At 48.2% G+C, this 97,643-nt stretch carries 93 protein-coding genes, 4 tRNA genes and 1 other RNA gene; 51 read left to right on the top strand and 47 right to left on the bottom strand.

Features of this window, described 5'->3' with window-relative positions; all coding sequences use genetic code 11:
* Window positions 1-71: 71 nt before the first annotated feature.
* The gene (gene queA, locus G459_RS0110695) at window positions 72-1,121 is read right to left on the bottom strand and encodes a tRNA preQ1(34) S-adenosylmethionine ribosyltransferase-isomerase QueA (RefSeq protein WP_026967654.1); all 1,050 of its coding nucleotides are present in this window, start codon (window positions 1,119-1,121) and stop codon (window positions 72-74) included.
* A 126-nt stretch (window positions 1,122-1,247) separates the two neighbouring features.
* Here queA and G459_RS0110700 point away from each other — a divergent pair, with 126 nt between their 5' ends.
* The 5 genes from G459_RS0110700 (at window position 1,248) to G459_RS0110725 (ending at window position 10,741) form a co-directional block, all read left to right on the top strand.
* On the top strand, window positions 1,248-2,492 hold the full coding sequence (locus G459_RS0110700; protein WP_026967655.1) for an ABC transporter permease: 1,245 nt from the start codon (window positions 1,248-1,250) through the stop codon (window positions 2,490-2,492).
* Between the two features lie 718 nt (window positions 2,493-3,210).
* Window positions 3,211-4,143, top strand: coding sequence for a PKD domain-containing protein (locus tag G459_RS28940; protein WP_084454464.1), 933 nt, complete (start codon window positions 3,211-3,213; stop codon window positions 4,141-4,143).
* A 42-nt stretch (window positions 4,144-4,185) separates the two neighbouring features.
* The gene (locus G459_RS0110715) at window positions 4,186-7,614 is read left to right on the top strand and encodes a SusC/RagA family TonB-linked outer membrane protein (RefSeq protein ID WP_084454466.1); all 3,429 of its coding nucleotides are present in this window, start codon (window positions 4,186-4,188) and stop codon (window positions 7,612-7,614) included.
* Window positions 7,615-7,631: 17 nt separating this feature from the next.
* Entirely contained in the window at window positions 7,632-9,284 is a 1,653-nt protein-coding gene (locus G459_RS0110720) for a SusD/RagB family nutrient-binding outer membrane lipoprotein (protein WP_026967658.1), read from the top strand.
* A gap of 62 nt (window positions 9,285-9,346) precedes the next feature.
* Window positions 9,347-10,741 carry a neutral/alkaline non-lysosomal ceramidase N-terminal domain-containing protein gene (locus G459_RS0110725; protein ID WP_026967659.1) on the top strand — a complete coding sequence of 465 codons (1,395 nt, stop codon included), beginning with the start codon at window positions 9,347-9,349 and terminating at the stop codon, window positions 10,739-10,741.
* Between the two features lie 93 nt (window positions 10,742-10,834).
* Here the strand turns inward: G459_RS0110725 and G459_RS0110730 are convergent, their stop codons facing one another.
* The 5 genes from G459_RS0110730 to recA all read right to left on the bottom strand — a co-directional run bounded on the left by G459_RS0110730 (window position 10,835) and on the right by recA (window position 17,417).
* Window positions 10,835-12,625, bottom strand: coding sequence for a TIM-barrel domain-containing protein (locus G459_RS0110730; RefSeq protein ID WP_084454468.1), 1,791 nt, complete (start codon window positions 12,623-12,625; stop codon window positions 10,835-10,837).
* A 17-nt stretch (window positions 12,626-12,642) separates the two neighbouring features.
* Window positions 12,643-13,965 (bottom strand): CehA/McbA family metallohydrolase domain-containing protein, encoded by a 1,323-nt coding sequence (locus G459_RS0110735; RefSeq protein WP_026967661.1) that lies wholly within the window; start codon window positions 13,963-13,965, stop codon window positions 12,643-12,645.
* Window positions 13,966-13,971: 6 nt separating this feature from the next.
* Entirely contained in the window at window positions 13,972-14,796 is an 825-nt protein-coding gene (locus G459_RS28945; RefSeq protein WP_026967662.1) for a glycerophosphodiester phosphodiesterase, read from the bottom strand.
* A gap of 25 nt (window positions 14,797-14,821) precedes the next feature.
* On the bottom strand, window positions 14,822-16,144 hold the full coding sequence (locus G459_RS27245; RefSeq protein WP_051315167.1) for a hypothetical protein: 1,323 nt from the start codon (window positions 16,142-16,144) through the stop codon (window positions 14,822-14,824).
* Between the two features lie 244 nt (window positions 16,145-16,388).
* The gene (recA, locus tag G459_RS0110750; RefSeq protein ID WP_026967663.1) at window positions 16,389-17,417 is read right to left on the bottom strand and encodes a recombinase RecA; all 1,029 of its coding nucleotides are present in this window, start codon (window positions 17,415-17,417) and stop codon (window positions 16,389-16,391) included.
* A gap of 180 nt (window positions 17,418-17,597) precedes the next feature.
* Between recA and G459_RS0110755 the strand changes: the two genes are divergently transcribed.
* The 3 genes from G459_RS0110755 (at window position 17,598) to G459_RS0110765 (ending at window position 20,283) form a co-directional block, all read left to right on the top strand.
* Entirely contained in the window at window positions 17,598-18,386 is a 789-nt protein-coding gene (locus G459_RS0110755) for a DUF3108 domain-containing protein (RefSeq protein ID WP_026967664.1), read from the top strand.
* A gap of 151 nt (window positions 18,387-18,537) precedes the next feature.
* Window positions 18,538-19,227: a response regulator transcription factor gene (locus G459_RS0110760; RefSeq protein ID WP_026967665.1), complete on the top strand. Its 690-nt coding sequence runs from the start codon at window positions 18,538-18,540 to the stop codon at window positions 19,225-19,227.
* A gap of 3 nt (window positions 19,228-19,230) precedes the next feature.
* Window positions 19,231-20,283, top strand: a complete 1,053-nt coding sequence (locus tag G459_RS0110765; protein ID WP_026967666.1) for a sensor histidine kinase — start codon at window positions 19,231-19,233, stop codon at window positions 20,281-20,283.
* 20 nt (window positions 20,284-20,303) lie between these two features.
* On the opposite strand, the gene G459_RS0110770 is transcribed toward G459_RS0110765, so the two are convergent.
* Both G459_RS0110770 and G459_RS0110775 read right to left on the bottom strand, forming a co-directional pair.
* Complete coding sequence (locus G459_RS0110770) at window positions 20,304-20,687, bottom strand: DUF3037 domain-containing protein (protein WP_026967667.1); 384 nt, start codon at window positions 20,685-20,687, stop codon at window positions 20,304-20,306.
* Window positions 20,665-21,468, bottom strand: a complete 804-nt coding sequence (locus G459_RS0110775) for a HipA family kinase (RefSeq protein ID WP_026967668.1) — start codon at window positions 21,466-21,468, stop codon at window positions 20,665-20,667. The genes G459_RS0110770 and G459_RS0110775 overlap by 23 nt, the downstream gene beginning before the upstream one ends.
* A gap of 165 nt (window positions 21,469-21,633) precedes the next feature.
* Between G459_RS0110775 and G459_RS0110785 the strand changes: the two genes are divergently transcribed.
* From G459_RS0110785 to G459_RS0110810, 6 genes are all read left to right on the top strand, one after another.
* Window positions 21,634-22,344: an RluA family pseudouridine synthase gene (locus G459_RS0110785; protein ID WP_026967669.1), complete on the top strand. Its 711-nt coding sequence runs from the start codon at window positions 21,634-21,636 to the stop codon at window positions 22,342-22,344.
* A 265-nt stretch (window positions 22,345-22,609) separates the two neighbouring features.
* Window positions 22,610-23,053, top strand: a complete 444-nt coding sequence (rplM, locus tag G459_RS0110790; RefSeq protein ID WP_026967670.1) for a 50S ribosomal protein L13 — start codon at window positions 22,610-22,612, stop codon at window positions 23,051-23,053.
* An 11-nt stretch (window positions 23,054-23,064) separates the two neighbouring features.
* Window positions 23,065-23,451: a 30S ribosomal protein S9 gene (gene rpsI / locus G459_RS0110795; protein ID WP_026967671.1), complete on the top strand. Its 387-nt coding sequence runs from the start codon at window positions 23,065-23,067 to the stop codon at window positions 23,449-23,451.
* A 38-nt stretch (window positions 23,452-23,489) separates the two neighbouring features.
* Window positions 23,490-24,251 (top strand): 30S ribosomal protein S2, encoded by a 762-nt coding sequence (gene rpsB / locus G459_RS0110800; RefSeq protein ID WP_026967672.1) that lies wholly within the window; start codon window positions 23,490-23,492, stop codon window positions 24,249-24,251.
* Window positions 24,252-24,367: 116 nt separating this feature from the next.
* Window positions 24,368-25,198, top strand: a complete 831-nt coding sequence (gene tsf, locus G459_RS0110805) for a translation elongation factor Ts (protein ID WP_026967673.1) — start codon at window positions 24,368-24,370, stop codon at window positions 25,196-25,198.
* Window positions 25,199-25,390: 192 nt separating this feature from the next.
* Window positions 25,391-25,888 (top strand): hypothetical protein, encoded by a 498-nt coding sequence (locus tag G459_RS0110810; protein WP_026967674.1) that lies wholly within the window; start codon window positions 25,391-25,393, stop codon window positions 25,886-25,888.
* A 135-nt stretch (window positions 25,889-26,023) separates the two neighbouring features.
* Here G459_RS0110810 and G459_RS0110815 read toward each other — a convergent pair whose 3' ends face one another.
* Complete coding sequence (locus G459_RS0110815; protein WP_026967675.1) at window positions 26,024-27,313, bottom strand: aminopeptidase P family protein; 1,290 nt, start codon at window positions 27,311-27,313, stop codon at window positions 26,024-26,026.
* 231 nt (window positions 27,314-27,544) lie between these two features.
* Here G459_RS0110815 and G459_RS0110825 point away from each other — a divergent pair, with 231 nt between their 5' ends.
* The 4 genes from G459_RS0110825 (at window position 27,545) to G459_RS0110840 (ending at window position 32,089) form a co-directional block, all read left to right on the top strand.
* Entirely contained in the window at window positions 27,545-28,771 is a 1,227-nt protein-coding gene (locus tag G459_RS0110825; protein WP_026967676.1) for a M16 family metallopeptidase, read from the top strand.
* 3 nt (window positions 28,772-28,774) lie between these two features.
* The gene (locus G459_RS0110830) at window positions 28,775-29,419 is read left to right on the top strand and encodes an O-methyltransferase (RefSeq protein WP_026967677.1); all 645 of its coding nucleotides are present in this window, start codon (window positions 28,775-28,777) and stop codon (window positions 29,417-29,419) included.
* Window positions 29,420-29,480: 61 nt separating this feature from the next.
* Complete coding sequence (locus tag G459_RS0110835) at window positions 29,481-31,073, top strand: LysM peptidoglycan-binding domain-containing protein (RefSeq protein ID WP_026967678.1); 1,593 nt, start codon at window positions 29,481-29,483, stop codon at window positions 31,071-31,073.
* Window positions 31,074-31,096: 23 nt separating this feature from the next.
* On the top strand, window positions 31,097-32,089 hold the full coding sequence (locus G459_RS0110840) for a DUF3078 domain-containing protein (protein ID WP_026967679.1): 993 nt from the start codon (window positions 31,097-31,099) through the stop codon (window positions 32,087-32,089).
* On the opposite strand, the gene G459_RS0110845 is transcribed toward G459_RS0110840, so the two are convergent.
* Together G459_RS0110845 and G459_RS0110850 are read right to left on the bottom strand one after the other, a co-directional pair.
* Window positions 32,086-32,562 (bottom strand): hypothetical protein, encoded by a 477-nt coding sequence (locus tag G459_RS0110845; RefSeq protein WP_157373314.1) that lies wholly within the window; start codon window positions 32,560-32,562, stop codon window positions 32,086-32,088. The two genes, G459_RS0110840 and G459_RS0110845, sit on opposite strands and share 4 nt — an antisense overlap.
* A gap of 113 nt (window positions 32,563-32,675) precedes the next feature.
* Window positions 32,676-33,821: a DNA polymerase III subunit gamma/tau gene (locus G459_RS0110850; RefSeq protein ID WP_026967681.1), complete on the bottom strand. Its 1,146-nt coding sequence runs from the start codon at window positions 33,819-33,821 to the stop codon at window positions 32,676-32,678.
* Between the two features lie 304 nt (window positions 33,822-34,125).
* Between G459_RS0110850 and ssrA the strand changes: the two genes are divergently transcribed.
* Window positions 34,126-34,528: a transfer-messenger RNA gene (gene ssrA, locus G459_RS29415) on the top strand.
* 164 nt (window positions 34,529-34,692) lie between these two features.
* On the opposite strand, the gene G459_RS0110860 is transcribed toward ssrA, so the two are convergent.
* The 5 genes from G459_RS0110860 to G459_RS0110885 form a co-directional block, all read right to left on the bottom strand.
* Window positions 34,693-35,388, bottom strand: a complete 696-nt coding sequence (locus G459_RS0110860) for an ABC transporter ATP-binding protein (RefSeq protein ID WP_026967682.1) — start codon at window positions 35,386-35,388, stop codon at window positions 34,693-34,695.
* Complete coding sequence (locus G459_RS0110865; protein WP_026967683.1) at window positions 35,385-36,872, bottom strand: DUF5687 family protein; 1,488 nt, start codon at window positions 36,870-36,872, stop codon at window positions 35,385-35,387. Before G459_RS0110865 ends, G459_RS0110860 begins: the two co-directional genes overlap by 4 nt.
* 140 nt (window positions 36,873-37,012) lie before the next feature.
* The gene (locus tag G459_RS0110870) at window positions 37,013-37,444 is read right to left on the bottom strand and encodes a VOC family protein (protein WP_026967684.1); all 432 of its coding nucleotides are present in this window, start codon (window positions 37,442-37,444) and stop codon (window positions 37,013-37,015) included.
* A gap of 138 nt (window positions 37,445-37,582) precedes the next feature.
* Window positions 37,583-37,981 (bottom strand): VOC family protein, encoded by a 399-nt coding sequence (locus G459_RS0110880; RefSeq protein ID WP_026967685.1) that lies wholly within the window; start codon window positions 37,979-37,981, stop codon window positions 37,583-37,585.
* A 120-nt stretch (window positions 37,982-38,101) separates the two neighbouring features.
* Window positions 38,102-39,757, bottom strand: a complete 1,656-nt coding sequence (locus tag G459_RS0110885) for a S41 family peptidase (protein ID WP_026967686.1) — start codon at window positions 39,755-39,757, stop codon at window positions 38,102-38,104.
* A 156-nt stretch (window positions 39,758-39,913) separates the two neighbouring features.
* Between G459_RS0110885 and G459_RS0110890 the strand changes: the two genes are divergently transcribed.
* The 5 genes from G459_RS0110890 (at window position 39,914) to G459_RS0110910 (ending at window position 44,837) form a co-directional block, all read left to right on the top strand.
* Complete coding sequence (locus tag G459_RS0110890; RefSeq protein ID WP_026967687.1) at window positions 39,914-40,672, top strand: hemerythrin domain-containing protein; 759 nt, start codon at window positions 39,914-39,916, stop codon at window positions 40,670-40,672.
* Window positions 40,672-41,085 carry a Holliday junction resolvase RuvX gene (ruvX, locus tag G459_RS0110895; protein ID WP_026967688.1) on the top strand — a complete coding sequence of 138 codons (414 nt, stop codon included), beginning with the start codon at window positions 40,672-40,674 and terminating at the stop codon, window positions 41,083-41,085. Before G459_RS0110890 ends, ruvX begins: the two co-directional genes overlap by 1 nt.
* On the top strand, window positions 41,082-41,636 hold the full coding sequence (gene def / locus G459_RS0110900; protein WP_026967689.1) for a peptide deformylase: 555 nt from the start codon (window positions 41,082-41,084) through the stop codon (window positions 41,634-41,636). The genes ruvX and def overlap by 4 nt, the downstream gene beginning before the upstream one ends.
* Window positions 41,636-42,433, top strand: a complete 798-nt coding sequence (locus tag G459_RS0110905) for an amidohydrolase (protein WP_026967690.1) — start codon at window positions 41,636-41,638, stop codon at window positions 42,431-42,433. The genes def and G459_RS0110905 overlap by 1 nt, the downstream gene beginning before the upstream one ends.
* A 172-nt stretch (window positions 42,434-42,605) precedes the next feature.
* Entirely contained in the window at window positions 42,606-44,837 is a 2,232-nt protein-coding gene (locus tag G459_RS0110910; protein ID WP_026967691.1) for an NADP-dependent isocitrate dehydrogenase, read from the top strand.
* Window positions 44,838-44,897: 60 nt separating this feature from the next.
* On the opposite strand, the gene G459_RS0110915 is transcribed toward G459_RS0110910, so the two are convergent.
* Window positions 44,898-45,770 carry a S1 family peptidase gene (locus G459_RS0110915; RefSeq protein WP_026967692.1) on the bottom strand — a complete coding sequence of 291 codons (873 nt, stop codon included), beginning with the start codon at window positions 45,768-45,770 and terminating at the stop codon, window positions 44,898-44,900.
* A 254-nt stretch (window positions 45,771-46,024) separates the two neighbouring features.
* On the opposite strand from G459_RS0110915, the gene gap reads away from it, so the two are divergent.
* Together gap and G459_RS0110925 are read left to right on the top strand one after the other, a co-directional pair.
* Entirely contained in the window at window positions 46,025-47,029 is a 1,005-nt protein-coding gene (gene gap / locus G459_RS0110920) for a type I glyceraldehyde-3-phosphate dehydrogenase (protein WP_026967693.1), read from the top strand.
* 99 nt (window positions 47,030-47,128) lie between these two features.
* Window positions 47,129-47,749 carry an LON peptidase substrate-binding domain-containing protein gene (locus tag G459_RS0110925; RefSeq protein ID WP_026967694.1) on the top strand — a complete coding sequence of 207 codons (621 nt, stop codon included), beginning with the start codon at window positions 47,129-47,131 and terminating at the stop codon, window positions 47,747-47,749.
* A 13-nt stretch (window positions 47,750-47,762) separates the two neighbouring features.
* Here the strand turns inward: G459_RS0110925 and G459_RS0110930 are convergent, their stop codons facing one another.
* The 7 genes from G459_RS0110930 to G459_RS0110960 all read right to left on the bottom strand — a co-directional run bounded on the left by G459_RS0110930 (window position 47,763) and on the right by G459_RS0110960 (window position 49,665).
* Window positions 47,763-48,125, bottom strand: a complete 363-nt coding sequence (locus G459_RS0110930; protein WP_026967695.1) for a VOC family protein — start codon at window positions 48,123-48,125, stop codon at window positions 47,763-47,765.
* A gap of 244 nt (window positions 48,126-48,369) precedes the next feature.
* Window positions 48,370-48,651, bottom strand: coding sequence for a GIY-YIG nuclease family protein (locus tag G459_RS27250; protein WP_051315175.1), 282 nt, complete (start codon window positions 48,649-48,651; stop codon window positions 48,370-48,372).
* Between the two features lie 92 nt (window positions 48,652-48,743).
* Window positions 48,744-48,995 (bottom strand): GIY-YIG nuclease family protein, encoded by a 252-nt coding sequence (locus tag G459_RS29420; protein WP_026967697.1) that lies wholly within the window; start codon window positions 48,993-48,995, stop codon window positions 48,744-48,746.
* A 57-nt stretch (window positions 48,996-49,052) separates the two neighbouring features.
* A tRNA-Lys gene (locus G459_RS0110945) sits at window positions 49,053-49,125 on the bottom strand.
* 147 nt (window positions 49,126-49,272) lie between these two features.
* Window positions 49,273-49,346, bottom strand: a tRNA-Arg gene (locus G459_RS0110950).
* A gap of 26 nt (window positions 49,347-49,372) precedes the next feature.
* A tRNA-Pro gene (locus G459_RS0110955) sits at window positions 49,373-49,446 on the bottom strand.
* Between the two features lie 146 nt (window positions 49,447-49,592).
* Window positions 49,593-49,665 (bottom strand) — tRNA-Lys (locus G459_RS0110960).
* 342 nt (window positions 49,666-50,007) lie between these two features.
* Here G459_RS0110960 and G459_RS0110970 point away from each other — a divergent pair.
* Window positions 50,008-50,622, top strand: coding sequence for an SH3 domain-containing protein (locus G459_RS0110970; protein ID WP_245588163.1), 615 nt, complete (start codon window positions 50,008-50,010; stop codon window positions 50,620-50,622).
* 78 nt (window positions 50,623-50,700) lie between these two features.
* On the opposite strand, the gene G459_RS0110975 is transcribed toward G459_RS0110970, so the two are convergent.
* The 5 genes from G459_RS0110975 to G459_RS0110995 are packed head-to-tail and all read right to left on the bottom strand — an operon-like array spanning window position 50,701 to window position 54,645.
* On the bottom strand, window positions 50,701-51,441 hold the full coding sequence (locus G459_RS0110975; RefSeq protein WP_026967699.1) for a 3-keto-disaccharide hydrolase: 741 nt from the start codon (window positions 51,439-51,441) through the stop codon (window positions 50,701-50,703).
* Between the two features lie 3 nt (window positions 51,442-51,444).
* Window positions 51,445-51,864, bottom strand: coding sequence for a c-type cytochrome (locus tag G459_RS0110980; protein WP_026967700.1), 420 nt, complete (start codon window positions 51,862-51,864; stop codon window positions 51,445-51,447).
* 31 nt (window positions 51,865-51,895) lie between these two features.
* Window positions 51,896-52,348 carry a c-type cytochrome gene (locus tag G459_RS27255; RefSeq protein ID WP_035455665.1) on the bottom strand — a complete coding sequence of 151 codons (453 nt, stop codon included), beginning with the start codon at window positions 52,346-52,348 and terminating at the stop codon, window positions 51,896-51,898.
* 42 nt (window positions 52,349-52,390) lie between these two features.
* Window positions 52,391-53,443, bottom strand: a complete 1,053-nt coding sequence (locus G459_RS0110990; RefSeq protein ID WP_026967701.1) for a sugar phosphate isomerase/epimerase family protein — start codon at window positions 53,441-53,443, stop codon at window positions 52,391-52,393.
* Window positions 53,444-53,475: 32 nt separating this feature from the next.
* A complete protein-coding gene (locus tag G459_RS0110995; RefSeq protein ID WP_026967702.1) occupies window positions 53,476-54,645 on the bottom strand; it encodes a Gfo/Idh/MocA family protein in 1,170 nt (389 codons plus the stop codon).
* Between the two features lie 247 nt (window positions 54,646-54,892).
* On the opposite strand from G459_RS0110995, the gene G459_RS0111000 reads away from it, so the two are divergent.
* The 5 genes from G459_RS0111000 to G459_RS0111020 all read left to right on the top strand — a co-directional run bounded on the left by G459_RS0111000 (window position 54,893) and on the right by G459_RS0111020 (window position 60,250).
* A complete protein-coding gene (locus G459_RS0111000; RefSeq protein ID WP_026967703.1) occupies window positions 54,893-56,119 on the top strand; it encodes a nucleoside permease in 1,227 nt (408 codons plus the stop codon).
* Between the two features lie 12 nt (window positions 56,120-56,131).
* Window positions 56,132-57,007: a hydroxypyruvate isomerase family protein gene (locus G459_RS0111005; RefSeq protein ID WP_026967704.1), complete on the top strand. Its 876-nt coding sequence runs from the start codon at window positions 56,132-56,134 to the stop codon at window positions 57,005-57,007.
* Between the two features lie 26 nt (window positions 57,008-57,033).
* The gene (locus G459_RS0111010) at window positions 57,034-58,713 is read left to right on the top strand and encodes a GMC oxidoreductase (protein ID WP_026967705.1); all 1,680 of its coding nucleotides are present in this window, start codon (window positions 57,034-57,036) and stop codon (window positions 58,711-58,713) included.
* Window positions 58,714-58,734: 21 nt separating this feature from the next.
* Window positions 58,735-59,289: a gluconate 2-dehydrogenase subunit 3 family protein gene (locus G459_RS0111015; RefSeq protein ID WP_026967706.1), complete on the top strand. Its 555-nt coding sequence runs from the start codon at window positions 58,735-58,737 to the stop codon at window positions 59,287-59,289.
* 61 nt (window positions 59,290-59,350) lie between these two features.
* The gene (locus G459_RS0111020; protein ID WP_026967707.1) at window positions 59,351-60,250 is read left to right on the top strand and encodes a sugar phosphate isomerase/epimerase family protein; all 900 of its coding nucleotides are present in this window, start codon (window positions 59,351-59,353) and stop codon (window positions 60,248-60,250) included.
* Here the strand turns inward: G459_RS0111020 and G459_RS0111025 are convergent.
* Window positions 60,247-60,894: an MCP four helix bundle domain-containing protein gene (locus tag G459_RS0111025; RefSeq protein ID WP_035455667.1), complete on the bottom strand. Its 648-nt coding sequence runs from the start codon at window positions 60,892-60,894 to the stop codon at window positions 60,247-60,249. The two genes, G459_RS0111020 and G459_RS0111025, sit on opposite strands and share 4 nt — an antisense overlap.
* Window positions 60,895-60,971: 77 nt before the next feature.
* Window positions 60,972-61,766: a glycoside hydrolase family 16 protein gene (locus tag G459_RS0111030; protein WP_026967709.1), complete on the bottom strand. Its 795-nt coding sequence runs from the start codon at window positions 61,764-61,766 to the stop codon at window positions 60,972-60,974.
* A 141-nt stretch (window positions 61,767-61,907) separates the two neighbouring features.
* Here G459_RS0111030 and G459_RS0111040 point away from each other — a divergent pair, with 141 nt between their 5' ends.
* On the top strand, window positions 61,908-63,074 hold the full coding sequence (locus G459_RS0111040) for a homogentisate 1,2-dioxygenase (protein WP_026967710.1): 1,167 nt from the start codon (window positions 61,908-61,910) through the stop codon (window positions 63,072-63,074).
* A 69-nt stretch (window positions 63,075-63,143) separates the two neighbouring features.
* Here G459_RS0111040 and pafA read toward each other — a convergent pair whose 3' ends face one another.
* Window positions 63,144-64,778: an alkaline phosphatase PafA gene (pafA, locus tag G459_RS0111045; RefSeq protein ID WP_026967711.1), complete on the bottom strand. Its 1,635-nt coding sequence runs from the start codon at window positions 64,776-64,778 to the stop codon at window positions 63,144-63,146.
* A gap of 254 nt (window positions 64,779-65,032) precedes the next feature.
* Between pafA and G459_RS0111050 the strand changes: the two genes are divergently transcribed.
* From G459_RS0111050 to G459_RS0111065, 4 genes are all read left to right on the top strand, one after another.
* Entirely contained in the window at window positions 65,033-66,736 is a 1,704-nt protein-coding gene (locus G459_RS0111050) for a hypothetical protein (protein ID WP_026967712.1), read from the top strand.
* Between the two features lie 59 nt (window positions 66,737-66,795).
* The gene (locus G459_RS0111055; RefSeq protein WP_026967713.1) at window positions 66,796-68,628 is read left to right on the top strand and encodes an ABC transporter ATP-binding protein; all 1,833 of its coding nucleotides are present in this window, start codon (window positions 66,796-66,798) and stop codon (window positions 68,626-68,628) included.
* 31 nt (window positions 68,629-68,659) lie between these two features.
* Entirely contained in the window at window positions 68,660-69,034 is a 375-nt protein-coding gene (locus tag G459_RS0111060; protein WP_026967714.1) for a hypothetical protein, read from the top strand.
* A 66-nt stretch (window positions 69,035-69,100) separates the two neighbouring features.
* The gene (locus G459_RS0111065) at window positions 69,101-70,639 is read left to right on the top strand and encodes a YifB family Mg chelatase-like AAA ATPase (protein ID WP_026967715.1); all 1,539 of its coding nucleotides are present in this window, start codon (window positions 69,101-69,103) and stop codon (window positions 70,637-70,639) included.
* Between the two features lie 90 nt (window positions 70,640-70,729).
* Here G459_RS0111065 and G459_RS27260 read toward each other — a convergent pair whose 3' ends face one another.
* Both G459_RS27260 and G459_RS0111075 read right to left on the bottom strand, forming a co-directional pair.
* On the bottom strand, window positions 70,730-71,593 hold the full coding sequence (locus tag G459_RS27260) for an MBL fold metallo-hydrolase (protein ID WP_051315168.1): 864 nt from the start codon (window positions 71,591-71,593) through the stop codon (window positions 70,730-70,732).
* Window positions 71,590-71,982, bottom strand: coding sequence for a PAS domain-containing protein (locus G459_RS0111075; RefSeq protein WP_026967716.1), 393 nt, complete (start codon window positions 71,980-71,982; stop codon window positions 71,590-71,592). The genes G459_RS27260 and G459_RS0111075 overlap by 4 nt, the downstream gene beginning before the upstream one ends.
* A 135-nt stretch (window positions 71,983-72,117) precedes the next feature.
* Between G459_RS0111075 and G459_RS0111080 the strand changes: the two genes are divergently transcribed.
* The 3 genes from G459_RS0111080 to G459_RS0111090 all read left to right on the top strand — a co-directional run bounded on the left by G459_RS0111080 (window position 72,118) and on the right by G459_RS0111090 (window position 73,581).
* Complete coding sequence (locus tag G459_RS0111080) at window positions 72,118-72,558, top strand: DUF2214 family protein (protein ID WP_026967717.1); 441 nt, start codon at window positions 72,118-72,120, stop codon at window positions 72,556-72,558.
* 196 nt (window positions 72,559-72,754) lie between these two features.
* Window positions 72,755-73,177 (top strand): hypothetical protein, encoded by a 423-nt coding sequence (locus tag G459_RS0111085; RefSeq protein WP_026967718.1) that lies wholly within the window; start codon window positions 72,755-72,757, stop codon window positions 73,175-73,177.
* Complete coding sequence (locus G459_RS0111090) at window positions 73,174-73,581, top strand: hypothetical protein (RefSeq protein ID WP_026967719.1); 408 nt, start codon at window positions 73,174-73,176, stop codon at window positions 73,579-73,581. The genes G459_RS0111085 and G459_RS0111090 overlap by 4 nt, the downstream gene beginning before the upstream one ends.
* Window positions 73,582-73,603: 22 nt before the next feature.
* Here G459_RS0111090 and G459_RS0111095 read toward each other — a convergent pair whose 3' ends face one another.
* Entirely contained in the window at window positions 73,604-74,923 is a 1,320-nt protein-coding gene (locus G459_RS0111095) for an acetylxylan esterase (RefSeq protein ID WP_084454470.1), read from the bottom strand.
* A 104-nt stretch (window positions 74,924-75,027) separates the two neighbouring features.
* A complete protein-coding gene (locus tag G459_RS0111100; RefSeq protein WP_026967721.1) occupies window positions 75,028-76,119 on the bottom strand; it encodes a 6-phosphofructokinase in 1,092 nt (363 codons plus the stop codon).
* A 187-nt stretch (window positions 76,120-76,306) separates the two neighbouring features.
* Here G459_RS0111100 and G459_RS0111110 point away from each other — a divergent pair, with 187 nt between their 5' ends.
* Window positions 76,307-77,257, top strand: coding sequence for a polyphosphate kinase 2 family protein (locus tag G459_RS0111110; RefSeq protein WP_245588164.1), 951 nt, complete (start codon window positions 76,307-76,309; stop codon window positions 77,255-77,257).
* Window positions 77,258-77,326: 69 nt separating this feature from the next.
* Here the strand turns inward: G459_RS0111110 and amaB are convergent, their stop codons facing one another.
* The 6 genes from amaB to G459_RS0111140 form a co-directional block, all read right to left on the bottom strand.
* Window positions 77,327-78,871, bottom strand: coding sequence for an L-piperidine-6-carboxylate dehydrogenase (gene amaB / locus G459_RS0111115; protein ID WP_026967723.1), 1,545 nt, complete (start codon window positions 78,869-78,871; stop codon window positions 77,327-77,329).
* Between the two features lie 63 nt (window positions 78,872-78,934).
* Window positions 78,935-79,945 carry a DUF4421 domain-containing protein gene (locus tag G459_RS27265; RefSeq protein ID WP_051315169.1) on the bottom strand — a complete coding sequence of 337 codons (1,011 nt, stop codon included), beginning with the start codon at window positions 79,943-79,945 and terminating at the stop codon, window positions 78,935-78,937.
* A gap of 500 nt (window positions 79,946-80,445) precedes the next feature.
* On the bottom strand, window positions 80,446-81,261 hold the full coding sequence (locus G459_RS0111125) for a DUF4422 domain-containing protein (protein ID WP_026967724.1): 816 nt from the start codon (window positions 81,259-81,261) through the stop codon (window positions 80,446-80,448).
* Between the two features lie 22 nt (window positions 81,262-81,283).
* Window positions 81,284-82,096, bottom strand: coding sequence for a rhamnan synthesis F family protein (locus G459_RS0111130; protein ID WP_026967725.1), 813 nt, complete (start codon window positions 82,094-82,096; stop codon window positions 81,284-81,286).
* A gap of 18 nt (window positions 82,097-82,114) precedes the next feature.
* A complete protein-coding gene (locus tag G459_RS0111135) occupies window positions 82,115-82,825 on the bottom strand; it encodes a family 2 glycosyl transferase (RefSeq protein ID WP_026967726.1) in 711 nt (236 codons plus the stop codon).
* Between the two features lie 92 nt (window positions 82,826-82,917).
* Complete coding sequence (locus tag G459_RS0111140; protein ID WP_026967727.1) at window positions 82,918-84,120, bottom strand: pyridoxal phosphate-dependent aminotransferase; 1,203 nt, start codon at window positions 84,118-84,120, stop codon at window positions 82,918-82,920.
* Window positions 84,121-84,252: 132 nt separating this feature from the next.
* Here G459_RS0111140 and G459_RS0111145 point away from each other — a divergent pair, with 132 nt between their 5' ends.
* Window positions 84,253-85,107: a toxin-antitoxin system YwqK family antitoxin gene (locus G459_RS0111145; protein ID WP_026967728.1), complete on the top strand. Its 855-nt coding sequence runs from the start codon at window positions 84,253-84,255 to the stop codon at window positions 85,105-85,107.
* Here the strand turns inward: G459_RS0111145 and G459_RS0111150 are convergent, their stop codons facing one another.
* Window positions 85,108-85,635, bottom strand: coding sequence for a YSC84-related protein (locus G459_RS0111150; RefSeq protein WP_026967729.1), 528 nt, complete (start codon window positions 85,633-85,635; stop codon window positions 85,108-85,110).
* A 12-nt stretch (window positions 85,636-85,647) separates the two neighbouring features.
* The gene (locus G459_RS0111155; protein ID WP_026967730.1) at window positions 85,648-86,004 is read right to left on the bottom strand and encodes a YraN family protein; all 357 of its coding nucleotides are present in this window, start codon (window positions 86,002-86,004) and stop codon (window positions 85,648-85,650) included.
* Between the two features lie 85 nt (window positions 86,005-86,089).
* On the opposite strand from G459_RS0111155, the gene lipB reads away from it, so the two are divergent.
* The 6 genes from lipB (at window position 86,090) to G459_RS0111185 (ending at window position 92,087) form a co-directional block, all read left to right on the top strand.
* On the top strand, window positions 86,090-86,806 hold the full coding sequence (gene lipB / locus G459_RS0111160; protein ID WP_026967731.1) for a lipoyl(octanoyl) transferase LipB: 717 nt from the start codon (window positions 86,090-86,092) through the stop codon (window positions 86,804-86,806).
* Between the two features lie 84 nt (window positions 86,807-86,890).
* The gene (locus G459_RS0111165) at window positions 86,891-87,292 is read left to right on the top strand and encodes a hypothetical protein (RefSeq protein ID WP_026967732.1); all 402 of its coding nucleotides are present in this window, start codon (window positions 86,891-86,893) and stop codon (window positions 87,290-87,292) included.
* Window positions 87,293-87,303: 11 nt separating this feature from the next.
* Window positions 87,304-88,053: a 3'-5' exonuclease gene (locus G459_RS0111170; RefSeq protein WP_026967733.1), complete on the top strand. Its 750-nt coding sequence runs from the start codon at window positions 87,304-87,306 to the stop codon at window positions 88,051-88,053.
* Window positions 88,054-88,303: 250 nt separating this feature from the next.
* Window positions 88,304-90,505 carry a ribonuclease R gene (rnr, locus tag G459_RS0111175; protein WP_026967734.1) on the top strand — a complete coding sequence of 734 codons (2,202 nt, stop codon included), beginning with the start codon at window positions 88,304-88,306 and terminating at the stop codon, window positions 90,503-90,505.
* Window positions 90,468-91,454, top strand: a complete 987-nt coding sequence (locus tag G459_RS0111180) for a polyprenyl synthetase family protein (protein ID WP_026967735.1) — start codon at window positions 90,468-90,470, stop codon at window positions 91,452-91,454. The genes rnr and G459_RS0111180 overlap by 38 nt, the downstream gene beginning before the upstream one ends.
* Window positions 91,455-91,457: 3 nt before the next feature.
* On the top strand, window positions 91,458-92,087 hold the full coding sequence (locus G459_RS0111185) for a rhomboid family intramembrane serine protease (protein ID WP_026967736.1): 630 nt from the start codon (window positions 91,458-91,460) through the stop codon (window positions 92,085-92,087).
* A gap of 159 nt (window positions 92,088-92,246) precedes the next feature.
* On the opposite strand, the gene rpmA is transcribed toward G459_RS0111185, so the two are convergent.
* Window positions 92,247-92,510 carry a 50S ribosomal protein L27 gene (gene rpmA, locus G459_RS0111190; protein WP_026967737.1) on the bottom strand — a complete coding sequence of 88 codons (264 nt, stop codon included), beginning with the start codon at window positions 92,508-92,510 and terminating at the stop codon, window positions 92,247-92,249.
* Window positions 92,511-92,545: 35 nt separating this feature from the next.
* Window positions 92,546-92,857: a 50S ribosomal protein L21 gene (rplU, locus tag G459_RS0111195; protein WP_026967738.1), complete on the bottom strand. Its 312-nt coding sequence runs from the start codon at window positions 92,855-92,857 to the stop codon at window positions 92,546-92,548.
* A gap of 589 nt (window positions 92,858-93,446) precedes the next feature.
* On the opposite strand from rplU, the gene G459_RS0111205 reads away from it, so the two are divergent.
* The 3 genes from G459_RS0111205 (at window position 93,447) to G459_RS0111215 (ending at window position 97,394) form a co-directional block, all read left to right on the top strand.
* The gene (locus G459_RS0111205; RefSeq protein WP_026967740.1) at window positions 93,447-94,427 is read left to right on the top strand and encodes a ribonucleotide-diphosphate reductase subunit beta; all 981 of its coding nucleotides are present in this window, start codon (window positions 93,447-93,449) and stop codon (window positions 94,425-94,427) included.
* 37 nt (window positions 94,428-94,464) lie between these two features.
* Complete coding sequence (locus G459_RS0111210) at window positions 94,465-96,858, top strand: ribonucleoside-diphosphate reductase subunit alpha (protein ID WP_026967741.1); 2,394 nt, start codon at window positions 94,465-94,467, stop codon at window positions 96,856-96,858.
* A gap of 86 nt (window positions 96,859-96,944) precedes the next feature.
* Window positions 96,945-97,394: a DUF1569 domain-containing protein gene (locus G459_RS0111215; RefSeq protein WP_026967742.1), complete on the top strand. Its 450-nt coding sequence runs from the start codon at window positions 96,945-96,947 to the stop codon at window positions 97,392-97,394.
* A gap of 67 nt (window positions 97,395-97,461) precedes the next feature.
* Here G459_RS0111215 and G459_RS30260 read toward each other — a convergent pair.
* Window positions 97,462-97,643: hypothetical protein (locus G459_RS30260; protein WP_211234395.1), on the bottom strand; the 182-nt coding region annotated here is incomplete at its 5' end.

Below are 97,643 nucleotides of genomic sequence, written 5' to 3' on the forward strand. Positions count from 1 at the left end.
CGAAATTACTTTCCCCAGGAATAAATGTACCATGTAAGGTATAAAAAAAGCCCCGTTCGGGGCTTTCAGTTTTAGAGGATCAACATCGCGTCTCCGTAGGAGAAGAAGCGGTATTTTTCTTTGATTGCTTCCTTGTACGCCTTCATGATCAGATCGTATCCGCCAAATGCAGATGCTGTCATCAGCAGGGTCGATTCAGGCAAATGAAAATTGGTAATCAGCGAATTCGCAATCTTGAATTCATAGGGAGGAATGATAAACTTATCCGTCCATCCGCTGCTCGCCTTTAATCTGCCTCCAGCAGTCACGGAAGACTCCACGGTCTTCAGGGAGGTCGTACCTACCGCCACTACACGTTTTTTAGAATCGAGCGCTTCATTGACCAATTTCACAGTCCCTTCTGGAATGCTGTAGTTTTCTGAATCCATCTTATGCTTGGTCAGATCTTCTACGTCTACCTGACGAAAAGTCCCTAACCCGACATGAAGTGTGATCGGACTTACCTCGACGCCTTTCAGCTCGAGTCTTTTCAACAACTGAGGAGTGAAGTGCAGTCCTGCAGTAGGAGCCGCAACGGCGCCGACATTTTTTGCAAAGACAGTCTGGTATCTTTCTCTGTCTTCCGGCTCGATGTTGCGCTCGATGATATCTTTCAAGAGGGGAGTTTCTCCCAGCGTATCGATGGTTTTCTCAAATTCCTCTTGACTGCCGTCAAACAAAAAACGGATCGTCCGGCCTCTGGATGTAGTATTGTCAATCACCTCTGCTACCAAATCACTGTCACCAAAGTAGAGTTTGTTGCCGACACGGATTTTTCTCGCCGGATCTACCAACACATCCCAAAGTCTGAGTTCCGGATTGAGTTCTCTCAACAGGAATACTTCAATCTTGGCCCCCGTCTTTTCCTTGTTACCGTACAGTCTCGCAGGAAACACCTTGGTATCGTTAGTCACGAATACGTCGCCGTCTTCGAAGTACTCCAAAATGTCCTTGAAGATTCTATGTTCGAGCTGACCTGTCTTCCGATGAACCACCATCAGACGGGAATCGTCACGGTTTTCTGTAGGGTAAAGGGAAATTAATTTCTTGGGGACGTCAAATTTGAAGTCTGATAATTTCATAGTGGAGCTTTAAGCGTCTTACTCGATATTGTGACTCTGTGATTTACTTTAAAAAACGCAAAGTTAATAACAATAATGCCCAAATTCAGCTAACTTGACAAATTGTTTTAACCAACTATACCTCGCATGCTGTTTTTCCAATTGACCTGGGAAAGTTTCCGCTTCGCTGTCACCGCCCTCAAATCCAACCTCACCCGGACGATTTTGTCACTTCTGGGGGTCACAGTAGGTATTTTCGCAATCATCGCGGTGTTCACGCTGGTAGATTCTCTGGAAGGCAAGATCAAGTCATCCTTTGCCTTTTTGGGGACCAATGTGATCATGGTGGATATTTTTCCCTTCGAAAACACCTCAGATTACCCTTGGTGGAAATACTTTCAAAGGCCTCCGGGCACGATGGCCGAATACAAATTTCTGGAATCGAGACTTCAGAATGCGGAGGGCGTGACGATCTCGGCATCATCTAATGCCACCGTTCAGGCGGGAAGCAACTCCTTTGAGGGAATGGCCCTGACCGGAATCGCCTATACTTATCAAGATGTGTATGAAGTGGCACTGGAGGAAGGCAGGTACTTTACAGAAGCTGAGATCAACGCTTCGCGAAACCTTGCCATCTTGGGAAAAAAGATCGCTACTTCCCTCTATCCAAACCAACCTGCGATAGGAAAAGAAGTGAAGATCAAAGGGATGAAATTCACCATCATCGGCATCTTTGAAGAAGAGGGAGAGGGTTTTCTTGACCTTCCTTCCAAAGACGAAGCCTGCTTGATTCCGTTTGGTGCTTTCAACAAGATCTATTATACCGGCAAAAACGGCAATACACCGACTATCGCGGCGAAAGGAAAGGAAGACGATATTGGTCTGGTAGCACTTGAAAATGAAATGGCCGGCCTGATGAGGGCAAAGAGAGGATTGAGACCCACAGAGGAAAACAACTTCGCACTCAACAAAACCGAGTTTATCCAAAATGCCATCGGCTCAGTCTTCGATGTGATCTCGGTCGCGGGATGGGTGATTGGCGGCTTTTCGATCCTTGTAGGTGGATTTGGCATTGCCAACATCATGTTCGTCTCGGTGCGTGAGCGAACCAACATCATCGGCATCCAAAAATCACTTGGCGCAAAAAATTACTTTATCCTATTCCAATTTTTGTTTGAAGCGATATGCCTGAGCTTGATTGGTGGGGGTACCGGAATCTTACTGGTCTTTGGCATTAGTTTTATTCCATTGGGCACTCTAGAACTAATCCTTTCCTTCAAAAACGTCATCCTGGGACTCGGCGTCTCGTCGATCATCGGCGTGGTTGCAGGGATCGTTCCGGCGACCCTAGCCGCGAGGATGGACCCTGTCGAAGCCATTCGAACCGCTTAATTTTTCAATCAGTCAGAAATCAAAAAAGGAGGCGCTCGCCTCCTTTTTTGATTTCCGTCCAGAGCAGCGCTCCATCGCTACTTCCGGGCGGCTCTTATCTTTTTCCTTCGAAAAAGTCCCGACCTTTTTCCGCACTAAAGGGACAATCATCACAAGCGCTTCAGCTCTACTATTGCTCATGATCGGCTTTAGGGCACTTTGAAGAAGCTACCTTCCGTCGGCGACCCCGACTCAACCTGTGAATTGAACTCCCAAACCCAAAGGGCATCAACAGTCGACCGAGGCAGAAAACCCGCCTGATAGGTCCTAAGTGCTATATGAAAACGTGATCACTTTTTTAACATTTAATTAAAACAAGCATAATAATTTTCAAGCCATCTTTATAAAAATCGCACTTACTTTTCTGAAAAAACAAGAAGTATCAAAAGCGTCTACTCAGCTATCTCAACTGCTTAAGTTTATAGCTTTTTTACCTCGAAATTAATCACAAGACAGCTATTAAAGTAACAATCTATATCTAATAAAAATAGACTCAATTATATAATACCTCAAAAACAACAAAACAGACTAGTCTCGAAGTAAAAAATTCAAAAAGAAGGAATTACGCCCAGATATTTACCTGTTTGCGTTTTGCCGTCTATGTAATACTTGTATATTAACAGCACTATTTACCACTATCATACAAATCTAAAACCCTTAAAAACCCATCCATGTCCACATGAAGAAAAATCTACTCATCACATTACTTCTAGTAATGTCCAGTTTAATTCTCTTTTCCTGTAAAGAGGATGATGAAGAGCCTCTCCCCACTTCGGCGATTATACATTATAGTATAGCGCAGAAGCAGGTTGCTTTTACAGCACTTGCTATCAATGCCGAAACCTACCTATGGGATTTTGGGGACGGCCAGACCAGCACAGAACCAAACCCGGTCCATGTATACACAGATGGAGGCTATTATAAGGTGACGCTGTCAGTAACCGGCGGTACAGGGACAGTCACTTCAGAGTCAGACTTAGCTGTTGCGGTGACTCCGTACGTATTGCTGACTGGTGGCGCAACCGCCGCTAATGGGAAAACCTGGAAACTTACCGCCGCTCACAGCAAAAACGACCGCCTCGCCAACGCGGATCAGACCTTTACAATTGCCAAGGGCGCTCCGGCGGAATTGCCGACAGGAGCTTTTGATTTGTTCCTAGGCATGGGCGAAGTGTACAACGATACCTACACCTTCCACTACGACGGCGGATATGGTCACGATGTAATGGCCGACAAGGCAGCATTTAGCGGGTTGGTGTATCAAATGGTGACGACTGGCGGCGCTGGTATTGTCAATTCGGGAGGAAAAGACTTCGGTCTCTGCACAGGGAAATTTACTCCTGAAGCCAACGCGACTTTCACTTACGTCGAAAAGGAAGATTTCGAGATACCGTCTGTCTACGGACCCGGCGGAAAACTCACCTATCCTGCGGTAAGCACTCTTGATTTTTCCGGCAAAGAGTTTTTGGGTTTTATGGATTTCCAGCGAAAAGTCATCCTCCAGGACATCACAGATAAGACCATGCGGGTGGTCATGTTCATGGCAGCATCCCCGGGTAATCTACCGAAAAACACCCACGCGCTGGTTCTGACCTTTTCAGTGGTCGAATAAGGCGCCTCCTTTCCGGTCCAAAAAATCCATAAATCTTCAACTATGATCACTAAAACCAAATCAAAGCTTTCGCCTCCTATAGGCTTGGCTTATATACTCCTGATATTTTGCTGTTGGCTGACCAGTACCCCTGCAGCCCTAGCACAATCCCCGATCAAAATATCGGGCAAAATCATCAGCGAAACAGACAACGGGCCGCTTCCTGGAGTCAACGTAGTCATCAAAGGAACCCAAGTCGGCACAGTCACTGACATCAATGGCGCGTACAGTTTGGAAGTGCCAAATCAGCAATCTGTTCTGGTGTTTTCCTTTATTGGTTTCGATTCCAAAGAGATTCCGGTAGGCAATCTGACGATCATCGACAGCTCTTTGAAAGAAACCTCGACTGGGCTGGAGGAAGTAGTCGTCACCGCACTCGGCATCGAGCGACAGGAGAGATCTCTCGGCTACTCCGTCGGAAAAGTGCAAAGCGAGGATCTTACCCGCGTAGCGCAAGAAAACGTCCTGAACTCCCTAGCGGGCAAAGTGGCTGGAGCCACTATCAATTCTACCGGCGGTACCGGCTCGTCAGTTTCGATGGTCATCCGGGGAGCAACTTCCCTCAATACAGACAACCAACCGCTCTTTGTAGTGGATGGAGTGCCGATGTCCAATTCACTGAACAACATGGGGCAATTCGGCAGCGACAACATCGTGGATTATGGCAATGCCATCAGCGACCTGAACCCTGACGACATCGAAAGCATGACGGTATTGAAGGGTCCGAGCGCCGCGGCACTTTATGGAACGCGAGCTGGAAACGGCGTGGTCTTGATTACCACCAAAAAGGCCAAGAAAAACCAAAAGATGCAAATCAACCTGGTGTCCAATACCGTTTTGGACATCCCTTTCAAATTCTTGAATGTACAAAAGGGCTTTGCATCTGGTTACTTCTCATTCACACCGGAAGATGTAGGCGGAGGAGTACTTCCTCCAGTAAATGCCGGAGACGCCGCAGGATCAGGGCCGGAATTGGACCGGGGTTATTTTGCCCAGCAGTGGAATGCTCCCCTGGATGCAAACGGACAGCCTGTCCCAACGGAGTTGGTCTCCAACCCCAACAACATGCAGGATTTCGTCAATACCGGAATCACCACCACCAACGGCATCTCGGTATCCAACAGCACCGAGATACTGGACTATCGCATCAATTTGACCAATATGACTCACCAAGGTGTAATCCCCGGGTCTGATTTGTTCAAAAACAATTTCTCCACTTCTGCCTCGACCAAACTGATCAAAAACGTCACCCTCAGCAGTAGCATCAACTACAACAAAACATGGTCTAATAACCGCCCGTCCAGTAACCGTGGCAGCAATCCCTTGCAATGGGCGTATTCCAATCCTCAGGAAATTGACATCAATCAACTGGAGGACTATTGGGTGCCCGGACAAGAAGGACTTCAGGTTCGCCGGGTTTCTCCAAACCATGAGAATCCGTACTTCCTGGCACATGAAGTGAAAAACGGCTTTCAGAGAAACCGGATCTATGGAAACATCATGGCGGAATGGGAAATCTCCAAATCATTCAAAGTGCGGGGACGCTATGTCTTGGATCAATACGATGAGCGAAGAGAAACCAAAATCCCAATGGGCTACACCAAAGAACCAAACAATGGCGCCTACGGACTTGGCAACAGCACGTCCTCGGAACGAAATGTGGACATCTTGGCTACTTACACCAAAGTCTGGGACAAGTTGAATTTCAGTATGTCAGTCGGCGGTAACTCGTTGTATGCTAAAAGCACTTCCATCTCCAATTCCTCGAAACCGGGAGCTGGCTTGATTGTTCCCAACGTATTCTCTGTTTCCAATATCGCCAACGCTTCATTGGATTACCAGTCCTACTGGTCCCAGCGGGGTATCTATAGCATCTACTCCATGGCAAATATCGGCTGGAAAGACTGGTTGTACCTCGACTTGACAGCTCGAAACGATTGGTCAAGCACCTTGCCTACAGAAAACAGCTCCTACTTCTATCCATCAGCATCTATGAGTTTGATTGTCAACGAGGCTTTTTCCCTAACGGAAAAAATCTCCCAGTTGAAACTCCGAGGCGGCTACGCTCAGGTGGGTAACGATACTGGTCCATACAACCTCTATCCTACCTACGGCAACTATGGACAATGGGGAAGCGCCATCCGACTGGGCAAGTCAGGAACTATCCTTGCTCCGAATTTGAATCCAGAGAAAGCGACTTCGTACGAAATCGGAGCCGACCTGGCCTTATTCGACAGCCGCGTGAGATTGGAAGGCACCTACTATTTCATGCAAAACAGGAATCAGATCCTGCCCAATATCCCATTGGCTCCCTCTTCGGGTTTCAATAACATCAACATCAACGCGGGCCTGTTGGAAAGCCAGGGCATCGAAGTGGTGCTGGGACTGACTCCAATCCAAACAGCAAACTGGAATTGGGATATCAATGTGAACTTCTCAAGAAACCGAACCCGTATCATCGAGCTACAGGAAGGTGTGGATGTAATTGAGTTTTGGAGCGACAACAAAAGCTACTCCTACGGCTACGTAGCCAATGAAGAAACCGGAGAAGACGGATTGGTAGGGAATATTTATTCCTTCAAGAAAGCTCGCGTCACTGACAAAAACTCTCCTTACTACGGCTATCCCCTGATCGGTCAAGGTTTGGATGCGGAGTGGCTTCCAACCGCGACGCCGGTAAAAGTCGGCAACTACAACCCCGATTTCCTGATGGGGCTGCAGTCCCAGCTTTCGTACAAAAACTGGAGCCTGAGCATGACCTTCGACTGGAGAAGCGGCGGACAGTACATGTCGCAGACTTTTCGCTATTTCTCAGAAAGTGCCTCCACTCAAACCTGGCTTGACAACCTGGTCAATCCAAATGGACTCGGTCCTGGTGACGAGCTGCGTGATTGGGTGATCGCCAATGCCGATGAGCTTTTGCTTTCTGAAGAACTTCGTCCCATCGGCGGCCCGACGTCTGCCTATGGTGGATTTCCAGAAGGGTTCAGCGGAACGACCGTTCACGACGGCACCTTTGCACCGGGCGTGGTGGGGTACCATGATGAGGAAGGAAACTTCGTCTTAGCCAACGAAAATTTGGGGGGAGAAGGCACTACCTTTCTTCCATACGTAGTTAGTTTTCCTTGGGAATTTGGCACGCCAGCCATGTTTGATGCAGACTTCATCAAACTTCGGGAGATCTCTCTTGGCTACAGACTGCCTAGCGCCGCCGCGAAGAAAATCGGCATCCAAGGAGCCATGCTGTCGGTCTATAGCCGAAACATCATGCTATGGACCAAGGACTCCAGTTTTGGCATCGACCCTGAAAGAGCCTTCCAAGCTGAAGCGTCCAAAGGCAATCGCGGAACCCAGTTCAAGCAGGGTATCGAGCGATACAATGTGGATCCTTGGGTGATCCCGGTAGGTTTCAAACTTGATGTATCATTCTAATTCAAAAACTGATCTCGATGAAAACTTTGAAATATAAAAAACTCGGCATCTTCCTGACACTTTCCATGTTGGCATTTTCCTGCATGAATCTGGAAGAGCTCAACATCAACCCAAATGGGGTCGATCCCGCAAGCGGCCACCCCAATCTGCTCTTGGCAACCGTCCAGACGCAGCTCGGTAAAAATGTCGTAGGGCTAGGCTTTGGCGACCTCGCCGGAGTGGTACAGCATACTCAGAAAGACGGCTGGTCCAGCGGGCACAATGACTACGACTGGGCTTCGCAGGGCCAAAGCTGGACGCCTTTCTTTGAGGCGTTGCGAACCAATGACGAAATGATCAAGAAGTCTGAGCAATTGGATCTCCCACATCACAAGGCATTGGGCTTGATCATGAAATCCTACCTGTTTGGCATGATCGCTGACCTCTGGGGAGACGCTCCGTTTTCCCAAGCGCTTCAGGGAGAAAAAGGAGACGAGGCCAGCCTCAAACCGGTGTACGATTCGCAGAGAGACATCTATATGGGAATCTTGGCCGATTTGGAGACAGCCAATGAACTCCTGATAGGAAGCGGACCAAGTATTCCATCCACCCAGGATGTATACTATCGGGGAGACATCATGAAGTGGAGAAAATTTGCCAATTCGCTGTCCCTGCGCTATCTGATGCGGATCTCGAACAAAGAGGCCGCTGTCTCCAAAGCCGGGATCGAAAAGATCGTGGCAAATCCGGGGCAGTACCCAATCATCCTCTCGACAGCAGATGATACGAGAATGAGCTATATCGGTGCGACACCTGAAAATTCCTGGCCAAGCAATACGGTCTTCGACAAGAGTACTTCCGGCAACTATAATCGGATCAAGGTCGCCGAGACCTTAGTGGAAGCGCTGAAAAGCCTCAAAGATCCTCGAATCGCCGTATATGCAGAGCCGATCCAAATCCCTTTGGTGGTGGAGCCGACTTGGGCAGATGACCGCGATGAGATCATAGACGGAGTGAGACACGTAGCGCAAAATATCGCTGACGACTACGAGGCCAACTGGGGCGAGGAGCTAAACACTGCGACCGACTACATCGGCTTACCTACCTCTTCCCCTGCCGGCGGCGCGTATAACCTCAATCCTGATCTGGCTCAAGGAACGCTGAACCCTCATTGCTCCCAGCTCAACCCAATGTACAAAGAAGCGGTAGGAGCATTGCTTCAAGCCCGCTTGATGAGCGCTTCAGAGGTTCATTTTATCCTGTCAGAAGCCGCCATGAAAGGTTGGGCTGTCGGTGGCCAAAAAGAACACTATGAAGCGGCAATCAAAGCCTCTCTGGAATCCTGGAGAATAGCCAGCGCCTATGATTCCTACATCGCAGGTGGCGGAAAATACGATGGCACTCTGGAACAGCTCATTGAGCAAAAGTGGATTGCCAGCTGGACAGCAGCTTCCGAAGCATGGTTCGACTACCGTCGCACTGGATTGCCTAAACTGGAAACTGGGCCTTATGCCAAGCGCCAGGCTATTCCACTTCGCTTCTACTACATGCAGGATGAGATTCTTCTCAATACCACCAATGTAAACAGTGCCATCGATGAACTGGAGCAATCCAGTTTCGCAGCACCCGACCCCAAAAATAGCGCGTGGTCCAAAACCTGGCTTTTGCAAGGCACCGGATTTCCTTATTGATTTAATTACTTAACCACCTCAGAGCCGCCAGCATTTGGCGGCTCTCTTTGTTTATCCCTACTATGCTTCGAAAAGCCCTAAAAATTCTAGCCTACTTCATCCTGGCGATTCTGATCCTCTTGGTCGTTTTATTAAAACCAGTAGATTTCACCCCCTATTTTGAAACAGATTATTATACGGAAACGCAACTCCGATACGACAGCCTCACGCAGTCTATTCGGACCGAGAATGGCGCAGTTTCCATTGGCTTGAGCAAAGTCAATCTCACTCCAACCCTTCACGGGGATTCAAATGATGCGGCCTCCGGCAAATTTATCGGCATTCCACTTTCCGGTTACGGGGGACGCGAGGATGTAGCCCAAGGTGTGCATGACAGTATTTATGTCAAATCTGTAGCTTTGAAAGTCGGGAATCGCACCCTGGTGATCGTAGGATCCGACCTGTTGATCATGCCTCCCGATGTGAGTAAGAAAGTCTCCGAGCGTGCTAAAACTGAACTGGGTTTGGATCGCTCGGACCTGCTTCTCTCCGCCACGCACACTCACTCCAGCATCGGCGCTTGGTCTGAAGGCTACATCGGCGAATCCTTCAACGGGCCGTACAATCCGGACGCGACGGATTGGATTGCTCAGCAGGTGTTTGAATCCATCTCACTTGCAATCCAAGATCTCAAGCCGGGGTCAATCGGAATGGGCTCTTTGCCTATTTCGCATTTCATGAGAAATAGGCTGGTCGGGGAAAAAGGCAAGATCGATCCGGATTTTATGCTGATCCAATTGCAGCAGAAGGATGGCAAGAAGGCCCTGATCGGATCATACAATGCTCACGCCACCACGTTGGGAGGTTCGAATCTCGAAGTCAGCGGTGATTATCCCGGCTATTGGCAGCGAAAAGTGGAAGAAAGCGACTTCGATCTGGCGATCTTCTTGGCTGGAAGTGTTGGAAGTCACAGCTACCGCAACGCGGAAGGAGAGGAGTTTGAAAAGACAAAATACCTCGGCGAAGCCTTGGCCGATTCCGTGCAAGCTTATCTTCCAACGATCTGGATGAAGGACAGCATCTCTGTCCGCTCAATGACTTTGGAGATCGACCTTCCCGAATTCCAATTCCGAATCACCGATGGCTTACGTCTTCGCCCGTTTTGGGCTAAAAAACTCTTTCCAGATGTGGGAACTGTCTATCTACAAGCCACGCGGCTGGACAGTTTGGTTTGGGGTACGACCCCCAGTGATTTCAGCGGAGAAACCACCATCGGCTACAAACACACCGCCGGAGCAAAGGACATGCAAGCGATGGTCACCAGCTTCAACGGCGCTTATACCGGTTACATCATTCCCTGCAAATACCATCACTTGGAAGGCTACGAGCCGAGGCTGATGAACTGGTTTGGCCCGTCGTATAATTCGATGATCAATGATCTGATGGGCACTATGCTGGAGGAGATTGCCGAGCCATAAGTCCTAGATGGCGACGGTCTAGAAAATGAAAGAAGTCCCGAATTTTTGGGACTTCTTTCATTTTTGGACTTCTCACTGCCGAGTTCTGAAAATCTATTTGATCTCATAAACTCCATTCTGATAGGTTTGCGTTTTAATTACCAATTTCCCTTTCTCCGAATCGTAGTGGTAGCCTTCGTCCTTTCCCAACTTTTGGCCATCGAGCAAAACTTCGGATGGCGCTGAATCCATTACGATTCTAAGCACGTGAGGCACTTTTTTACCAGTCAGTTTCACATGCAGTTCAGTATCTTTTCTCTCATAGGACACGACTGTGCTTTCCGCCTTTTCGCAATGAACTTCAAACGAGTGGCTCTCCAGATCCGGATAGATCAATACCGTTAGATATCCTTTATCGGCCTTACTTCCGATACCGGTATAGCTCCGCTCGATGTTCATCGGGATGATGGCTCCGGCTTTGATATATACAGGGAATTTGTCCAGCGCATAGTCGCCTTTCACAGTGGCTTTCCCCTCAATTACTTTCCGGTCATCAAACCAATACCTCCACTTTCCAGCCGGAAGAGAGACATTCCAATTCTGTTGATCTCTGAAAATCGGCGCGATCAAGAGCTCCTCCCCAAAGTAATATTGATGCTCACCCTGTTCAATCGGCTTTTGCAAAAGTGCTCCACCCTCGTGCCCCGTCACCACATAATGGTACATGTACGGGACGAGTTCGGTGTGAAGCCAAGAGTACTCTCGGATGATCTCCAACTCTTCCTGACTTCGCAGCCAAAGCCTTCTTTCTCCGTGTCCCCCGTTCATAAACAACCCGCAGAATGCTGAAAACTGGGCCCAACGAATGTAGAGTCTCGGAGGGATTTCTTTTCCGGAAAAACCCGCCACATCCGAGCCGATCACATTATAGCCGACGCGGGCGCTTTCCAGGATGCTGTTGATCGCTGATTCAAATCCCTCGATTCCCTCCAAAGCTATATCGACTTTTTCCTCACCGTGCTCAGCGAGCAACTCTTGGCTCACCCATTTGTGTTCTTGATCACCAACCCAACTGACAGGAGAGGCCTCGATGGGAGCAAATCCCTCCGGATGATAGCCTCGGTCGATCCCTCTGGACAGGGTTGTGAATTCCGAATTTTTGCTCAGCCCATAGGCCAGCTCATCGCGGTAATAGTGATCCATGTAGGTTCGGGTCGTCATCCAGCCGGTCGCGGATGTTACATAGAAAAACGGAAGTCCAAAGATCCAAGTAGCATTATAAGTGGCCGCTCCATCCAGTTTCCATCCGTCAATGCCGAGTTCATATACCTTATCCTGCTTTCCTCTCCACCACTTCATAGCTTCGGGATTGCTGTAGTCGATCGCTCCGCCTTTCCCTTTCCACCAGCTGATGATATTCCCCCCGCCAGTGAGGTAGCCTTTGGATTTTGCTTCTTCCAAAAACTCCGGACTATCCTTGAGCGCTAATCCTTTGTTCACACTGTTCACATAAGACGTCATCCACAGTACCATGCGATAGCCTTGGTCTTGCTTCTGCGCAAACCAATCCTTGTGATTGGGATATAAAAGAGTATCCACGTCAAAGTCATTGTATCGATAGCTCCATGGACTGTCCAAGATCACCGTCCGCACCGGGATATCGTGCTCGGCATAGCCAGCCAGCAGTTCATCAACAAACGCTGCCGTATTGACGTCGTCTTCCCAAAGCCAGCACTCCAGAGCCCAAACTGGTGTCAACGGGGGATTCCCGTGCCGCTGTGCATTGAAAGGTATGCCCCGAAAAGGATAGAAAAACAAGACATAAGCCAAGCCGCCCAGCGTGATCAGCACCCAAAAAAAGAACCATGCAACTTTCTTCCAGTGCCTTCCAATTTGCTTACTCATCAAAACTTATTTACAAATTAATACAAGGAGATCGGGTTGGTGAAGATCCAGTTGACCCAGTGATCGGCCAGCCAGAGATCGGCCTCGATACGATAGTTGCCTATTTGATTTTCCGGAGAAAATTCAAATTCGTAGCTGTTTTCCTTCGTCTCCAAAAGCAACTCTCCGTCACGGATCAGGCGAAAGCGTGCGGGAAAGGGCGAAAGGACTTTCAGCTGATGTACGTCTTGGACAGAAACTGAATCACCGAGGATACCCGCCAACTCTTTTTCAGTGTTCAGCGCGAAGTACTGAAAGCCATCTGCTTTGGCAAGACCTTCGAAAGCCACCAAAGCATTCCCTTTTTCAATTCCTTCCTTGATTTTCTCAGAGGAAAATCCCGAAGAGAAAACATGGTTATTCACAAAGTTGAAGGAGTGAAAGTAGGTATCGAGCTCCCATTTGAATGCCCAGCCGTTTTCATTCGGCTCATGCAGCAGGATTTTCTCCAAAAGGCCCGGTTCACGGATACTGAGGGTTTTGGCATTGTTGCCCACCCATTCCACTTGACCATCTTCAAGGTAGCGAGCGCGGATGTTTTGATTGTTGTGCGCATCCACCGAGCCGACTCCGGTGACCTTTCGAGTTTGGTTGATCCGATCCCAGTTTGCAAGAATGGCCGTTTGCTTATCATAAAGTTCCCGATAGGCCCAGTGGCGATATTTCTCTCCATTGACCAGATGGTTGAGGAGAAATGGCATCAAGCCGCCCTCCTCATCCAACAGATCGGTATGGATATTATAGATCTCCATGGCCTGATAATCGGGGTTGTCCCAATCGTGGTCTTTCTCCGAATGGACATACGTCACCAATCCGCCCTGAGACACCACCCGGTGAATAAGGGAATCTTCAGGAACACTTAGATCCAATATGCCTTCGCGCAACGGCGTGAGCATCATTCCGCCCCCATAGTTGCCACTGGTCTCAGTGCCAGCCTCGAACAATACACCCTCAAAAACACCATGAAAGGATCTCGGAAAAGTATCCAGCTTGTCACGGGCATGATCGGCAAAGAAGATAAAGTCCAACTCGGCCTGTTTGGCTCCATCGAGAATTTCCTTCAAGCTTCCCCGACTGTCATGCGACCAATAGGAATGCGCATGGGTCACTCCGGAATACGCTGCCAATGGAATTACCTCGAATGGCTTCCTGTACGAATCCCAAATGGTCTGTCTAGCCTCATCCATCCGGGGATAAACCACCCATTTGTTGTACAAAGGGCCAGTGAAAAGATAGCCCAATAGAAGTACCAAACCGACGAATACAATTGCGAAAACAACTTTAAAAATCCGCTTGATCATAGCTGTCTAGTTTGGTAAAGATTGAAGATACTTAATCAAGGCTTCGGGTTGGTCTGTCTGAATCCCATCTGTGCCAAAGCTGAGAATCTGCTTCCATTCTTGCACATTGGCAACCCGGTCATCCACAAACACCATGGACCTGAGCCGATGAGCCTCCTTTACAAAGCCTGGCGTCAGCTGCCCCATGTCGGTAGCCAGGATTTTTGGCTGATACATTTCAACCACTTTGGAAATGTGAGCCTCAGCGCTCGGATCCGGCATGACCAGACATTCCGGACATTGACCTTGGATAGATTGGATCAGTTCCCTTTGCGCAGCGCCCAGATACCAGACGGTCGTCTGTGCCATGTCGTATTTGCGCAGCAAAGGGATCAGCATCTGAGGATCAGCATCCTTGAGATCCAGATAGATCCCGATCTTGCCTGCACTCAATTCTAAAATCTCTTCGAAAGTCGGCACCTGTGTCCCCTTCCACTCCGGTCCGACTTTTTCTCCGATGTCCAAGTCTCGGATCTCCTGCAATGTCAGGTCGCTCACCTTCCCCTTTTTTTGCAGGACGTAGGCATCGATCGTTGCATTGTGTATGCTGACAATCTCTCCATCACTAGTGGTGCGGACATCGATCTCGATAAAATCGCAGCCCAAATCAATGGCTTTCTGGTAGGCCGCGAGCGAGTTTTCGGGAATCCCCTGATGCGCTCCTCTGTGGGCAATCACATATAGATCACCGTGTTTTGGAGCTGGAAGTGGATTTTGAGCAAAAAGGAAGGTGCTGGCCAAACTAAGCAAGACCGTCACCATCCCTTTTTTGATGCCTGCACTATTGCTCATTTTTTCAGAGGGGATCAAAACGAGATCAATTGGAGCCTTTTGGCACAAAGCCCTCGGCTGATGGAGAGTTCTCGATCAAGTCAAGCGATTGCTCCACCAAAGCGGGGCCGGTCTTTTCTCCCAGGCTGGTTCGGCTGACATATTCGTAGCGCTTGAAGCTGTTGAAATCCTCCTTCGCCAGGATGTATCCAAAAGCATCATTGGTCAGACCAAAAAGGAAGGCCTGATCGGTTTTCATCTTTCGCTTCAGGTAAAAGCCAATATTGGGTAATGCCTCTCCCGGAATCGTCAGGATCTGGGCGGTTCCCACGTTCACCAGATTCATCTGGGTGGTCACTTTGTTGCCATCCGCCACTTTGTATTTGTGGGGGGAGTTTTTCAGAATAAACTGCATCTCAGGCGAATCCACCACAAACTCCGCTGAAATCACGGCGTTGTGAATGACCGGATTGACCTGAGCGGTTGCCGTGCCGATGATCTCCAAAGCTTGGTCTGCCAGCAGATTCCCGATGCGGGTACACTCTTCATAGTCGCTGGCTTCTTTTCCTTCCGAGACGCGGTTGTCCGCAGTCACCATGCCACCCTGAGCGCCGTTCATAAAGATCGCCACCCCACCAACTCGGGACTCAATCCGATCATACAGCGGGCCGCAAAGATCCGGAGAGGTAATTCCTCTGCCACTTCCGATCACCTCCGGATGCACCGCATAGTTGACCAACGTGGCTATCACTTTCCCCTTATTCTTCCCCTCAGTTCCCAGCGCTTGGATCACTCCACAGCGGGGGTCATACAGTGCCGGAGCGTAGTAGTTATATGCAATCTTTCCCTTGGCTTCTCCGACAGCAGTTTTCAGCTCAGCAGATTCCAGATTGGCTACGGCCTCATTGACCGCATCGGCGATCTGCTGCACGCACCAGCTCAGGTACTTCATATCGGCATTGATTTCCCCTTTTTCATTGGGAAAACCATAAGCATCCGGAGCGCTGTGCGTATGCGTAGCACCGATCAGGATATTTTCTGCAGGGATGCCTTGGATCAAAGCCCTTGATTGGTCGCCCAATGCCGCTGGCCACCCCAGATTATCGATTCCGACAAAAGCCACCCGAGTTCCGTTGTTTTCTAATACCATCACCCGAACCCAGAGGTCGCCACGCTTTTCGGTGGAAAGGCCCGGCGTGCCCATCCCCCCGGAGACCGGGAGCAAAGGATCGGGAGTCAGCATTCGCTTGGCCGCTCCTACTTTCAAGCCTCCCTGAGCCTGTACCGTTAGTGGTAGATTCAAAACAAAAAAGACCAGGCAACAGCCCAGCCAATACCAAATCTTTGGATTTTTTGATTTTAGGATCATGATGTGTTAGATGAGTTTGGGTGAAAACGGCCTACGATCCAATGGGACAGAATCTCAGACTATTGTACTACCTCATTTTCTAAAAAATAGGCTATCCTTATCAGCCAGCCGATCAAATTGTTTAGTCTTTTAACAGAAAAAACTGAACCGGAGAAACACACTACGAGCGAAGGAAATCTCCTACTTCACTTAAAAACAAAAAAGGAGGCAAAAGCCTCCTTTTTCAAATAAGATTCATGCTCGATTATTCTTCGATAGAAAGAGTCGGCTCAGTTGGCAACAGTCCGGAAGCGGACTTGATTTTCTGCTCCAGCTCATCCATCAGCTCAGGATTGTCCAGCAAAAGGTTCTTGACCGAATCCCGTCCCTGACCGAGTTTCTCTCCATTGTATGAGAACCAAGACCCTGCCTTTTTGATGATCTCCAGCTCCACGCCCAAGTCAATGATCTCTCCAACTTTGGAGATCCCTTTGCCATACATGATATCAAACTCCACGACTTTGAACGGCGGCGCTACTTTGTTTTTGACCACTTTCACTCGGGTGCGGTTACCCAGGATATTGTCTGCGCCTTCTTTGATCTGGCCGACGCGACGGATGTCCAGACGGACTGACGCGTAGAATTTCAAGGCATTTCCACCGGTCGTAGTCTCAGGATTACCGAACATCACGCCGATTTTCTCACGAAGCTGGTTGATAAAAATACAGGCACAGCCCGTCTTGTTGATCGCTCCGGTGAGCTTTCGGAGAGCCTGAGACATCAATCGCGCCTGAAGGCCCATCTTGCTTTCCCCCATTTCGCCTTCCAGTTCTCCCTTTGGCACCAAAGCCGCCACGGAGTCAATCACGATGATGTCGATCGCGCCGGAACGGATCAGGTGCTCAGCGATTTCCAGGGCTTGCTCTCCGTTGTCCGGCTGGGAGATCAGCAGGTTTTCGGTATCTATGCCCAGCTTCTCGGCATAGTGTTTGTCAAAAGCATGTTCGGCATCGATGAACGCAGCAAGTCCGCCGGCTTTTTGCGCCTCAGCAATGCAGTGCATCGTCAGGGTGGTCTTACCGGAGGACTCCGGTCCGTAGATCTCAATGACTCTGCCACGCGGAATACCGCCGATTCCCAATGCCATGTCCAAGCCCAAAGAACCTGTGGAAATGACCGGAATATCCTGTACTTTATTATCGCTAAGCTTCATTACGGTACCTTTTCCGTATGTTTTTTCCAGCTTATCGATCGTTAGCTGCAAAGCTTTCAGTTTTTCTGCGTTATTACTCATGATTTCAAAATTGTAAAGATTCAAATGTTGGTGAAAGTAACGAAAGATGAAGGCATAACCAAGGTTGCCAGTCCTATTGTTTCCGAGGACCAAATTCGTATTTTTAATCAACCAAACGACTCTTTTTTCCCTGATACCTTTCAAAAAACCAGAAAATTGTCAGGTATTGTCAAGCATCAAATGAAAACAGCTTTCAGGGTCCTGCTTCTCTTCTTCTCCGCCACTTCAATCGTATGGAGTCAGGCGGGCTCAGGAAATTCCGCCTTTACATTTGGTGAGGAGTTGCAATTCGAAGTTTCCTATGGCTGGCTGAACCTAGCCGAAGCAAGGCTTCAGATCGCCAGACGTGCCGTCCACGAACAGTCCCGGCCCCATTTCAAGATCGACGCCTACGGAAAGACCAAAGGCGCCGCGACGATCTTTGGCAAGGTCAACGACAACTGGGGCACACACGTGGACACCAGCACACTGCTTCCATCTCTTTCCTATAGAAACATCGAGGAGGGCAAATACCGGAAGAACGAGAAGGTGTTTTTTGACCAACCAAACCGCAAGGCCAAGATGGAGCTCTATGACCGGGACAACAGAACGGTAAAGGACTCCAAGGAATTCAAGCTGCCGGGCAACGTCCAGGATCTGGTGAGTGGCTTTTACTATCTCAGATCCATGGATCTGACCAATCTCAAAAAAGGACAGGCCGTCTTGATCACCGGATTCTTCGATAAAGAAATATATAACCTAAAATTAATATACGAGGGTACTGAGCAGATCCAGACCAGTCTTGGGCTCGTCGACACCTATATCTTTTCGCCTCAGGTCCCAAAGAACAAACTCTTCAGAGGAGACTATCCGGTCAAAGTCTGGGTCACTAAAGACCAGAACAAGATCCCCGTAAAGATCAAAGCCAACCTGTTCATCGGCTCGCTGAACATCGACATCTCCTCGGCTAAAGGACTACGAAACAACTAGCTTACCTTGTATTAATATTCGCTTAACATTGCGCAAGGTCGGCGCCAGAATTCTTCAATTTTCTGAACAATTGCGGGTATTCACCAATTTTTGTTTGGCTCCTATCCTCAAATATTCTGTAATTTTAACCGAACCTTAAAGCAATTCCTCGATGAGCGAAAAGCAAAAGATCAAAGTCCTGGTCGTAGATGACGAGCCGGACATTGTAGAGATCTTAAAGTACAACCTTCAGAAAGAAGGATATGATGTGGCCACGGCCGAAGACGGAATCAAAGCGGTGAAGACCGCTGCCAAGTTTCATCCAGACGTGATCTTGCTCGACATCATGATGCCCAATCAGGACGGCGTGGAGACCTGCCTCCAGCTCCGCCAGATTCCGGAATTGAAAAACACTTTTATCATATTCCTGACTGCCCGCATGGAAGAATACTCCGAAGTGGCGGCCTTTGACGTCGGGGCGGACGATTACATCACCAAGCCGATCAAACCGCGGGCGTTGATGAGCCGGATCTCCGCGCTGTTTCGCAGAGAATCCAAAAAGGACCAGGAACAAACCCAGATCAAGATCAAAGACCTGACCATCGATCGGGGCAGCTATACGATCGACAAGTCCGGCAAGACCATCACACTGCCCAAGAAGGAGTTTGAGCTGTTGTATTTCCTTGCCAAAAACCCTAATATAGTTTTCGGTAGAGACGAATTACTCCATAATATCTGGGGATCGGATGTATTTGTGTTGGCTCGTACGGTCGATGTGCACATCCGAAAAGTCCGCGAGAAGATCGGCGAAGACTACATCTCTACTGTCAAAGGCGTAGGGTATAAGTTCGATTTGGGATAAAAAATGCTGACCACTTCCAGGGGAATTTCTTTGATTTTGGCTTTTGCCATCTCCGTCCTCGTGGCAGCGTTTCTTTCCCTGATGCCTGATAGCACTCCGGCAATCTTGCTGGTCGCGACTGGGCTCACCTTTTCTGTCTCCTACCTGCTGATCAATATTACACTGGAGTTTCTGGTGTTTCGTGAGATAGGCAACATCTATGCTCTGCTGGAGAAAATCCAGCGAAAAGACCTCTCGGAGATTCAGGACAAGTCACTTCGCTCGTCACTTTCCCCGCTGCGCAAGATCAATTCCGTGATCAATTCCTATGCTTTGGCAAGGCAGAAGGAAATCGACACGCTGCAAAAAACGGCAGAGTTTCGCCGGGAATTCATCGCCGACATCTCCCACGAGCTCAAGACCCCAATCTTTGCCACACAGGGATACATTCACACACTGCTGGATGGCGCGATAGAGGACAAGCAGGTTCGGATGAAATTCCTGAAGCGGGCTGCCAAAAGCCTGGATTCTTTGGATATTCTCGTTCAGGATTTGCTCACGCTAAACCAGATGGAAAGCGGCGCCGTCAGATTTACCTTTACGGAGTTTGACTTGAGGGAGCTTTTGCAAGAAGTAATCGAGCAGCTCGAGCACAAAGCCTCCAAGCGGGAAGTGACGATCAAGCTGGACTTTGATCCCGAAAAAACCTACATCACTCATGCAGATCGCCCCAAGATCTACCGAGTCTGCCAAAACCTGATCTTCAACGGCATCAACTACAACCACAACGGAGGCGAGGTCAAAGTCTCTGTCAAAACCCACAAGAACAACGTCCAAGTCGATGTCAAAGACACCGGTCAGGGCATCCCACCCGAGGATCTGAAGCGGATCTTTGAGCGATTCTATCGGGTGGAGAAAAGCCGCTCCAAAGAAAAGGGCGGAACTGGACTTGGACTAGCCATCGTCAAGCACATCCTGGAAGGCCACAAGAGCAAGATCTCCGTCAGTTCGACCGTAGGAAAAGGATCTATCTTTAGTTTTTCACTTCCTTTGGAAAAAGAGAAAAAAGCGGACTAGCGTTTCTCTGCGACGTCGCGTTAGGCTACGTATTCCTGAAAAAGACAGGTCAAAGTCTCCACTAAATCTTCAGAGAATCCCCCGTGCGGACGCGAGGTCTGCAGCATCGAGCTTCGCATCGCAGTCAGCCATCTAAACCGTGATGAAGCATCGAGAAGAGCAATGGGATTTTCCGGGTTTTCCCCTTTGCAGATTCTCTCAAAAGAATCCAAATAACGCCGCACGAGATCGAGATCGACATCCGGATCCAAAGCCAGCAATTTTTGCTCGTGAAGATGGATCTTACACGCAATGAAATTCTGTCGCTTGCAGCAGACCACCACACCGACATTCACAAACTCCTCCCGCTCCACACGGGGAACCAGCCGGATCAGCGCGTACTCAAATAAGTGCTTTCCTTGCATCGCTGGCCTCATTTATAAATACCTCAGAATTTTCCAGCCTTAGTTTTAGAAAAGCTGAATATACTTCTCGCGCTTCCTCGGCCGTTTCAGTGTCTCTTCCGGCCAAAATCCATTCGTCCGGCAGTATATCCACCACTTCGGTGATGAGTGACGGAGTGATCAAGGCCCTCATCTCTTCATTCACCTTTTCCAATTGGGTCGCTTTGGGCAATAGCACGTGATCCTTGATAACAGCAAATGGGCTCAGGGCATGCTTCTCCCAGTTGTCCCAAGAATGGTGAAAAAGGAACGCAGCGCCGTGGTCAATCAGCCAAAGTTCCTTGTTCCAGATCAGCAGATTTGTATTGCGAAAGGTGCGGTCCACATTGGTAATCCACGCATCAAACCAGACAATACGCGAGGCCAGGTATTCATCGACTTGGGATGCGCCGGGATCAAAAGTCATCGCCTTTGACAGAAAATGTAAAGCCAGATTCAAGCCTTGGCTACTTTTGAGTAAATCCTGGATTTCCTCATCGCCCTCAGACCTTCCAAAAGCTTCGTCCAAGTTGGCAAAAACGAGTTCCGGCACTTTAAATCCCAGCCTCCTCGCCAACTCTCCTCCGAGGAGCTCTGCGATCAGAGCCTTTTCGCGCTGTCCAGCCCCCTTAAACTTTAGCACATAATTGAACCCATCATCTGCTTCCGCCAAAGCGGGTAAGGATCCGCCCTCCCGGAGCGGCATCACGTACCGGGTCACATTGACCAGTCGGAGTGAATTCAAAAGGTTGCTTTCGTACATTGGCTTAAAAAAGAAAACAAATAAAACCCGAAAACTTCAGAACCAGACGCTCTGACGGCCTATTTTTCCACTTGCCTCCACATTGTCAGGCTCTTTTGGCTGCCTGCTTTTTTCCGACCGATCGATTCCCTACTTTTGCAGCCTAATTGAAGAGGCAGGAGATCCATGAAGAAAGTAGATTTTGAAAATCTTATTCTGTTCGAAAATGCGGATTACCTGGTGATCAATAAGCCACCGTACCTATCAAGCTTAGACGATAGGCACGAGGCGCAGAACATCCTAGACTTAGCCAAGGCACACACCCCCGATTCTCAGCTGTGCCACAGATTGGATAAGGAAACTTCAGGATGTCTGGTGATTGCCAAGAATCCGGCGGCCTACAGGCATTTGGCCATGCAGTTTGAAAACAGGGAAGTTGAAAAAATCTATCACGCTGTGGTCGAGGGAATCAAGGAATTCAACCATGAGTTGGTAGACCGGAATCTCTTGGCAAACAACAAAGGAATCGCCAAAGTCAGTAAAGACGGGAAGCCTGCTCAGACGTTTTTCCATACTGTGAAAACCTACTGGGCACATACGCTGGTGGAATGCAGACCGATCACAGGTCGTCTGCACCAGATCAGAGTACACCTGGCTTACCTCAAATCGCCCATATGCGGCGATACACTTTACGGCGGCAAAACCTTGTACCTATCTTCACTCAAGCGTCGCTTCAATCTCAAAAAAGACACCGAGGAGCTACCGATCATGCAGCGGGTCTCGTTGCACGCGTTTTCGATCGTCTTTGCAGGTCTGGACGGCAATCCGATTAAAGTCGATGCCCCCTACCCCAAGGACTTTCAGGTATTAGTCCAGCAGTTGGAGAAAAATGCTTAGAGGCGAGCATATCAGAGACCGAAGCCCAAATTTCCTTTGCGGGAAGTTTTGCTAAGCCTATGAAATCGAGCATCGCAAAACAGACTCAAAATCAGAGTCAGGAGCAGCTCGAGATCCCATGTGACAATTAAAAAGGATTGTAACCACATGAAAATTAGGAGTTAGTAATGAAAATAGTTTGCATGCAAAATAAAATACTTCTATCTTTGTGTCCCTTTTTGGGGTCGATAAATAAATAACAAGCTAAAAATTAAACAGTTACACAGTGGATACTCTGAGCTATAAAACCATCTCAGCCAATTCTTCCACAGTAGAAAAGCAGTGGGTGGTAGTGGATGCCCAAGCTGCGATTCTAGGACGATTGGCTAGTGAGGTAGCAAAAATCTTGAGAGGGAAAACGAAGCCTAGCTTCACTCCCAACGTGGATTGTGGTGACAACGTCATCGTAATCAACGCAGACAAAGTCAGACTGACAGGTGACAAGTGGGACGCGAAAGTATACGTGCGCCACACCGGTTACCCAGGCGGACAGCGAATCTCTACCCCAAAACTGTTGAAGCAGAAGTCTTCAACGATTTTGATTGAGAAAGCTGTAAGAGGCATGTTGCCTAAAAACAGATTGGGAAGCAAGTTGTACGGTAACCTGTACGTGTATGAAGGTGCTGAGCATCCTCATGCAGCACAGCAGCCACAAGCCATCACACTTTAATCTCCTAAATCATGGAAATGATCAACAAAATCGGTAGAAGAAAGACCTCTGTAGCCCGTATTTACATGGCTCCAGGAAATGGCAAAATCACCGTAAACGACAAAGCAATCGAAGTTTACTTCCCGTTTGATTTGCATCAAATCGTAGTAAAGCAGCCTTTGACCCTGGTGGGCGTGGACGGCAACTACGACATCCAAATCAATGTGGACGGTGGCGGAATCAAAGGACAAGCTGAAGCAGCTCGTATGGCGATCTCCAGAGCTTTGTGTGAGTTCGACGCTGAGCACAGATCAGCATTGAAAAAAGAAGGCTTCCTTACCCGTGACCCTAGAATGGTGGAACGTAAGAAGCCAGGACGTAGAAAAGCAAGAAGAAGATTCCAGTTCTCCAAACGTTAATAGGAACTCTCTTCATTCAATAGAAAACAATTTCATTCATGTCAAAAATCGAATACAAAGACTTACTGGATGCTGGTGTTCACTTCGGACACTTGACGAGAAAGTGGGATCCAAGAATGTCTCCATATATCTTTATGGAGAAGAACGGTATCCACATTATCGACCTCAACAAAACGCTTGCTTGCCTCGACGAAGCATCCAACGCAATCAAGCAAATCGTACGTTCCGGCAAAAAAGTAATGTTTGTCGCTACAAAAAAGCAAGCCAAAGACTTGGTAGCTGCAGAAGCACAGCGTCTGAACATGCCTTACGTGACCGAAAGATGGTTAGGTGGTATGCTGACCAACTTCGCTACTATCCGTAAGTCCCTCAAAAAAATGTCAGGTCTTGAAAAACTGATGAAAGAGGACGCTTACAAGAACTTGGCTAAGAAAGAGCGTCTTATGGTAAGCCGCGACAAAGAGAAGATGGAAAGCGTTTTGGGCGGTATTGCCGACCTGAGCAGACTTCCTGCAGCTCTTTTCGTAGTGGATATCAAAAGAGAACACATTGCGATCGCTGAAGCTCAAAAACTTGGTATTCCGGTTTTCGCATTGGTAGATACTAACTCCAACCCGAACGAGGTGGACTTCCCTATCCCAGCCAATGACGATGCCTTCAAATCAGTTTCTTTGCTGGTGAAAGCATTCGGTGCAGCTATCGAAGAAGGTCTTTCAGAAAGAAAGAGAGACAAGGACGATGCTAAACTTTCTGAAGAGGAAGAAGCAAAAAGAGCTGTGGACGCTGAAACACAAGAATAATCCACATTCTATTTTGAAATAAAGAATTGAACATCCGGCTCCGGTCGATGTTCAATTTTTTGTTTTATCCTGATTAAAGAACTATATCCCGTTTAAAAAAATAAACAGATCACACAATGGCAATTACTGCACAAGACGTAAACAAACTGAGACAAATGACCGGTGCCGGTATGATGGACTGCAAAAAAGCTTTGACAGAAGCTGAAGGCGACTTCGAAAAAGCAGTAGACATCCTCAGAAAAAAAGGTCAAAAAGTATCTGCTTCCAGAGCTGACCGTGAGACCAAAGAAGGAGTAGTAGTAACCCGCGTAGCCGAAAACGGCACCAAAGGCATCCTGCTTTCTTTGACTTGCGAGACTGACTTCGTAGCTAAAAACGAAGGATTCGGCGAGTTTGCAAACACGCTGATCGATCTGGCCGTGGCTAATGGCTCTGAATCCAAAGACGCTGTATTGGCTCTCCCTATCGAAAACATCACCGTAGCTGAGAAAATCATCGAAATGACTGGCCGAATCGGCGAGAAGATCGACATCTCTCACTTCGAGATCATCAGTGCTGAAGCGGTAATCCCTTACATCCACTCCAATGGTAAATTGGGCGTGTTGGTAGGTCTGACTAATACTTCTGGCACTGACGTGGAAGAAGCAGGAAAAGACGTAGCGATGCAGATCGCAGCGATGAACCCTGTCGCTGTGGACAAAGACGGCGTCGATTCATCTACTGTAGAGAGAGAAATCGAAATCGGAAAAGAGCAGGCAAGAGCTGAAGGCAAAGCTGAAGAAATGTTGGAAAAAATCGCTCTGGGCAAATTGGCTAAGTTCTACAAAGAAAACACGTTGTTGAGCCAGCAGTTTGTGAAAGACAACTCCAAGTCTATCGCTCAATATCTGGACGGTGTGAGCAAAGGCCTGACTGTAAACGCATTCAAAAGAATCTCCATCGGATAATTTTCCGATTCACATTCCAATAAAAAACCTCTCGGAGCGATCCGAGAGGTTTTTTTTCTTTAAGTGGTTATGAAAATATTTTTTAGTACTGTTTGGATGATGTTAGTAATTACAATATTATTACATAAACTAACTGATCGGTTAACTTCTTCTGTTTTGAGTTTTTAAACCAAGATCTCTTTTCCATATTCCATGAAAATTCTTTCCTTTTTCTGCTCAATTTTGATCGTATTTCTGTTGACAGGATGCTTGGAGCCAAGCTTAGCACCACCAAGTTCCGAGCACTTCTTCGTGAATCTACGTAATAGTGAAGGCTCAAATCTACTTGATCCCAAAACGGAAGGGGCCATTGACCTGAGCAAAACGCGACTATTTCTTATTGAAAACGGAGAAGCCAAAATGGTGAAATACGAAAGTCCTGGAGCAGTTTTGGATTATCCTTACGGTGTGATGCCATTTGAGGAGAATGGAGTACACGGGGTAAAATTCTTTTTTGAACATACGGGCAGTCAAAAAGAAATTGAAGGCTTTATCCAATGGAATGAAACTATAGCGGACACGTTGACCTTCACCTTCAATTCAGCAGACCGCCCAACTTTCATAGCCAAAGTCTCGCAAGATGGAGCAGTCCTTTGGGATACGGAAACAGCTCCCGAAAATACTATAGCTGAGATAACTCTGGAGCATTAAAAGGCACCATAAAAAGCAATATCCATAAAACCAAAAACCCTCTCGGAGCGATCTGAGAGGGTTTTCTTATTTCTAGCTCTGATAAACTTTTCCAAAGTTTGAAACTTTGGAAAAGTTGCCCATCAAAGAATCTGCTTAAGAATTCATCAAACTCTCAATCTCCTCCGCCTCGATCGGGATATTGCGCATCAGATCGAAATACCCGTTTTCCTGAATCACGATGTTGTTTTCCAATCTGATTCCAAACCCTTCTGCAGGAATGTAAATCCCCGGCTCTACGGTGAACACCATTCCCGGCTGGATTGGATTGTGCATCGTCCCAACATCATGCACGTCCAAACCCAAGTGGTGGGAAGTCCCGTGCATGAAATACTTTTTGAAGGCTGGCCAATTTGGATCCTGATTTTTGATATCTGTCTGATCGATCAGACTAAGCCCCACAAGTTCCGACTGCATGATCAGGCCGACCTCTTTGTGATAATCCTGGATATTGGTTCCGGGTCTCAAAATATTGGAAGCCTCGCGGTGAACTCTCAGCACCGCATCATACACTGCTCGCTGCCGCGCCGTGAACCTCCCACTGACAGGGATCGTCCGGGTCATATCGGCGTTGTAGTTCCCGTACTCCGCTCCTACGTCCAACAGGATCAGTTCTCCTTCATTGCAGGCTTTGTTATTTTCAATATAATGAAGCACACAGGCTGAGGATCCCGAAGCGATAATCGGCTCATAAGCGAATCCTTTGCTTCGGTTTCTGATGAATTCATGGATAAACTCCGCCTCGATTTCGTACTCGGTTACTCCAGGCTTGACGAAAGACAAAATCCTCCGAAATCCCTTCTCTGTGATATCACACGCAATCTGCAGCTGATCGATTTCCTCTTGCTCCTTTATCCCTCTCAGTTCATGCATGATCGGAGCAGCTCTATCAAAGGCATGCAAAGGAAACTTTTCCTTGCAGGATTTGATAAACCGGGCATCGCGGGTCTCCACCACCACTCCCGCACGCAGATGCTCATTGGTATTCAGGTAAATCCGCTGAGAAAGCGCCATCACCGAGTTAAAGATTTGGTCAAAAGCAGAAAGCCATTGGATATTTTTGATTCCTGACGCAGTCTCAGCTTCCTCTTTCGTGTATTTGTGCCCTTCCCAGACAGCGATGTGTTCATTGGTTTCTCTCAAAAACAGAACCTCGCGCCAAGCCGGATTGGGACAGTCCGGCGCGATCAGCAGGATTGTCTCTTCCTGATCAATCCCACAGAGGTAAAATAGATCATTGTTCTGTCTGAACTTCATCGTCCCGTCCGCATTCGTCGGCATGATGTCATTGGAGTTGAAAATCGCAACGGCGTTCTTTGCCATTTTTGCAGCGAATTTTGCGCGGTTTCGGATATAAAGCTGGTTGGGTAGTGGGGTGTATTTCATGTTCTTATTGACAGTGCTCAGTTCAGTTTTATCAGCCCGTTTTTGCAGACAAATTAGGGCTGGGTTTGGTTTTTCTGCATCATTTTTATCTTTTCAGCTGGAGGAAACAAACCCGAAACGGTCATTTCTTGTTAGCAAAACCGGAAGAAAACCCAGCCCGCAAACTTAAGGCTAATCCCAAGAAGATAAAAAGCTGATTTTTTCGCTACTTTCAATTTCAAACCTGAATTCATGTACCAAATCAAGGAATTGGCAAACGGCATCCGGATTGTTCACCAACAAGTCACACATACCCGGGTAGTGCATTGCGGATTTATCTTAAATATCGGAAGTCGAGACGAAGACAAAGAACTGGAGGGGCTCGCCCATTTTTGGGAGCATATGGCCTTCAAAGGTACCCACAAGCGCAAATCCTTTCACATCATCAACCGACTGGAGTCGCTCGGCGGCGAACTCAACGCGTACACTACCAAGGAAAAGGTCTGCTTCTACGCCTCTGTGCTCAAGGACCACTATTCCAAAGCTGCCGAATTGCTCTTCGACATCACCTTCAACAGCACATTCCCAAGCAAGCAAATCGAAAAAGAGCGGCAGGTGATCCTCGAAGAAATGGCCATGTATCGCGATTCTCCGGACGATTCGATCCAGGACGAACTCGACGAGTTGGTTTTCGAAAATCACGCCTTGGGGCGAAACATCTTGGGCACTGAGGAGACCGTTTCCAGATTTTCACAGCAGGATTTCTTCGACTTCATCTCCAGCCGACTCGACACTTCAGAGATTATCTTCTCTGTCGTGGGCAATATCACCTTCGAAAAGGCGCTCAAAGTGATCGTGGGGCCACTTTCCGAGATACAGCCCAAGCACACTCTCTACGTCAGAAATGGCTTCCATGACTACATGCCAAAGCGAAAAACCGTCCAGCGGGACGTCACCCAGTCGCTTTGTGCGATCGGGAGGCCGGCCTTTTCCCTCCACGACAAAAACCGTTTCAAACTCTATCTGCTCAACAATATCCTGGGTGGGCCGAGCATGAATAGCAAGCTGAATCTTGCGCTCCGCGAAAATTATGGGTACGTCTACAGCATTGAGTCCACCTACCAGACTTTCTCGGACACCGGGTTCTTCGGGATCAATTTTGGCACGGAAGAAAAGACTCTAAAAAAATCCCTCGCCATCGTGCATCGGGAAATGGACAAGCTCCGCAGCAAAAAACTGGGAAGCATCCAACTTCACATGGCCAAAGAACAAGCCGTTGGACAGATGGCCATGGCGGAGGAAAACTACGCAGCGCTGATGCTGGTCTACGGCAAAAGCCTGATTGATCACGGGAAGATCGATCCGCTCGAGGTGATCTTTGACAAAATCAGACAGACCACTGCGGAGGAGATTCAGGACATCGCGCAGGAAATCTTCAATCCCGAGCAACTTAGCTATCTCATCTACACTCCTAATTGACCAATGGAATTATTTGATCCGGCACTTCTAGCCTATTGTGAGACAATTACAAGCTCCGAGGATGCGCTTTTGAAGAAAATCGTCCGTGAAACGCAGGCCAAGGTACTGATGCCCCGGATGATCTCGGGCCACTTGCAGGGTAAGATGCTTGAGCTTTTTGCAAAAATGCTTCAGCCAAAAACCATCCTGGAGATCGGCACCTACACGGGATATTCCGGGATTTGTCTAGCCAGGGGGTTGAGGCCCGACGGCAAACTCATCACGCTCGACATCAACGATGAGCTGGAGCCGATGGTGAGGGGATTCTTTGAAGAAAGCGGACTCGCCAATCAAATCGACTACCGCCTCGGTAATGCCAGAGAAGTCATCCCTACCTTGGATGGCCCTTTTGACCTCGTGTTCATCGACGCGGATAAGTTTTACTATTCGGAATATTTTGATCTGATAATTGACAAAGTCCCAAGCGGAGGGATCATCCTGGCAGACAATGTACTCTGGTCGGGCAAGATCCTGGTAGAGGAAGGGCAAAAGGTGGACAAGGATACGCGGGCACTTTTGGATTTCAATCAAAAAGTCCAAGATGACCCACGCGTGGAAAATGTCCTGCTCCCGATTCGCGATGGGGTGTTGATGGCAAGAAAACTCTGATTCCGATAAAAAGGGAATCATTTTTGCAGACAAGGGCAACGTAACACGAAAGTGATTTTCGATGAAATCCCGGCAATACCGCACCCTTCTTTTCCTAGTTCAGTTTCTTTGTATTCATCCACTTTTGGCTCAGATCCCGCAGGTTCCGGCTCAGCTGGATTTTGCCGATCTGACACTCAAGATCACCCCCCAAGCTCAGCGGGAGATCCAGTTGGACGTCGACGCCCAATATCGAAACCCCTCCTATTTCAAAGTCAAACAGGACCGTGTCAATCTCTACCTTCCGATCGTGGAGCGGGAACTGCGTAATCAAGGCGTGCCGGACGATCTGAAGTATCTGGTCATCCAGGAAAGCGGCCTGATCCCAGACGCCGTTTCGACTTCTAATGCGGTGGGATTTTGGCAGTTCAAACAGGGCACCGCCGAAGAAGTGGGAATGCGCGTCGATGCCCAAGTGGACGACCGCAAGAATATCGCTGCCTCCTCTCGCGGCGCAGCGGCCTATCTCAAAAAACACAACAACCAACTGGACAACTGGATGACGGCTCTAGTCTCCTATCAAATGGGGCTTGGAGGCGCGAAAAGCTATTTTGGAAGCCAGTACTCCGGTAAAAAAGTCGTCGAAATCGACAGAAATACCCATTGGTACTTCAAAAAGTATCTCGCTCATAAGATCGCCTTTGAAAATCAGACTTTCGTCTTTGTATCCAATCAGCCGCGCTTGACGGAAATCACGGTGCAAGGCCCGGCGAGCATGGCAGCCCTGTCCAAGCAATTCGGAGTCACGGAGGCTCATCTCAAAGAATTCAACAAATGGGCCGGCAACGGGAAAGTCCCAGCAGGTTCTCATACGCTGTTCTTTGTCAAAGATGGCTCGTTGCCACTTGAGCCGGCAGTCGCCAAGGACAAACCAGAAGCAAACCAAACCTATTCTGCCTCCGCGAAAAACTCACCGGCCTACAAGCAGGCCTCGTCCTATCCGAGGATCTCCGGTAACACGACCAAGGCCAGTCAGCCAAACCAAATCACCGTCAATGAACTTGATGGGGTGCAGGCTGCAAAAACAACTTCCCCGGAGCGTTTTTCGCAGGAAATCGGACTGAAGGAAAAGAAGTTTCTCAAGCTAAATGACTTAGATCCGGAAGCGCGTATCGAAACGGGCAAGTACTACTATACCGAAAAGAAGAAGAGTAGCGCCGACGTCGAGACGCATGTCGTGATGCCGGGAGAAACCCTCTGGTCAATCTCCCAGAAATATGGAATCCGGCTGGCCTCGCTGAAGTCCAAAAACCGGATTAGAAAAGACTCCGATCTGAAAGCCGGTATGGTACTGAACCTCAGGGAACCAAGAAAACGCGGTGAATCCATCCCGGTGATGCCTGTCAATCAAGCTGCACCCCAAAAGCGAACCGAGATAGCGGTCACAGAGAGCCGGCCCACAGAGACCCGACCTGCAGAGGCCATTCAAAGACAGTCCGCTCCCCCGACCTCAAACCGATCCAACCGGGTCATGCATAGTGTGCGGCAAGGCGAAACACTTTTTGCAATTTCGAAAAAATACGGCGTTTCAGTAGACGAACTGAAGTCCTGGAACAACATAGGAAGTCAAAACATCATCAGCATAGGGCAGAATTTGGTTATCTTCAAGCCCTGATTTGCCCGCCAAACCATCGATTAATGAGTAAAAATTTTCTTTTCATTGGGGTTCTGATGTTCCTTTTTGGGGCCTCCGCGCTTGGGCAAGATCGTCTGATAATTCCTGACACCGTGCTGATCAACGGAGACACACTCCTGATGTTGGGAGATTCGATCTTGGTTGATGAGCCTGTCAAGGAAATTTTTTGGAAGACTGGCGGCAACTACAACCTCAACATTCAACAAGTCACCTTGAGCAACTGGGCGGCCGGTGGTTCGAGCTCCTTTGCGCTCAATTCCGGTATTTCGCTCTTTGCCAACTACAAGAAAGACACCAAGGTCTGGGACACCCAACTCACGGTCAATCTTGGCTTCAACCGTCAGGGAGACCGGGAGTTTCAAACCCGAAAAACGAATGACAACTTTGTCTTTGTCAGCAACTACGGCCGACAGCTCTCTAATCTCATGTATCTGAGTACGCAGTTGGATGCGAGAACCCAGCTCATGCCGGGTTATAAATATTCTAAACCGGCAGGTAGCGAATTTGAAGTCCGTACAAAGATTTCAGACCTCCTTTCCCCGGGATATCTGCAATCCTCCACGGGATTAAACCTGCGAAAGACCTATGAAAACAAGGGCAAAGTATCCATGATCATCTCGCCTTTTACGGGCAGATTCACGATCGTGATGAATGACTCGCTGAGCAGCGTGGGAGCATTCGGGGTGGTACCAGGTGAGAACGTCCGAGCCGAGGCCGGGATGTCTTTTGCTGTAGGGGTAGTCGATTTCAAGCTGATGGAAAATGTCACGTGGAAAGCTGATCTCAACCTCTTTTCCAACTATGAGAGCTTCGGCAACATGGTCGTGAATTTCAATTCGATCATCCGGCTGAAGGTGAACAAATTCATCTCAACCCGCATCGAAACAGCCGTGATCTACGACGAGAATGTCTATATCCAGCAAGATGACGGCACATCCAAGCAGTCCGTACAACTCCAAAATCTGATCAATTTTGGGATTTCGCTGGACTTCTAAAAGTCTACTTCCAGGCCAAATTTCCGCTGAAACTCAGCCAATGCCGGGTGCTTTTCTCTTAAAAAATTCAGCTTGTCAGTGTTGGTGTAGAGCTTGGGCTTGCCATTGCTCACTTCCTCTTTCAGTTCAAGGGTAATAATAACCCTACCGGCTCCTGTCAGCTGGCGAATCAGTCCGACCAGTTCCTGCTTGATTTTTCCGGCTATCTCCTCTTGCATGTGCCCCATCACTTCCAGAACGACCTCTCCCTCAGTCCTCACTTTGATCGGCTGATCTAAGATCGCGAGCTCCATCTTTTTGTCGGCGATTCTGAAATGCTCCCGAATGGCATAGACATGCTGATCAAACAGTTCCTGCGTCAGCGTAATGGAAGACCCCGTGACTTTGACTTCCACTGTCTCTTGGGTCGGAACTACCTTGGCAGCCTCACTTTCCTTTGCCTTGTCATCCACCAATCTCTTGGTATGACTCAAGCTAGTGGGAATGGAAATCGTGGATTTTACCGGGCTTTTTTTCGCAGTGGAAAAGTCAGCGGGCGCACTCTCGACGGCTTTATCAGCCTCAGCTACCGGCTGGGTTTGTTCACTCAGGCTTTTTTTTTTGGCTCGATGCTGGCAAGAGTCGCCAGTCGAAACGCCTGAGGCAGCTTGGCCATCTTCATCAGGGCCAACTCCACGTGCAAGCGCTGGTTTTTGCTTGTTTTGTAGTTGATGTCACACTGATTTGCCTGATTGAGAGCTGACAGCAAAAAAGAAACCGACGCCTGCTGCGTCTGTTGCAGGTAGCGATCGCGGGCAGATTCTGAGACTTGCAAAAGCTCAACCGTCGCCTCGTCCTTCACCACCAGCAAGTCCCTGAAGTGCTCGCTCAGTCCTACGATGAAGTTGTGACCGTCAAATCCCTTCTTCAAAATCTCGTCAAAGATCAGTAGTGTGGCAGACAGATCCTCTGCCAAAAGCGCATCCACCACTTTGAAATAATAATCGTAATCGAGGATGTTGAGGTTATCGATGGTCTCCTTGTACGTCACCTTTTTCCCGGCGGAATAGGTCACGATCAGATCAAAGATGGAAAGCGCATCCCGCAGTGCTCCGTCAGCTTTGGTTGCGATCAGGCGAAGCGCCTCTTCCTCGTAGTCCACCTTTTCCTTCTCCGCAATTTCCTTGAGGTGTTCAGAGATGTGCTTGATCTGAATCCTGTTAAAATCAAAAATCTGGCAACGGGAAAGGATTGTCGGGATAATCTTGTGCTTCTCAGTCGTTGCCAAGATGAAGATGGCGTACTTGGGGGGCTCCTCCAGGGTCTTCAAAAACGCATTGAAGGCCGCTGTCGAAAGCATGTGAACTTCATCAATGATGTAGACCTTATACTGCCCTTTTTGCGGAGCATAGCGCACTTGGTCGACGAGGTTCCTGATGTCGTCTACGGAGTTGTTGGACGCAGCATCCAGCTCGTAGATGTTGAAAGAAGCATTGTTTTGGAAAGAAACGCAGGACTCGCACTTGCCGCAGGCTTCGTTGTCACTGGTGACATTCTCACAGTTGATCGTCTTGGCAAGGATTCGCGCACAGGTCGTCTTCCCCACTCCACGAGGTCCACAGAAAAGGAAAGCCTGAGCGAGGTGGTTGTTTTTAATGGCATTCTGAAGCGTAGTGGTGATATGCATCTGTCCCACCACACTTTTGAAATCTGCCGGTCTGTATTTTCTTGCCGAAACGACGAAGTTGTCCATCGCTGCAAGATATAAAAAAGTGAATATTCCGAAGGCCAGAAAAACGCCCATTTGGAAAGTTTTTCGCTAAGGATTTGAGGCTTAATGGGATTGGAAAATTGGAAAATGTGGGATGCTGGATGTCCGGTGTCGGATACAGGGTTCTTCAACATTCCACCTTTTGGCAGGAAAGTGGTAAGGTTGCACGGTTTGCCAAAGTTCAGCGGCTCAAACACCGCTGGGGCCTCGTAAATCGTATTTCGTAAATCGCAAATTTTCTCACTTGGAACCAAAATTGGATTACTTTTGTCTTCCTAACACAAATGGGGCTGACCGGTTTTGACAGTAAGTGTAAAGATCGGGCTCGCATGCAGGCTGGAGTATGTACGGCCTTGAAAGATTCATACGAACGATAAATGGCGAAACTTCTTACGCCATGGCTGCTTAATCTAACCTTTTAGGATAGATCGCTTAAAGGGTTGAGTCACGAGAGTGATTCCCCAGCCACATCCCTCCGCCCCCCGTCCTTTCGGGGTGGATTCCGGGGTGTCGACTTGATTGGACTGCTGCCTGTGATGCTATTAAGCAGGCCTAAGACTCGGTAGCTAAGTCAGCATGAGGTGTGTCATCCAGCATATACTGATCGAAAAAACAACCGATGACTAAGCATGTAGACGGTACGGTGTTTCCTTATCTGGACGCGAGTTCGATTCTCGCCAGCTCCACAAAAGCCTCCCGAAGTGATTCGGGAGGCTTTTTAATTCTCTACCATTTGAAGCCAAAACCTTCATCAGTTCATTATTGATGTAATAGACTCTTTTTCGAAAAAAGAATCCTGACAAAAAAAGCCTCTCAGATCACTCCAAGAGGCTTTCTATCTTATTTTTCAAAATCACCCGGTAAAGTAAGCTTCCAACTCTGCCATCATCTCAGATCTATCCCGAAGGTCTCGGATCACCTTGCCTTTTTCCAAGAGTACTATCCGCTCGCAGATCTCCGTGACGTGATTCAAATCGTGACTGGAGATCAAAAAGGTCAACGAGGAATTCTCCTTTTCCTTCAAGATCAGCTTCTTCAACCGAATCTGTGAGCTTGGATCGAGATTTTCAAATGGCTCGTCGAGGAACACCACGTCCGGATTCCCCATCAGGGCCGCAGCGATTCCGACTTTCTTCAGATTGCCTTTGGACAGGTCGCGGATGTATTTCTTTTTGCCTAACACCTCGTCATTGAAAAACTCGGTAAACTTGTCCAAGTGAAGCTTCAAGTCGGCGACAGACAGGCCGTAAATCACTCGAAGGGTCTCAAAATATTCATCCGGCGTCAGATAGGCCAGCAGCATGTGTTCGTCCAAAAAGGCCCGGGTTTTAGCCTTCCAGTCCTCTGTCTTACTGACGTCCGCGCCATTGATCGTGACCGATCCGGCAGTCGCTCTGACGAGATCCAGCATCACACGAAAGAGCGTGGTCTTGCCCGCGCCGTTATTACCCACAAGGCCAAAGCACTCTCCACTGGGAATCTCCAGCGTCGGAACATCCAGGACAACGACTTCTTTGTATTGTTTTTTGAGTTGGGATAGCTGTATCATAGTTCTTGACGGAAGGAGGATGATATTTCGTAACGGTTAGTCATTACTCGGTTAATGTTGATTTGGGAAAGGCGTTTGAATCCAAATATGCCCAGGATTCCGGCGATACTCAGTGCCAAGAGGCCTATGTAGTCGTTGAAAAGCAGCGAAAATGGCACGTAAATCAGATAAGGACCGAGCATCATGGGTATGATGATCAGAAACTGGGCGGCGCCGACCCCTTCGTAGTTGAACATCGCCCCTTTGTTGAGATCCATCGGTTTTGGCTTCCAAAGTGCCAGATAGATGATCACATGAACCAATATGCCGACGTTGAATAAGAAGGTCGCCAAGTGGATCAAAAGAAAATGCCAGCCAAAGTACACATAGGGCACAGAGGCGAGGAAGCAAATCAGGGAAATAGACAGAAAGAGCAGGTATTTGCCTTTTACCAGTGCTTCGATTCCGCCTTTTTGATTGAGGTAAAAATCGAAATTTGCAGAGTTCCAGCTGAGAAACAGCTGGCCATATTGGATCATGAAAATCCCCGTGATAAATACTCCGACGAAGATGAAAAGGAAGCTAAATCCGTCTTCTGTGGTGTAAGCCGGATTGTTGTAGAAGATGAGTCCATACAGTAGAAAAAAGGCCGTCATCATCAGAAAAGTACGGCTTTTCTTGTGTCGGATGATCAGCTTCCATTCCACGTTGGCGAGCTCTCCTGCCAGTCCAAATCTGGAGAAAAATCCAATGGACTGGTTGACGAAACGGACATCTTCCTCCTCGGCCAGGTCTTCCAGGTAGGCATGAGATACGTAGAAACGATAGCAAAGAAAATAAGCACCACACATGACCAACAGCATCCCAATCAAAGGAACAGGACTGACCAGCGCATAATCAAACAAGGGCTTGATCATCTCTCCGAGATTGAACCAACCCATGTAGCTGGATCCAGCGCCCAATACCAAGACCGCAAAGACAACCACCAGTCCGATCAGGCTATCCTCAAAACGCTGCTTGAACCAAAGCATAAACCAATGAAGGGTCCAGCTCACCAGAGCGATCGTAGCTACCCAGCTCACAGCTCCGAAGGCTCCGTATTTCTCGCTGATGACTTGGATGGAGAATGGCAATACCAGCAGAATGGCGATGATACTGAGCGGAGAAATGAAGGAGCGGGTCAAGAGCATTTGGATGATCCAGCTCTTACCGATCGGTAGATGCAGCAAACTCTCAAGCTCCAATACGGGCAGTTTTTGAAGAAAATATCGGTAGACAAATTCCCCCAGAAAAAAGTAAATGACGAAGCTATTGACTAAGGCAATGTGATCCTGGCCCGGCACGACTTTCTCAAGGATGAATTTGAGAAAGATCCCGATGGCAACCACGTAGCCTAGCAAAACCAAGATCAGAAAACCCAGCAGGATATTCGTCAGTAGGCTTTTTGCAAAAGAAGTGGAGCGGACACTCTTGAGATATTGCAGTCGGATGAGGGTGAAAAACATGCCTAGGTTGTGAGTTTAAAATTCCTGATGCAAAATATGCTGAAACCGTCGGATTCCCTTCAGCTCTGTCGAAATGAGGAGAGCAGTTGACGGCAATTCCGTAGAAAACCTACAGCAAAACAGCCTTAAATCGACGGAAATCAATAATCGTCATTGATCTCCAGCCAATAGCCATCGGGGTCTTGAATGTAGATTTGATTAACTCCATCCACCCGATTGGTGACTTCCCCTTTTACTCCAGTCCAGCTCTCGAAGGGGTAGCTTCGGTCTTTCATGTTTTGGACAAAAGCATCCATATCCGGAATACTAAAGCAAAGGTGATTGACCTTGGATTTCTCAGAAGGGACATCTTTTGACTCGATCAGGTGAAGTGCTGAGCCGTTTCCGATATCGTACCACGCATGAATTGCGTCGTTGAAAGGATCTTCAATTTTCTTCAATTGAAGGACATCTTGGTAGAAGTCCATGCCCTTTTTCAGATCTGAGACGTGGACAGCGATATGATTGACTTTGATTTGGCCAAATGAGGTCAGCGAAACCAGAAGGAGGGCTATTGTTACTAACTTTTTCATGATCTGGAGAGATTTTGTGCTCGATAATAAGTTTTTTTAGTCAAACGAGAGGTTAGCGTCCTCCAAAAAGTCGGATTAAATAAGTTATCGGTCGACTTCTGTTTGATTTTCAGGATCAAGCCGTTTCCAAGAAAAGCACTAAAAATCATTGTTTACTTCTACCCAATAGTTATCCGGATCCCTGAAAAATATCTGTTGTATTCCGTCTGGCCGGATGTGAATCTTGTCTTGATCGCCTGCCCAGTTTTCAAACGGACAGCTGTTCCTCTTTAGATTTTCGATAAACGCATCCATGTCCGACACGCTGAAACATAGATGATTGGTCTTCGAAATCTCCACCGGTGGAATCAGCCTAAGCTCTTCGATCAGATGAACCGTGGCTCCACCCCCGATGTCGTACCAGGCATGAAGTCCGTCTTTGAAGGGCTCCTCGGTCATTTCCAGTCCCAAAACATCGGAATAGAATGCTTGGCTTCGCTTCAAGTCAGCAACGTGGATGGCGATATGGTTGATTTTGATCTTGGGAAGTCCAGTCATAAAAAAACGGTTTAAAGGAAAGTTGGCTAGAAGTGGGCTAAGTTCAGCCCTAATTTTTGAAATCAAAAAAAGCCAGCCCGGGATGGACTGGCTTTTGGCAATATTTTTCGTTTGGGAATCTTACTCTTCCACTCCCGCAGGCTTCAGTGTGTCCGCCATGGAGATGCGGTCTGCCTCTCCGAATAGATTCATCGCCTGAAGATACACCTCATTGATATCGTTGATGACTTTGTAGAACGCGTTGTCGTCATAGATCTGACGTCCCAGATGCGCTTTCACCAAAATCCTCAGGTATTCCTTGGACTTGTTGAAATCCTGTGCATCGAAGTCCACTTTGCTTTTCTTGCCAAACTCCGCCAAGTCCATGAGCATCGCATCACTGACCTTGTATTCTGTATAGTACTGATCTTGGCTCATTGCAGCGAAGCTTTCTTTGTTTTTGGTCACAAAGTCCAGGATATATTCCCTGGAGGCGTCCGTGTTGAACAGCTTGTTGACATACGGGCTATTCATAGTGGTATCCAAGGGGACAAAATAGTCCGGCATAATACCGCCGCCGCCGTAGACGGTACGCCCTTTCTTGGTTTCGTACTTCAGGCTGTCGTTAAACTTGATGCTGTCCGCAGAGAAGAACTCCCCGTGAGTGTAGCGGTTGACCAGATCAGTCTCGTAGGCATCATAGTTTTGATCGTATGGCTTTTGGATGGATCGGCCGGACGGGGTAAAATACCTCGCGATGGTCAATCTCAACTCCGCACCGTCTGACAAATCTATCGGCATCTGCACGAGTCCTTTTCCAAAAGATCTTCTACCGACGATCAACCCGCGGTCGTTATCTTGGATCGCTCCCGCCAAGATCTCCGAAGCGGAAGCAGACCCTTCGTTGATCAACACGATCACGGATCCTTCCTCGAACATTCCAGGCTTGAAAGCAAACGCCTTCTGGCTGTATTGGCTTACTTTTCCTTCTTGAGAAACAATCAGATCACGGTCTCCAAGCAGTTCGTCCGCCATGTTTATCGCCGCCCCCATGTATCCGCCGGGATTTCCCTGAAGATCGATGATAAGCTTTTTCATGCCCTGAGCCTGCAGCTGAGCAAGCGAGGTTTTGAATTCTTCGTAAGTCGTCGCTGCAAATCGGGTCACCTTGATGTATCCAATCTCCTTATCGACCATGTAGGACGCGTTGATGCTATACTGAGGAATTTTGTCCCGAGTGATTTCATACGGGATCAGTTCGGACTGATTCCTCCGCTTAATATCAATCATTACTTTTGACCCTCTCGGGCCTCTCAGGTAGTCAAAGACATCCCGGTTGGTAATCCCGATTCCCGCCACTGTCTTTCCATCCACTGTGATGATCTGATCCCCGGACTGAATCCCCAAGGCCTCGGATGGGCCGCCAGTAAGCGGCGCAACCACGTAAATGGTGTCCCGGATAATGCCGAATTCGACACCGATCCCGTCAAATTCGCCCTCCAACTGTGACTGAGCCAGCGATGCATCCCTTGCCGGAATATAGCTGGAGTGTGGATCGAGGTTTTCAAGCATCTTGGTGATGCCAAACTCCACCAGCTCATTTGTATCTACACTGTCAACGTAGTCTCGATTGATATAAGTCATGATCTCCTGCAGCTTATAGAGCGCAGCACGAAGGTCATTTTGGTTACCCTTTGGCTCTGCAAAGGTCGCTCCGATCCAAATCCCCGCAGAAATCGCAAGGGCAAGAATGATCGGCAGCCTGATTTGTGATTTAGTATTCTTGGTCTCGCTCACTTTTTCTTCGTTTTATATTCAAATAACTCAATCTCCCTCTAAATGATCCACAATGAAAATGGATTTTAGATAAAATTAACGATTGTTTGTACGACTGAGGTCGCTAAAGGTCAGATTTATTCCCCTTTTTCCTTCAAAAAAAATTAATTTTGTCCAATGAACTTGGATCGGGATTTCGAAAAGTCTTCAGTGGGTGAATTGGTTTCCGAAAACTATGTTTTCGCGGCCGTTCTACACTACTTCGGAATCAGCTTTTACCAATATCCCACCGATTCACTGGAGAAGGTTTGCCGCAGGCATAAAGTCAATCCCAGGACGCTGATCGCGGAGCTAGAGTCTTGGGCAAAACGGGTAGATCCGACTCCCGAAGAGCTCTTCCTCAACCCCATCGAGCTGCTCGTAGCTTATCTCAAAAAGAAACACTATTTCTTTGTCCGTCAGGAGCTTCCATTCCTGTCCAACCTTATTTCCGGTATTCCGCCCGAGCAGGATTTTGCCGCGCTGATGGCCGATCTCCGGATTATGTTTCCGCTTTTTGTCGAGGATTTCATCCACCACATTCACGAGGAAGAGAGCCGGCTCTTCAAACGAATTGAGCTCCTGCAAGACATCGAAGACGGTCATTTCGCGACTCACGATGCGCTGACTATTTTGGAGAAAGACCCAATCAATTTGCTGGCAGATCAGCACGAGATCCACGACGACGAAATGGAGGGAATCAGGCGCCTGACCAAAGATTACCACTTGGAACCCAATGCTCCGCTGACGATGAAGGTCCTCTACCACGAACTTCAGAACTTCGAAAAGGAACTTTCGATCCACGCCAAGATTGAAGACGAGCTGCTTTTCCCAAAGGCTGTAGAATTAGAGAGGGAAGCGCTTCGCTCCATCCGAAAAAAAATTCGAACCAACTGATGCCCAGAGTTCTTGCCATAGATTTGGGAACTAAGCGCACGGGTTTGGCTGTTACCGATCCGCTGAAAATCCTGGCAAACCCACTGGAGACGGTCGAAACAAATCAACTGATGACGTTTCTCAAAGCTTATTGCGCCAAAGAAGAAGTCGAAGTCCTGGTTCTCGGACTTCCGATCCGGCTCAACGGGCAGGACAATGAAATGACTCCGAGAGTCCTCAAACTGAAACAGGAACTTGAGCAAGTTTTCCCCGAAAAAAAAATAGCCCTTGTGGATGAACGATTCACCTCCAAGATGGCCATGCAGAGCATGATTGCCATGGGCAGCAAAAAGAAAGACCGCCGGGAAAAAGCCGGAAATCTGGACAAAGTCTCCGCGGCAATCATATTACAATCTTACCTAGCACAACAATGATTTACCCTATAGTCGCCTACGGCAATCCCATCCTCAAAAAAGAAGCGGAAGAAATCCCCGAAGGCACTGATCTGACAGCTTTGATCAATGACATGTACGCCACGATGGATTTTGCCAGTGGTGTGGGTCTGGCTGCACCACAAATCAACCAAGGCGTCCGCCTGTTTGTCATCGACAGCACCCTGATGCTGGACGAAGACGATGAGGAAAAAGGCATTCGTCGTGCGTTTATTAACCCCATTATAGTGGAAGAATACGGGGATGACTATCGCTTCGAAGAGGGTTGCCTGAGCATTCCGGAAGTAAGGGCTGAGATCATCCGCCCTGACAAACTCACCCTGGAATACTACGACGAAAACTGGAACCTGAGGGAAGAGGAATTCACCGGTATGACCGCGAGGGTCATTCAACACGAATACGATCATCTCGAAGGCATCCTCTTCATCGACTACCTGAAGGGCTTGAAAAAACGTCTGATCCAGGCTAAATTGATCGATGTCAGCAAAGGAAAAATCTCCACAGACTACCGAATGATCTACCCCCTCAAATAATGGGAAGAAGCCCAGAAATCCGCATTTCGATGGTTCAGACTGACCTGCATTGGCAGGACAAGACTGCGAACCTCGCCATGCTGGAAGAAAAAATCTGGGGCCTCAAAGGAAAAACAGACCTGATCATCCTTCCTGAGATGTTTCCGACAGGATTCAGTATGGAAGCTGCTAAGCTCGCCGAGCCGATGAATCTGACAGTCTGTAGGTGGATGAAGCAACTGGCCGCACAGACTAAAGCGACCGTCACCGGAAGCGCCATTATCTCGGAAGGGGGAAAATATTACAACCGTCTGCTTTGGGTAAATCCTGACGGCTATACCGAGCACTACGACAAGCGCCACCTGTTCCGCATGGCCAACGAGGACCAAGTCTTTTCCCCCGGACTGAAGCTCCCGATCTTCAACCTCAAGGGCTGGGAAATCTGCCCTCAGGTTTGCTACGACCTGCGGTTCCCCGTGTGGTCAAGAAACGGCTGGGAAAATGACATCGCCAGCTACGACATCATCTTCTACATCGCATCCTGGCCTGCTGCTCGGACTTCCGCCTGGGATGCCCTGCTTCCTGCTCGGGCCATCGAAAATCTCGCTTATTCCATCGGAGTCAACCGGATCGGAAATGATGGAAATGGCATCGCTTACTCCGGGCATTCGGCCGCGTATGATTTCAGAGGAGAAAAAATCTCCGGCTTGGGAGAGAAAGACCAGATCCAGACCGTCACTTTTTCAGCTGAAAAGCTCCAAGAATTCCGAATCAAATTTCCCGCCTGGAAAGACGCGGACGAGTTTAGGATTCTCTGAAATCCATTCCGCTTTAATTCCCCTACTTTACTTTGCCGGAGTTTGAAACAAGCCTAATTTTTGTATTTTAGGCGCCAATTTCAGACCCTGTTTTCCCTTTTTCAACGGACGGCGTCAGCCAACACTTCGGAAAGCAAGACAGGTAAATCCTTTTTAGCATCCTATTGAAACTATGAGTGATCAAACTCCCAAAATCCTTTATACGCTGACAGATGAGGCACCTGCCTTGGCCACGTATTCTCTACTTCCTATCGTACAAGCCTTCACCAAATCTGCCGGTGTGCAGGTGGAGACAAGAGACATTTCCCTCTCAGGACGGATTATTTCAAGTTTTCCAGAGTATCTGAAGCCTGAGCAAGTCATCAACGACGACTTAGCCGAACTTGGCAAGATCGCGACGACACCGGAGGCAAACATCGTGAAGCTTCCAAACGTCTCGGCTTCCGTTCCTCAGTTGAAAGCCGCCATCAAAGAGTTGCAGGCACAGGGCTTTGCACTTCCTGACTATCCGGAAGAGCCTAAAACAGACGAAGAGAAAACCGTCAAATCCAAGTACGACAAGATCAAAGGCTCGGCAGTGAACCCCGTTTTGCGCGAAGGAAACTCCGACAGAAGAGCTCCTTTGGCAGTGAAAAACTACGCCAGAAAGCATCCGCATTCCATGGGAAAATGGGCTTCGGGCTCTAAGTCCCACGTGGACAGCATGACGGAAGGTGACTTTTACGGAAGTGAAAAATCTCTGACAGTCGAGTCTGAAACCACCGTTTCCATTGAGTTGGTGGGCAAAGACGGTAAAAAGGAGACGCTGAAGTCTGGCTTGAAGCTGTCAGCCGGTGAAGTGATCGACGCGTCAACCTTGAGCATTTCTGCTTTGAAGGCTTTCCTGAAAAAGGCTAAGGCTGACGCAAAAGCAGCAGGCGTATTATTCTCCCTTCACCTGAAGGCCACCATGATGAAGGTCTCCGACCCGATCATATTTGGACACGCGGTCAAAGTCTTTTTCGAACCAGTATTTGCAAAACATTCCGCCACACTGGATTCCGTCGGAGTAGACGTCAACAACGGTTTTGGTGATCTTTTGGCAAACCTGGAAAAGCTCCCCGCAGAGAAAAAAGCTGAAATACTGGCTGATATCGATGCCTGCTATGCAGACAGCCCGGAGGTGGCAATGGTCAATTCCGACAGAGGAATCACCAACCTCCACGTGCCAAGTGACGTGATCATCGACGCGTCCATGCCAGCGATGATCCGCAGCTCCGGCAAGATGTGGGACAAAGCAGGGAAACTCCAGGATACCAAAGCGGTGATCCCAGACAGATCATATGCCGGTGTGTACCAAGCGGCCATCGATTTCTGCAAGGAAAATGGCGCTTTTGATCCAGCTACCATGGGCAGTGTGCCAAACGTTGGCTTGATGGCGCAAAAAGCGGAAGAATACGGCTCTCACGACAAAACCTTTGAAGTCCCTTTCGCAGGCACAGTCAACGTAGTGGACGCTGCTGGCAACGTCTTGCTTTCCCACGAAGTCGAAGCCGGAGATATCTGGAGAATGTGCCAGACCAAAGACGCACCGATTCAGGATTGGGTGAAGCTAGCCGTCACCCGGGCCAGACTATCTGCCACTCCTGCTGTCTTCTGGCTGGATCCTCAGAGAGGTCACGATGCCGAACTGATCAAAAAAGTGGAGAAATACCTTCCAAACCACGATACCGCTGGTCTGGAAATTCATATCATGCCTCCGGTAGAAGCGACCATCTTCTCCTGCCAAAGAATCAAAGAGGGCAAGGACACGATCTCTGTGACCGGAAACGTGCTCAGAGATTACCTGACCGATTTGTTTCCAATCTTGGAAGTTGGCACCTCAGCCAAGATGCTTTCAATCGTTCCTCTGATGAACGGCGGCGGCTTGTTTGAGACTGGCGCTGGAGGATCTGCACCGAAGCATGTGGAGCAATTCACCGAAGAGGGTCACTTGCGTTGGGATTCTTTGGGAGAATTCCTAGCGTTGGCAGTTTCACTGGAGCATTTGGGTCAGACGTTCAACAATCCCGGAGCATTGCTTTTGGGTGAGACCTTGGATGCGGCAACAGGCAAGTTCCTGGACAACGACAAGTCTCCAGCCCGTGTGGTTGGCAAATTGGACAACCGCGGAGGTCATTTCTACCTTGCGATGTATTGGGCGGAGGCTCTTGCTGCGCAAACCAAAGACGCGGTACTGCAAGCGAAGTTCGCTCCGATCTCAGAGGCACTTTCCGCTAACGAGGCAATCATTGTGGAAGAATACAACAGCTCGCAAGGTAAACCAATCGATATCGGGGGGTATTACCGTCCTGAAGTTTCCAAGACTTCAACGGCGATGCGACCAAGCAAGACCTTCAATGAAATAATAGAATCGATAGAATAGCAAAAATAAAAGCCGGGTCAAAAGCCCGGCTTTTTGATTTCAAAGCAAGTTTCTTTGAGCTCAACCAGCTTGAAATTTGACTCCATTCTGGGTCATAAATTCCTTGATTACGGAGACATGCACACATTCTCCGAGATGGATAAAAGCGTAGTCGTTGACCTTTTTGACCTTCCCGTGTGCGACCACTTCTTTGTCCTCGATGTCAAATCCCAAATGCAGGTGTTTGGTCCTACTTTGCATTCCAACGATTCTTCCTTCCGTGTCAAAAAGTGGCCCTCCGCTTTGCCCGCGGAGTCCAGGAGTACTCATTTCGATTCCATGGATTTTCCCGTTTTTACCCCCCAAAAACCGAGTCAACATACCCTCGATGGGAAATCTCGGAGATCTTGCCTGGCCGACTTTAGTCCATTCCAGCGCGTCTTTGTCCATATTGAGATGAAAATTGGAAAACTCGGGAAAAGGAAAACCCAGCCGACACAGCATCTGCCCAGGTTGAGCCGTTTGATCATCTTGCAGAAATACCGGACTGCCCGAATAAAGGGTCTTCTCAAAGCCTTCGAATTTCAACAATGCCAAGTCATATTCGGAATGAAGGAAAAAGCGGATGTTGCTGATCCGATCCACGCTATCCACAAAGGTCACCAACATCTCCGAGGTCTTATTCTCATCCAACGCAAGCTTCTTGGCTAGGGCCTTTCTTTGCAAAGCATTCAGTGTCTTTGATTCTGTCTTGTATTGCAGAAACCGTTTGTTGATCGAATCAGCCTGCGTAAGCCATTGAGCGACATGTTTGCAGGTCAAAGCCCATCCTTCTTCATTGACAAAAAACAGGGTCGCCGCTCCCCTTTCGACCTTTTGGCTTCCAAAATTCCTGGAAATGGAATGGATCGCCCGGGTGAATCCGGCGACTTTTTGAATGGCTTCTACAAACATCTGGGAAGGGAATTCATTTTTGAAACTCTTTGAAAATAGCGGTTGTTTAACTTTTTGAAGGCCAAAATAAAAATTTTCGGATGCGAAATCGTTTGAAATCGAAATCAATGTCATTCGCAAATCCCCCAAACGAAAGAAGTTTGGGCTATCCGTTTATTTGTAATAACTTAGCCTGCCCTCAGGAAATTTTGACCTAAAGAGGTCTCCTGACCCTGTTTTTGGAATCAAACCTATATTCAAAATCAACAATACTTATGAGCAAGATTAAAGTAGGAATCAACGGATTCGGAAGAATCGGACGCCTCGCTTTTCGCGTAGCGCAAGAAAGAGAAGACATTCAGGTAGTAGCTATCAACGACTTGATCGATGTCGACTACATGGCCTACATGCTGAAATACGACTCTACCCACGGTCAGTTCAAAGGCACTGTCGAAGTAAAAGACGGCTCCCTGATCGTGAACGGCAACACCATCCGCGTGACTGCCGAGAAAAGCCCCGCTGCCCTGAAATGGGGTGAAATCGGAGCTGACTATGTCATCGAATCAACTGGTATCTTCCTTACAAAGGACACCGCGCAAGGCCACATCGATGCAGGCGCGAAGAAGGTAATCATGTCTGCTCCGTCTAAGGACGACACTCCGATGTTTGTCATGGGCGTAAATGAAGATTCTTATACTTCGGACATGGTTTTCGTTTCCAATGCTTCTTGTACCACCAACTGCCTTGCTCCGATCGCAAAAGTCTTGAACGACAACTGGGGCATTGAAGAAGGCTTGATGACTACGGTGCACGCGACTACAGCTACTCAGAAAACGGTCGATGGCCCTTCTGCCAAAGACTGGAGAGGCGGACGTGGCGCTGGTCAAAACATCATCCCATCTTCAACAGGTGCCGCTAAAGCGGTGGGTAAAGTGATCCCTGAGCTGAACGGCAAACTGACCGGTATGGCCTTCCGAGTTCCTACTCCAGACGTATCTGTAGTGGATTTGACAGTAAGACTGAAAAAGCCTGCGAAATACGCTGAGATCTGTGCTAAGATGAAGGAAGCGTCTGAGACCACCATGAAAGGCGTCTTGGGCTACACCGAAGACGCAGTCGTTTCTAACGATTTCATCGGTGATTCCAGAACTTCTATCTTCGATGCGGAAGCGGGAATCCAGCTTTCTGACACGTTCGTGAAAGTAGTTTCTTGGTATGACAACGAGTGGGGCTATTCTAACAAGGTAGTCGACCTGCTCGCTTTCATCGCGAAAAAATAATTAGCTAAAGCCCCGAAGATTTCGGGGCTTTTTTCGTTTCAAATGGTAAGTTCCCGAAACCAAGCCATCGGTTATCGGTTAGTAGCTAAATTTGCGTCTATGTATCTGCCATTTTTTCCTTTGAAGCTCGTGGCTTTCCCTGGAGAGGAACTGAACCTGCATATCTTCGAACCAAGGTATAAGGAGCTTCTCTCGGACATCGAGCAAGGCGGGAGGTCATTTGGGATCTGCGTCTATCTGGACAAGCTGAGCAGCTTCGGGACAGAGGTCTTGCTTGAGAAAGTCAACAAGCGCTACGAGGACGGACGCCTCGATATTCAGACCCGCGGACTGAGATCTTTTAGAATTCTGAGTTTCGATAATCCGATGCAAGGGAAGTCGTATGCAGGCGGAACGATCTTCTACCTGAATGACGACCCAAAGATCTCAGAGTTTCTGCATCATGAGTTTGTCTTCTATTTAAAGGAGATGCTGCACCTTTTGAAATTCCAGGGAGAATTCAATCCAGAAACGGTCAACTCCTTCACTTTTACCCATAAACTGGGATTGAAACTAGAAGAAGAACTGGAACTGCTTCAAATCGAGTCCGAAAGCCAAAGGACCGAGTACCTGATCAAGCATTTCAAGCGAATGATTCCGGTGATCAAAGCAGTGGAACTAGCCAGGGAGAGAATCAAACTCAACGGGCATTTCAAACATCTGGATCCGCTTAATTTTTAAACCGAGTACGAGATCACTTTATCCCAAACTCTATCAACTCGAAGCGATTGCCCCAAGGATCTCTAAAAAAGCACCTGTCCCTTCCCTCAATCACAGAAGAAAAGGCAACCTCTATTCCCTGCTTGGCCAAAAATACCTTTGCCTTGGCCAGCTCCCCTACTTCAAAGGCCGGATGTCTTCCCGAAATCCCTCCTGCGACGTCCTCTTCCCTGACATGCAGCTCCGCATCACCCATGGCGAACCACAGCGCGCCATTGGGATGCTCACCAGCGATTTCTTTTAGCTTGAGTCTCTCTGCATAAAACTCTCTTGCGGCCTCCCTTGAACCGGGAGGAATGCAGATCAGCACGTGGTCTATTCGTCTAAAATCTATCACGGGAACATGGATTAAAGGTGATGGGTGCTCAAATCTAGATGACAATCTGCATCTTCCCAAGCGGTAATTCTTCCATAATATTTCTTGGCTTTTATGGTGTGTAGAATTTAGCCCCAGGCCATCTCTAAAAAAAATAATGCCCTAAAACACAAAAAGCAGACTGTTTCCAGTCTGTCATTGTGATCCCGTTGGGATTCGAACCCAGGACCCTCCCGATCAAAATCGGGATGCGCTACCAGCTGAGCTACAGCCCCGATTCTTGGATTAACGATTCGATATATAGCCTTGATTTCTTCTTCTTGATTTCCAGTTCCCGCTTCTTTGCCGCAGGCAGGTCTAACATTTCCTCTCGGTAAACGAGCGCCCAAGGAACTCCGGATGCGGTAAATTTGGAATGGCCAATGGAATGCTCATACAGCCTGCGGCCAAGATCTGTGCAGGCGCCAACATAATACTTGGTCAGCTTCGAGGAATGTAAAATGTATATCCAGGCTATCTCTAAAAAAAATAATGCCCTAAAATACAAAAAGCAGACTGTTTCCAGTCTGCCTTTGTGATCCCGCTGGGATTCGAACCCAGGACCCTCCCGATCAAAATCGGGATGCGCTACCAGCTGAGCTACAGCCCCGATTCTTGGATTAACGATTCGATATATAGCCTTGATTTCTTCTTCTTGATTTCCAGTTCCCGCTTCTTTGCCGCAGGCAGGTCTAACATTTCCTCTCGGTAAACGAGCGCCCAAGGAACTCCGGATGCGGTAAATTTGGAATGGCCAATGGAATGCTCATACAGCCTGCGGCCAAGATCTGTGCAGGCGCCAACATAATACTTGTTCAGCTTCGAGGAATGTAAAATGTATACCCAGGCCATCTCTAAAAAAATAATGCCCTAAAATACAAAAAGCAGACTGTTTCCAGTCTGCCTTTGTGATCCCGCTGGGATTCGAACCCAGGACCCATACATTAAAAGTGTATTGCTCTACCAGCTGAGCTACAGAATCAGATACTTTATGAAAACTTCTTTAAGCTTTCGCGATTGAACTCGAACTCAAGATCCTCCCGATCAAATCGGGATGCTCTACCAGCTGAGTTACAGAATCGGATACCTACAAATAAAAAGCGGAACGTGATTCCGCTTATAATGAGTGTGATCCTGTCAGGACTCGAACCTGAAACCTACTGCTTAGAAGGCAGTTGCTCTATCCGGTTGAGCTACAGGACCCGTTGACTATCTCTAGTCCAATAAAGTCGGGGTGGCAGGATTCGAACCTACGACCTCCACATCCCAAATGTGGCGCGATACCGGGCTACGCTACACCCCGAAACTTTTTAATAACTTTTTCAACCGACACGTTTGCCAATTGAGGGATTCGAAACTACGGCCTTCCCGATTCCTATCGGGACGAGATACCGGGCTACGCTACACCCCGAAACTTTCTACTATTTAACTCCTTGCGAGTTAATTTTGTGATCCCGCTGGGATTCGAACCCAGGACCCATACATTAAAAGTGTATTGCTCTACCAGCTGAGCTACAGAATCTACTATTTTATCAGAAAGCAACTTTTCGCTTTCGCCATGAACTCAAACCCAGAACCCTCCCGATCAAAATCGGGATGCTCTACCAGCTGAGCTACAGAATCTACTATTGTGAAAAGACTACTTTTAGCCTCGTTTTTCTACTTCTTAAATCTTCCAAATTGACTCTCTAGCCTTGCTTTTTGCCAGATCATTGCCGTAATTGGACTGCAAATTTATGACTCTGATTTCTAAATGCCAAGCCTCAAATCAATCTTTCTAGCAAAACTTTCTATATTTTTTCTCCTGTTTCTACAAAGTATTCATTGTCAGGCGAATGTACCGCAGCTTTTGGTAGCAGATTCTTTGTTTCAGCAGAGAAGCTATCAGGAAGCCATGGCGATTTACCAGACAAACTACCAATCGGGCATCTATTCCCCCTCGATGCTACTCAAAATGGCCTTCATCTCAGAAGGCATCGGAGACAAGGAAAATGCCACGCTCTACCTGAGCAAGTACTATGACCTAAGTCCCAATCCTCAGACTATCACCAAGATCAAAAGCCTGACAGGACAATCCGAATTGGTGGGATATGAGGTGAGCGACGGAATGAGATTTATCCTCTTCTTGGTAGAGTTCCGGGAAGTCATCGTAGGGGCACTGACCCTGATCCTGATCATTTCCCTGATCTTCCTTTGGTCCAAAGGTAACAAGCTCACCGAGGCCAGGTTTTATTGGCCTTCAGTAATACTGATTACCTTGATATTTGCGACCAACAACTTCCTCAAAGCCCAAAACGCAGCCTTGGTAACCAAGAGCCCTACACTGATCGTATCAGAGCCCAGCGCAGGCGGTGAGTTGATCGATCTGGTGGAGCCCGGACACCGGGTAAAAATCAAGGCTTCCAAGGACATCTGGTATGAAGTCGAGTGGAAAGAAAAAATCGCTTATATCCGAAAAGACAACGTCACCCGGTTGTAAAAATTCTCCGCCGAAGAATTGACGGCTGGGTCAGAGACGAAAAAGCCCTGAATTTTTGATGATTCAGGGCTTTTCGATTTACAACTTCTTGATGACTATGTTTCGGTAGTGAACCACGTCTCCATGATCCTGAAGGGCAATTTTCCCCTTCTTATATTTCCCAAAACCCGGCATGTCTTTAAACTTGCTGTCGGCAACGAGCGCCTCCCACTCGGGTGTCCACAGCGTGGTGGAAACCACCGTGACCCCGTTGAGGATCAAGTCCAGTTTACCTTGATTGACGATCACCTCAGCCTGATTCCATTCTCCGACAGGCTTCACGGTCTCTTGGCTACTTACGATCAAATCATACAAATCCCCAGCTCTGTGGCTGACAATTTTAGCGTCCGGGTGGCCGTCGTTGTCCAGCACCTGCATCTCAAGGCCTGTATTGTACGTGTTTTCAAATTCCGGAGATTCGTGCACCAGGAAGATGATCCCGCTGTTTCCGTTTGGAGAGATTTTCCATTCGGTTTTGAAGTGGAAGTTTTCAAATTCCTCATTGGTCACGATGTCCCCACCATCTCCGTCCTGCCAGGATTCTTTGTTGGCCGCGTCAAGATAGAGTTCTCCATTCTCAACCTTCCAGCCTTTACCCGCTTCTCCTCCGCCGTACTTAGACCAGCCGTTTAACGTCTGTCCATCGAAAAGCGGAATCCATTCCTCCATAGGCGCCGCGACAGCCACAGTGTCTTCAGTGGTGGTTTCTTCTGTTTTAGGGGCGGAGCAAGCCGCGAGAAGTCCCGCAGCCGCCAAGGTCGCCAAATAGCTCTTTTTCATAGTTTACTTTTTAAGAAGCAAGATGTAACGAACCATGTCTTTAGCATCTTCTTCGCTGAGAGCTGGATGTGGAGACATCATCACTTCACCCCAGACACCGGCACCGCCTGCTATTACTTTCTGAGCGAGCATGTTTACGTTTTCTTCTGTGTTTTCATACTTGGCAGCCACTTCAGCATAGGATGGGCCGATGATTTTCCGATCCACCATGTGGCAAGTCATACAGTCAGATCCTTTTACCTTTTCGACCCCCTTGATGTAAATAGGATCGTCCTTGTATTTGTCTTCCAGACTGATCTCCGGAGCAGGTGCCGCAGCTTCAGGAGCGGCTGTCTCAGTTACCGTTTCAGTGGCTTTCTCTCCACCGCCGCATGCAAAAGCAAGGCCTGCAACTATCCCGAATACTAAAATTTGTTTTTTCATTTGTTCGTTTCTAGGTTTTTTACTTTGTTTTTTATTTCAATTGAAGAATGTAAGCCACCATGGCTTTGGCGTCTTTTACAGAAAGACCTGCGTGAGGAGGCATTGCATAATCACCCCATACACCCGAGCCGCCTTCGATCACTTTGGCAGCAAGCTTGTCGATGTTTTCTGCGTTGTTCTCGTATTCCATTGCGATATCAATCAACGGCGGACCGATGATTTTCTCTTCCTTAGCGTGACAGGACGAACAATCAGATCCTTCCATTTTCGTAAATCCAACTTCGACGATTTCTTCTGGACTGTAATCGGTCTCTACCTCAGCGACAGGCTCAGGGGCTTTCTCAGCAGGGGGACTTGACGGAACCGGCGCTACGGCTTCAGTCGGCACCGAAGTAGTCTCAGAGGCTTTCTCACCACCTCCACAGGCTGTGCTTAGACCCAGCAGTGTTAATGCAAATAGGTTAATAGGTTTTGTGATTTTCATAGGTTTAAACTCATTATATACTATACTCAAAATATACTCAACTCAAATGCCCAAAATCTTTCGGTTGAATGCCTCGTCTGCGCCTGTGCCAGCGAAATCGTCAAAAGCTTTTTCAGTGACCCTGATAATGTGACTATCAATAAACGGCGCTCCCTCGGCGGCACCTTGCTCCGGATGCTTGATCGCGCATTCCCACTCCAAGACTGCCCATCCGCTGTAATTGTACTGCGAAAGTTTGCTAAATATTCCTGCAAAATCAACCTGCCCGTCTCCCAAAGATCTGAATCGGCCTGCGCGCTCGACCCAGCCCTGGTATCCGCCATACACTCCCTGCTTGCCGGTAGGGTTGAATTCGGCATCTTTCACATGGAACATCTTGATTCGCTCGTGATAGAAGTCAATGAACTGGAGGTAGTCCAAACACTGTAATACAAAGTGGCTTGGGTCGTACAGGATGTTGGCACGCTTGTGTCCGCCGACTTTGTCCAAGAACATCTCGAAAGTGATGCCATCGTGCAGGTCTTCGCCCGGATGCAGTTCATAACATACATCAACGCCGTAAGTATCGAATTCATTGAGGATAGGTAGCCATCTTTTTGCAAGTTCGCCAAATCCGGTATCAACCAATCCGGCAGGACGCTGTGGCCAAGGATATACAGTATGCCACATCAACGCGCCGGAAAACGTCGCGTGAGCTGTCAATCCAAGATTTGCAGAAGCCTTGGCCCCGTATTTCAATTGCTGGGTAGCCCACTCCGATTTTCCTTTCAGGTCGCCTTTTAAGTTTGCCGGAGCAAAGCCGTCGAACAGCTCGTTGTAGGCTGGATGCACCGCTACCAGCTGACCTTGGAGGTGGGTAGAAAGTTCGGTGATCTCCATCCCCGCATCAGCCACGATTCCTTTGATCTCGTCTGCATAAGTTTTGCTTTCGGCAGCTTTTTGCAAATCAATCATTCTCGCATCCCAGCTCGGAATCTGGATTCCTTTGTATCCCAAATCAGCCATGTACTGGCTGATGTTTTTCAGATTGTTGAACGGTGCTTTGTCATCGGCGAATTGCGCCAAAAAGATTGCAGGGCCTTTGATAGTTTTCATATGTTATTCATGTGGGTTTGAGTATGCAAAAATTATTTTTCTACGATAAAGGGAGTCCACTTCGTATCGGACTTAGTGCTGGCAAGAACGTGGTCGATGAAAGCCATCCCCCGTATGCCGTCTTCAATGCCTGGGTAATCTTCCCATTCCCATTTTGGAGTTTGTCCTGCTCGGTCGGCATAGATACAGCGGGCAAAATTGCGGTATAAGTTACCAAAAGCCTCCACGTATCCTTCTGGATGGCCTGCCGGAGTCCTGGTGTTTTCCTGCGCCAAAGATCCCAAATATCCCGTACCGGCTCTATAGACTCTCGCCGGCTCGCCTGGAAAACGGACAGTAAGGGAGTTATTTAACTCCTGCTCCCACTCCAGACCGCCTTTTTCTCCATAAACTCTCACCTTGAGATTGTTTTCGCAACCAGTATCCGTCTGAGAAGCCATCAATACGCCTGAAGCTCCGTTTTCGAAACGAAGCAAAACCACGCCGTCGTCATCGATCGGACGACCGTCGATCTTGATATATAAGTCTGCGCAGAGCTGGGACACTTTTTCACCAGTAATATATTCCGCCATGTGAAAAGCATGCGTGCCGATATCTCCCATACATCCAGCCAAGCCGTTTCGCGCGGGATCGGTACGCCACTCGGCTTGCTTGTTGTTTTCTGTCTCCAAAAGCTTGTAAAGCCACCCTTGTGGATACTCGACGTAGACTTTGCGCACCTTTCCGATCTCCCCGTCAGCAATCATCTGCCTCGCTTGCTTGATCATCGGGTAGCCCGAGTAAGTATGAGTGAGCAAAAAGCGTCTGTCTGAGCCCTTCACGGCATGATACAGGTCTTTTGCCTCCTTGTAATTCAGAGTCAGGGGCTTGTCGAGCGCCACGTGAAAGCCGTATTTCAAAGCCTTCACCGTCGGATCAAAATGAACATTATTTGGCGTCACGATGGCCACCACATCCATTCGCTCTCCCTCGGGCAGCAGGGATTCTTTCTCGTACATCTCGTCGTAAGAGCCATAGACTCTCGCAGGGTCGAGCATGAGCTCTTCACCGCGTTGTTTGGATTTGGCAGGATTGGAGCTGAATGCACCGCAAACCAGTTCGAACATTCCGTCCATCAGGGCACCATTCAGGTGAATCGCTCCGATAAAGGAACCCGGCCCTCCGCCGATGAGTCCGAGTTTCAATTTTTTAGCTGTTGACATCGGTCAATAGATTAGTTTATTAGGTTATTTGAGTTGAGAATTTTTATTCAAGATGGGAATTTCGGAGTTCCTGAGATTTCAGATTCTTTAATATGATCAGTTGTCACATCGGGTTATGAGCGGGCTTGAACAAAACTTTAAAGTCACTTTCTTAGGAATCTCAAAGGAGATGCTTAAAATACGGCAAAAAGCCCAATTTCTAAATTTCAGACAAGAATTTCCATTTTTAACCCCTCAAAAATCACCGATGAATTTCCCTACCAAGTTCCGTCTTTCTTTCATGATGTTTATGGAGTTTTTTGTCTGGGGATCGTGGTTTGTGACTTTGGGGACCTTTCTTGGAAACAACCTCCAGGCAAAAGATCAAGACATTTCTCTGGCTTTTGCGACCCAGTCCTTCGGGGCAATCATCGCTCCTTTTATCGTAGGATTGATCGCAGACCGCTATTTTCATGCGCAGCGGATCCTTGGAGTCATTCATCTGATGGGCGCCGGTTTGATGTATCTGCTTTATTCCGCCACCGACTTTGCAGGATTTTTCCCGTTTTTGCTCGGCTACATGATCCTATTTATGCCCACACTGGCCTTGGTCAATTCGATATCCTTCAACCAGATGACTGATCCCGCCAAGGAATTTTCGATCATCCGGGTATGGGGCACGATCGGCTGGGTGTCAGCGGGACTCTTGATCTCCTACCTGGCTTGGGACAGCGAATCCGGTCTTGCCGAAGGCTTGTTGAAAAACACCTGGATCATGGCTGGCCTTGTGTCCTTGTGTCTGGGCCTCTATAGTTTCACCTTGCCTGCCACTCCTCCCCGTGCCAAATCCAATGAGAAATTACAGCTTTCAGAGATCTTGGGATTTGACGCATTAGGACTTTTGAAAGACCGCAACTACGCCATCTTCTTTCTTTCCTCGGTGCTGATATGCATTCCTTTGGCCTTTTACTATCAAAACACGAGTCCGTTTTTGACTGAAATCGGTGTGAGAAACTCAACTGGAAAGATGGCACTTGGTCAAGTCTCCGAGGTGTTGTTTATGCTCGCTTTACCGATATTTTTCTATCGGTTTGGACTCAAAAAGACCCTAATCGTAGCCATGCTGGCATGGGCATTTCGTTATGTCTTTTTTGCGCTGGGAGATGCCGACAGTGGATTGTGGATGCTGATGATCGGCATTGTGCTTCACGGCGTTTGCTACGATTTCTTTTTTGTCAGCGGACAGATCTATACCGACTCCCATGCGGGCGAAAAATTCAAATCTTCGGCACAGGGTCTTTTCACTCTTGCCACCTATGGGGTCGGCATGCTCATCGGCTTTTGGGCCGCCGGGCAGATCTCTGATTACTACCTCGATGAGACCGGTCTCCACGCGTGGAAATCAATTTGGTTAATTCCTGCTGGCATTTCCATTTTGGTTTTACTATTTTTCATCTCTTTTTTCAAAGAAGAAAAAGTAAAGCCTCAACATTAAACCCCAATAACTATGAATTTTGACTCAAGCAGAAGGTCTTCCTTTAAGAAAATGATCTTAGGAGGAGCTGCAATGGGCACCATGTCTTCGTTCGACTGGAAAGACGGACAAGCGCCACTTCCACTCAAAGGCAATATCCATCACGGCGTCTGCGCCTGGACAATGCCTTCGCTTAGCCTAGACGAACTTTGCGTAGCGGTCAAGAAAATCGGCTTCAACGCAATTGACCTGGTCGGACCGAACGGCTGGGACACGCTCAAAACCCACGGAGTCGAATGCTCCATGTGCAACGGCGCCGAACTTGGAATCCCAAAGGGCTGGAACGATCCGCAATACCACGAACAACTGATCAAAAACTACACAGAAGTCATTCCTCAAGTGGCAAAGTATGGCTACAAAAACCTGATCTGCTTCTCCGGAAACCGAAACGGAATGGATGACGAAGTGGGGAAGAAAAACTGTGCCGAGGGCTTGAAAAAAATCATGCCCATCGCAGAAAAACACGGGGTAATCATCCAGATGGAACTGCTCAACAGTAAAGTCAATCACAAAGACTACATGTGCGACCTCTCTCCCTGGGGAGTAGAACTCTGCAAGCTGGTCGGCAGCGAAAACTTCAAATTACTCTTTGACATCTACCACATGCAGATCGATGAGGGAGATATCATTCGCAGCATCCAAACCAATCATCAGTACTTCGGACACTATCATACTGCCGGAAACCCCGGTCGAAACGAGCTGGATGAAAACCAGGAAATCAACTATCCAGCCGTGATGAAAGCAATCGTCGCTACCGGCTACCAAGGATATGTGTCTCATGAGTTTATCCCAAAATCAGACGACAAAATCGCTGCGCTGGCGCAGGCCGTGCAGGTTTGCGACGTCTAACTAATTAAACCAAAATACCCATACTTATGGCAAATGAAGCGTTTGACGCAATAGTCGTTGGGTCAGGAATCAGTGGCGGATGGGCCGCCAAAGAACTGACAGAGAAGGGACTAAAAGTATTGCTCCTGGAACGTGGCCCAATGGTCGAGCACGTAAAAGATTACAAATCTGCTACTTTGGCGCCATGGGAAATTCCCCACCGAGGCCGCAGAACTCAAGAACAGATTGACAATCACCCAAACCTAAAGAGGGATTACGTCCTCAATGAGCTTAATCTTGACTGGTGGGCTCATGAAAGTGACTCTCCTTACGTGGAAGACAAACCTTTCACTTGGTTTAGAGGGTATCAGGTTGGCGGTAGATCGCTGCTTTGGGGAAGACAGTCCTACCGCTGGGCAAATGTGGACTTTGAAGCCAACGCCAAAGACGGAATAGCCACAGACTGGCCGATCCGATACAATGACATTGCGCCTTGGTACAGCTATGTAGAGAAATTCATCGGGGTATCCGGCTCCAAAGACGGACTGCCGATTCTTCCCGACGGAGAATTCCAACCGCCGATGCCGATGAACTGCGTGGAAACCGACGCCGCCGCAAAAATCAAAGAACATTATAAAGGAGCAAGGACCTGGACCATTGGCCGACCAGCCAATATCACCCAGCCTTTGCCCGGCCGCCCTGGCTGCCAGTACAGAAATAAATGCTCGCTGGGCTGTCCTTTTGGAGGATACTTCAGCACCCAGGCGTCTACTTTGCCAGCCGCTCAAGCTACGGGCAATCTGACTCTCCGTCCTTGGTCAATCGTGCGTCGCCTGATCTATGACAAAGACACGCAAAAGGCGACCGGCGTAGAAGTATTGGATGCCGAGACCAATCAGACCGTGGTGTATGACTCGAAGATTGTCTTCCTCTGCGCATCCGCCTTCAACTCCACCGCGATATTGATGAGAACCGCCACCGACATCTGGCCGGGCGGTTTGGGCTCTACCTCAGGCGAGTTGGGTCACAACGTGATGGATCACCATTTCAGATTGGGCGCTAACGGAACGATGGAAGGATACGAGGACAAATATTACTTTGGCAGAAGACCTACCGGGCTATACATTCCACGATTCAGAAACCTCAACGGAGAGAAGCGCGACTATATCCGGGGCTTTGGATATCAGGGAGCGGCCAGCCGAAGCGGATGGAGCAGAGATGTGGCTGAGCTTGGTTTTGGTGCACCGATGAAGGATGCACTGACCGAACCGGGACCTTGGGGCGCTGGATTCACTGCTTTTGGCGAGATCCTTCCTTACCACGAAAACACCATCAAATTCTCCGATACAGTGAAAGACAAATGGGGAATGGAAGCGTTGGTCATGAATGCTGAGATCAAAGACAACGAACTCAAGATGCGTAAGGACATGATGGCAGATGCTGCAGAGATGCTAGAAGTGGCCGGATTTAAGAACATCAACACCTATGACGCGGGATATACCTTCGGACAAGGCATCCATGAAATGGGCACCGCACGGATGGGCCGGGATCCAAAAACCTCCGTCCTCAATGGCAACAACCAGGTATGGGATGCTAAGAACGTGTTTGTGACGGACGGTGCCTGTATGACTTCGGCAGCCGCACAAAACCCGTCGCTGACGTACATGGCGCTGACTGCAAGAGCGGCAGCTTTCGCAGTGGATGAACTGAAAAAGATGAACCTCTAATCTGACAACGACATGACTGTAATGAATAGAAGAGACGCCTTGAAAAGCGTCGTCCTGATGATGGGAGGTACAATGATCGGTGCCACTGCCCTTCTCACGGGTTGCTCCCCCGAGCGACAGCTCAAAGACCTGAATTTCACGCCAGAGGACCTTGCTTTCTTGGACGAGATCGGCGAGACCATTATACCGACTACAGATACCCCAGGTGCTAAGGCCACCAAGATCGGCGAGTTCATGATCATGATGGTCAAAGAATGCTACGATGCCGACCAGCAAAAGGCCTTTATAGACGGCCTGAATTCGTTGAGCAAAGACTTCAAAGCCGAAAAAGGCACGGACTTCATGGAAGCCAGCGCGGAGGACCGCCTTGCTTTCCTGAACTCGATGCAGGAGAAATTCAAAGCCAGCGGAGACTCTAGAGAACCGATTGTGATCAACATGCTTCGTGACCTGACTGTCTTGGGGTATTTCACTTCCGAAATCGGAGCTACACAAGCGCTGCGATTCATGGAAGCTCCAGGACGCTACGACGCCTGCATCGATTACAAGAAAGGCGACAAAGCCTGGGCGACCTAATCCGCACATTAATCAAACTCAGCCTGCTTCCTCGGAGGCAGGCTTTTTTATTCTCTCTATTATGAAAAACCAACGAAGAAAATTCATTCAAATGAGCACCATGCTGGGCATGGGGGCGGCGTTCATGCCGTTGCAGTTTTGCGCAGCTCCAAAGAAAGAGGAGGAAGTAGTCGCAGAAGCAGTCGCGACGAAGTCGAAACTCAGCAACTTTGGCATCCAACTATATTCTGTCAAAGAAGATATGGGAGCAGATGCCCAGGCGACGATTCGCGCTCTGGGAGGCTACGGGTATAAGCAACTAGAAGGCTTCGACGGCGGCAAAGGAATCCTCTGGGGCATGCAGCCTGCGGAATTCAAGACGTTGATGACCGAAAGCGGTACCACCATGGTCGCTTCTCACGCCAACGTATTCGAAAACCTGGACGCACAGGCGGCCCAAGCTGCGGAAGTCGGGATGAAATACCTGATCTGCCCGTGGATCGGGCCGCAGAAATCACTGGACGACTACAAGAAAAAAGCGGATGAGTTTAACCAAATCGGGCAAAAGCTGAAGTCGCACGGAATCCGATTTGCCTATCACAACCACGATTACAGCTTTATTCCCCAAGAGGGAGCGATGGGCCAGGATATCCTGATGGACAATACCGATCCCGCTTTGGTGGACTTCGAGATGGACATCTACTGGGTGCATGTGGCAGGGATAAATCCAGCTGAATATTTGGCTAAATATCCCGGCAGGTTCAGACTATGTCACCTCAAAGATGCCGAGGCGGGAACCGGTGATCCGCATCAAAGAGGTGTCCTGCTGGGCGCGGGTGAGATCCCTTATGCGGATCTGATCAAGCAGTCAATGGGCTTGGGAATGGAGTATTTCATCGTGGAGCAGGAGCGGTTCCCATCCGGAACTCCGATGGAAGCAGCCGCGGCTAACGCTACCTACCTCGCCGCATTGGAGTACTAATATTGTCCTTGGCTGTTTTCTGGCTTTCTGAACAAAAGCAGAGCTATCGCCAACATCAAAATGATCAGCAAAGCCACCTCAAACTGCGCCCAAACTTGGGATCGGTTCACCAGGATTTTGGCTTTGCTGATTAATTTTTCACCTTCTTCCATCTGTATTTTGCTTAGATTCTGCAGATCCTGATGGGCTTGGGAGATCTTCTCGTCGTAGGTTTTTACCTGTTTAAGATTTACGCCTGAGGAGTCTGAGAACAGCAAATCATAGCTTTTGATCGTCAGATCCTGCTCGATTATCTTCCTAAAATCTGCAAGATATACCGCCTCCTGATCAGTCAATTTGGTCTTTTCAAAGTCCTCCACAATCGCCAAGATCGCATCTTCATGAGTGGTGATCTCGTTGATCACTTTGGAATAGTCGTAGTCGATGTTGCAGTGATCGATGAGTTTTTGGATCTGGATCAGATTCTCAGAAATCTGAAAAATATACCCTTCCACTACCAATCTGTCATTGTAAACTTCAGTAAATGTGCTGCTGATACTTGTGAAAGACCGTCTTTCGAGATGATTCTTGCGATACATCACCAACAACAAAATTCCGATCACGATCAAGGCCAGCAAGCTACTTTTGGAGATGTTCTTTTTCATAAGTTGAGAGGAGGTTCAAAAATCATCAACACTTAAAAACCACGGGAGACTGAAGAATTTACCTATTCTGAGAGGAATCAAGGCTTGCGATCATACACTCTCACATAGTCGACTTCCATCCTTTGCGGCCAAATCTTGGGATCTACTCCCTCTACGCCGCCCCAGTTTCCACCCACTGCAATATTCAGAATCAAGTGAAACGGTTGGTCAAAAGGCCAATCTTTGTAGTCATTGCCAGTATTTTCGAAGGTGAAGTACTTCGTCCCGTCGATGAAGAAATCGATCTTTTCAGCAGTCCAGTCAATCGCGTAGGTATGGAATTCTTCGGAGAAATCTGAGACCATTTTTTGTCCGCCTTTTTGGGTTCCGATGGTGTGGTTGAACGCCTCCGTGTGAACCGTCCCGTGTACTTTGCCGGGGTCGTAGCCCACATGCTCCATGATGTCGATCTCCCCATTTTTTGGCCAGCCGCCATACCGGCTTTCCTCCGGCAGCATCCAGATCGCAGGCCAAGTACCCACTCCCTCCGGCAGTTTTGCCTTGATTTCGATATAGCCATATTGCCAAAAACCCTTCCCTTTGGTCACCAGTCTTGCCGAGGTGTAGCCTTTGGGACGGGACGGATCCGCGTGGGCTTCGATGATCAAGATGCCGTCTTCGACTCTGGCATTTTTCAGGTCGGCTTTGGAGTAATACTCCAACTCGTTGTTGCCCCAGCCGTGGTCTCCCACGTCGTAGTCCCACTTTGTCGGATCAGGCAGTCCAGCAGTCTCAAATTCGTCGGACCAAATCAGTTTCGTTTTCGAAGGATCTTGTGCAATGCAAGAGCTACCCAGGAGATGGGCAAATAGGATGATCAGGATTTTTTTCATGACTATTTTCGGGTTTCGGAAAATACAAAACTTTCCCAAAATCACAGAGTTAGATCAAGGAGAAGACGCAAATAGCCTGAAAAGAGCGCTTTCGGACTCATTCAAAAATGGTAATTTAGCAGAGACTATAAACCCAACATCATGGCCTACTACGTAAGACTCGGACAGATCCCTCCCAAAAGACACACTCAGTTTCGCCAACCCGACGGCAGCTTGTACAAAGAAGAACTGGTCAGCTCCAAGGGCTTCTCCGGGATCTATTCTAACCTGTACCACATCCACAATCCCAACGAAGTCAAATCCATCGGCAACCCGATACCGTATAGCTGGCAGACCGCTAAAGAACATGGGCTAAACCAAACCCATCTCAAAACCTCGGGAGTTGAAGTGACCGGCGAGGACTATCTCAGCGCCCGCCGGATGCTCATGATCAATAATGATGTGATGATGGGCATATGCGCTCCGCGAAAGCGTAAGATGGACTATTACTTCAAGAATGCTGACGGAGATGAGATCATCTACATTCACGATGGAGAAGGCATACTTTTCTCCCAATTTGGCAAGCTCGAGGTGAAAAAAGGAGACTATGTGGTCATCCCAAGAACCACGATCTACCGGTTTGAATTTTCAGAAAAAGGTCCTTTACGACTGCTAGTGATCGAATCTCATGGCCCAATCGAAACCGTGAAACGGTATCGAAATGAAGTCGGGCAGCTGTTGGAGCACTCGCCGTACTGCGAACGTGACATCCGGCCTCCACACGAGCTACACATCGAGACTGACAAAAAAGACTACCTCGTCCAGATCAAGAAACAGGGCTTTCTTCACCAATACACCTACGGTCACAGTCCTCTGGACATCGTCGGATGGGATGGCTACCTCTATCCTTATGCGCTTTCCATCCATGATTTTGAGCCGATCACCGGCAGGATTCATCAGCCGCCTCCGGTTCACCAGACCTTTCAGGCTTGGGGATTTGTGATTTGCTCTTTTGTCCCAAGGCTGTTTGACTATCACCCCCTGTCCATCCCGGCGCCATACAACCACTCCAACATCGACTCGGATGAAGTGCTTTACTATGCCGAGGGGGAATTTATGAGCAGAAAAGGGATTGATCGAGGTTCGTTTACCATACACATGGGTGGCTTGCCCCACGGACCTCATCCAGGTACGGTAGAAAAATCAATCGGGGCCAAAGAAACCCACGAATATGCCGTAATGCTGGACACACATCGGCCTTTGTCTATCACGACAGATGCGCTGGAGTTTGTGGACAAAGGTTACCCAATGAGCTGGACCGAACATTGAGTCTTATCCAAAAAAAAGGCTGCCTCTTGAGTGGGGCAGCCTTTTTTTTGATTTGGGGCAACGCTCGGCTTACTTGTGATCTACTATTTCAAAAATAGGATCACCGTCCGCCGCGTTCGGATATTTCATCTTTAACAAAGCCGAAACTGTCGGAGCGATGTCTGTGATGGAGGCCTTTCTTGAGCTGGAGCCGTGAGGCACTCCCCATCCAAAAAATAGAATCGGCACATTGGTGTCGTAGTTGTAAGGCGAACCATGAGTGGTTCCTCTCGCTCCACTTACCATCCAGCCCGGTTCAAATACCAGCAAAAGATCACCGGAAGATTTGTGGTTGTAGCCCATCTGAAGCAAGTGGGCCCGACCATAGGTATATTGTTTTGTCCTCATGTCCTCGGCGGTATACACTTCCATGATTCCGTTAAACCGCAGCATCCAGCTCGCCAAATCCCGCTGCAGGGCTTCGAAATCGACCTTTTTCTCATCGGCTACAGCCCGGTTCAAAAAGACCTGATCGCCGGTGTATTTCAAGATCCATTCGCCCTCACCATACTTTGCATTGCAGTAGCCGGTGATCTGACCAAGTATGTAGTTCGTGTTTAGGTTTCCGGCGGGGACGTTTTGACTGACCATGTAAGCGGCGTTGTCGGCCACTGCGTGATCTGCCGAGAGGAACACCAAGTATTGTCCTTTGCCATAGGTCTCGTCGAGGTAGCTGAACATCCTTTCAAACTCTCTATCCAGACGCAGGTAGTTATCCTCTAGCTCCACGGAAGTCGGCCCGAATCTGTGACCAATGTAATCGGGTGAGGAAAAGCTGACGGCAAGGAAATCTGTGACTTCTCCTTGGCCCAATTTTTCCCCTTCAATGGCGGCGATAGCAAAATCAAGTGTCATGCTGTTCCCAAAGGGTGTGGAAGCGATCAACCCATAGCCGCCGTTTTGAGCTTTGAGCGAGTCCAGATTGTAGGGAAATGTCGGGGTTGCCTTTCCGGCTACAAGACCTTCAAATTCGTTGTTGTCGGCGATGCTGTTGACATAGGTATCTATTGGAAACAGCGTCTCCCAAGTCTTCGACAGATAGGAATCAGGCACTTTTTTGGCGTTGAACGCGGTCACCCAATCAGGAAGTGTGTCATGGTAATAGGTCGATGTCATGAAATCCCCGTTGACGTCGTCATACCAATATGCATCTCCGGTATGACCTGCTGGAAGACTGGCCCCGCGGTCCTTGATTGCTATTCCCACTACTTTGGAACGTTTGCCGGTTGAGAATCTCAGCTCGTCGGTGACTGTGGTGGTCAGTAGATTTCTCGGGCTGATGTTGCCGTTTTCTGGAGAGCCGCCTACGTTGGTCACCGTGCTGTCCTCGGCGCAATAGACGTATTTGTTCAATTTTCTGGAATACCAGGAGTTGCTGATGATCCCGTGGGTGGCAGGGGTAGTTCCAGTATAGACAGATGCGTGACCAGGACCGGTGACAGTCGGAGCATAATTGTAATGCCCGTTTGTCATCATGTAGCCTTCATTCATCATCCGTTTGAAACCGCCTTCTGAGAATCTGTCGGCAAAACGGTATAGGTATTCCTGTCGCATCTGATCGACAATAATGCCGACAACTAATTTTGGTTTCTCGGGTTGTGATTGAGCCAGAGCGGCAAATTGAGCTCCGAAGGCCACGATTACCAATGCCAGTAATTTTCGCATAACGTCCAGTTTATTTTTTTAAAGAGCTAAAGATAGACCCCCAGCAACAAATTCGCACCCTTTGAAATCTAAAAAACAGAACATCCCGGCTACCAAACCTCCGAGGACGAAGTTCCTTTCCAAGATCAGCAAACATTCTGAATTTCAAACAATTGTATACGGCTCAAATCCAACTTTCTAAATACCCACAAAGATCCGAACCAATATCTCCTGCCATTCATCCCAATTTTCCAATTCTTTTCTAGCTTTAACCAATGCAAAAATTGACCTCCCACCGACTTGTCAGCCTCCTTATCATCGGAATCGGCCTTTTTTCCACTATTCAATCCAGTTTGGCTCAGGGAGCTTACATCCCATACGACCGGGAATATTACCACAAAGTCGGCCGGTACGAGATACTCCAGGGTCGAAACAACCCCTTTTTCAACAGTGGATATAAGCCCTATCGGCGAGACATTCTGGCCAAATATCTGGACAGTTTGGCGGAAAATCCGGCCGTAGTCCAATCCAAAGCAGACCAGTTCAACCTCAATTATTTGAGTCAGGACAGCTGGGAGTTTTCTGAAAGGGAAATCCCCGGTTCCAAAAAGCCTTTTCTGAAATCGCTCTATAAGCAACCTGCGGATTTTGCCGCCTATGAGGGAGAGGACTTTGGCATCCACGTCAGCCCTGTGATCTATCTGAGCGGAGGCACTGAGACAGACAATGAGCGCAACCCGGCCCGATTGGCCAGAGGATTGGTCGTGAGAGGCTCTGTGGACAAAAAGGTCGGTTTTTACACGTATTTAACAACCTCTGAAGTGTACTTTCCGAGCTGGGTCAAAAGCTACGCTGAGCATAACGGCGCGGTGCCGGGCGAAGGATTTTGGAAGGAATATAACAGCGACGGCTACAGCTATTTCTCCGCGCTCGGCCATGTGTCTTTTCAAATCACCAAACACATCGAGATCCAAGTGGGGCACGATCGGAATTTCGCAGGCGAAGGATACCGCTCGTTTGAGATCTCCGACTTTTCCAATCCCTACATGTTTGTCAAGTTCAACACCAAAGTCTGGAAGTTTCAGCTGACCAACCTCTGGACTCAGATGACGGCAGATGTGTTTTACGACCGAGGAAGACCGACGGACGGACGGTATCCGCAGAAATATTTCGCCTACAACCGCTTGGGATTCAATGTCGGGAAAAACCTGAATCTGGGATTTTTCTCCTCAATCATGACCGACAAGATCAACTTCAACTACTTCAACCCGTTCATCTTCCTCCGCTGGGTGGAGCAGCAGCAGGGCACGCCGGACAAGGTCATGCTGGGTCTGGATGCGAAATGGATATTCACACCAGGCATGGAACTCTACGGACAATTTGCGCTGGATGAGTTTGTCTTTGATGAATTTTTTGAAATCAGCGGAGACGGATCCAAGCGCAACAAATACGGCGCGCAGCTGGGCTACAAGTACATCAATGTGCTGGGGGCAAAAAACCTGGATTTCCAGCTGGAATGGAATCAAGCCCGACCGTATACCTTTCAGGAAAAAGTGGACTACCAGTCGTACTCCAACTGGCGAACTCCGCTTACGCATCCGAGAGGTGCCAATTTCAGGGAATTTGTCAGCATTATACGCTATCAGCCGCTGCCCCGGCTGGACCTGAACCTGACCGGACTTTACCAATACTTCGGAGCGGATGAAAACGCCGACATCAACTGGGGCGGAGATGTGCTCAAAAACCGACTGGAAAACAGCCCGACTGGACTCTACGATAACTACATCGGGCAGGGGATCGAAAACACGGTCGTCCAGACCAACTTCACGGCTTCGTATATGCTCAAGCACAACTTCTTTGTAGATGCTTCTCATACGTTCCGAAGGAGAACGGCCCAAGATCTCGACGCTCCGGTGAGCAGCAACTACCTGCAGCTGGCCTTCCGCTGGAACTTCATCCGGCCGGATTTCAACTATTGACAAAAACCCGCGCAGTCAATTTTGCGTACCTTGGAGCTTGATTCCACCGATTTCTTTTGATGAAAACCTACCTGCGAATCCTGTCCTATGCGCGCCCTTTTGGCAGATTCGTCCCCATTTATATCTTTTACACGTTCTTTTCCATTCTCTTTGGCCTGATCAATTTTACGCTGCTCAAGCCACTGTTTGATGTGATTTTTGAGCAGGTGGCGCCGGCGTCACTCGAGCAATACCGGGCACTTCCGGCGTTTTCCTTCTCGATAGAGTATTTCACGGGGTTATTCAATCATTTCTTCCTGACCGTTCAGGATGACTATGGCAAGATGGGAACACTCGTCTTCGTCTGTATCATCATTGTGATTTCGGTGTTCCTGTCTAACCTGTTCACGTATCTGTCGGGAGTGGTCTTGGCAAAAGTCCGCGCCACTGTCATCAAAGGCATGCGGATGGACATTTTCGAAAAAGTCGGATCACTTCACATCGGCTACTTTTCCAACGAGCGCAAAGGCGACCTCATGTCCAAGATGACCAACGACGTGCAGGAAGTCGAAAATACGATCGTACAGTCGCTGCGGGTGGTTTTCAGAGAACCGCTGACGATCATACTCTATTTCGGCGTGCTGTTTTTCATGTCGGTCAAGTTGACTTTGTTCACGATCCTGATTATCCCCATCTCGGGAGCGATCATCGGAGGAATCACCCGGAGGCTGAAAAAACGGGCAGTGCAAAGCCAAGAATCCCTCGGGCGGATCGTCAATATTCTGGACGAAACCCTGGGCGGTATGCGGGTCATCAAGGCCTTCAACGCAGAGCGCTTTATCAGCAAAAAGTTTGATCACGAGACGGACTACTACTCACATGTCAATGTCAGTATGGCGAGAAAAAATGAGCTGGCGTCGCCTATTTCGCAATTTCTTGGCGTAAGTGTGGTAGCCGGAATCCTGGTTTACGGCGGTAGCCTGGTGCTCAGTGGAGCGTCGGACCTTGGAGCTTCGGACTTCATCACCTACATCATCATCTTCACTCAAGTACTCAACCCAGCCAAGGAAATCTCCCGGGCAGTATCCAGCATTCAGCGGGGAATTGCCTCTGCTGAGCGGATCTTTGAAGTAGTAAACACCAAAAGTGAAATCGTCGCCCCGGAAAACCCTACTCCCGTCACAGGTTTTCGGGAGTCCATCGAGTTCAAGGACCTATCTTTTGCCTACGAAGAAAAACTCGTCCTGCGAAATATAAATTTCAAGCTGCAGAGAGGAAAAACGATCGCACTGGTTGGCCCCTCGGGAGGAGGAAAGTCCACCTTGGCGGACTTGGTTCCAAGATTCTACGATCCCAGTGCCGGTGCAATCCAGCTGGATGGAACGGACATTCGGGATTTCTCCCCATCCGACTTTAGGAGTCTGATGGGGATCGTGACCCAAGAATCGATCCTCTTTAACGACACTGTATTCAACAACATCGCCTTCGGAATCGAAGATGCAACGGAGACTCAGGTCATCGAAGCTGCCAAGATCGCCAATGCACACGGCTTCATTTCCTCCTTGGAAAACGGGTACCAAACCTCCATCGGCGAGCGGGGTTCCAAGCTTTCCGGAGGGCAAAGACAGCGAATCAGCATTGCAAGAGCCGTATTGAAAAACCCTCCGATCCTGATCTTGGATGAAGCCACCTCCGCCTTGGACTCGGAATCTGAGCTTTTGGTCCAGGAAGCCCTGACCAAACTCATGACCAACCGCACCACGTTGGTGATTGCCCACCGACTGAGTACAATTCAGCATGCGGATGAAATCTTGGTCATTGAGCAAGGGCAGATCGTCCAGCGCGGCTCCCACGCCGAGTTGATGTCCAGAGACGGACTTTACCAGAAACTGTCGAGTATTCAGTCCGTTTGATTAAATTAGAATTCATAAATTGACTAATCTCATGAAAAAACTAGCACAATTTCTTCAGCTGGCACTTTTGCTCTACTTTCTGCTGTTTCTGATCTTCTTCTTTTCGTTCGACACCTTTGGATCTGCTTTTGGCATGGATCCCCTGACACCGGAGTCAATGGTCAAGGTGTTCCTGACCGGTTTGATCTTGTTTTTGGTAGCATGGGGAGCGGCAATCATCCATCAAAACAAGATGGATGATCGCGCCAGGAACCTCCAAGCCGAGATGAACGAGCTCAAAGCGAAACTGTATGATTTTGAGCATCCAAAAACAGCCCCAGTCACTCCTGTCACCAAAGTTGTCCCTCCAAAAGTTCAGGATGATTCCTCGGCAAACCTGCGGCCGAGACAAAATTTCACAGATTAATAAAGATTTAATTTTTGCAAAAGAGTATATTGAGGAGACCAATCGTCTCCTCTTTTTATTTTTCCTATGGTCGCTAAAACTTTTGGAAGTGCAGTCTCCGGAGTAGATGCCAATATTATTACCATCGAAGTCAATGTCGGTCAGGGCACCAGTTTCTTCATGGTTGGGCTTCCCGACTCGGCTGTAAAGGAATCCCAGCAGCGTGTGGAATCCGCACTGAAGTACTTCAACTACCGGATGCCACGCCAAAAAGTAGTCATCAACCTCGCTCCAGCCGACGTTCGCAAAGAGGGTTCCGCCTACGACCTACCCATTGCGATGGGGATTTTGCAGGCCTCCGAGCAAGTGGTCTTCGCCGAACTTGAACGCTATGTGATCATGGGAGAGCTTTCGCTTGACGGCAATCTCCGTCCCATCAAGGGCGTCCTTCCCATCGCAATTGAGGCCAGAAAACGCGGATTCAAGGGCTTTATCCTCCCTCTGGAAAACGCCAAGGAGGCTTCCATTGTAAACAACATCGACATCATCGGAGTGGAAACGATGGATCAGGCCGTCGATTTTCTTCAGGGGACTTTGGAAATCGAACCCCTAGTCACGGACACCCGGGAGATCTTTTACCACTCCTTGGATGACACTGAGTTTGATTTTGCAGATGTCCAAGGGCAGGAAAACATCAAGCGAGCCCTGGAAATCGCTGCGGCAGGAGGTCACAATGTGATCATGATCGGCCCACCCGGTGCCGGCAAGACCATGCTGGCCAAGCGTCTTCCATCGATATTGCCTCCACTGTCGCTGCAGGAGGCACTCGAGACGACCAAGATCCACTCGGTGGCCGGCAAGCTGGGGAGAAATGGCTCGCTGATGGCGCAGCGGCCCTTCCGAAGTCCGCACCACACCATCTCGGATGTAGCTTTGGTAGGAGGAGGAGGCAATCCCCAGCCCGGAGAAATCTCACTGGCGCACAACGGTGTCTTGTTTTTGGATGAATTGCCGGAATTCAAGCGGACGGTGCTGGAGGTGATGCGTCAGCCCCTGGAAGACCGGAAAGTCACCATCTCCAGAGCCAAGGTCTCGGTAGACTATCCGGCCAACTTTATGCTCATTGCCAGCATGAATCCCTGCCCCTGCGGCTACTACAACCATCCGGAAAAGGAATGCGTCTGCGGACCTGGCATCGTCCAGCGCTACCTCAACAAAGTCAGCGGTCCCCTGCTCGATCGGATCGATCTCCATGTGGAGGTGACGCCGGTGAAGTTTGATGAGATGACCTCGACCCGCAAGACGGAAGCCAGCAAGGTGATCCGGGAGCGGGTGATTCAAGGACGCGAGCGGCAAAAGGATCGATTTCAAAACAACCCCGATGTGTTCTGCAACGCTATGATGCCCTCGCATCTCGTCAAAGAAATCTGCCAGATCAATGAAGCCGGAAGAGCCTTGCTCAAGACCGCCATGGAGCGTCTCGGCTTATCTGCCAGAGCCTATGATCGCATCCTCAAAGTAGCACGAACCATCGCGGACATCGCCGGATCCGAGCAGATCAAAGTAGAGCACCTGGCCGAGGCGATTCAGTATAGAAGCTTGGATCGAGAGGGCTGGGCGGGGTAGCAAGTTTAAGATGGAAGATCTAAAAAAGGTCCTCCATGATTTTTAGAGAGCCGCTCTTTCGAAGCCCTCCATTGAAACAAGTAGCTCAAATCAGCGCTCAGGGCTATTTTCGACTTCATCCTCCAGATTATACTCATTCCCCTCAGCACACATCTGAACCTCAAAGTCCAACTCCTCATTCCCAAGCGAATCTTGCAGCATTTGCTCGATCTCGAGGTCAGACCGAGAAGGTTCGTGGTGAAAAATCGCCAACTTCTTGACCTTACACATCTTGGCAAAAGCTATGGCATCGTCGATAGAACTATGCCCCCAGCCGACTTTCCGAGAATATTCCCTTGCTGTGTAGCTGCCGTCGTGAAAAAGAAGATCTGCCGATTTGGCGATTTCATATCCCGACGTCCACTCTGGATCATTTGGAAAATCATTGGAGGCAAGCCGAAGCTCATGATCCGGGATGTAGGCAATGGTAGCTTTCCCATCCGACAATCGATAGCCCAAGGTAGGACCCGGATGACAGAGATATTCGCAGTGAATCCGAATGTCACCTATTGAAAAAAACTCATTGGAAAGTTCATGGATAATGGGATGATTGGGCAGTTCGGTCAGACGAATCGGAAAAAGCGGCGGTGAAAAATATCGTCTGAGGCGATCTATCAAAGGGTGGCCTGCGGTAGCAGGTCCCCAAATATGAATCTCGATGTCCGGATTGTACAGCGGTGCAAAAAACCCCAGGCCCATGGTATGATCGATGTGCAGATGGGTCAGCAAGATGTGCATCTCCCTCACTGCGGGGGTGATAAACTTACCAAGCCTCTGGATACCCGAACCCGAATCCAAGATAATACAGGTTTCTCCGTGCGTCACTTGGATGCAGGAGGTATTGCCTCCGTAGGTATAATTTTCAGGTCCGGGGGACGGCAGGGATCCCCGACATCCCCAGACTTTCACTTTCATGACTCTGATTTCCAAAACATCGCAATCGCCCCCAAGTATCGATCCGGCCGACCCTCTACGGGAAAAGAAGTAACGGTGATCCTGATACGATCCCCGCTGAGGTTGTCGATATAAAACGACCCATGTGCCGGTCGACGGTCGGTCAGCGTGCGTACCAGTGGCAGATCGCTTGGCGGGATCGGTATCCCGTCCGCATCGGTGGGCTTAAACATCGTCGCCCATTCTTCCTCGCGCATTCCTCCCGTGTCGGTAAATCTAAGGCCGAAAATATCCTCCGCCGCCTCGTTGTAAAAAAGGAGGTTTCCATCCGGGTCGACCAAGAAAAACGGCATGCTGAGGCTATCGCCAAATTGCCTGGCCAAGATGAGTTCTAGGGGCTGCGCGGGCATAATACAGAGGGTCTTTGCTAAAAGTCAAGAGAAGTTAAACATTTTTCAGGATAGCATGAACCCCATTTTTCAGGAAAGCCTACTTGAAATCTCATAAAAAATTCAAAACTTTAAAATCCTTCCGCAACGACCGTGATGAGCCTAGAATTACTCCTGAGATACTTTCATTTTGTCAGCATTTTTACAATCGTAGGAGCATTGGTTTCAGAGCATCTATTTCTAAAGTCCAGTTTAAGTAGACAAGAAATAATCCGACTTGCCAAGATTGATGGCATGTACGGTTTCGCTGTTTTGACCCTCTTAGGAGCAGGACTGACTCTTTGGTTAGGCGGTATTGGAAAACCGACTGAGTTCTACTCCGAAAATCCGGTTTTTCATTTGAAATTGGCCCTGTTCGTCACGATTGGTCTACTTTCAATTTACCCCACTGTTTTCTTTATGAAGAACCGAAAAGGAAAACCGGACGACATCGTCACCGTCCCAAAAGTGATTTTTTGGCTCATCCGATTGGAGCTGATACTGCTGTTTCTAATTCCGATCTTGGCTGGGATGATGGCCAAAGGAATTGGATTATAAGGAAAACGGGTTTCATGATCAGGGGAAAAATTGGTCGTTACTCAAGGGGTAACTTTTAATGGCCCATTTCTGAATTATTGCCAAAAGCTGTTTTTCGATAGGCACTTATCCAGAGAGTCGAAATGCTAAAATGAAATAGATTCGGAGGAGAATTAATCCAAAAGGTTTTTTTAACCCATCATCTCCGCGATTTCAAATGGCCAAATTCATCCTATTGCTAGCCCTTTTTCTTATAGCTGTGCCCCAGCTCCAAGCCCAAAATCAGGACAACAGACAATTGATCGACGAGTATCTCCGGCAGAGCGAAAGCCGGAAAAAAACCGGAACTACGATGTTGGCAATTGGAGGCGGTGCCGTAGGTCTCGGACTGATTTTAGCGTTTAGCTCAAACAGCTGGTACGACAGTTCTTTCGAAGCGGGAACAATACTTACTGGATTAGGTCTGACCTTAGCTGTAATTAGCGTCCCTGTTTTAGTTGCTTCTGCGTCCAGCGCTAGAAAAGCAGCGAAACTAAGTGTAGGGGCTAACACTGCTCAAGTGATCAATCCAAAAGGACCGCCACTACAAATCTACCCAGCCCTGAACCTATCCATCTCACTTAATTCCACAAAACGATGAAATATTTCGTTACCGCATTCATCGTGTTTGGGATTATTTTTCAATTGCAATCGCAAACAAAAAGCTTGGCAACCACGCCGAACGAACTATTGGAAAAAAGTAACAATCAATATACAGCAGGCTGGATTTTGTTGGGAACTGGGACGGCATTCATGGTAACCTCCTTGGCCATTGTCCCTGACTATAGTGCCTATGGGGAATCTCCCAATCAAACGCTTGACACAGTCTTGGGCTGGACCGGCGTTATTTCATTCATCGCCAGTGTACCTATATTCTTGAGCGCAGGACAAAATGCAAGATTGGCCGCTCGGCTCTCACTCCAGAATCAGGCACTACATCAGCCAATCTCTCTGCCGGGTCACCCGAAAAGCATGCCAGCGATCAGCCTAAAAATCCCCCTTTGAGGATTTTTAGGCCTCACGCGTTCTACTTTTTCAGCTTCTCAAAAAGCCAATCGTCCGACTTCTTTCCTTGCTCGGGATAAGTCCAGTGGCCGGTCTCCGGCACGACAAAAACCTCTTTAGGCGCGTTGATTTCGTTATATGCGGAATAATATGACGTCGGCGGACAGGTGTCATCATTGAATCCCCAGCTGTAGAATCCGGGGGTTTTTAAAATCCTTGCAAAATTCACCACGTCGTAGTAACTGATCGTCTCGACCGCATCAGGATAATTGTAGTATGCCAGATTGTTGCCCGCAAAGATATGTGGCCAACCGCCGGCCCTTCCATTCAAGTAACCGGTCATGTCACTCATTGCAGGATACATGGCGGACAGATATTTTATCCGGGGATCTAGGGCCGCGGTGATGATCGACAAGGCCCCACCTTGACTTCCTCCCTGAATCCCGAGATTTTGCCCGTCGTATTGAGGCAAGGAAACCAAGAAATCGACCGCTCTGATGCAGCCCAGATACACACGCTTGTAATAGTAAATGTCCTTATCCGACACGTTAAAATTCCAATAACCGTTCAACGCACCGCTGGAAAGATTCGCATATACCTCCGGAGCCATGTCAATCGGTATCCCGTGAATCCCGATCTGGAGGGTAATCGCACCTCTGGCCGCCTTTGCCAAATCACCGGAATAAGGCCGTATCCCCGCTCCGGGCACCTGCAAAATCGCCGGGTATTTCGCCGCTCCTTTGGGTACAGTCAACACACCATAGATCCGACTGTTTTTGATGTTTTGAAAATTAACATGATAGACATCCACTGCCTCGGTACTTCTCTCAGGCATGTGGATCATCTTGGGATCCATCGGGATTTGAGCAAGTTCAGCTTTCCCGGCGTTCCAAAAGGCTTCAAAATCAGTGGGCATCTTCACCGTCGGCTGGATCAAACCGGGCTCAAAAGCCGCTGTACCCAAGCCCCGATACTCCTTGCCATCGACTGTTGCAAAGACCTCACATCGTAGAAATCCGGGTTTTTCCATCCCATCCGCCGAGATGATCGCTTCACCGTCTTTCAGGACCAAAGCTCCTTCTTGGATGGGTTCCATCTTTTCCTCCTTAACAAAATACCGGACGTTTTCTACCGGTACTGGCCGCCCGGATTGAGTAACGGAAACGATAAATTCTACCTTGTCACCCAGCTTGTACGTCCAGTCGGGATGGTCGGGAGAGACAGAGATCTCAAGGTATTGCTGAGGGATCTGAGCAATCGAGTGATTGATAATCCCGAGACAAAAGAATAGCAAAAGTGTGGCTTGGAGCTTTTTCAAAGCTTGAAAAGATGAATAGGTCATTTGGGAGGGGTTTATTAAAGTTTAAGATTTGAGGTTTGATTTGTTGACATTTGACAAGCAATGTCATGGCTCGAAACAAGCTGATTCTGCCAGAAATGGCAACTTCAGTCACCAAAGTAAATACCAAGACCTTTGGCAGCCTTTACCAAGGTTCCATTGGGATCGACATAGTTGTATGCGCTGATAGCTTCCTTGATCGAGACTGAAGTATAGTCATTGTTTTTCAGCACGACCAACTGCCCGAAGTTTCCGTCCAGTACAAGTTCCATCGCTTTTACACCAAAGACTGAAGCAATCACCCGGTCATAAGCGATGGGCGTTCCGCCACGCTGCGTATGGCCGAGGACTGTCTCACGAATGTCTGCTTTGATACCCGCGTCTTTGAGCTGCTGGCTGAGGGTATAGCAAACCCCTCCCAGACGGACGGCATGTCTTCCCTCCTCACCTTTGGAGGCCGTGACGGTTCCGTCTTTTGCTTTGGCTCCCTCAGCGATGACGATATTGGCAAAACCTCTCCCATCGATGTATCGTCCCTGAAGGCGCTCAGCGACGGCCTGCAGATCGTAAGGAATCTCCGGGATCAGACAAACCTCCGCTCCTCCAGAAATCGCCGTATAGAGCGCAATCCACCCGGCATCCCTTCCCATCACCTCCATGATCATCACCCGATGATGGCTGCTGGCGGTAGTCACCAGCCGATCAAAGGACTCGGACGCAGTCTGTACCGCGGTCTGGAAACCAAAGGTAAAATCGGTGGAGTTCAGATCGTTGTCAATGGTCTTTGGCACGCCGACGACGGGCATTCCCGCCTCAAACATCGCTTGGGAGATTGCCTGTGAGCCGTCGCCACCAATATTGATCACCGCATCAAATCCTTTTCCCTTCAGGCGATCCACCAGCCAGGGAATTCGGTTGACTAGTTTCACGCTTCCGTCAGCCTGCTTTTCCGGATAGCTCATCGGATTGCCTTTGTTAGTCGTCCCGAGGATGGTTCCTCCCTTCACGTGAATGCCTGAGACTGTCTTACCATCCAGCCTGATCAGTCGGATTGGCTCTTCCATAAGCCCGTTCAAAGCCTCATAGCTTCCCCAGACTTCCCACTCTTTCTGTCGGGAGGCACGTTTGACGATACCCCGAATCACCGCATTCAGACCGGGACAGTCTCCGCCGCCTGTCGCAACCAATAGTTTCTTCATAGCTTTCAGAATCAGTTTTTATAAAAATAGTCTTTACTTTTTTGATTTTATCGGAAAAAGAAGGCAGGGAATATTCCCGAAATTTCCCTGTATCTTTTTGAAGACGTTGGAATTAAAAGTAATTAGTCCCAGAAACATTCCAAGAAAAAATCTGCAACAAGTCAATTTTTCAAAACCAAAACGCCCCATGACAGAAGACAGCAATCTCACCGCAAAGTCGCTAAAAGAAATGAGCGACAAGGAGCTGATCAAACGCGCGAAGAAAATCTCTAACCGCTACTGCGTCGGTAACGGAAAGGATTTTAAACTCAAACACTTCTCTACGGAGCCAAAAAAGACCTTTGGGCCAGAGGATAAGCCGCTTTTCAAAGAAGCCTTGGAGCAGGGTGTGGACATACTCACGGAACTTCAGGAAGTGCTCTATGCCCAAGATCGGTGGTCGCTGTTAGTAATTTTTCAGGCGATGGATGCGGCCGGGAAAGATGGCGCAATCAAGCACGTCTTGTCCGGCATCAATCCTCAGGGCTGTCACGTCACGCCGTTCAAAGCCCCCAACTCAGAGGAATTGGACCATGATTTCCTGTGGCGGTGTGTCAAAGAATTGCCTGGACGGGGGAAAATCGGAATCTTCAACCGCTCCTATTACGAAGAAGTGTTAGTCGTGCGGGTACACGAGGCTATTTTGCAAAATCAAAAACTTCCCGAGAAACTCATCACCAAAAAAATCTGGGATCAACGTCTGGAGGACATCCAGAATTTCGAAAGATACCTCCACAGAAACGGCACGAAAGTGATCAAGATATTCCTCAACGTATCCAAAGAGGAGCAGAAGCAACGTTTTCTTGAACGAATCGACCAGCAGGACAAAAACTGGAAATTCAGCTCAGGCGACATCAAGGAGCGGGGCTATTGGGATCAGTACATGAAAGCCTACGAAGAGTCCATCCGAAAAACCTCGACTAAGGACAGTCCGTGGTATGTGATCCCGGCGGACAACAAGCCCTACGCCAGAATCGCAGTCGCGTCGGCGATCATTCATGCCCTAGATGACATGGAACTCAGCTACCCCACTCTTTCCGAAGAAGAACAATCCAAACTACAGGAGATGAAGACAGCACTCATGGAAGAAAAAGAGTAGGCAGCTTTCGGTCTCAGCATGGTCAATTCCTCTCGGGTCTTGGTACTGACGCCTCCCTACTTATTGTGTCTAGATGTCAAACTTGATCCCTTGGGCCAACGGAAGCGAGGTTGAATAATTGATGGTATTCGTCTGTCGGCGCATGTAGGCTTTCCAGGAATCTGAGCCTGATTCGCGGCCGCCACCGGTTTCTTTTTCCCCGCCAAAAGCTCCTCCGATCTCGGCGCCGGACGTCCCGATGTTCACATTGGCGATCCCGCAATCCGATCCGGCTGCGGCAAGGAACGCCTCTGCCTCCCGCATATTGGTGGTCATGATCGCTGAGGAAAGCCCCTGCGGCACACCATTTTGCAACGCAATGGCTTCGGGCAGCGTTTTGTATTTGATCAGGTAAAGGATCGGGGCAAACGTCTCATGCTGTACGATTTCAAAGTGATTTTCGGCCTCAAAGATAGCAGGCTTCACATAGCAGCCGGATTGATATCCCTCGCCTGTGACCACTCCACCGGCGACCACTTCTTGCCCGCCTGCAGTTTTTACCTTTTCAATAGCTGCCAAATAGGATTGTACTGCGTCGCGGTCAATGAGTGGACCGACGTGATTTCTTTCATCTAGAGGATTCCCGATTACCAGTTTGGAATAGGCCGAGGCGAGTCTGGTTTTGACTTCTTCATAGACATTCTCATGAATGATCAGGCGGCGTGTTGTCGTGCATCGCTGTCCTGCGGTGCCTACTGCACCAAAAAGCGCACCCCGGATCGCGATGTCCATGTCGGCATGTTCGGTAATGATAATGGCGTTGTTTCCTCCCAATTCCAGAAGCGAACGACCCAGTCTTTCTCCGACAGCCTTTCCCACCAACTTCCCCATGCGGGTGGAGCCGGTCGCCGAGATCAACGGAACTCTGGGGTCGTGAGACATCAGTTCGCCGACTTTATAATCACCGACGATCAGATTACAGATCCCCTCCGGCATCCCATGTTTTGCAAAAATCTTTGCAGCAATATGCTGACAGGCAACTGCAGAAAGTGGCGCCTTTTCCGAGGGCTTCCACACGCATACGTCGCCACAAACCCAAGCCAAAGCGGCGTTCCAAGACCAAACGGCCACCGGAAAGTTGAAGGCAGAAATAATCCCGACGATTCCCAGCGGATGCCACTGCTCGTACATCCGATGTCCGGGACGCTCGGAGTGCATGGTCAATCCATACAGTTGACGGGATAGGCCGACCGCAAAATCGCAGATGTCGATCATTTCCTGAACTTCGCCCAAGCCTTCCTGGTAGGATTTGCCCATCTCATAGGAAACCAGCTTGCCCAGGTCAGCTTTGACCTCCCGGAGTGCATTTCCAATTTCCCGCACGATCTCGCCCCGCTGGGGAGCTGGCACCGTTCTCCATTTCTCAAAAGCCAAATGCGCCTGTGCAATGATTGCTTCATAGGTTTCTACATTGGCCAGTTGAACTTTTGCGATCAGATTGCCATCTGCAGGAGAAATCGAAGAAAGGGAAAGCTCACCGGAATCCAACCAGTTCGTACCGGTCGAGGAACCGGGGTTTTCAGGTTGAATACCGATGTTTTGGAGCGATTGCTGGATACCGAATGCGTCAGTCATGGGTGATGGGTGTATGTATAACTCAGACCAAAGCTAAAAATAAATGCGTTGAACTGGTAAAACCTATCGCTCTAAGGCCCGCCTCAAGATGTTCAAAGGATTCAACTTGGTGTAGGTTTTAGTGAATTTTGGCCCCGGGTTGATTTTATAGATCAAGTTGATTCGATAATTGCCGGTGTTAGCTGACTGCGAAATATCCTGCTGCTTGGCGAGATCCAGATACTTGTAGACGTAGCTTGCGCTGAGGGCAAATCTGTCGCCGTTATACCCGGCAAATCCTCTCAAAAAATAGCCCGGCATCAACTCGACCTGCTTTGTCTCTTTGTCTTGCTCAGCCTTGGAGATTCCCAGTCCCAGATTTCCGGAGGCCGCACCTGAGAGAAAAAACCCTTTCCCAAAAACCAGTGTTCCGACTAACCCAGCACTTGGTCCTAGGTGAAAAAAGTCCCCTCTTTCATAATTTCCCGGAATCGGCACATCCTCAGGCAGGATCAAGGAGTCGCCACTGATCCTGACCCGATAAATCTCAAATCCGACCATCGGTGAAAAGGCAGATTTTTTCTGAATTTCCGATTGGTGAAAAGCCGCCGTCAGAGAAATCTTGTCTCCGTTAAAGACGTGGTTGACAGCGAGGCCCAGCTTCACGACTTTGATATCTCTTCGCAGATAATCCTCCCCCGTTCCTTGGAAGTCTTTGATCAGGTAACCGCCATAAAACTGCCCAAAGAGATCGACTATCCACTTTCTTCCATATACATGCGACTGGAGATCGAGAAATTTCGGCCAGTCTTCCTGACGCTCTGGATTCAAAAAAGAAACCGGGACAGCCACGTTTAATGTGAACTTTTGATAAGTAAGGCCGAGCCCCAAGTTCAGACCGCTGTTGGGCTCATACAGTCCGATCTGATCACCATAGTCGAGCTCGGTGTACTTTCTGGACACATAGGCACGCAAGATCATCTTTTCGGGCGTCTCCCTGATGTACGTGGTGTCAACCGTCTTGGTCTGGGCAACCGAAAACTCCGGAGCCAGAGCCAGCAAAGCAAAGATGAATAGACAGCAAAATGACCTCATAGAGAATTATTCAAACTTAATATAAACAAAAAGAACCCCGACTTTCGTCAGGGTTCTCTTAAAAACTGTCAGAGTTCGAAAAATGGATTCCGTAGAATCTCATTTTTTGAAAAAGGAGGATAGAGAAAAGTTGTTAATCACCGTATCGAAGTTAAAGTTAAATTAGAGCAATCCAAATATTTTTTTGCATTTACCTTCTATTCAAAGGGAAAAATGTCATTTCAACCAACTAAGTATAACAGTTTGAGTGCAGGCTCCAAACGCCCGAATTCGTTACATTGTTTAGCAGCTTCCTTTGGAATGCGTCCGCAATTCCCCACTTAAGATGTCAAGGGGATGTATCGCTGCAAAAAAAAGAATGCGGAAGATTTAGTCAGCGTCAGATGCAGACTTTCACTTAGGACACGGGGCGGATGCGGAGTACGGAAACATACGACTGCAAAAAAGCAAAAAGAGAAATCCTTCGCTGCCAAACCTTGCGCATCCCGCCGGTCACTTTCCTATTCCCGCTTCAATTGTTTGAAATATAGCAGCTGCAGCTGTTTCACGTTTAGCTTTTTATATGTAATCCAAAGCGTCAGGATTCGTTCGGCCACAAATCCAAGAATCCGCTGCTGATACCCGCGGTAATTTTCGAGATGAGATCTGGCTTCAAACTCAAAAAGCATCTCAAACAGCCAAGCCATAAATTCCTCGTAGTAAGGGGATTTCATTACAAACATGTTGTTTGCAAAAAGCTTATTATCCGCCAAAACCTGCTGCCAGCAAGGAACCATCTCGGGGTACTTTTCCTGCAAAATCTCCTCGATACGAGTTAGATCACGGATGTCATGGTACTTTTCGTAGTGCGTCTTTACCGAATATCTAAACGGTCTGGCAACCGGCAAGATGACATCAAAATCCTTCAGGATGGCATTTGTCTGTTCTAAGGTCAATATTTTCGATGCGTATTTCGAGACCCTTTTCGTGTAGATCAAGGGGTTGGGACCAATCAGCGCCTTGAACGGATGTGTGACGACGTACTTCAGCCGGTGATACCAAGGCTCAGGATATACGGTGAAATACCTTCGATAGTGACAGATCCCGGTGAACTCCTGCTTGGTGTTTTTCCAAACCCAAAAGACTCCCGTGAGCTCGCTATAGAACTCATTTTTCCCTGAAATATTAACGCCCGAATCATCTTGGAGGTAGGGCAGTTGGGCTTTCCCAGGAAAAGCCCCACAGAACAACGGTTCGTACATCTCATCCACGGGAAGAATTGCGCCCTTTTTATAGTACATGATGTAGACCTTACCCGCTGCTGCTGTTTTTAGCATACTTTTTTCCAAAACACTACTTTTATCTCTTGACAGAAAGAATCAACTGCTCGGCATGTGACCTGTCAAAACTATAGCTGTTGATCAGATTTACCCATTTCTTGTCAGGAAAAAAAATACGGCGCAAAAAACCCTGCTCGGCGACCAGTCTCTTCTTCATAAATGGGTAGCCCGCTTGAAGTAGTTGTTCCGGACTCTTGTGCGTGTTGTTTACCTTCGATTTCTTTGGACTGGATGCCGACAACGGCCCCGAACCGAACGCTGCTCCAATTTTTATTTTATTCTGTAGAAAAAACTGGGAGATCCCAATCTCCCAATCATTGATCACTTTTCTGCGTAAGTTCTTAGGATCCTTTTCCGCAAAAAAATCCCTGATCGGCACCTGATCGAGAAACTCCTTGAGAAGAGGCAAGGCGGGCTTTTCCCAAACCAGAAAATGACTCTGCAGATGGTAATTGTCCGCGTGGGTCGAAAACCACGGCCTCTCGTTGGAGTCGACAGCTCCCCAAAATGGGATGCGGGAATTCTCTCCGACTTCAAACAAAGTTGACAAATGCTGGATCATCAGGTTTGAATCATTGGCGAGTGCCAGTCTATCTAGATGCTGCCAATCGAGTTCCTGGGCCACTTTATAAAACATCCCAAAGTCGTAGCCCTCGTTTTCCACCATCTTCAGGGAGACGGAGGAAGGGAGGCCCCCGAGTTCAAATTCTCGTTGATTGGTCACGAGGATAATCTGAGAAAAATACGTGGCAAGTTCTCTCACATAAGCTTCCTCCGGATAGGGAAGCTGCGGAGTGTGACCGTAGTGTACAAATACGCAGACACTTTTCATGAACGATTTTGATGGCGGTTAGATCTTATCGAGGCCTTTCCAGAATTTCAAAAAGTAATATTTCAGCGGGTTGCTGTATTTGAGTTGCTTCCATGGGCGGCTTGCATGCGGGCGATGCCACACAGGCGCATTCATCAGGACTGCATTTTCAAATCCCAGTTCAATCGATTTTTTAGAAATAAACGTGTCATACCAATCCTTTGCTTCATCCAGGCCGCTAAAATCGAAGCTTTGAAGAAAATCCGGAGAAAAAAGTGTGCAGCAAAAGCTGAGACTGCGCTGCGTTCGGATGACGGCTTCTTTTGAGTCTTTGAATTTCAGGTAGGGAAAATTAACCACGCCCTTTTCGTCCACTGTCACTGATCCCACCAAGCCGGATTTTTTACTTTTCTTCTGGAAAGAAAGAAGACTCGATATCGTGTCAGGCTTCAGTACCACGTCCGATTCGACGACTAGAAGCGGCAATTTGCTTTCCAAAGCCATCTTTTGCGCCAGCTGCAAGACAAGTTTATAATTGGGAGAAGGATGATCGGTGAGATCCTCGACATGAATCAGCTCATAGCCGATCGCTGTTTTGTTCTCTTCCAGGCTGAGCTTGGTCTCGGCGGAACTGAAGTCATTGAAGATCACATGACGAACCGAAACGTCAGAAGCTGCTATTGCCCTTGCGGTGTCCAGGGTCGTTTCGATGGAATTTTTCACCGGGGTAATTACAAGTACTTCAGCCATGGGTTGATGATTTGGTCAAAATTAGTCCTTTCTGTGAAGGCAAAAAAATAGCCCCGATTTTAGTCGGGGCTGAGAAGTTTATTTTATTCTGCTTAGGCCAACTCGCCAAGGGCTTTTTTGATTCGCTTCAGCGCCTCTACCAAATCTTCCTCCGAAGCTGCATAGGACAATCTCACACAGTTGGGAGCGCCAAAAGCGCCACCTGTCACCAGCGATACATTGGCCACCGAGAGCAGGTATAGACAAAGATCATCGGCATTGTTGACCGTCTGCCCGTGCGCAGACTTGCCAAAGAACGCTGTCACGTCTGGAAAGAAATAGAAGGCTCCCTGCGGAACGTGAGTCTTGATGCCTGGAATATCTCTGAGCAAGTCAAGCACCAAAGCTCTACGCTTGAAGTATGCTTTAGTCATCTCGTGAGAAGGGGCTTGGTCTCCGGTGATGCCCGCAAGTGCCGCGCGTTGCGCGATGCCGGTATTCCCTGAGGTGAACTGTCCCTGCATTTTCTCTACCGCCTTGGAGATTTCCAAAGGAGCACAGATATATCCCACTCTCCATCCGGTCATTGCGTATCCTTTGGAGAATCCGTTGACGGTGATCGTCCGCTCAAACATGCCGGGGAAAGACCCGATGCTGTAGTTTTTGCCTTCGAAATTGATCAGTTCGTAGATTTCATCCGCAATGACTACCATGTTTTCATGCTTCTTCACGACTTCGGCGATAGCCTCCAGTTCTTCTTTGGAGAAAACAGAGCCGGTTGGGTTACACGGAGAAGAGTAGATTACCGCTTTGGTTTTTGGGGTAATTGCTGCTTCCAGCTGAGCTGCCGTAGCTTTGAAGTTGTTTTCCAAAGTCCCTTCGATCAGCACAGGTACACCGCCACAAAGCTTTATGATCTCCGCGTAGCTAACCCAGTAAGGTGAGAAGATCACTACTTCGTCTCCTTCGTTCACGATACACATGAACGTGTTGGCGATGGAGTGCTTCGCTCCTACAGATATTACAATGTTTTCGGCTTTTGCCTGCTCGATGGAGTTTTCCTCCCGGAGTTTTTTGGCGATGGCCTCTCTCAGATCCTGATATCCAGCCACTGGAGGATAAGCGAAGTATTTTCCTTCGTCGATCGCAGCCTTGGCCGCCTCCTGAATATGCTTGGGTGTTTTGAAATCGGGCTCACCCAAACTCAAACCAATAATGTCAACGCCTTGAGATTTCAGTTCCCGGGCTTTTTTTGCCATAGCCAGGGTGGCTGATTCCTCCATATTCAGGATGCGATCCGAGAGAATAGAATTCATTTTTTCAACAGGTTTTTTACAAATTCCTCAAAAATAGACAGAAGATTATAAATTCTAAACAAACCAGCGGAATTGATGCTTAAATGTTATTTTTGAAGAAAATAGTTCGTCAATTCTGCCGTTTTTCTCTCAATGAACAGGAGATTTCTCGTTTTTCTGATTGTAATGTTTGTTTCCGGCAAATTCACTTTTGCCCAAAAAAACGAGTCTGAGAAAAACTCCGATCCGGACTCGAGTGGCGTAGTTAATTCTGCACTTTTGCCTTCTGTCGCTCCTTTGCTACTTTTTGATGAGGAAGAGGAAAAGGAAGAGAAAAAGGAAAAAAAGAAAAAAGCGCGCAAAAATATCTGGTTTGGAATCAAGACCCAGCGTGGCTTTACCCGCAGGGAAATGCGCGGCCAGTCCTACCTTGAATACTTTAACTACACCGACGTCGACCGCAATCCCGATCCCTACATCCGCGACGTATATTGGTTTGACCCAAAGGAAAGGAGCATCAAGACGACCGGATACACCAAAGAAACCGGCTACCTCCTGCATGGCCCTTATGAGCGGGTCGTCAATGAGGAAGTGGTCGAAAGCGGCATGTTCTACTACGGCACCAAGCACAGGACATGGATGCTTTTTGATGACAAAAATGTCCTTCAAGACAAGAATCACTACTCAGAAGGCTGGCCGAAGGAATCAAGGATCACTTATTACGACCAAGCTTCACGAGGCATCGAGGAGATCATTCCGATCCAATACAGTCTGGAGGAAGGAAACTACTTCTACTTCCACGAGGATCAGCAGATCGCCGTCACAGGTGAATATAAATACGGGGAGAAGGTCGGACTCTGGACAGAATATTGGGACACGGACAATACTAAAGCAATCCGCAAGCGGGAGATCCAATATCAGGAAGCCCCTTATACAAAAAATTTCCGCCCGTACATACGGGCGGAATGGGACAAAGACGGAAATCTGATCTACAGGAAAGACCTCTGATTATTTCTCTGTGAACTTGAATTGCTGTCCTCCGACGGATGCTTCATACATGAGACCGCCTTTTGTGCGGGTAAATACAGCCACTCCATCCACGTATTTAGCATTTGCGGAAGCACCGGCGGCGGCGGCCACAGCCGACACTTGAGCAGACATCTCCACTTTGTTTTCCTTGAATCGCTCGAAAGCTTCCTTGGTTTCGAAAAAAACGACCTCGCTGTACGCCTGACCACCTGCTTGGAAGCCAATAGTCAATTGAGACATCTTGGCAAATCCTACCAAAGCACCACCTTCATGCGCAACGCCATTCCCGGCAGCTCCACCCACTCCGAGCCCACCTTTTCCGACGTTTGGCAAGATGATATAGCCATGTGCAGAGGCAAACAAATCCGCCATTCCCGGATCATCCTTGAGGAACGCAGCCTTGGCCTCCTCGGCATCCTTGATGATTTTTTCAGTTTTTTCTTCTTTTTGGGCGAAAGTCGCCGTGGTCACAAAGGCCATAAACAGGCCGAGAAACAGAGTTTTCATAGTAAAATTTGGTTAGTAAAAAGCATCCTCAAAATGCCGGAAATTGATCGTGCCGGCCCGATTTTTATAGACCCCCACGATATCAAAACGGATATCCTTGTGCCAGTCATTTTCATAAATATACTGATCCGCAGCCTTTACTAACAGCTTTTTTTTAGTTGAATCGACAAATTCTTCAGCAAATCCAAAACCGCTTCCTGAGCGGAATTTCACCTCTACAAAAATCAACAAACCTTTGTGCTTCATGATCAGATCGATCTCGGCATGTCCATGCCGATAGTTCGTATCTAGCAGCTCATAACCCTTGGTGACTAGCCAGTCTGCGGCAAGCTGCTCGGCAAGTCTACCAGATTCGTTGTGCTCGGCCATGCTAAAATTGACTAATTTTGAAAAATCGATGAACCCAACAGCATGTCGGGCGGTTTTAAAAGTCAGTTTCCCGAGAGGAAAAAAGATGAATGAAGTTATCAATAAAAGCGTAGAATTCCGAGATCTGGGTCCTATGGATTACCAGCAAGCCTGGGATTATCAGGAGGCAATTTTTGCAGAAACAGTTGCGCTGAAAATCAAAAACCGGAATCTGCCACCCGAAAGTCAAACCCGAACTCCCAATTACCTGCTTTTCGTCGAGCATCCACATGTCTATACATTGGGAAAAAGCGGCAAGCCGGAAAACCTCCTCTTGGACGAATCTGGACTGGCAGATTATCGCGCTACTTATTATAGAATCAACCGTGGAGGAGACATCACCTACCATGGACCCGGCCAGTTGGTCGGCTACCCGATCCTGGATCTGGACAATTTCTTCACCGACATTCACAAATACCTGAGATATCTGGAGGAAGCGATCATCCGGACTTTGGCCGACTACGGCATTGAAGCAGGCAGAATCGATGGACTTACCGGCGTTTGGCTGGACCATATCACCCAACAAAATCCACGGAAAATCTGTGCCTTGGGCGTCAAATCCAGCCGATGGGTGACCATGCACGGCTTCGCATTCAATCTAAATGTAGACCTCAGCTACTTTAGCCACATCGTACCATGCGGCATTGATGACAAGGCCGTCACCTCACTCCATCTTGAACTCGGACGACCCGTGGATGAATCCGAAGCGAAGGAAAGGGTGAAAAAGCATCTATCGGACTTGTTTGAAATGGACTTTGCGTGAGAAGTGAGAAAACCTCGCCAGTCGGGATAATCGACGGCCTTCAACTTTCTGAATCAAGCGAAGATCCCCCATCATCTGTACATCATGAAAAAAGATATTGATTTCTCCCCCGTAACCGGAGTAAAACTTGCCATTGCAAAAACCCAAACTCCCGACGGAGACCAATGGTCAGTGTACATCATCAATCTCAACCTTATTGAGCTAAACACTGTCATGGTTACTTCCAAAGGATACGGCATCCTGGACGGAGAAAGACGGCAAACGTCTACGCTCCGCCACATGATCCAGGAGCTCGGCGCCCAGTCAGTGGCCAAAGTAGAATCGATCGACCCGGGAGTTTTTTCGCTGACTAACGAATTCTGGGTGAGCTATTACATACTGGATCAGATCTTTGACAAAAAGTTTATCTTTACTCCAGGCAGTTTTGAGCCCGCACTTCTAAGCCTGATTCCTGAGATCGGTCTGGAAGGAATCCTTCACAGTTAACTCTTACGCTTATGGCAGACTTTTTTGACCAATTGGGAGACATTCTATTTTTAGACATTGAAACTGCCTCATTGACAGAAAAATTTGAAGAGCTGGATTCACGCCTTCAGGAAGAATGGATCAAGAAAGAACGCCTGATCCGAATGGAAAATCCGTCAGAAGCTCCTGGCTCGCTGTACTTTGACCGGGCTGGTATCCACGCCGAATTCGGTCAAGTAATCTGCGTGGGCGTCGGCTTTTTCCAGAGCAAAAAGAAGGATAAAAAACTGTTTTTCAGGTCGAAGGTATTTACTGATCCGGTGGAACGGGAACTTCTTTCTGCTTTAAATGAGTTGTTGGATAAGAAAAAGTGGGTGCTTTGTGCACATAACGGGAAAGAGTTTGACTTTCCTTACCTCTGCCGGAGAATGCTGATCCAGGGAATCCCTCTTCCCGAACCGCTTCAGATTACCGGCAAAAAACCCTGGGAAGTCCGCCATCTGGACACCATGGAGATGTGGAAGTTTGGCGATTACAAACATTATACCCGCCTGGAGTTGCTGGCGGCAGTTTTTGGAATCCCCACGTCAAAAGACGGGATCGATGGCAGTCAAGTCAACGCCGCATTTTATCTCGAAAACGATATTGAGAAAATCTCAAGATACTGCCTTCGAGACGTGGAGGTGACAGCCCGGATTTTTATGGCGATGCACCCACAGCTGGATGACCTCACGATAGAAATCATCCATTCAGAAGATTCAAAAAAAGATCACAAAGATTGATGTCGAGGGCATCCAAATCTTTTTACCTTAGAAATGTCCATCGGAAAATCATCACACAGAGGTATGATTAAATTGGGCATTCCATGTGGTAATCGGAGACGATTTATTGCCACATGAAATCAAGCATGACGAGTACGTCACACGCTAAAATGGTTGTCAGCGAGAATCTCCCGATCCGCCGAGGCGGACGGAACAAGCTATTTGTCTGCTGAAAATCAAATTATTAACACATGAAAAACTCACCCAAATCATGGGAAGAAAACCAGAAAGAAAAAACTCAAATCATAAAAAAGGAGGCCATTCCAATGACGCCGCCAACTTGGCGAGACGCATCCTCCAATTTTTAGACGCTCACTTCGGAGAAGAATTTAACTCCAAGCAGCTCATCAAACACCTTGAAATCCGCGACTCGCTCAACAAGGGCGGGGTAGAACCGGTCCTGTATCAGCTAGTCGAATCCGGTGCAATCTCGCGTAACTCCCGAAATTACTTCAGCTCCACTAAGGACCCAGCATTTGTCGTCGGCAGGGTGGACTTTGTAAATCCCCGTTTTGCATTTATTGTCCAAGACAATCCAGATGCCACCGGAGGAGATATTATGGTCAAAGAAGCCGATCTCAAGCAGGCGCTCGACGGAGACAAGGTCCGCGTGATGGTTTTGCCCGGCAAAGGGAAAACTGGCCGAGTCGAAGGCCGCGTACTGGAAGTTCTGGAAAGAAGCCGGGATGAATTTGTGGGCAGGGTGGAGATTTCGCCCCGGTTCGCGTTCGTCGTGCCGGACTTCAAGAAAATGCACAAAGACATCTTCGTCCATCGCGGCGAACTCATGGGTGCGGAGCACGGCGATAAAGTAATCGTCAAACTCACCGAGTGGAGAGACGGCGACAAAAATCCGACTGGGCAAGTGATACGCGTACTGGGGAAAGCGGGACTTCACGAAGTGGAGATCCACTCCATCATGGCGGAATTTGGACTTCCATTTGAATACCCCCAGGAACCTGATGCGGAGGCCAATGAGATCTCGGATAAGATCACTGCGAAAGAGATTAAAGCAAGAGAAGATTTTCGCGATGTACTGACTTTTACCATTGACCCCGCAGATGCCAAAGACTTTGATGATGCGATTTCTTATCGGGAGCTGGAAAATGGCAATCTAGAAATCGGTGTTCACATCGCTGATGTGACCCACTACGTGCAGCCAAAGACGGCCTTGGAAAAAGAAGCCTTTAACCGCGCAACATCAGTCTATCTCGTAGATCGCACCATACCGATGCTTCCCGAGCGGCTAAGCAACGGCCTTTGTTCACTTCGTCCGAAAGAGGACAAACTGACTTTTGCGTGTGTCTTTGAGATGGATCGGAATGGCCATGTCCTCAAGCACTGGATCGGAAGGACCGTCATCCATTCTAATCGCCGATACGCCTACGAAGAAGCCCAAGAATGCATCGACACACAATCCGGCGACTATTTTGGGGAGCTGACGCTACTCAATGACATTGCCAAAAAAATCCGTAAGAAGCGATTTGATCACGGCGCGGTGAATTTTGAAACCGTCGAAGTTAAATTCAAACTAGACGAGGCCGGCAAACCGCTGGGTCTGATGGTCAAAGAGCGAAAAGACATCCACAAGCTCATCGAGGAGTTTATGCTCTTGGCCAACAAATATGTGGCAGAGTTCATTTACAACAAACACAACGGAACCGATACCTTTGTCTATAGAACACACGACAGTCCGGATTTAGATCGACTGGAGACTTTCTCTGGCTTTGCGAAGCGATTTGGCCACCAGATGGACGTCACAAACGTCCAGAAAATCTCGACGGCCTTAAACAAGCTGATGGAGGAAATCCAGGGCAAACCTGAACAAAACGTATTGGAGCAGCTGGCAATCCGAAGTATGGCCAAGGCCAAATACACCACGGAACCGAAAGGACACTTTGGACTGGCTTTCGCACATTATACGCACTTTACGTCTCCAATCCGGCGCTATCCTGACATGATGGTACACCGGCTTCTGGAGCACTATCTCGACGGTGGCAAATCTCCGGAAGCTGAATCTTGGGAACAAAAATGCCTGCACTCGTCCGAACGGGAAAAACGTGCTGCCGATGCTGAGCGCGCTTCCATCAAGTACAAGCAGGTGGAATACATGTCGATGGCTGAGCAGAAGGACTACGAGGGAATCGTCGCAGGCGTGACGGAATGGGGAGTTTTTGTAGAAATCACCGAAACCAAGTGCGAGGGCATGATCCGCGTGCAGGATATGGATGACGACTACTACGACTTTGATGAGAGAAATATGCGGTTGATCGGCAGCAAGAATAAAAAAATGATCACTTTGGGCGACAAAGTGATGGTCCGGGTAGTTAACACCGATATAGACCGACGAACAATTGATTTGGAATTTGCAGATAATGACAGAAAAAAGCCTCGCTCACGCGCTTTTAATTAAACTTGAGGATCACATCACCTCCCATAGTTTCGGAGAATCACCCCTAGAACTTTACGACCCGATCAGTTACATCATGAGCCTGGGAGGGAAGCGGATCAGACCGCTTCTCTCTCTTTTGGCTTATGGACTTTACAGCAAAAACCCGGAGGAAATCCTCAATCAGGCCTGTGCGGTAGAAGTATTTCACAACTTCACCCTGATGCATGATGACATCATGGACCAGGCGCCTTTGCGAAGGGGCAAAGCCACCGTCCATGAAAAATGGAATGCTAACACTGCTATCCTTTCCGGAGATGTGATGCTCGTGAGAGCTTATGATCTCCTACTCGGCACAGCACCCAGCCTGCTGCCTGAGGTCCTCCGTCTGTTCAACAAAACAGCAGTAGAAGTCTGTGAAGGACAGCAGTTTGATATGAATTTTGAAAACCGCGAAACCGTCCACGAGGCCGAATACCTCAATATGATCCAGCTGAAAACCGCTGTGCTACTGGGGCACGCGCTTCAATTGGGAGCGATCTTGGCCGGGGCTGAAAAAGAAGATGGACAAAGACTCTATGACTTCGGCGTAAATATCGGCGTCGGTTTTCAGTTAAAAGACGACCTTTTGGACGTTTTTGCCGATCAGGCAAAATTCGGAAAGCAGGTCGGCGGCGATATCATCTCCAACAAAAAGACTTTTCTGCTGATCAAAGCCCTGGAACTGGCTGAGGAAAAAGATGCGGACGATTTGAATTATTGGCTTTCTCAGAGAGAATTTGACAAGACCGAAAAAGTAAATGCCGTGCGGACACTCTATGAAAAACTGGGGATCAAATCCCTGACGGAGTCAAAGATGGAGTACTACTTCAAAACGGGTTTTGAGCAGCTGGAAGCCATACATTTCACTAGCCAGGAGTACTACAATGCCCTGCAATCCCTCACGCAAGATCTGATTCACCGGGAAAAGTAAGCCATGGAATTATCACTGACGACCCTAATTATTGGGATTACTGCGATCACGAGTATCCTGGCTTTCAATCGGTACGAGATGCTCGACCGCTGGATGTTTATGCCCTATCGGATTAAAAAACGGGGACAATGGGACCGATTTATCCTGTCGGGCTTCATCCACAAAGACTACATCCATCTGCTCTTCAACATGTTTACCTTCTACTTCTTCGGAGGAGTGGTGGAGATGTTTCTGAGGTACAACTTTGGCGTAGTTATCGGCGGCGTTTTGTTTGTGGCTTTTTATCTTTTGGGAATAATAATCGCTGATATCCCCACTTACAGAAAGCATCAGGATGACAGTCAATACCGCGCGCTCGGGGCATCCGGAGGCACTTCTGCTACCGTCTTTGCCAGCATTATCATCCTGCCGCTGGCAGACATTTGCCTTTTTGCGATCATCTGTTTGCCGGGATTTATCCTGGGAGTTCTCTTTCTCATCTATTCTTATGTTAAAGGCAAGAATGGATCGGACAACATCAATCACGATGCGCACCTGTACGGAGCTATCTTTGGAATCATTTTTATCCTGATTCTGTCTCCATCGAGCGCTTGGACCTTTGTAGATCAGATCAGAGGATTCAGACTATTCTAAAAAGTAAAAGGCCGCCGAAGAGATTCGAGCGGCCTTTTACTTTTAACCCCTAATTTCCCTGCCTTTCTGAGCCACAACAAAGTCAGATTATCCAGTTGACTAAGGGCAAAAAAAAGCCCCTTCCGAAGAAGAGGCTTTGATTTTTTGAAGTAGTTCGTGTTAAGCGACAGCTGCAGGCAAAACGCTTACGTATGATCTACCATCAGCTTTGGTTTTGAAAGTCACCACACCTGGCGTCAATGCAAACAGTGTGTGATCTTTACCCAAACCTACGTTGAGGCCAGCGTGATGCTTGGTGCCTCTTTGTCTGACGATAATGTTACCAGCGATTACTACCTCGCCGCCGAATTTCTTCACACCCAGTCTCTTAGAATGTGATTCTCTACCGTTTCTGGAACTACCTACACCTTTCTTGTGTGCCATGGTTATATAAGTTTATGTCTTCCTTTTGGGAAAACTTAGAGTGTTATAGTTTCGATAAGAACTTTGGTGAAGTCTTGTCTGTGACCGTTCTTCTTCTTGTAGCCCTTGCGGCGCTTCTTTTTGAAGACAATCACCTTGTCACCTTTTACATGATCCAGGATTTTCCCAGATACCTTGGCTCCAGCTAGAAGAGGAGCGCCTACAGACACAGAGCCGTCAGCCTCAGCCAACAAAACTTGGTCAAATTCCACGGAAGCGCCAGCGTCACCGTCCAGCTTGGGAGCATAGACGTACTGATCTTTTGTTACTTTGAACTGCTTACCTGCGATGTTTACAATTGCGTACATATTCTTTGATTCTTTGTCAAAATCGGAGTGCAAATATAAGAAAGTCATCTTGAACAAAAAAACATTCTTCAAAAATCAAATACCAGAATGGAGAAGTACTTTTGAGATACAGGTGAAATCCTTTCGGGAGCTACAAAATTCCTTAATCCAATACCTGAAATTTGAAAATCCAAACGCGTCTGTTTTCGCATCGAAATCATTAATCAGCTGGCAGTCAGGCGAACAATCTGCAAGATTCCGAAAAGATTTTTATGACCAAAGGTCAAAAACAAAGTCAGTTTTACTTGTGGAAAACTTTTTCGAAAATGTTGAAAATTATCTCAAACGCCCAAAACAACCGATTTAATTCATGTTTCAATTTACCAAAAATAACTTATCTAATTGAACTATATTAGGTTATACATTTTTCGACTTTTGGTCAAAAATATCTCTAAAGTGCCGCTTTCCCATTTTTTTTTCGCTTTTTGCTTTACATATTTGTTCAGAGGCTGTTCTAAAAAGGCCGCCTTTGCTATCCCCGGACTTTATTGAGGACAAGAATTACCGCCTCAAACCCATTTTAAGAACTTCATTTATAATAGAGAGTAAGATGCAACAAGAACCAATTTTAGAAGAGAACAACGGTCGCTTTGTACTTTTTCCCATTCAGCACAATGACATTTGGCAGTATTACAAAAAAGCTGAGGCAAGCTTTTGGACTGCGGAAGAGATCGATTTGGGACAGGACATGACTGATTGGAAAGCCCTGTCTGATGGCGAAAGGCATTTTATTTCTCACGTGTTAGCATTCTTTGCAGCCAGCGACGGCATCGTCAATGAGAATCTTGCCGAGCATTTTGTCTCCGAAGTACAATACACAGAGGCCAAGTTCTTCTACGGATTCCAGATCGCAATGGAAAATATCCATTCCGAAACCTACAGCCTTTTGATTGACACTTATATCAAGGACGCTACGGAAAGAGACAAGTTGCTCAATGCGATGGAGCATATCGACTGCGTGAAGAAAAAAGCAGATTGGGCGCTGCGCTGGATTGACAACGGAAACTTCCAGGAGCGACTGATCGCGTTTGCCGCGGTCGAGGGGATTTTCTTCTCTGGATCTTTTTGCTCTATTTTTTGGTTGAAGAAACGTGGCCTCATGCCAGGACTGACGTTTTCCAACGAATTGATTTCTCGAGACGAAGGCTTGCATTGCGATTTTGCATGCCATTTGTATACCAAACACGTGGTAAATCCTCTTCCGAAAGAGACCGTCCGTGAAATCATCATGGATGCGGTGGCTATCGAAAAAGAATTTGTCACCGACGCACTGCCGGTAAGGCTGATCGGAATGAATGCTGACTTGATGTGCCAGTACATCGAGTTTGTGGCAGATCGCCTTTTGATGGAATTGGACTGTGATAAAGTCTGGAACAGCACCAATCCGTTTGACTTCATGGACATGATTTCGCTACAAGGCAAGACCAACTTCTTCGAAAAACGAGTGGGTGACTACCAAAAAGCAGGCGTAATGAAGTCCGCTGATGCTGCTGAATCCTCCTCTAGATTTTCCGTCGAGGAAGACTTTTAATTGACCTTTTTCTACCAATCCTAAAATCACCAAAGTTATGCTTGTAATCAAACGCGACGGAAGAAGAGAATCGGTACGGTTCGACAAAATCACCGCAAGGATTGAAAATCTCTGCTATGAATTGGACCCCAAATTCATCCAGCCAATCGAGGTAGCCAAGAAAGTCATTGACGGTCTTTATGACGGAGTGACCACCTCAGAATTGGATAATCTGGCAGCGGAGGTTTGCGCTTCCCTGACCGTAAGACATCCTGACTACGCCGTCCTTGCCGCTAGAATAGCCATTTCCAACCTACATAAGACCACCAGTCAGTCTTTTTCAAACACCATGAAAAGACTGTACACTTACGTCAATCCTAAAACCGGAGAAAACGCCCAGCTGCTAGACACAGAAGTCTACGGCATCATCAAGAGAAATGCAGCCCGACTCGATGCGGCGATCGACTATAAGCGAGACTTCGGCTACGATTACTTTGGCTATAAAACTCTTGATAAAAGCTACCTCATTCGCCTCGATGGCAAGGTAGTAGAAAGGCCCCAGCACATGCTGATGCGCGTCGCTGTCGGCATTCACAGAGAAGATATGGACGCTGCTATAGAGACCTACAATCTCCTTTCGGAGCGTTGGTTTACACATGCCACGCCGACGCTGTTCAATGCCGGTACCCCGAAACCTCAGCTCTCTTCCTGCTTCCTGCTGACCATGAAAGACGACAGCATCGACGGGATCTACGACACATTGAAGCAATGTGCTAAGATATCCCAATCTGCCGGCGGCATCGGTCTATCGATCCACCACGTACGTGCTAAAGGAAGCTATATCAAAGGAACCAACGGCGTCTCCAATGGTATCGTACCGATGTTGAGGAACTTTGACATGACAGCTCGCTACGTCGACCAAGGCGGAGGAAAAAGAAAAGGTAGCTTTGCCATCTATCTGGAGCCTTGGCATGCAGATATTAAGGATTTCCTTGAACTGAAGAGAAACCACGGAAAAGAAGAGATGCGGGCACGAGACTTGTTCTACGCCCTTTGGATTCCGGATCTTTTCATGAAGCGGGTGGAGCAAAATGAAGAGTGGCCACTTTTCTGCCCAAATGAGGCTCCAGGACTTTCCGATTGTCACGGCGAAGAATTCGAACGTCTGTTTGAAAAATACGAGCGCGAGGGCAGAGCCAGAGAAACCATCAAAGCGCAAGAGCTTTGGTTTGAGATCCTGGAATCCCAGATTGAGACAGGGACGCCTTACATGCTTTACAAAGACGCAGCAAACGGTAAGTCCAATCAGAAGAACTTGGGCACCATTAAATCGTCCAATCTTTGCACCGAAATCATCGAATACACCGCTCCAGATGAGGTGGCTGTTTGTAACCTTGCCTCGATTGCCATCCCTAAGTTTGTAACCACAGGCCCTGATGGCAAACCGATGTTTGACCACAACAAACTCTACGAAATCACCAAAGTCGCTACCAAAAACCTGAACAAGGTGATTGATATCAACTACTACCCGGTGGAAGAAGCCCGCAGGTCCAACTTCAGACACCGTCCGATCGGATTGGGGATTCAGGGATTGGCAGATGCATTTATTATGTTGAGAATGCCTTTTGATTCGGTAGAAGCCCGAGGCTTGAATGAAGACATCTTCGAAACCATCTATTATGCCGCCGTAGAGACTTCGATGGAGCTGGCTAGAATTCAGGGCCCCTATGAGACGTACGACGGTTGTCCTGCTTCCAAAGGCATCCTGCAATTCGATATGTGGGGCGTAACTCCAAAATCAGGAAGATGGAATTGGGACGCGATCAAAGAAAAGGTAAAGAAGTACGGAATGAGAAATTCCCTGCTCGTAGCACCGATGCCGACCGCATCTACTTCTCAGATCCTCGGCAACAATGAATGCTTTGAGCCTTATACGTCCAACTTATACACCAGAAGAACCCTCTCCGGTGAATTCATTATGGTTAACAAACATTTGATGAAGGATCTGATCGGGCTCGGCTTGTGGAACGACACGATGAGAAACCGTCTGATTTCTACCAACGGTTCCGTTCAGAATGTTCCCGGGATTCCTCAACACATCAAAGATATCTACAAGACTGTTTGGGAGATTTCTCAGAAGGTGATCATCGACATGGCCGCCGATCGCGGAGCCTATATCTGCCAATCTCAGAGTATGAATATCTTCATGCAAGATCCAAACTTTGGGAAACTGACTTCGATGCACTTTTATGCTTGGAAGAAAGGTCTGAAAACTGGTATGTATTATCTGAGATCACAAGCTGCAACTGCTGCGATCAAGTTTACTTTGGACAAGTCCTCCTTTGAGACTAAGGTTGAAAAAACTGTTGAAGTAGATCACAAAGCACAAAAGCAAGATGCGATCGCCTGCTCCCTGGACGATCCTGAAGGCTGTGAAATGTGTGGCAGCTAAAATAATTTAGAGTTCGTAAAAATGGATAAAAAGGCGTTTGATTGTATCAAGCGCTTTTTTTGTATCTTAAAATTAATCCCTCGATTATGGACATAGAGCTGATTGAAAAAAGCCTGGAGAAATTGGGCCCTGATACTCCCGCAAAATTCGGAGTAATGACCCCGCAGCACATGATAGAACATTTGACTGTCACTATCAAAATATCCTATAACAGGATTAAAATCCCAGAGTTTGAATTAACCGAAAAGCAGAGACTTCAGAAGGCTGCACTCTTAGACACTCCCCTTGACTTTCCAAAAGGCGTACTGGCGCCAGGCATGAATGTCGGCGAACTGATGCCTTTGAGAAGTAGCGATCTGGCAGAAGCAAAAAAGCAGCTCTTGAACAGCATTTCGGCTTATCACGGTTTTTTTACTGCCGATCCTATGGCTAATTCTGTTCATCCTAGATTTGGCAAGTTGGGCTATGCCGAATGGGAAAGATTTCATCCCAAGCATTTCAAGCATCACTTCGAGCAGTTTGGAATCTGGGAATAAACGGCTAGCTCCTTCCCTCTAGTTTTTTGATCGGTGCTAAAACGTTTTGCAATTGCGGTTCTTGGTATCAGTCTGTAAAGTTGGGAAGTTTGAGCGAATTGAATTTACCATTACTCCATACTTCTAAAAGCGAAAAAACGGGATAGCCATAAACGCAAAAAACCCTTTCAGTAGTCTGAAAGGGTTTGGAATAATGTGGCGGCGACCTACTCTCCCGGGTGTAACCCCAGTACCATCGGCGCTGCAGGG

The organism is Algoriphagus terrigena DSM 22685, assembly GCF_000429445.1.
In the GTDB taxonomy this organism is placed as follows: Bacteria; Bacteroidota; Bacteroidia; order Cytophagales; family Cyclobacteriaceae; genus Algoriphagus; species Algoriphagus terrigena.

What these genes read in the sequence shown, in the direction of transcription:
- G459_RS0111140 (WP_026967727.1), bottom strand. Translation starts at nt 84,120, where the DNA reads ATGAATTCTATTCTCTCGGATCGCATCCTGAATATGGAGGAATCAGCC.
- queA (WP_026967654.1), bottom strand. Translation starts at nt 1,121, where the DNA reads ATGAAATTATCAGACTTCAAATTTGACGTCCCCAAGAAATTAATTTCC.
- G459_RS0110775 (WP_026967668.1), bottom strand. Translation starts at nt 21,468, where the DNA reads ATGTACGAAAGCAACCTTTTGAATTCACTCCGACTGGTCAATGTGACC.
- rplU (WP_026967738.1), bottom strand. Translation starts at nt 92,857, where the DNA reads ATGTACGCAATTGTAAACATCGCAGGTAAGCAGTTCAAAGTAACAAAA.
- G459_RS0110925 (WP_026967694.1), top strand. Translation starts at nt 47,129, where the DNA reads ATGTATCTGCCATTTTTTCCTTTGAAGCTCGTGGCTTTCCCTGGAGAG.
- G459_RS0110700 (WP_026967655.1), top strand. Translation starts at nt 1,248, where the DNA reads ATGCTGTTTTTCCAATTGACCTGGGAAAGTTTCCGCTTCGCTGTCACC.
- G459_RS0111040 (WP_026967710.1), top strand. Translation starts at nt 61,908, where the DNA reads ATGGCCTACTACGTAAGACTCGGACAGATCCCTCCCAAAAGACACACT.
- lipB (WP_026967731.1), top strand. Translation starts at nt 86,090, where the DNA reads ATGAATGAAGTTATCAATAAAAGCGTAGAATTCCGAGATCTGGGTCCT.
- G459_RS0111075 (WP_026967716.1), bottom strand. Translation starts at nt 71,982, where the DNA reads ATGCCCGCGCAGCCCCTAGAACTCATCTTGGCCAGGCAATTTGGCGAT.
- G459_RS0111165 (WP_026967732.1), top strand. Translation starts at nt 86,891, where the DNA reads ATGAAAAAAGATATTGATTTCTCCCCCGTAACCGGAGTAAAACTTGCC.
- G459_RS0111065 (WP_026967715.1), top strand. Translation starts at nt 69,101, where the DNA reads ATGGTCGCTAAAACTTTTGGAAGTGCAGTCTCCGGAGTAGATGCCAAT.
- G459_RS29420 (WP_026967697.1), bottom strand. Translation starts at nt 48,995, where the DNA reads ATGGCCTGGGTATACATTTTACATTCCTCGAAGCTGAACAAGTATTAT.
- G459_RS0110980 (WP_026967700.1), bottom strand. Translation starts at nt 51,864, where the DNA reads ATGAAAAAACAAATTTTAGTATTCGGGATAGTTGCAGGCCTTGCTTTT.
- G459_RS0110765 (WP_026967666.1), top strand. Translation starts at nt 19,231, where the DNA reads ATGCTGACCACTTCCAGGGGAATTTCTTTGATTTTGGCTTTTGCCATC.
- G459_RS0111005 (WP_026967704.1), top strand. Translation starts at nt 56,132, where the DNA reads ATGAATTTTGACTCAAGCAGAAGGTCTTCCTTTAAGAAAATGATCTTA.
- G459_RS27245 (WP_051315167.1), bottom strand. Translation starts at nt 16,144, where the DNA reads ATGATCCTAAAATCAAAAAATCCAAAGATTTGGTATTGGCTGGGCTGT.
- G459_RS0110850 (WP_026967681.1), bottom strand. Translation starts at nt 33,821, where the DNA reads ATGGACAACTTCGTCGTTTCGGCAAGAAAATACAGACCGGCAGATTTC.
- G459_RS0110760 (WP_026967665.1), top strand. Translation starts at nt 18,538, where the DNA reads ATGAGCGAAAAGCAAAAGATCAAAGTCCTGGTCGTAGATGACGAGCCG.
- G459_RS0111030 (WP_026967709.1), bottom strand. Translation starts at nt 61,766, where the DNA reads ATGAAAAAAATCCTGATCATCCTATTTGCCCATCTCCTGGGTAGCTCT.
- G459_RS27260 (WP_051315168.1), bottom strand. Translation starts at nt 71,593, where the DNA reads ATGAAAGTGAAAGTCTGGGGATGTCGGGGATCCCTGCCGTCCCCCGGA.
- G459_RS0111055 (WP_026967713.1), top strand. Translation starts at nt 66,796, where the DNA reads ATGAAAACCTACCTGCGAATCCTGTCCTATGCGCGCCCTTTTGGCAGA.
- G459_RS0110865 (WP_026967683.1), bottom strand. Translation starts at nt 36,872, where the DNA reads ATGTTTTTCACCCTCATCCGACTGCAATATCTCAAGAGTGTCCGCTCC.
- gap (WP_026967693.1), top strand. Translation starts at nt 46,025, where the DNA reads ATGAGCAAGATTAAAGTAGGAATCAACGGATTCGGAAGAATCGGACGC.
- amaB (WP_026967723.1), bottom strand. Translation starts at nt 78,871, where the DNA reads ATGACTGACGCATTCGGTATCCAGCAATCGCTCCAAAACATCGGTATT.
- G459_RS0111135 (WP_026967726.1), bottom strand. Translation starts at nt 82,825, where the DNA reads ATGGCTGAAGTACTTGTAATTACCCCGGTGAAAAATTCCATCGAAACG.
- recA (WP_026967663.1), bottom strand. Translation starts at nt 17,417, where the DNA reads ATGAGTAATAACGCAGAAAAACTGAAAGCTTTGCAGCTAACGATCGAT.
- G459_RS0111095 (WP_084454470.1), bottom strand. Translation starts at nt 74,923, where the DNA reads ATGACCTATTCATCTTTTCAAGCTTTGAAAAAGCTCCAAGCCACACTT.
- def (WP_026967689.1), top strand. Translation starts at nt 41,082, where the DNA reads ATGATTTACCCTATAGTCGCCTACGGCAATCCCATCCTCAAAAAAGAA.
- G459_RS0111125 (WP_026967724.1), bottom strand. Translation starts at nt 81,261, where the DNA reads ATGCTAAAAACAGCAGCAGCGGGTAAGGTCTACATCATGTACTATAAA.
- G459_RS0111085 (WP_026967718.1), top strand. Translation starts at nt 72,755, where the DNA reads ATGGCCAAATTCATCCTATTGCTAGCCCTTTTTCTTATAGCTGTGCCC.
- ruvX (WP_026967688.1), top strand. Translation starts at nt 40,672, where the DNA reads ATGCCCAGAGTTCTTGCCATAGATTTGGGAACTAAGCGCACGGGTTTG.
- G459_RS0110810 (WP_026967674.1), top strand. Translation starts at nt 25,391, where the DNA reads ATGAAAATTCTTTCCTTTTTCTGCTCAATTTTGATCGTATTTCTGTTG.
- G459_RS0111150 (WP_026967729.1), bottom strand. Translation starts at nt 85,635, where the DNA reads ATGAAAACTCTGTTTCTCGGCCTGTTTATGGCCTTTGTGACCACGGCG.
- G459_RS0110755 (WP_026967664.1), top strand. Translation starts at nt 17,598, where the DNA reads ATGAAAACAGCTTTCAGGGTCCTGCTTCTCTTCTTCTCCGCCACTTCA.
- G459_RS0110995 (WP_026967702.1), bottom strand. Translation starts at nt 54,645, where the DNA reads ATGTCAACAGCTAAAAAATTGAAACTCGGACTCATCGGCGGAGGGCCG.
- G459_RS0110890 (WP_026967687.1), top strand. Translation starts at nt 39,914, where the DNA reads ATGAACTTGGATCGGGATTTCGAAAAGTCTTCAGTGGGTGAATTGGTT.
- G459_RS0110770 (WP_026967667.1), bottom strand. Translation starts at nt 20,687, where the DNA reads ATGCAAGGAAAGCACTTATTTGAGTACGCGCTGATCCGGCTGGTTCCC.
- G459_RS0111205 (WP_026967740.1), top strand. Translation starts at nt 93,447, where the DNA reads ATGCAACAAGAACCAATTTTAGAAGAGAACAACGGTCGCTTTGTACTT.
- rpmA (WP_026967737.1), bottom strand. Translation starts at nt 92,510, where the DNA reads ATGGCACACAAGAAAGGTGTAGGTAGTTCCAGAAACGGTAGAGAATCA.
- G459_RS0110975 (WP_026967699.1), bottom strand. Translation starts at nt 51,441, where the DNA reads ATGAAAAAGAGCTATTTGGCGACCTTGGCGGCTGCGGGACTTCTCGCG.
- G459_RS0111060 (WP_026967714.1), top strand. Translation starts at nt 68,660, where the DNA reads ATGAAAAAACTAGCACAATTTCTTCAGCTGGCACTTTTGCTCTACTTT.
- G459_RS0110730 (WP_084454468.1), bottom strand. Translation starts at nt 12,625, where the DNA reads ATGAGTAAGCAAATTGGAAGGCACTGGAAGAAAGTTGCATGGTTCTTT.
- G459_RS0110990 (WP_026967701.1), bottom strand. Translation starts at nt 53,443, where the DNA reads ATGAAAACTATCAAAGGCCCTGCAATCTTTTTGGCGCAATTCGCCGAT.
- G459_RS0110735 (WP_026967661.1), bottom strand. Translation starts at nt 13,965, where the DNA reads ATGATCAAGCGGATTTTTAAAGTTGTTTTCGCAATTGTATTCGTCGGT.
- tsf (WP_026967673.1), top strand. Translation starts at nt 24,368, where the DNA reads ATGGCAATTACTGCACAAGACGTAAACAAACTGAGACAAATGACCGGT.
- G459_RS0110720 (WP_026967658.1), top strand. Translation starts at nt 7,632, where the DNA reads ATGAAAACTTTGAAATATAAAAAACTCGGCATCTTCCTGACACTTTCC.
- G459_RS0110915 (WP_026967692.1), bottom strand. Translation starts at nt 45,770, where the DNA reads ATGTTTGTAGAAGCCATTCAAAAAGTCGCCGGATTCACCCGGGCGATC.
- G459_RS0111110 (WP_245588164.1), top strand. Translation starts at nt 76,307, where the DNA reads ATGACAGAAGACAGCAATCTCACCGCAAAGTCGCTAAAAGAAATGAGC.
- G459_RS0111170 (WP_026967733.1), top strand. Translation starts at nt 87,304, where the DNA reads ATGGCAGACTTTTTTGACCAATTGGGAGACATTCTATTTTTAGACATT.
- G459_RS28940 (WP_084454464.1), top strand. Translation starts at nt 3,211, where the DNA reads ATGAAGAAAAATCTACTCATCACATTACTTCTAGTAATGTCCAGTTTA.
- G459_RS0111000 (WP_026967703.1), top strand. Translation starts at nt 54,893, where the DNA reads ATGAATTTCCCTACCAAGTTCCGTCTTTCTTTCATGATGTTTATGGAG.
- G459_RS0111050 (WP_026967712.1), top strand. Translation starts at nt 65,033, where the DNA reads ATGCAAAAATTGACCTCCCACCGACTTGTCAGCCTCCTTATCATCGGA.
- G459_RS0111130 (WP_026967725.1), bottom strand. Translation starts at nt 82,096, where the DNA reads ATGAAAAGTGTCTGCGTATTTGTACACTACGGTCACACTCCGCAGCTT.
- G459_RS0111145 (WP_026967728.1), top strand. Translation starts at nt 84,253, where the DNA reads ATGAACAGGAGATTTCTCGTTTTTCTGATTGTAATGTTTGTTTCCGGC.
- G459_RS0110905 (WP_026967690.1), top strand. Translation starts at nt 41,636, where the DNA reads ATGGGAAGAAGCCCAGAAATCCGCATTTCGATGGTTCAGACTGACCTG.
- G459_RS0111015 (WP_026967706.1), top strand. Translation starts at nt 58,735, where the DNA reads ATGAATAGAAGAGACGCCTTGAAAAGCGTCGTCCTGATGATGGGAGGT.
- pafA (WP_026967711.1), bottom strand. Translation starts at nt 64,778, where the DNA reads ATGCGAAAATTACTGGCATTGGTAATCGTGGCCTTCGGAGCTCAATTT.
- G459_RS0111185 (WP_026967736.1), top strand. Translation starts at nt 91,458, where the DNA reads ATGGAATTATCACTGACGACCCTAATTATTGGGATTACTGCGATCACG.
- rnr (WP_026967734.1), top strand. Translation starts at nt 88,304, where the DNA reads ATGGGAAGAAAACCAGAAAGAAAAAACTCAAATCATAAAAAAGGAGGC.
- G459_RS0111025 (WP_035455667.1), bottom strand. Translation starts at nt 60,894, where the DNA reads ATGAAAAAGAACATCTCCAAAAGTAGCTTGCTGGCCTTGATCGTGATC.
- G459_RS27255 (WP_035455665.1), bottom strand. Translation starts at nt 52,348, where the DNA reads ATGAAAATCACAAAACCTATTAACCTATTTGCATTAACACTGCTGGGT.
- G459_RS0110830 (WP_026967677.1), top strand. Translation starts at nt 28,775, where the DNA reads ATGGAATTATTTGATCCGGCACTTCTAGCCTATTGTGAGACAATTACA.
- G459_RS0110910 (WP_026967691.1), top strand. Translation starts at nt 42,606, where the DNA reads ATGAGTGATCAAACTCCCAAAATCCTTTATACGCTGACAGATGAGGCA.
- G459_RS0110825 (WP_026967676.1), top strand. Translation starts at nt 27,545, where the DNA reads ATGTACCAAATCAAGGAATTGGCAAACGGCATCCGGATTGTTCACCAA.
- G459_RS0110860 (WP_026967682.1), bottom strand. Translation starts at nt 35,388, where the DNA reads ATGATACAGCTATCCCAACTCAAAAAACAATACAAAGAAGTCGTTGTC.
- G459_RS0111020 (WP_026967707.1), top strand. Translation starts at nt 59,351, where the DNA reads ATGAAAAACCAACGAAGAAAATTCATTCAAATGAGCACCATGCTGGGC.
- rpsI (WP_026967671.1), top strand. Translation starts at nt 23,065, where the DNA reads ATGGAAATGATCAACAAAATCGGTAGAAGAAAGACCTCTGTAGCCCGT.
- G459_RS0111010 (WP_026967705.1), top strand. Translation starts at nt 57,034, where the DNA reads ATGGCAAATGAAGCGTTTGACGCAATAGTCGTTGGGTCAGGAATCAGT.
- G459_RS0111180 (WP_026967735.1), top strand. Translation starts at nt 90,468, where the DNA reads ATGACAGAAAAAAGCCTCGCTCACGCGCTTTTAATTAAACTTGAGGAT.
- G459_RS0110815 (WP_026967675.1), bottom strand. Translation starts at nt 27,313, where the DNA reads ATGAAATACACCCCACTACCCAACCAGCTTTATATCCGAAACCGCGCA.
- G459_RS0110870 (WP_026967684.1), bottom strand. Translation starts at nt 37,444, where the DNA reads ATGAAAAAGTTAGTAACAATAGCCCTCCTTCTGGTTTCGCTGACCTCA.
- G459_RS0111080 (WP_026967717.1), top strand. Translation starts at nt 72,118, where the DNA reads ATGAGCCTAGAATTACTCCTGAGATACTTTCATTTTGTCAGCATTTTT.
- G459_RS27265 (WP_051315169.1), bottom strand. Translation starts at nt 79,945, where the DNA reads ATGAGGTCATTTTGCTGTCTATTCATCTTTGCTTTGCTGGCTCTGGCT.
- G459_RS0110725 (WP_026967659.1), top strand. Translation starts at nt 9,347, where the DNA reads ATGCTTCGAAAAGCCCTAAAAATTCTAGCCTACTTCATCCTGGCGATT.
- G459_RS0110840 (WP_026967679.1), top strand. Translation starts at nt 31,097, where the DNA reads ATGAGTAAAAATTTTCTTTTCATTGGGGTTCTGATGTTCCTTTTTGGG.
- G459_RS0110835 (WP_026967678.1), top strand. Translation starts at nt 29,481, where the DNA reads ATGAAATCCCGGCAATACCGCACCCTTCTTTTCCTAGTTCAGTTTCTT.
- G459_RS28945 (WP_026967662.1), bottom strand. Translation starts at nt 14,796, where the DNA reads ATGAGCAATAGTGCAGGCATCAAAAAAGGGATGGTGACGGTCTTGCTT.
- G459_RS0111210 (WP_026967741.1), top strand. Translation starts at nt 94,465, where the DNA reads ATGCTTGTAATCAAACGCGACGGAAGAAGAGAATCGGTACGGTTCGAC.
- G459_RS0111100 (WP_026967721.1), bottom strand. Translation starts at nt 76,119, where the DNA reads ATGAAGAAACTATTGGTTGCGACAGGCGGCGGAGACTGTCCCGGTCTG.
- G459_RS0111090 (WP_026967719.1), top strand. Translation starts at nt 73,174, where the DNA reads ATGAAATATTTCGTTACCGCATTCATCGTGTTTGGGATTATTTTTCAA.
- G459_RS0110880 (WP_026967685.1), bottom strand. Translation starts at nt 37,981, where the DNA reads ATGACTGGACTTCCCAAGATCAAAATCAACCATATCGCCATCCACGTT.
- rpsB (WP_026967672.1), top strand. Translation starts at nt 23,490, where the DNA reads ATGTCAAAAATCGAATACAAAGACTTACTGGATGCTGGTGTTCACTTC.
- G459_RS0110715 (WP_084454466.1), top strand. Translation starts at nt 4,186, where the DNA reads ATGATCACTAAAACCAAATCAAAGCTTTCGCCTCCTATAGGCTTGGCT.
- G459_RS0111155 (WP_026967730.1), bottom strand. Translation starts at nt 86,004, where the DNA reads ATGGCCGAGCACAACGAATCTGGTAGACTTGCCGAGCAGCTTGCCGCA.
- G459_RS0110785 (WP_026967669.1), top strand. Translation starts at nt 21,634, where the DNA reads ATGAAGAAAGTAGATTTTGAAAATCTTATTCTGTTCGAAAATGCGGAT.
- G459_RS0111215 (WP_026967742.1), top strand. Translation starts at nt 96,945, where the DNA reads ATGGACATAGAGCTGATTGAAAAAAGCCTGGAGAAATTGGGCCCTGAT.